We start from the raw sequence: 115,343 nt of genomic DNA, 5'->3' as shown, positions 1-115,343 counted from the left end.
ACAGGGTGTCATGTCCGGTGCCTACGACATCGTCGTCGCCTGTGGCGTCGAGTCGATGAGCCGGGTACCGATGTGGTCCAACGTGCCGGCCGGCAAGGACCCCTTCGGCCCCGGAGTCGCCGCACGCTACCCGGAGGGCCTGGTCCCGCAGGGGATCAGCGCCGAGCTCATCGCGGCCAAGTGGTCGATCTCGCGGGCCGAGATGGACGCCTTCGCGGTCTCCTCGCACCAGAAGGCGGCGGCCGCCTGGGAGGCGGGGCTCTTCGACGCGCAGGTCGCGCCGCTGGAGGGCGTGGCCCGTGACGAGTCGGTACGACCCGGCACCACCGCCGAGATCCTGGCCGGCCTCAAGCCCGCCTACTACGACCCCGGGTTCGCCGAGCGGTTCCCGCAGATCGAGTGGAACGTCACGGCGGGCAACGCCAGCCCGATCAACGACGGCGCCTCCGCCGTGCTCATCACGTCCGGCGAGACCGCGGCGCGGCTCGGGCTGCGGCCGCTGGCCCGGCTGCACGCGTTCGCCGTGACCGGCTCCGACCCGTTGCTCATGCTGACCGGCGTGATCCCGGCGACGGAGAAGGTGCTGCGGCGGGCCGGGCTCGGCATCGGGGACATCGACCTGTTCGAGGTGAACGAGGCGTTCTCCAGCGTGGTGCTGGCCTGGCGGCAGGAGACCGGGGCGGATCTCGGCAAGGTGAACGTGCACGGTGGGGCCATCGCCCTCGGGCATCCGCTGGGGGCGAGCGGGACTCGGCTGACGACGACGCTGGTGCATGCGATGCGGGAACGCGGCGCTCGCTTCGGCCTGCAGACGATGTGTGAGGCGGGTGGGCTGGCGAACGCGATGATTCTGGAGGCGGTTCGGTAGGGGACGTGCGCCCAGGGGGGGTGCCGCGTGGTGTCGTCGGGCGGCTGCTGCGTCGTTGTGGCTGGTCGCGCAGTTCCCCGCGCCCCTACGGGGCGCTGCGCAGGTGGTGGCGCTTCCGCCACGCCACCACCGCTCCGGCCACCGCAGGTACGACGATCGCCGCCACCGAGATCAGGAACACCGGGGACGTCGGTGTCGAGGCGCGGGCGCCGGCCACCACGTACGCGGCCACGTTCGGGATCGAGCCCAGCGCAGTCGCGACCAGGAACGGGGTGTATCGCATGCGGGAGACGGCGGCCGCGTAGTTCGCGGCCCAGAACGGGACGCCGGGGAACAGCCGTACCGCCAGCATCGAGCGGAAGCCGTGCCTGCTGAACTGGTTGTCCGCCGCCTTCAGCAACCGGCCGCGCAGCAGCGGACGCAGCGCCTCCTGGCCGAGCATCCGGCCGAGCGCGAAGGAGATCCATGCCCCGAGCACGGTGCCGGCCATGGCCGCGCCCATGCCCGACGCCGAGCCGAACACCGCGCCGGCCGCGAGGTTCAGGAACGGCCGGGGCACGAACGCCACCGTGATCAGGCCGTACGCCACGGCGAAGATCACGACCGCGGTGGCGCCGGCCACCTGTGGTGGCCAGCCCTGCGTCAGCAGCTTCTGGGGATCGAAGAGCAGCACCGACGACGCGGCCGCCGCCAGCAGGGCGACGAGCAGGGACAGCCGGGACCACGGCGACAGCAGCACGCGCGTGCAGCGCGCGCCGAGGCTCACCGAAGCGGGCACGGTGATGGTCAGCTCCGTGGCGGCGACCCGGGGAGGGGCCGTGGCGGTGCCAGAGCGGTTGGCATCGAGCATTCGGTGACACTAACCGAAGCCGATGTGTGATCGCCGTATGGTTCCCGTCCCTTGGGCGGAAACGACGCCACGAAAACCGTTCGACGTGGGGCGATGCGTCCGCCATGATCTGTGTCATGTTCCGGTTCGCCTTCCTCGTCGCAGCATCCGCAGTCGCGGATGCGCCGAAGGCTGCCGTTCCCGTTCTCGCGGCCGCTGTCGACGGCGCCCGAAGCTGACCCTCTCCGGAAAGTCCGGCGGACCCCGCAGGGGGAGGGTCGGCCAGTTCTCCGGGGTCCCCGCGCTTCCTACGGACACGCTTCGAGGTACAGCCATGCCCAAGACGGCATACGTCCGCACCAAACCGCATCTCAACATCGGCACGATGGGCCATGTCGACCACGGCAAGACCACCCTGACCGCCGCCATCACCAAGGTCCTCGCCGAGCGCGGCACCGGCACGTTCGTGCCGTTCGACCGCATCGACCGGGCCCCCGAGGAGGCCGCTCGCGGCATCACCATCAACATCGCGCACGTCGAGTACGAGACGGACACACGGCACTACGCCCACGTGGACATGCCCGGCCATGCCGACTACGTCAAGAACATGGTCACCGGGGCCGCGCAGCTGGACGGGGCGATCCTCGTCGTCTCCGCGCTCGACGGGATCATGCCGCAGACCGCCGAACACGTGCTGCTCGCCCGGCAGGTGGGCGTCGACCACGTCGTGGTGGCGCTGAACAAGGCCGACTCGGCCGACGAGGAGCTGGTCGAACTCGTCGAGCTGGAGGTCCGCGAGCTGCTCAGCGCGCACGGCTACGGCGGCGACTCCGTGCCCGTCGTACGGGTCTCCGGGCTCAAGGCGCTGGAGGGGGACCCGCGGTGGACGGCGTCGATCGAGGCGCTGCTCGACGCGGTGGACACGTATGTGCCGATGCCGGAGCGGTACCTGGACGCGCCGTTCCTGCTGCCGGTGGAGAACGTGCTCACCATCACCGGGCGCGGGACCGTCGTGACCGGGGCGGTCGAGAGAGGAACCGTGCGGGTCGGGGACCGGGTCGAGGTGCTCGGCGCGGACGTCGAGACGGTCGTCACCGGTCTTGAGACCTTCGGGAAGCCGATGGACGAGGCGCAGGCCGGGGACAACGTGGCGCTGCTGCTGCGGGGCGTGCCCCGGGACGCGGTGCGGCGGGGGCATGTGGTGGCGGCGCCGGGGAGCGTGGTGCCTGCGCGCCGGTTCTCGGCGCGGGTGTACGTCCTGTCGGGGCGTGAAGGGGGGCGTACGACTCCTGTCTCGACGGGGTACCGGCCGCAGTTCTACATCCGTACGGCGGATGTGGTCGGGGACGTCGACCTCGGCGAGACGGCGGTCGCCCGGCCCGGGGACACGGTGGAGATGACCGTGGAGCTGGGGCGGGATGTGCCGCTGGAGGCGGGGCTGGGGTTCGCCATCCGTGAGGGCGGCCGGACGGTGGGGGCGGGGACCGTGACCTCCGTGGAGTGAGGTCGCGGTGCCTGGGGGACTGCGGGCCGGTGGGGCCCGGTCGCGCAGTTCCCCGCGCCCCGTTCAGGGCGCCGCAGTGACCGTCGGGCAGGGCGCCGGGTCTCTTCGCGAGGGGGACAATGGTGGGGTGAGTGAATCCATACCCGTCGTCCGTGTCACCGAGCGCGGGACCGCGAAGCTGATGCCCGATGTCGATCGGGAGCGGGCCTGGTTGCTGACCGTCGACGGGGCACCGCAGTCGTACGTGGATCTCGATGCGCCGACGCATCTTGAGTTCGAGTACGCACGGCGCCTGGGGTATGTGCTGGACGCCGTGGCGGAGGCCGGAATGCCGCTGGACGTGCTGCATCTCGGTGGGGGCGCCTGCACGCTCGCCCGGTACGTGGCGGCGACCCGGCCCGGGTCCCGGCAGGATGTCGTGGACGCCGACCGGGAGCTGCTGGAGCTGGTCACCGAGCATCTGCCGCTGCCGGAGCAGGCCGGGATCGCGGTGCACGCCGCCGATGCGCGGGGCTGGCTGGAAGCGGCCCCCGGCGATTCGGCGGACGTGCTGATCGCGGACGTCTTCGGGGGGTCCCGGATCCCCGCCCATCTGACCTCGCTGGGCTACGCACGGGAAGCGGAGCGGGTGCTGCGGGCCGGCGGAGTCTACCTGGCCAACCTCGCGGACTCCGCCCCCTTCGGCTTCCTGCGCTCTCAACTTGCCACGTTCGCCGCCGTCTTCGAGGAGCTGGCGCTCATCGCCGAGCCGGGCGTGCTGCGCGGTCGGCGGTTCGGGAACGCGGTGCTCGTCGCCTCGCACCGGCCGATCGACGCCGGCGCGCTGGCCCGTCGTACGGCCGCCGACGCCTTCCCGGCGCGGGTCGAACACGGGCCCGCGCTGCGGGAGTTCGTCGGCGCGGCCCGGCCGGTCGGGGACACGGACGCCGTACCGTCACCCGAGCCCCCCGGCGGAGCGTTCGGGATCGGGTGAGGCGGCCGACGGCCGCGCGGAGACCGGGACCGTGCGGCGGGTGAGGTTGCGGACGTCCGGTACGAGGAGCACCGCGGCCGTGACGGCGACGACCAGGCCCGCGCAGCCCCACAGGGCCGGGCCCCGGCCGAAGGCCTGTTCGGCGGGGCCCGCCAGCGCCGTCGCCAGGGGCAGCAGGGAGACCGAGCCGAACCAGTCGTACGCCGAGACCCGGGAGAGTTTCTCCTCGGGGATCTCCTGGTGCAGCGCTCTCGGCCAGTGCACGCCCCGGCTTGGACGAGGCGCAGGTGTTGCCTCCCCGAGATGCACGATCGGGGTGGTTTGGGCGTCGTGGGGTGGGATGATAGGCGCCCACGCGTGTGAGGGGGCGTCAGATGGGTCGGACGGGGCGTTGGCTGCTGGTGGTCTTTGGGTCGTTGATGGTGTTCGGGCTGTGTGTGCTGCTGGGTGATCTGTTGCTGCCGTGGGATCAGGCGACGCGGATCGGGACCGGGGCGGGTGCCGGCGCTGTGATCGCGGGTGTGCTGGGAGCTTGGGCGTCTTCCATGATTGGCTCTGCTGGATCTCCGACGACTCCGTCGGCGGGTAGGTCGACTGCGTCGGGTGAGCGGTCTGTTGCGACGCAGGACAATTCCGGGGTCATCATCACGGGGGACAACGGCAACGTTCAGCGATGACCGAGACACCAACCCCACCCGCGTCAGGAGGCCGCTCCGCTACTGCGGGCCACAGTTCCGGCGTGATCGCCACGGGCGATTCAGCTCGGATCGAGCAACACACCTTGGTCGTGCCGCCCGGCGCACTGCAACCGGCGGTGCCGAGCGAGGCGATAGCGCGGCTGAACAACCTCCCCGTTCCCGACAGCCGTGTCTTCGAAGGCCGCGAAAGCGCACTTGCCGCGCTGAGTGAACTGCCGTCGACCGGGACGGGCATCGTCACACAGACCGTGCGGGGTATGGGCGGAGTAGGTAAGAGCGCTCTTGTCCTGCACCATGCCCACGCGCACCTGGCGGCCGGACATGGACCGGTGTGGTGGGTTGAAGCGTCCTCGGCAGCCATGGTCATCGCCGGGCTGGCTTCCCTAGCCACGGCCCTCAACCCCGTGCACGCCGCGCTGCCACTGGACGAGGCCGCCGCCTGGGCCGTCGCATGGCTCCAAGGCCGTACCGGCTGGCTGCTGGTCTTCGACAACGCAGAAGAACCCACCGACCTTCACCCCTACCTAGGCCGGCTGACCAGTGGTCAGACCCTGGTGACCACCCGCCGCGATCTGCCCTGGCGCGATCTCGGCACCCCTCTACGCCTCAACGCCTTGACGCCTGAAGCCTCCGTGAAAGTCCTTCAGGAGATCACTGGGCGTCACACCGAGGGTAATGCTGTTGGGCTTGCTGAACTGGCCGAAGAACTGGGACACCTACCCCTGGCCCTGCAACAGGCCGGCGCCTACCTTGCACAGACCCACACCAGCGCCACCAAATACCTCACCCAGTTGCGCGCCGACCCCACCGGTGTGCTGGCCGCCACCGCTCCAGGAGACCCTCAGCAGCGCACCATCACTCAACTGTGGAGCGTCACCCTCGACGCCGTGCAAGCCCAGGACTGCCGCGCGGTTGAACTGCTGCAGATCCTGTCCTACTGCGCACCCGAGCCCTTGCCCCGCCGTGTACTCGCCACAGCCTTGCCCACGATGCGGGAAGTGGACCAGGCCCTGGGTGTCCTCGCTGCCTACAGCATGATCACCCTCACCGAAGACACTGTCACCGTCCACCGCCTCGTACAGGCAGTACTGCGCGGCACAACTTCTGCGGGCGTACCAAAGCCTCAGCCTCGACGGGCCTGGAACTTCCTGCGCAAGTCACAGATGACCACCAGGCCCCATCCACGCGAAGCCGCCCTGAACCTACTCCATGCTGCGATGCCATCAGGCCGCGCAGAGGAAGTGCAGTCCTGGTCGGTATGGCAAGAGTTGGTGCCGCATGTTCAGGCCGCGAACACGCACTGGTCTGACTCGCAGATACCGGCTGACGTCGCTCAATTGCTGGGCCGGACCGCGCTCTATCTATCGGCTCGTGGCCAAGCTGCTCCAGCCCTGCCGCTGTCGGAGCGGGCGCTGGCCATCACCGAGGCGGCCCTGGGCCCCGACCACCCCGACACCGCCCTGCGCCTGGGCAACCTCGCCGGCACCTTCAGCGACCTGGGGCGGTATGAGGACGCGCTGCCGTTGGAGGAGCGGGCGCTGGCGATCAGCGAGGCGGCCCTGGGCCCCGACCACCCCACCACCGCCCTGCGCCTGGGCAACCTCGCCAGCACCTTCAGCGACCTGGGGCGGTATGAGGACGCGCTGCCGCTGTCGGAGCGGGCACTGACCATCACCGAAGCGGCCCTGGGCCCCGACCACCCCGACACCGCCCTGCGCCTGGGCAACCTCGCCAGAAATTTCAACCATCTGGGGCGGTATGAGCAGGCGCTGCCGTTGGAGGAGCGGGCGCTGGCGATCACCGAAGCGGCCCTGGGCTCCGGCCACCCCACCACCGCCCTGCGCCTGAACAACCTCGCCAGCACCTTCAGCGACCTGGGGCGGTATGAGGACGCGCTGCCGTTGGAGGAGCGGGCGCTGGCGATCACCGAAGCGGCCCTGGGCTCCGGCCACCCCACCACCGCCCTGCGCCTGGGCAACCTCGCCGGCACCTTCAGCCACCTGGGGCGGTATGAGGACGCGCTGCCGTTGGAGGAGCGGGCGCTGGCGATCAGCGAGGCGGCCCTGGGCTCCGGCCACCCCGACACCGCCCTGCGCCTGGGCAACCTCGCCGGCACCTTCAGCGACCTGGGGCGGTATGAGGACGCGCTGCCGTTGGAGGAGCGGGCGCTGGCGATCACCGAAGCGGCCCTGGGCTCCGGCCACCCCACCACCGCCCTGCGCCTGAACAACCTCGCCAGCACCTTCAGCCACCTGGGGCGACACGAGGAAGCCCTGCCGCTGAAGGAGCGGGCGCTGGCCATCACCGAAGCGGCCCTGGGCCCCGACCACCCCACCACCGCCCTGCGCCTGGGCAACCTCGCCAGCACCTTCAGCCACCTGGGGCGACACGAGGAAGCCCTGCCGCTGAAGGAGCGGGCGCTGGCCATCACCGAGGCGGCCCTGGGCCCCGACCACCCCACCACCGCCCTGCGCCTGGGCAACCTCGCCAGCACCTTCAGCCACCTGGGGCGACACGAGGAAGCGCTGCCGTTGGAGGAGCGGGCGCTGGCCGTCATCGAGGCGGCCCTGGGCTCCGGCCACCCCACCACCGCCCTGCGCCTGGGCAACCTCGCCGGCACCTTCAGCGACCTGGGGCGGTATGAGGACGCGCTGCCGTTGGAGGAGCGGGCGCTGGCGATCAGCGAGGCGGCCCTGGGCTCCGGCCACCCCACCACCGCCCTGCGCCTGAACAACCTCGCCAGCACCTTCAGCCACCTGGGGCGACACGAGGAAGCCCTGCCGTTGGAGGAGCGGGCGCTGGCGATCACCGAAGCGGCCCTGGGCCCCGACCACCCCACCACCGCCCTGCGCCTGAACAACCTCGCCGGCACCTTCAGCGACCTGGGGCGGTTTGAGGACGCGCTGCCGCTAGCGGAGCGGGCGCTGGCCGTCATCGAGGCGGCCCTGGGCTCCGGCCACCCCGACACCGCCTGGTACCTGAACAACCTCAATGCGCTCCGCACACGGTTGGAACCCGTACCGGAAGATCAGCCCTAGCCGAGCTGACGAGCACCCCGGGGTCCACCGCTCGCAGCCGAGCCAAAGGGTTACAACCACCAAGGTGTTGCGCCCTGGGCCCATGGACGCTTTGGCCAGGGTGGAGCGCAGGAGTTGTGGCTTCGAGACGCGTGATTGAGGTGGTTTGGGCACGGCGCGGTGGGATGATGGGAGTCCGCGGGTGTGAGGGGGCGTCAGGTGGGTCGGACGGGGCGTTGGCTGCTGGTGATCTTCGGGTCGTTGGTGGTGTTCGGGTTGTGTGTGCTGCTGGGTGATCTGTTGCTGCCGTGGGATCAGGCGACGCGGATCGGGACAGGAGCGGGCGCCGGCGCAGTGATCGCGGGTGTGCTGGGAGCTTGGGCGTCGTCCCTGATCGGCTCCTCCAACTCGCCGACGACACCAACTACAGGTACGTCAACTGCTTCGGGCGCGCGGTCGGTGGCCACACAGGACAATTCCGGGATCATCATCACGGGGGACAACGGCAACGTTCAGCGATGACCGAGACACCCACACCGCCCGCCTCGGGGGGCCGTTCCGCTGCTGCGGGCCACAGTTCCGGCGTGATCGCCACAGGTGATTTAGCCCGGATCGAGCAACGCACCCTGGTCGTACCGCCCGGCGCACTGCAATCTGCGATACCGCCCGAGGCGATAGCGAAGCTCAACAACCTCCCCGTTCCCGACAGTCGCGTCTTCAAAGGCCGCGACAGCGCACTCGCCGCGTTGGGTGATCTGCCGTCGACGGGGACGGGCATCGTCACACAGACCGTGCGGGGCATGGGTGGAGTCGGCAAGAGCACGCTGGTCCTGCATCATGCCCATGTACACCTGGCAGCCGGACGCGGGCCGGTGTGGTGGATCGAAGCATCCTCGCCAGCCACTATCACCACCGGCCTTTCCTCGCTTGCCACAGCCCTCAACCCGGTACACGCCGCGCTTCCACTGGAAGAGGCCGCCGCCTGGGCCGTCGCATGGCTTCAAGGTCGAACTGGCTGGCTGCTGGTCTTCGACAATGCGGAAGAAACCGCCGACCTCCACCCTTACCTCGGCCGGCTGACCACCGGCCAGACCCTGGTCACCACTCGACGTGATCTGCTCTGGCGCGACCTTGGGACACCCCTACGCCTCAGCACCCTCACGCCCGAAGCCTCAGTGAAAGTCCTTGAGGAGATCACTGGGCGTCACGCCGATAGTGATGCTGCTGAGCTTGCTGAACTGGCCGAAGAGCTGGGGCACCTGCCGTTGGCGCTGCAACAAGCCGGCGCCTACCTCGCACAGACCCGCACCACCGCCACCAACTACCTCACCCAGCTGCGCACCGATCCCACCGGTGTACTGGCCGCCAGTGCTCCCGGAGACCCTCACCAGCGCACCATCGCACAACTGTGGAGCGTCACACTCGACGCCATACAAGCCCAAGACCGTCACGCCGTCGAACTGCTGCAGATCCTGTCCTACTGCGCCCCCGACCCCTTGCCCCGCCGGGTACTCGCCACAGCATTGCCCTCGATGCGTGAAGTGGACCAGGCCCTGGGAGTTCTTGCCGCCTACAGCATGATCACCCTCACCGAGCACACGGTCACCGTCCACCGCCTCGTACAGACCGTAGTGCGCAGCACCACACCCGAGGGTGCGCCAAAACCGCAGACCCGACGGGTCTGGAACCTCCTGCGCAAGTCACAGCCGGCCAGCAGGCCCCATCCACGCGAAGCTGCCCTGAGCCTGCTGCACGCCGCGATGCCATCAGGCAGCCCGGACGAGATACAGGCCTGGCCGACATGGCAAGAGCTGGTCCCCCACCTGCAGATCATGGGCACACACCGTTTCGGCACAAAGGCGCCCGCCAACCTAGCTGCTCTGTTGGGTCAAACAGCGTTCTATCTAAGGGCCCGTGGTCAAGCTGCTCTAGCCTTGCCGCTGGAAGAACGGGCCTTGGCCGTCAGAGAGGCGGCCCTCGGCCCCGACCACCCCGACACCGCCCTGCGCCTGAACAACCTCGCCAGCACCCTCAGCGACCTCGGACGGCATGCCGAGGCCCTGCCGCTTGAGGAGCGGGCCCTGAGCGTCACCGAGGCAGCCCTCGGCCCCGACCACCCCACCACCGCCCTACGCCTGAACAACCTCGCCAGCACCCTCGGTGACCTGGGGCGGCATGCCGAGGCCCTGCCGCTGAAGGAGCGGGCCCTGGCCGTCAGTGAGGCGGCCCTCGGCCCCGACCACCCCGACACCGCCCTGCGTCTGGGTAACCTCGCCGCCACGTACAGCGCCCTGGGGCGGCATGCCGAGGCCCTGCCGCTGAAGGAGCGGGCCCTGAGCGTCAGTGAGGCGGCCCTCGGCCCCGACCACCCCGACACCGCCCTACGTCTGGGTAACCTCGCCGCCACGTACAACGCCCTGGGGCGGCATGCCGAGGCCCTGCCGCTTGAGGAGCGGGCCCTGAGCGTCACCGAGGCAGCCCTCGGCCCCGACCACCCCGACACCGCCGTCTGCCTGGGTAACCTCGCCAGAACCCTTAGCGACCTGGGGCGGCATGCCGAGGCCCTGCCGCTTGAGGAGCGGGCCCTGAGCGTCACCGAGGCAGCCCTCGGCCCCGACCACCCCACCACCGCCCTACGCCTGAACAACCTCGCCAGCACCCTCAGCGACCTGGACCGGCATGCAGAGGCCCTGCCGCTGAAGGAGCGGGCCCTGGCCGTCAGTGAGGCGACTCTCGGCCCCGACCACCCCACCACCGCCCTACGCCTGGGTAACCTCGCCAGCACCCTCAGCGACCTGGGGCGGCATGCCGAGGCCCTGCCGCTTGAGGAGCGGGCCCTGAGCGTCACCGAGGCAGCCCTCGGCCCCGACCACCCCACCACCGCCCTACGCCTGAACAACCTCGCCAGCACCCTCAGCGACCTGGACCGGCATGCAGAGGCCCTGCCGCTGAAGGAGCGGGCCCTGGCCGTCAGTGAGGCGGCCCTCGGCCCCGACCACCCCGACACCGCCCGGTACCTGAACAACCTCAATACGATCCACACATGGTTGGAACCCGTACCGGAAGGTGAGCCCTAGCTGCGCTGACGGGCCACGCGAAGTCCAGCGCTGTCAGCCGAACCAAAAGGCTACATTCACGCAGGTGTTGCGCGGTCATCCAGGAGACGCCGAAGACCTCGACCGTCGTGCCCGCCACGAACATCACCGCGCACAGGGCTCCCACGGGGACGGGCACCGCGAGCGCCGCGGAGGGGAGCGCGAGCGGGAAGACGCAGAGGGTGCCGACGAACAGGAGCCGACGGGGTTTCCAGCGGGTCATCAGGAGGGCACCGGCCACCGTGCCCGCGCCGAACGCGGCCAGCGCCAGCCCCCACGGGCCGGGGCCGCCCAGACTGTCGCGGGCGACCAGCGGGCCGTAGACCGCGTCGGCCGCGCCCACCACCGCGTTCGCCAGGGAGAACTGGACGACGATCCCCCACAGCCAGGGGCGCCCCACGAACTCCCGCCAGCCCTCCCGGAGATCGGCCAGCATCCCCTCGCCCGGGGCGCGTGGCGGTATATGGCTGACGTCGAGGAACGAGCGCAGCGTACCGGCGACCGCGAACGCCGCCGCGTCCACCGCCAGCACCCAGCCGGGCCCCACCGCCGCCACCAGCGCGCCGCCCAGAGCCGCGCCCCCGAGGGCGGCGCCCTGCATCGCCATCCGGAACACGGCGAACGCGCGGCCCGCCTGTTCGCCGCTCACCGAGGACAGCAGCATGCCCTCCGCCGCCGGGCTGAAGAACGCCTGGCCGGTGCCGCCCAGCGCGGTGAGCAGCATCATCTGCCACAGCCTGGGGTCGCCGGTGAGCACGAGGACGGCGAAGGCGCCCTGGGAGAGGAAGTTGAGGGTGTTGGCCGCGACCATCACGCGGTGCCGGGGGAAACGGTCCGCCACCGCGCCGCCGACGAGCAGGAACACCACCAGCGGGAGGGTGCGGGCGGCGGCCACCAGGCCGACGTCCCCGGCGTCGCCGCCCGCGTCCAGCACCGCGAACGCGGCGGCGATCAGGGAGCCGTTGGCACCCAGGCTCGTCACGATCGCCGCCGCGGTCAGCAAGCTGTAGTTGCGGCCCGCCCAGGCGGGTCTGCGCAGGCGGGCGGGGGCGCCCGGGGCGCCGGAGGTGCCGGGGAGGTCGGGGGAGCCGGGGGAGCCGGGGGAGTCGGAGGCGGAGGTCACCGCCCGACTATCCCGGCCGGGAGACCGCCTTGCCAATCCGATTCCCGGGCAGCCGGTCCCCGGTGGCCGTCAGCTCCCGCTCGGGGTGCCGTGCAGCCGCACCGTGCTGAGGATCTTCATGATCGTCGCCGTCGGAACCTCGCCGTTCACTCCCCTGGCGCCGTAGAAGTCCCACGACACCAGGTCGCCCGCCGAGTTCTCGAAGCCGAACGTGATCGCCTTGCCGTCGCCCGCGCACTTGCCCTTCTGCGGGGTGTTCGTCGAACGCGCCCAGGCGTAGGCGCCCTTCAGGCCCGACGCGGTGGTGTAGGCGGTGGCCTTCTTGTCGTAGGTGATGCTCTTCTTGTCCGGCTGCGTGTAGCCGCCGTACACCCACCAGGGGACCTCCCGGACGGCCGCGTCGCCCGCGCTCTTCGCGCCGCTCTCGCCCTTGGTGCCCACCGCCGCCAGGGACGTGTCCTCGGTCCTGCCGTCCTTGTCGTCGTCGCTCGTGCACCACTTCGACTTGTACTGGGCGGGCGCCGACATCGTGATGATCGGCTTGCCGTCCGTGTCCTCGAAGCCGACGGAGGTCCCCGAGGTCAGCACCTCCCAGGCGGCCGGCACGTCGAAGGCCGTGCCCCACTTGGGGTTCACGACGGTCTTCCAGCCCGCGATCGTCGGCTTCTCGGTCTCCTCGGCACCGCGCGCACTGTCGTCCGTCGACGCGGACACCGAGGCGGAGGCGGACGTGGAGGCGGTCGGCGACTGGGTCGTCCGCCGGTTCGTGCCGGTGTCCGCCTTGTCGTCCTTGTTGCCGCCGAGGACCAGGAACCCGGTCACCCCGGCCGCCACCACGACGGCCGCCGCCGCGATGATCGCGACCAGCTTCGTACGGTCGCCCCCTCCGCCCCCGCCCTGCGGAGCGCCGGCGGGCCCGGGCGGGCCCCACTGCGGCTGCTGCCCGTACCCGCCCTGCTGTGGATACTGCTGGTAGCCGGGCTGCTGGTACGGATTCGGCTGTTGGTAACCCGGTTGCTGATACGGGTTGTTCTGCGGGTACTGCTCGCCCCCTGGCGGCTGCTGTTCTGGCCACATGGCTCGTAACCCTAGTGCCGGCCGGCCCCGGCGGCTCAGCCGGTCGGGTGGTAACCCGGTTGCCGGTTTGGGTCGTTCGGCGTGGTCGGCTCGCCCGTCGGCGGCTGTTGACCTGGCCACATGGGCGGTCACGATGACAACGATCACCGCGGTGGCTCTGGTCAGGCTTCGCTACTCATGAGTAACATGACTCTCATGAGCACTGACCAGATGTCGATCGGCGAGATGCTCGCCGCCACGGTCCCGATGGTGCGGACCCTCAACCTGGAGTACCTGGAGACCACTCCGGAGCGGGCCGTGCTGTCCCTGCCGGACCAGGGCGACTTCCACAACCACATCGGCGGCCCGCACGCGGGTGCGATGTTCACCCTCGCCGAGTCCGCGAGCGGCGCGATCGTGCTCGCCGCCTTCGGCGACCAGCTCTCGCGGGCCGTGCCGCTCGCCGTCGGCGCCGAGATCGCCTACAGGAAGGTCGCCCTCGGCCCGGTGAAGGCCACCGCGACCCTGGGCCGCCCGATCGCCGACGTCGTCGCCGAACTCGACGAGGGCAAGCGCCCCGAGTTCCCGGTGACCGTGGCCATCACGCGCGAGGACGGCGCGGTCACCGGCGAGATGACGGTCGTCTGGACGCTGCGCCCCAACGGCTGACCGACCTGTCGGCCGCTGCCGGCGGTGCCGGTCGCCGATGTGGCACGGCGCTGTTGAACGGCCTGCGGAAACGGTGACCCGGGTGAGGGGCGGAGAATCCTCACCCGGGCCTTCTCGGCAGGCGGGTCAGGCGGCGCGGCTCTCCTCGCGGCCGGCGCCGGCTTCCGTCAGGCCCGCCACGAACTCCCTGAGCCACGCCGTGAACTCGGGTCCCAGGTCAGGGCGTTCGCAGGCGACCCGGACCACCGTGCGCAGGTAGTCGGCCTTGTCGCCGGTGTCGTAGCGCAGTCCGTCGAAGACCACCCCGTGCACCGTGCCGGACGCGGCCAGGTCCTGGAGCGCGTCGGTCAGCTGGATCTCGCCGCCGCGGCCGGGCGCGGTCCGCTCCAGGACGTCGAACACCTCGGGGTCGAGGACGTAGCGGCCGATGACCGCGTAGTTGCTGGGCGCATTCTCCGGGGACGGCTTCTCCACCAGGCCGGTCACCCTGACCACACCCTTCTCGCCGGCCGGTTCGACGGCGGCGCAGCCGTAGAGGTGGACCTGCGACGGGTCGACCTCCATCAGCGCGACGACACTGCCCTGGTAGCGGTCGCGGACGTCCAGCATCTGGCTGAGCAGGGTCTCGCGGGCGTCGATCAGGTCGTCACCGAGGAGCACCGCGAAGGGCTGGTCGCCCACGTGGTGCTTGGCGCACAGCACCGCGTGGCCGAGGCCGAGCGGGTCGCCCTGACGGATGTGGTGGATGTCGGCGAGCCGCGCGGGATCGCGTACGGCGTCCAGGCGCACGGTGTCGCCCTTGGCGGCCAGCGCCTGCTCCAGCTCGAAGGCGTTGTCGAAGTGGTCCTCGATGGCCCGCTTGTGCCGGCCGGTGACCATGAGGATGTCGTCGAGCCCCGCCTTGGCGGCCTCCTCGACGACGTACTGGATGGCCGGCTTGTCGACGACCGGCAGCATCTCCTTCGGCGTCGCCTTGGTGGCGGGCAGGAACCGGGTGCCGAGCCCGGCGGCCGGCACCACGGCCTTGCGGACCGGCCGGGGGGACGTGGGGGCGGGGGAGGAGTGGGGGGCGATCATGCGGCACATGCTGGCTTGCCGGGATGAGAGCGGGCAGGGAGAAACGTGGGTGGCGGCTGTGGAACACCGCGCTCCGCCACCAGTGGCCGAGGCCGTCGGGGAGTTGGAGATTTCGTGTGCCATCGGTTCCCTGGCGCACACAAGTTGAACCTGTGCGACCGTTGAATCCCGGCCGTGGGTGGATACCGCCGGTAACTTATCTGAATTCCCGCGAGTTTGAACTTAGGTCACCCCAAGTTCTTGTTTCCTGTGAGACGTGTGTGCAAAGGTGAGCCACCCCGCGGGAGGGTCCATAGGCAGGTGCGGCCCGGAGGCTGCTCGCTATGGGAACCCAAAGGTACGCACCAATCAGCACTGCATTCCGTCAGGGCGCAATTCGCATGCCGTCCTGCGGTACGGGAGGAAATAGTTCAGTGCAACCCCCCTACCCCCCACGCCCGCCGTACCCACCTCGCCCCGGTTCGACCCCGGGGGAGTCCGACCGCAATCTCATCGCCCAGCTCACCGGCGCCCACGCCGCCAGACATCATGCCGTCGCCCTGCTGCTGGCCCGGCACTGGCGCGCCACCTGTGACTACGCAGTCGTCTGCCTCGCCGCCGCCACGCCCAGCGCGCAACTCGTCGCCAGCGCCGCCTTCGAGCGCGTCCTCGGCAGACCGGCCGGCGGCGCGGCGGGCGGCGCCCTGCGCCCGCAGCTCCTCGTGGCGGTACGGGAGACGGTCCGCGCGTGGGCCGCCGACGAAGCCATTTCGGTGGTCGTGCCGGAACTGCGCAAGACCACCGGTGGTCGCGGACTCAGCGCCGCAAGGCCCGGCACCCCCGAAAGGCGGCAACTCGCGGAGCGTGCTTTCCAAGCCCTTCCGGGAGCCTCGCAATGCCTCCTCTGGCACTCCGAGGTGGAAGCCGAACCCATAAACATACCCGCTGGTCTGCTGGGTGTCGACACCATCACCGCCACGGCCGCCCTCGACCAGGCCCGCGAACAATTCAGGACCGGATTGGTACGTGCCCACCGGGAACTCGCGCCCTCGAAGGAATGCCGCTTCTACAACCGGCTCCTCGACGTCCCCATTCGCCGGGGCGGCTCTCTGCTCCCCGATGTGCAACGGCATCTGACCGAATGCCGGTACTGCCGGCACGCCGCCGAGCAGCTCAGCCATTTCGACGGCGGCCTGGAGACGCTGCTCGCCGAGACCGTGCTCGGCTGGGGCGCCCGCCGCTACCTCGACACGCGGCCCGGCCATGGCGCGGTCGTCGAGGCGTGGCCGGCCGGAGGCGAACCCGCACCCGCGGCGGTGCCCGGCGGACGGCACCGCGTCGTGTCCCGGAGCGGACGGCGCAAGGCCGTGCTGGCCGGCGTCGGCCTGGTCTCCCTCGCCCTGCTCGCCACCGTGCTGGTGGCCAAGGGCTGGTCCGACGACAACGGTGTCCCGCGTCCCGGCGCCACCACCTGGGGAGCTCCCGGCGACGGCGCCACCCGGCCCCGCCCCGCCGCGCAACCGCCGTCCTCGGGCTCCCCGTCCCCGGCCTCCGTGGGCGAGCCCGTCGAGATCGCCCACGGCAGGCTGCGCAGTCTCGACGCCGGGCGCTGCGTCGACGTGCGCGGGGGTGACCGCGGGGTGCGGGTAGGCGGGGACCTGCGGCTCGGCACGTGTTCGGACGTCGGCTCCCAGCAGTGGTCGTACCAGGACGACGGCATGCTGCGCAGCGCGCTCGATCCCACCCTGTGCCTCGCCGCCGACCCCGGCGCGCGCGGTGTCGTGGTCGCCGGCTGCCTGGTGCACGCGGGGGAGGTGTCGTACGACCTGACGGTGCGCGGTGAACTCCTGCTGCGCTGGGACCAGGACCTCGCACTGGCCGTCGACGGCACGCGGGTGGTCGTGGCCCGGCGGAACGGGTCGGCCGGCCAGCGCTGGGAACTGGAGCCGGGGGAGGGCGGAGTTGCGGTGACTCCGCAGCCCGCGCGCTCCACCGCGCCCGCGCCGAAGAAGCAGGGCGGGACCGGGACCTCCGCGCCGCCGCCTCCGGTGGCTCCGCAGGGCGATCCCGGAGAGACGCAGGAGCCGTACGCCACCCGGGTCGCGCAGGCCGCGGCGCGGAACCACCACCCCGGCCCGGTCACCCCGCCCGGGCGCCACGAGCCGGCCGGATCGCTCGACGGTGCGGCCGGCGGCGCTCTCGACTCCGTCGGCGAAGGGACCCGCGGCGCTCTGGACTTCGTCACCGATACGACCGGTGGCGTCCTGGACTCCGCGCCGGCCGCCGTGGCGGACGTCGCGAGCGGAGCGGGAAGCGGCGCGCGAAGCCTGCTCGGTTAGCCGGCTGCGGACGGTGGGGGCCACGGTGTGCCGTGGCCCCCGTTTTCGGTTCTTGTCGGCCTCGTGCCCTTTTCTTGTTCAGATCGTTGACACGAGTCACCACCGGATCTACGTTTCCGACGCGCCGGTGGTGCTGCTGACGTGTCGTCAAGGTCCTGTGGCGGTTGCCGCGTTCACAGGCCGAACGCGGCTCGGGGCGGTCCTGTGGCGCCTTCGCGGTCCACATCGTCGTGCCCGCACACCGAAGGAGTGACGGCTCATGTCCGAAACCGTCTCCCGACGATCAGCCCTGCGCCTCACGGCCGGTGCCGTCGCGGTCGCCGCCGCGGCCACCGGCGGACTCGTCCCGCCCACGCCCGCCGCGGCGGCGGACAGACCCGAGGCGGGGGCCGGCCCCCGCGTCGAGCGGCTGCTCGCCAGACTCACGCTCGACGAGAAGATCTCCCTGCTGCACGGGGCCGACGACCCCGCCTCGCGCGGCCAGGCCGGATACGTGCCGGGCGTCCCCCGGCTGAACATCCCGCCCCTCAGACTCGCCGACGGGCCGGCCGGCGTCCGCATCACCGAGCATGCCACCGCACTGCCCGCCCCGGTCCTGCTCGCCTCCGCCTTCGACCCCGAACTGGCCCGCCGCTACGGCCAGGTGATCGGCCGCGAGGGCCGCGCCCTCGGCCAGGACGTGCTGCTCTCCCCGATGGTCAACCTCATCCGCACCCCCTACGCGGGCCGCAACTTCGAGACGTTCAGCGAGGACCCGCTGCTCGCCTCCGACCTGGTCGCCGCCGAGATCAGGGGCATCCAGGGCGAGGGCCTGATCGCGACCGTCAAGCACTTCGCCCTCAACAACCAGGAGCAGGACCGCACTTCGGTCGACGTGCGCGCCGACGAACAGACCATGCACGAACTCGAACTGCGCGGCTTCGAGGCGGCGGTGCAGGCCGGAACCGGCGCGGTCATGGGCTCCTACAACAAGGTCAACGCCACCTTCGCCTGCGAGAACAGGACCTTGCTCACCGACATCCTCCGCGACCAGTGGGGCTTCACGGGCTGGGTGATGACCGACTGGTTCGCCGCCCACAGCACCGCCGCCGCGATCACCGCGGGCCTCGACATGGAGATGCCCGACGGCACGTACTTCGGTGCGGCCCTCAAGTCGGCGGTGCAGAACGGCAGTGTGCCCGAGCGGTACGTCGACCGGGCGGTACGGCGGATCCTCGCCGTGCTGGACCGCTTCGGCCTCCTCGACGGCAGCGCCCCGCCCCGCCCGGACCGCGACGCCGAGGCGGGCGCGGCCGTGGCCCTGGAGGTCGCCAAGGCCGGCGCGACCCTGCTGCGCAACGAGCGCCGCACCCTGCCGCTGGACGGCGGCAGCGTCGCGGTGATCGGACCGACCGGCGCGCTGCCCTTCGTCAGCGGCGGCGGCAGCGCCCATGTCGTTCCCGATCACGCCGACAGCCCCCTTGACGCCATCAGAGCCCGGACGCGCGCCACGGTCACCTACGCCCTCGGCGAGGACCTGTTCGGCAAGGCCCTGCCGGCCGGCGCCCTCAGCCCCGGCTTCACGAGCGAGGGACAGCGGGTGGCCGCCGGACAGACGTGGGCGTACGACGGCACGCTCACCGTCACCGAGGACGACGAGTGGACCTTCGTGCTCCACTTCTCCTCCGCGGCCACCGACCGCCCCAAGGTCCTGCTCGACGGCGAGGAGCTCTTCCCCCTCGCGGCCGGATACGGCGAGTACTTCTCCGGCGGCCTGGTCGCCGTCGCTCCCGACGGGCTGGGCGTGCGCCGTAAGACGCTCCAACTCCCAGCGGGCAACCACAACTTGAGTATCACGGCGGACGGCGGCGACTCGGGGCTGCTGTTCCGGCTGCGCCGCAGCACCGGTGCGACCCACGCCCAGGACGTCGCCGACGCGGTGAGCGCGGCCCAAGTCGCCCGGCACGTCGTGCTGTTCGCCTACGAGGACGCCACCGAGGGCCTCGACCGCACGACCGTCGCCCTGCCCGGCCACCAGGAACGGCTGATCCGCGCGGTGGCCGCGGCCAACCCGCGCACCACCGTCGTCCTCAACACCTCGTCGTGCACCTCGATGCCATGGCTGGCGGAGACCGGAGCCGTGCTCCAGATGTACTACCCCGGCCAAGAGGGCGCGGCCGCCACCGCCGCCGTCCTCTTCGGCGACAGCGACCCCGGCGGCCGCCTCACCCAGTCCTTCCCGGCCGACGACGACCACCACCCGGTCGCCGGGGACCCGCGCCGCTACCCCGGCGTCGACGGCGTGGAGGAGTACTCGGAGGGCATCCGCGCCGGCTATCGCTGGTACGACGCGCAGGGCGTGCGGCCCCTCTACCCCTTCGGGCACGGGCTGTCGTACACCTCTTTCGCGTACTCCGACCCCGGCACGCGATGGACGCACGGCGGACTGGAGGTCACCTTCACCGTGCGCAACACCGGGCGGCGGACGGGAGTCGCGGTGCCGCAGGTGTACGTCGGACGCTCGCCCGACCTGCGACTCGACCAAGCCGTACGGGTGCTGGGCGGCTACCGGCGACTGGTGCTGCGGGCCGGGGAGCGCCGGCGGTTGACCGTGCGGGTCGCCGCGCGCACCCTGTCGTCCTGGGACGCGCGGCACCATCGCTGGACACTCGGCACCGGACGGCGCACCGTCTGGGTCGGCGCCTCCTCGGGCGACCTGAGGCTGCGCACCGACGCGCGGGTGGGCGACGGCCGCCGCTGAATTCCTGTCAATGAGCGGCCGGGGAGCCAGGGCTCTCCGGCCGTTTACTTCAAGGGTTTACAAGAATTTTCCCCGCCGTGCGTTTCATTTGAAGCAATGTGGTTGACGACAGGTTTTTGTCAGGATTGAGTGAGGGTTGACGCAGAGACGTTCGGTGCGGGTTTCTGCTGTGCCACGATCGAGCCAGCGGGCCGAAGTCATCCCGAATTTACAGAGCTCGGCGCGGTCGCACGGTGCGTTGCGGCGCGGTGAGTGCCGGGTGAATGGCGGGGCGCTTTGACGGGCTTATGGCGGTGTGCCGCCAGCGAGCCGGGCGCCGTACGACCGCCGTGCCGAAGGGGATTGCCAGGATTTTCGGCTCTTGCGGTGAATTCCTCCCGCTGGCCGAATCAATGCTACCGGACATGATGGGTACGCTCCGTTATTGACCCGCGAGTAATGAACTCGCTAGTTTCCGGTGGCCTCACCACGAGCTTTTTCGCCGCACACATCCCCCACCGTGCTGTCCTCCCGATTATTCGGAGCGTCATGACGTCCCCTGTGCGTGCCGTCGACCTGATCATGTGCATCACCCCTTTCGGAGAACCCGATGCCAGGCTCGCCACAGCGGTCTGCGCCGCCGGCGGACTCGGCGTCCTCGACCTGGGCCGCGGCGACCGAAGAACCCGGGAGGCGCTGGCCAGGCTGAGACGGGCGGTGCCGGGACCGTACGGCGTGCGGATCGCCGCCGGCTGCGCGCTCGCCCCGGACGATCTCACCCCGGACGATCTCGGCCCGGCCCCCGACACCGTGGTCCGGGCCGCCGACGCACCCTGGACCATCGCCGAACTCGCTCCGCGCGCACGGGTGCTGGCCGAGGTGACCGACCTGGCCGGGGCCCGTGCGGCGGTCGCGGCCGGTGCCCGCGGACTGATCGCCCGGGGCGCCGAGAGCGGCGGCCGGGTCGGCGAGCTCAGCACCTTCGTCCTCCTTCAACAACTGCTCGCTGCGGACGAGTTGGGGGTGCCGGTCTGGGCCGCCGGTGGCATCGGACCGCACACGGCGGCGGCCGCGGTGGCCGGTGGCGCGGCCGGGGTGGTCCTCGACAGCCAACTGGCGCTGCTCGCCGAGTCCCGGCTGCCCGAGGCGACGGCGGCCGCACTGCGCTCCCTGGACGGCTCCGAGACGGTCGTCGTGGCCGGGTACCGGGTCCTGCACCGCCGCGGCCCGGACGCCCCGCGCCCGCCCGCCGGCGACCCGGCCGAGGTCGCCGCGCTGCTCGGCGCCGAGGACCCGCGCACCCAGCTGCTCCCGGTGGGCCAGGACGGCTTCCTCGCCGCCCGGTTCGCCGAGCGGTGGGGCGACGTACGGCGGACCGTCAGGGAGCTGACCGCGGCGATCCGCGGCACCGGCGCCGCCGGCGCACCGCGGCCGACCGGCTCGGCTGCCGCCGCCGGCGTGCCAAGGCCGACCGGCTCGGTTGCCGCAGCCGGCGCGCTGCGGCCCGCCACCTCTGCCATGAGCCGGGCCCTCGGCACCCGGCTGCCCGTCGCCCAGGGCCCGATGACCCGGGTGAGCGACCGTGGCGCCTTCGCGGCGGCCGTCGCCGACGACGGGGCGCTGCCCTTCCTGGCGCTTGCCCTCGCCGACGGCGCCCGCACCCGGGAGATGCTGACCGAGGCCAAGGCCGCGCTCGACGGACGGCCCTGGGGCGTCGGCGTGCTGGGCTTCGCGCCCGAGGAACTGCGCGACGCCCAGCTCGAAGCGGTACGCGAGCTGCGGCCCAGCCACGCCATCGTCGCGGGCGGCCGGCCCGCCCAGGCGGAGGCGCTGGAGCGGGCCGGGATCAGCACCTTCCTGCACGTGCCCTCGCCGGGGCTGCTGCGGCAGTTCCTGGAGGCCGGCGCCCGGAAGTTCGTGTTCGAGGGCTCCGAGTGCGGCGGCCACGTCGGACCGCGCGCGAGCTTCCCGCTCTGGGAGGCCCAACTCGCCGTCCTGGAGGACTTCCCGGACGCCGAAGGCCTGGAGGTGTTCTTCGCCGGCGGCATCCACGACGAACGCTCGGCGGCGATGGTCGCCACCCTGGCCGCGCCGCTCACCACCCGGGGCGCGGCCGTCGGCCTGCTCATGGGCACCGCCTACCTCTTCACCGAGGAGGCCGTGGCCCGGGGCGCGATCCAGCCCCTCTTCCAGCGCCAGGTCAGGGCGGCCGCCTCGACCGCCCTCCTGGAGACCGCGCCCGGCCACGCCACCCGCTGTGTCCCCAGCCCGTTCACCTACAACTACCGTGAGCGCGAAGCCGAGTTGCGGGAGAGCGGAGTGCCCGGCCGGCGAGTGTGGGAGGAGCTGGAACGGCTCAACGTCGGCCGGCTGCGCATCGCCAGCAAGGGCCTCGACCGCACGGCCGACGGCGAGCTGACCCCGGTGGACGAGCAACGCCAGTTCTCCGACGGGATGTTCATGGCCGGAGAGGTCGCCGTCCTGCGCTCGGCGACCACCACCGTGGCCGCCCTGCACCACGCCGTGACCGACGGGGCCGCCGACTTCCTGGCCCGGCGGACGGCTCCCGAGGAGCAGGCGGAGCCCTCCGCCCCCGCCCCGCTCGACATCGCGGTCGTCGGTATGGCCTGCATGTTCCCGCAGGCTCCCGACCTCGCCGCCTTCTGGGCGAACGTGGTCGCCGGACACGACGCGGTCACCGAGGTGCCGGTGGAGCGCTGGGACCCGGCCGTGCACCACGCGGACGGCAGTACGACGTCCAAGTGGGGCGGATTCCTGCCGCCGATCCCCTTCGACCCGCTGGGCTACGGCATCCCGCCCGCTTCCCTCGGGCACATCGAGCCCGTCCAGCTGCTCGCCCTGGAGGCCGCCCGGCGCGCCCTGGACAACGCCGGATACGGCGAGCGGGGGCGGGAGTTCGACCGCTCGCGCACCTCCGTCGTCTTCGGCGCCGAGGCCGGCAGCGACCTCTCCAACGCGGCCACCCTGCGCGCCGTACTGCCCTCCTACTTCGGCACGGTGCCCGACGGCCTCGAAGACCAGCTGCCCCGCCTCACCGAGGACTCCTTCCCGGGCATGCTGGCCAACGTCATCTCGGGGCGGATCGCCAACCGCCTCGACCTGGGCGGCGCCAACTACACGGTGGACGCGGCCTGCGCCTCCTCGCTGGCCGCCGTCGACGTCGCCTGCAAGGAACTCACCGCGCAGACCAGCGACGTCGTGCTGTGCGGCGGCGCCGACCTGCACAACGGCATCAACGACTACGTCCTGTTCTCCTCCGTGCACGCGCTCTCCCCGACCGGCCGCTCCCGCGCCTTCGACGGCTCCGCCGACGGCATCGCGCTCGGCGAGGGCGTGGCCTGCGTCGTCCTCAAACGGCTGGCGGACGCCGAGCGCGACGGTGACCGGATCTACGGCGTCATCAAGGGCCTGGGCGCGTCCAGCGACGGCCGCTCCCTCGGCCTGACCGCCCCGCGCCCCGAGGGCCAGCGGGCCGCGCTGCTGCGGGCGTACCGCAGCGCCGGGATCTCCCCGGCCCAGGTCGGCCTGGTCGAGGCCCACGGCACCGGGACCGTCGTCGGCGACCGCACCGAACTCACCATCCTCAGCGAGGTGTTCACGGAGGCGGGCGCGGCGAACGGTGGTTGCGCGCTCGGGTCGGTCAAGTCGCAGATCGGACACACCAAGTGCGCCGCCGGACTCGCCGGGCTGATCAAGACCACCCTCGCCCTGCACACCGGCGTCAAGCCGCCCACCCTGCACCTGGACCACCCCAACCCGGCCTGGAAGGAGACGGACAGCCCGTTCGCCTTCCACACCGAGGCCCGGCCGTGGGCCACCCCGCCCGCCGAACGGGTCGCCGGGGTCAGCGCGTTCGGCTTCGGCGGCACCAACTTCCATGTGGTGCTCGCCGCGTACGACGGCGCCCTGCCGCCGGAGCAGGGACTGGACGCCTGGCCCGCCGAGCTGTTCGTGTTCCGGGGCCGGGACGAGCAGGCCGCCCACCGCGGCGTCGAGGAGATCCTGAAGGCTGCCGAGACCGGCTCTTGGCGACTGCGCGACCTGGCGCTCGCCGCCGCGCGTCGTTCGGATGCCTCGCCCGAGCCGGTGCGCGCCGCGGTGGTCGCTGCCGATGTGGCCGCGCTGACCGGGCAATTGCGCCGGGTCCTGGCCGCAGAACACGACCCGCGCGCGGGGATCCATCTGGCCTCTCCGCAGGCCGAAGCCGACACCAAGGTCGCCTTTCTCTTCCCCGGCCAGGGCAGCCAGCGCCCCGGCATGCTCGCCGACATCCTCATCGCCTTTCCCGAGCTGCAGCACTACCTCCAGCTCGGCCGCGCCCACGCCGACACCCTCTACCCGCCCACCGCGTTCGACGAGGACACCCGCGAGCGCCGCCGGGCCGCCCTCACCGACACCCGGGCCGCCCAGCCCGCCCTCGGCATCACCGGTCTCGCCGCCCACGCCTTCCTCACAGCGGCCGGCGTCCGCCCCGACATGGCCGCCGGCCACAGCTACGGCGAACTCGTCGCCCTGAGCGCGGCCGGTGCCCTCACCCCGGAAACCCTCCTGGAACTGAGCACCGAACGCGCGGCCGCGATCCTGGCCGCCGCGGGCGACGAACCCGGCACCATGGCGGCCGTGTCCGGCGGAGCGGACGACGTCGAGCGAGCACTGCGGACGGCCGGGGTCCCGGCCACCGTGGTCGTGGCCAACCACAACTCGCCCCGGCAGACGGTGATCTCCGGCCCGACCGGCGAAGTGACCGAAGCCGTAAGGCTGTTGCGTGAGGCCGACCTCGGTGCCAAGCGGATCCCGGTGGCCTGCGCCTTCCACAGCCCGGTCGTGGCCGGGGCGGCCGACCGGTTCGCGGAGGTCCTCGCGGACACGGCCGTACGACCGCCCGAGTTCCCGGTGTGGTCCAACCGCACGGCGGCCCCCTACCGGCCGGACGCCGACGCCGTACGCGCCGAACTCGCCGCCCAGATCGGCTCACCCGTCGCCTTCGCCGCCCAGGTCGAGGCGATGTACGAGGCCGGGGCCCGCGTCTTCGTGGAGGCCGGACCCGGGACCGTCCTCACCGGGCTCGTCGGGCAGATCCTCGGCGACCGCCCGCACACCACCGTGGCCTGCGAACCGCGGGCCGGCAGCGGACTGCGCGGCTGGCTCGACGCCCTCGCCCGACTGGCCGCGGCCGGCGTACCGGTACGCACTGCCTGGCTGCTGCGCGGCCGGGACGCCGTGGACGCGGTCCGGACCCCGGCGCCGAAGCAGCCCGGCTGGACCGTCGACGGACAGCTCGTACGCACCGCCGCCGGAGACCTCCTGCCCGGTGCCCTGGCACCGGCCCGACGAGTCGTGGAGAAGACGACTGTGACGACGAACCAGCCGCACGGCGCCCCCGCCGACCGGGACGCGCTGATCTCCGAGTTCCTGCGCACCAGCCGGGAGATGATCGCCGCCCAGCGCGATGTGCTGCTCACCTACTTCGGGGCGACTCAGCCGCAGGTGCCGGCCGTGCCGCCGCTCCAGCAGTTGCCGCCCGCAGAAGTCGTCGTACCCCAGCCGCGGTCGGCGCAGCCCGCACTCGAACCCGCCCCGGTGGTCGAACCCGAGGCGGCGGCCGACGTCGAGCGGGTCGTCCTGGAGATCATCAGCGAGCGCACCGGATACCCCGTCGACATGATCGAGCCCGACCTCGACCTGGAGGCGGACCTGAGCATCGACTCGATCAAGCGGGCCGAGATCGCGGGCGAGCTGGCCAAGCGCCTCGGCATCGCGGGCGCTGCGCGGACCCTGGACGACGCCGAGCTGGAGGACCTGGCGAAGGCCCGCACGGCGGCGGCGGTGACGGGATGGCTGAAGGCGCGGGTCGAGGAGGCCGGTGCCGGTCAGACCCCGGCGGCCGCGGGGACAGCGGGCGAGGGCGACGGGGGTGGCGGCGACGGCGCGGCGCCCGTTCCGGGCCCGGCTGCCGGAGAGGGCGATGCCCGCGCGGAATCGGATGCCGTGCCAGGTGAGCCGCTTGCCGGGGTGGCTCCCAGGCGCTTCGTCCTGCGGCCCGTCGCCCTGGCCCAGCCGGACCCGGAGGCCGATCCCGCGGCTCTGCTCGCGGGCAGGCGGTTCGTGCTGCTCGGGGCGGAAGGCGGCGCTGCCGCCACCCAGCTCGCGGCGCGGCTCTCCGCGTACGGCGCCGAGGCCGTGACCATGGCGGCCGACCACCTCCTCGATGCGGCGGACGGAACCGTGGACGGGGTGCTGTACCTGGGCGGCCTGCCCGGGGCCGCTGAGACCCCGGTCCTGCCGGACGCCTTCCCGGCGCTGCGCGCGGCCCTCGCGCGCGGCCCGCGCTGGCTGCTGGCCGTCCGCCCCGCCGACGGCGCGGACGCGGCACGTTCGGCCGGACTGCACGGGCTGTTCCGCACCGTGGCCCGGGAGTACCCGGACACCGTCGCACGGGTCGTGAGCCTCGGGGACACCGCCCCCGAGGCGGTCGCCGACGCACTGCTCGCCGAGCTGCTCGCCCCGGAACCGGCCCCGGTCGTGCTCCGCACGGCCGCCGGACGGCAGGGGCTCGAACTGGCCGAGGCGGCGCCCGGCCCGCTCGGCGGCACCGGGGCCGGACCGGCGGGGGAGGGGGCCGCGGAGGCCGCCGCCCTCGGCCTCGACCGGGACTCCGTGGTGCTGCTGGTCGGCGGGGCCCGGGGCATCACCGCGAAGTTCGCGGCCGCCCTCGCCACCGCCTGCCGCTGCCGGATCGAACTCCTCGGCCGGACGCCCGCACCCACCGGCCCGGAGACCCCGGACACCGCGGGGGCACGCACCCCGGCCGAACTCCGCACCGCCCTCGCCGCCCGGGGCGGCCTGAAGCCCGCCGAGATCAACCGCGACGCCGAACTGATCCTGGCCCAGCGGGAGATCACCGCCACCCTGGACGAACTCGCCGCGCTCGGCAGCGAGGCGCGCTACCGCGCCGTCGACTTCCGGGACCACGACGCCGCACTCCAGGCCGTCAAGGAGATCCACGCCGACCACGGCCGCCTGGACGGGGTCGTGTTCGCGGCCGGGGTGATCGAGGACCGGCTGATCGCCGAGAAGTCCCCGGAGTCGTTCCAGCGGGTGTACGGCACGAAGACGGCCGGCGCGGCCACCCTGCTCGCCGCCCTCGGCGAGCTGCCCAACGGGCCCGGTTTCGCGGTGCTGTTCGGCAGCATCTCGGCCGTCCTCGGCAACCGCGGCCAGGCCGACTACGCCGCCGCCAACGACGCCCTGGAGAGCCTCGGCGCCGGCTGGGCGGAGCGCACCGGGAACCGGGCGCTGACCGTGCACTGGGGGCCGTGGGCGCCCACCGGCGGGCACACCGGCATGGTCAGCCCGGAACTCGGCCGCGAGTACGCCCGGCGCGGGGTCAGGCTGATCGACCCCGACGAGGGCACCGCGGCCCTGCTGCGCGAGCTCGCCTGGGGCGAGGAGTCCGTGCGGGCCGTCGTCTACACCGCCTCGGGCTGGTGACATGAGCGACGACCCTCAGGTTCCGGTCGCGATCGTGGGGATGGCGGTGCTGCTGCCCGGCGCCGCGGGCCTGGACGCGTACTGGCAGAACCTGCTGAACGGCACGGATGCCATAACAGAGGTGCCGGAAGGACGCTGGGACGCGGACTACTACCGGCCGGGCTCGGCCACCGGGCCCGCCGTCCCCGACCAGGTGTACTGCCGGCGCGGCGGATTCGTGGACGCGCTGGCCGAGGTGGAGGTCACCCGGTTCGGGATCATGCCGAACTCCGTGGCCGGCACCGAACCCGACCAGCTGATCGCCCTCGACGTGGCCGCCGCCGCGATCGCCGACGCGGGCGGCGCGGACAGGCTGCCGGACCGGCACCGGATCGGCGTGGTGCTGGGCCGGGGCGGCTACCTCACCCCCGGCCTGGTCCGGCTCGACCAGCGGGTCCGTACGGCGGGGCAACTCGTGCGCACCCTGGGCGAGTTGGTGCCCGACCTCACCCCCGGCCAACTGGCCCGGGTGCGCGAGGCGTTCACCGAGCGGCTCGGTCCCGCCAGCCCCGAGTCCGCGATCGGCCTGGTGCCCAACCTCGCCGCCTCGCGCATCGCCAACCGCCTCGACCTGCGCGGTCCCGCCTACACGGTGGACGCGGCCTGCGCCTCCTCCCTGGTCGCCGTCGACCAGGCCGTCACCGAACTCACCGCCGGGCGCTGCGATGTGATGCTCGCCGGGGGAGTGCACCACTGCCACGACATCACCCTGTGGAGCGTCTTCTCGCAGCTGCGCGCGCTCTCCCCGAGCCAGCGCATCCGCCCCTTCCACCGCGACGCCGACGGCATCCTCATCGGCGAGGGCACCGGAGTCGTCGTCCTCAAGCGCCTCGCCGACGCCGAGCGCGACGGCGACCGCGTCTACGCCGTGATCCGCGGCACCGGCGTGGCCAGCGACGGCCGCACCGCCGGACTCGTCAACCCCGACCCCGGCGGCCAGACCCACGCCGTACGCCAGGCCTGGCGGGCCGCGGGGCTCGACCCCACGGCCCCGCACTCGGTCGGTCTCCTGGAGGCGCACGGCACCGCGACTCCCGCCGGTGACTCCGCCGAACTCGCCACACTGGCCGAGGTGTTCGGACCCAGCGGGACCGGCGGGACCGGCGGGCCCGGCGGGCGCGGTGCCGAGCGGGCCGTGCTGGGCTCCGTGAAGTCGATGATCGGCCACACCATGCCGGCCGCCGGAGTCGCCGGGCTGGTCAAGGCCGCCCTCGCGCTCCACCACGCCACCCTGCTGCCCACCCTGCACTGCGACGACCCGCACCCGGCCCTCGCCGCCACCCGTTTCCGCACCCTGGACCGGGCCCGGCCCTGGGAGGCCGCTCCCGGACAGCCGGTCCGCAGAGCCGGGGTGAACGCCTTCGGCTTCGGCGGGATCAACGCCCACGTGGTGCTGGAGGAGGCCCCGGGCAACCGCGCCGCCGGCCCCCGCGGCACTGGAGTCGTCGGAACCCGCAGCACAGGGGCCAGCGGGCCCCGCGTCACGGAAGCCGCCGCACCCCGCCGCGCGGAGGTCACCGAACCCGAGCGCATCCTCCTGATCGCCGCCGACACCCCCGAGCACCTCGCCGCCGCCCTCGCCGCCGACGACTCCGCGGTCCTCGCCGCCGGTCTCGACCCCAGGGGGACCCACCCACAGGCCGGCCCGGCCCGGCTGGGCATCGTCGACCCCACCGCCAGACGGCTGGCCCTCGCCCGGCGCGCGGTCGGCAGGAGCCGCCCCTGGCAGGGCCGCAACGACGTGTGGTTCCGGCCCGCCGCACTGCTGCGCCCCGGCAAGCTGGCCTTCGTCTTCCCGGGCCTGGAAGGCGAGTTCACTCCCCGCGTCGACGACATCGCCGCGCATTTCGGCCTCCCCACCGTCACCGGCCCCGCCACGGACGCCGTGCGGGTCGGGGACGTAGGCCGTCATGGGTTCGGTGTCGTCGGCGTGGGGCGGCTCCTCGACAGCGCGCTGCGCCGGATGGGCGTGGTGCCGGACGCGGTCGCCGGGCACAGCGTCGGCGAGTGGACGGCGATGGTGGCCGCCGGGCTCTACTCGGGTGACCAGGTCGACGCGTTCATGGCCGAGTTCGACCCCGACGCGGTCACCGTCCCGGGCCTCGCCTTCGCCGCGGTCGGCGCCCCCGCCGACCGCGTCCTCGGCGTACTCCGCGAGGACTGGGCGGACGCCGGGATCGTCCTCTCCCACGACAACGCGCCGAACCAGTCGATGGTCTGCGGCCCGGACCGGGCCGTGGCGGACCTCGTGCGCGCCCTGCGGGCCGACGGCGTGCTGTGCCAGGTGCTGCCGTTCCGGTCCGGTTTCCACACCCCGATGCTGGAGCCGTACCTGACCCCCATCAAGGAGGCCGCAGAACGGTTCCGGCTGTACCGGCCGACGGTCCCCGTCTGGTCCGGCACCACGGCGGCCCCCTTCCCGGCGGCCGAGACGGAGGTGCGTGAGCTGTTCGTCCGGCATCTGCTGGAGCCGGTCCGGTTCCGGCAGCTGGTCGAGGGCCTCTACGCCGCCGGCCACCGCGTCTTCGTCCAGACCGGCCCCGGGCAACTCGCCTCCCTGATCGGCGACACCCTCGGCGACCGCGACCACCTCGCCGTCGCCGCCAACTCCCCCCACCGCACCGGACTGGCCCAGCTCCGGCGCCTGGCGACCGCGTTGTGGACGGCCGGCGCCGCCGTCGCACCGGAGGTCCCGGCGACGAGCGGGCCGGCCACGCCGCCACGGCAGCGGCCGCCCGTCCGGCTCGACCTGGGTGGCGCGCTGGTCTCCCTGGACGGCCCGGAACTGGCCGGACTCCGCACGGCGCTGGGCAGCGGGCGGACATCCGGAGGACCGTCCCCGCTGGACGACCTCGGCACCCGCATCCCGGCCGCCGCCGAACTCGACGCGCTGCTGCGGGAGACGGCCGACACGGCGGCGGCCGTGCTCACCGCGATCCGCCCGCCCGGCACCACCGCCCCCACCACCGCCCGCGCCCTGCCCCGCACCGAGATCCCTCGTCCCACGGCGCCGCGGCGCACTCCGCCCGGCGCCCCCGGCCCCGCGACACCGCCGCCCCCCACCTCCCGCACCACCACCCTCCGGGTGTCCGCCGAGGCGATGCCCCACCTCCTCGACCACTGCTTCTTCCCGCAACGCCCCGGCTGGCCCGACACCGAGGACCGCTGGCCGGTGGTCCCCGCCACCACGATCGTCCAGCACATGATGGACGCGGCCGAGGAGGCCACCGGACTGCGGGCGGTGGCCGTGCACGGAGCCCGCTTCGACCGCTGGCTCACCGCCACACCCCCGGTCGACGTCCCGGTCACCGTCACCCCCGACGGACCCGGACGCGTCGCGGTCACCTTCGGCCCCACCGCCCGAGCGGTCGTCGAAGTGGCCCCGGACCACTCCCCGCCGCCCACCGGTCCCGGCCGCCCCCCGGCCCCCGAGCGGACCCCCGAACACACCGCGGCCCAGCTGTACGCCGAGCGCTGGATGTTCCACGGCCCAGCGTTCCAGGGCGTCACCGAGCTCACCGCGATCGGCGACCGGCACGTGCGCGGGGTGATCACGACACCCGCCGCCCCGGGCGCGCTGCTCGACAACGTCGGCCAGATCCTCGGCTACTGGATCATGGCCACCCGCACCGAGCGGACCGTCGTCTTCCCGGTGCAGATGCGCCGGACGCGCTTCCACGGCCCGCATCCGGCCCCCGGCACCGACGTCGGCTGCCTGGTGCGGATCACCTCGCTCACCGACACCGTCCTTGAGGCGGACGTGGAGCTCACCGTCGGCGGCCGGGTCTGGGCCCGGATCGAGGGCTGGCAGGACCGCCGCTTCGACAACGACCCGCACACCCGGCCCGTCGAACGCTTCCCGGAGCGCAACACCCTCTCCCAGGCGCGGCCCGGCGGCTGGGCGCTGCTCCACGAACGCTGGCCGGACCTGGCCTCCCGCGAGCTGATCATGCGCAACTCCCTCGGCACAGCCGAGCGTTCGGAGTACGCGGAGCGCCCACCGCGCGGCCGCCGGCAGTGGCTGCTGGGCCGGATCGCCGCCAAGGACGCGGTACGGCAGTGGCTCTGGCAGCACGGCGAGGGGCCGGTCTTCCCGGCCGAACTCCGGGTCCGCAACGACGCGTCGGGCCGCCCGTACGTGGTCGGCGCGCACGGCCGCACCCTGCCCGAGCTGGACGTCTCCCTCGCCCACCGGGCCGAGGCGGCGGTGGCGATCGTACGCCCGCACACGCCCGGCCCGGGACCCGGCATCGACCTCGAAGAGGTCGCCGAACGCGATCCGGCGGCCATGCGGGCCGCGCTGGGCGCGGACGAACTCCGGCTGCTGCACGCCCTGTCCGCGGACGACGCGGGCGGCTCCGCGGCCCTCTGGTTCACCCGGTTCTGGACCGCCAAGGAAGCCGTCGCCAAGGCGGAGGGCACCGGATTCGACGGCCGGCCACGGGACTTCACCGTCCTGGAGGCGGCCCCGGACGGCAGCCGGCTGCTGGTCTCGGGCCGGCTGGAACGCGCCTACCCGGTGCACTGCGCGCCGGTCCGCAATCCCCCCGCACTGCCGGACCGCGACTACGTCGTGGCCTGGACGACCGGACCGGCAGCCGCAGACCCCGAGGAGGACCCGCGATGAATCCCACCGAGCCCGAAGTCCGCGCCGACGAGGAGGCGGTCCTCGCCGACCTCGCACGGATGCTCCGCACCCTCCTGGAGGAGTACGGCGACGACGACGCCGAGATCGGCATGAACACCACCTTCAACCGCGACCTGGAGCTGGAGAGCATCGACCTCGTCACCCTGGCCGGACTCCTGGAGGAGCGGTACGGCAAGCGGGTCAACTTCGCCGAGTTCCTGGCCGGGATGGAGTTCGACGAGATCATCGAGCTGACCGTCGGCCGGCTCGTCGAATACGTGGTGTGGAGCCTGAAGGCCACGGAGGCGGGCTGAGCCATGGCGATGGTCGACACCGGAGACATCCGGCTGCACGTACAGCGAATGGGCCCGGCGGAGGGCCGTACCCCCCTCGCCACCGTGGTCCTGGTGCACGGGCTGCTCACCGACAGCCTGGCCAGCTACTACTTCACCGTGGCCCCCGCCTTCGCCGCCTCCGGCCTCGACGTGGTCATGTACGACCTGCGCGGCCACGGCCGCAGCGGCCGCCCCACCGACGGCTACACCCTCGACCACAACATCGACGACCTGGAGGCCCTGCTCGACCGGCTGGCGATCACCGGCCCGGTGCACCTCGTCGGCAACTCCTACGGGGGCACCATCGCCTTCGGCTACGCGGCCCGCCACCCGGAGCGCACCGCCAGCCTGACCCTGATCGAGTCCGAACCGGCGACCGCCGCCTGGGCCGCGAAACTCGGCGGCATCCTGCACCGGGTCGTCACCGAACTCGCCCACAACGAGCCGGACGCCATCGCCTGGATCACCGCCAACCGCAGTCACAACACCGCCCGGCTGGCCAGGGGCGCGGCACGGCTCGCCCGTGAGACCAGCCTCGGCCGGGACATCCCGGCCAGCCGGGTGCTGACCGAGGACCAGATCAGCGCCGTACGCTGCCCGGTCCTCGGGGTGTACGGCGGTGACTCCGACCTGGTCGACGTGGTCCCGCTGAAGGAGACCCTGCTGGCGGACTACCGGTCGGTGGTGCTGCCCGGGCACGAGCACTCCGTGCTGGTCGAGGCGGCCGGCACGGTCGGCGGACACATCCTGGAGCTGATCCACTCGGTCGGCGGGGCGCGGGCGGCCGGGGTCCGGTGAGCGGCTTCCTGTTCGTCGTGCCGCCCCTGGTCGGGCACATCAACCCGGCCGTCGGCGTCTCGGCCGAACTCGCCGCGCGCGGGCACCGGGTGGCCTGGGTCTGCGCGGACGCCGGTCTGGTCCGCCGGCTGGCGGGCGCGCAGGCGCGGGTGTTCCCGTGCGCGGGCACCGCCGAGGGGGAGCGGCCCGCGGATCTGCGCGGCGCGGAGGCGCTGAAGTTCCTCTGGGAGTGGTTCCTGGTGCCGCTGGCGGACGCCATGGCGCCCGGTGTGCGGGCGGCTGCCGACGACTTCCGCCCCGATGTGGTGGTCGCCGACCAACAGGCCTTCGCCGGGGCCCTGGTGGCCGAGCGGCTCGGTCTGCCCTGGGCGACCTCCGCGACCACCTCGGCCGAGTTCGGCGGCGCCTACGACGGCATCCCGAAGGTCGCCGAGTGGCTCCGCGACCGGCTCACGGAGCTGCGCGGCCGCATCGGGGATCCGGCGGGCACCGCCGACCCGCGCTTCTCGCCGCGGCTCACCCTCGCCTTCACCACGCCCGAACTGGCGGGCCCCACCGACCGGCCGGCGGTCCGCTACGTGGGTCCGTCGATCTCCGAGCGGCCGGTCCCCGACAACTTCCCCTGGGAGTGGCTGGATCCGAGCCGGGAGCGGGTCCTCGTCTCCCTCGGCACCGCCAACGCCGACGCGGGCGGGCGGTTCCTCGCCGAGTGCGTGGCCGCCGTACGCGATCGGGCCCACCGGGTCCAGGCGCTGGTGGCCGACCCCGGCGCCACCCTGCCCCCCGCGGCCGACGACAAGGACCTCCTGATCCTGCCCTCCCTGCCCCAGCTCCCGCTCCTGGAGAGAGTCGACGCGGTGGTCTGCCACGCCGGGCACAACACCGTGTGCGAGGCCCTGTGGCACGGCGTCCCGCTGGTCGTCGCCCCCATCCGCGACGACCAGCCGGTGATCGCCGGGCAGGTGGTCGACGCCGGGGCGGGCATCCGGGTCAGGTTCGGCCGGGTCACCGCGCCCCGGCTGGGCGAGGCCCTGGACACCGTCCTGTACGAACCCGGCCCGCGCACCGCGGCGGCCAGGATCCGCACCGCGTTCCGTGCGGCGGGCGGAGCGCAGGCCGCCGCCACCCATCTGGAACGCCTCGCAGCAGACCCGCACGCAAGGAGAGCCGATGAGCAAGCAGAGTGAGATCGAGGCGTTGCGCTCCGCCTACCGGCGGGACCTGGCCGAGGGCACCGACCGCTTCTTCGAACCCCCGCGCACCACGTGCCCGTGGTGCCGCTCCGACCGGCTGACCACCCGGCTGCGCACCACCGACCTGCTCCAGCACAAACCCGGCCGCTTCGTCCTGGACCGCTGCCAGGACTGCGGGCACACCTTCCAGAACCCGCGCCTGAACGAGACCGGCCTGGAGTTCTACTACCGCGACTTCTACGACGGCCTCGGCGAGCAGAAGATGAGCGGCACCTTCGGCGGCCGGACCAAGATGTACCAGGGCCGCGCCCGGTCCATGGTCCCGCACGACGCGACCCCCAAGAACTGGCTCGACGTCGGCACCGGCCACGGCCACTTCTGCGAGGCGGCCCGCGAGGTCCTGCCCGGCACCGCCTTCGACGGCCTCGACTTCACCGACGGCGTCGAACTCGCCGCCCGCGAGGGCCGGGTGGAGCGCGCCTACCGGGGCGCCTTCCCGGACCTGGCCCCCGAACTCGCCGCCCGCTACGACGTCGTCAGCATGTTCCACTACCTGGAGCACAGCACCGACCCCGACCGCGAACTGCGCGCCGCCCACGAGACGGTACGCCCCGGCGGGCACCTCCTGATCGAGGTCCCCGACCCGCAGAGCCGCTACGCCAGGCTCCTCGGCCGCTGGTGGCTGCCCTGGCTCCAGCCCCAGCACCTGCACTTCATTCCCGTCGCCAACCTCCGCGAACGGCTCACCGGCCTGGGCTTCACGGTGGTGGCGGAAGAACACGCCCAGGCCCACGACCCCGTCGACCTGCTGGCCGCCGTCTGGCTCGCCCTGGACCACACCGCACCCCGCGAGGACGCCCCCTGGCTTCCCCGCCCGCCGGGCGCGCTCCAGAAGACGCTGCGCGCCGCCCTGCTCCTCGCGGGCATCCCGGCCCTGGTCACCGGCACCCTCCTGGACCGCTTCGCCGTACGGCCGCTCTCGCAGCGCCTCCGGCTCGCCAACGCCTACCGCATAGTCGCCCGCCGCGACTGAGGACGCCTCACAGCGCCTTCGCGCGGATCATCGCCGACAGCACCAGGGCGCCCGGCAGCAGCGGCACCCAGTCGGTCAGCACGCGGTAGCCGATCACGGTCGCGGTGGCCACCGCCGGCGGGGAGCCGAACGCGGCCAGCGTGAACACCAGCGCCGCGTCCACCGCGACCCCGCCGGGCACCGGCACGGCACCCCCGGCCGTGCCCGCCGCAAGATACGCGAGGGTCACGTCCGCCCACGACAGCCCGAGCCCGAGCGCCTCCCCGGTGCAGGCCAGCACACTCGCCTGCACCAGCGGCATCGCCGTGGCCCCGCCCCACAGGGCCAGCACCCGGGAGGGCCGCGCGTGCACCGTCCGGGCATCGGTGAGCGCACACCGCACCAGTGCTGTCACCGGCCGCCGCAGCGGTCGTACGACGGCCATCGTCACGCACGCCAGGGTGAAGCCGGCGGCGACCGGGATCAGCACGACGCCGTCCGGCACCAGCTCGCCCAGCCGCCGCCACGCGGACGAGGACAGCAGGAACCCGATCAGCACGACCGTCTTCGCACCCGACTTGGCCACCGAGTACAGCGCGATCGAGGCGGTGGCCCGCTCCAGGGGGACACCCCGGGTGCGCAGGAAACGCACGGTGACGGCGTGCGCGCCGAGCCCGGCGGGCACTGCCGTGGTTGGCGGCCCCGGCGGCGAACTGCGAGGCCAGCAGCAGCCCCGGCGGCAGCCGGTCGGGCACGGCGCCCTGCCGCATGCAGGAGGCCACCACCCAGGTCAGGCAGGTACAGGCGCCGCCGGCCAGCAGCCACCCCGGTTCGGCGCGGGCGAGCCGGGTGACGCCCTGGTACAGCAGTGACTGGTTGGTCAGCCCCCAGATCGCGGCGATGAACAGCGGGGACAGACACAGGGCGAGCCGGAGCGGCCGGCCGGCCATCGAGGGCGTCGGCAGCGGACGCACGGGCGCGTCGGCGCAGGACGAGGACAGTGACGACAGTGAGGACAGTGAGGACACGGGGACGTTGTCCTTCCACAGGGGGCCCGCGGTGGGGAGCCGCGGGCGAGCGAGACCGCCCGGGAGCCTTCCCGTCCCGAATGACACCCGGATGTCCGAAAACCTAAGGCGGGAGGGCGGGCCGGTGCCGCGGGCGATGCGGTACCCGGCCGACCCGGTAGCCTTCCTGGGGAAGGAGCACGCGACAGGGGAGGTTCCGGCGGTGCACGTCCAGGAATGGCTCGACTCGGTACCGGCGGTCGCCGTCTACGCCGTGGTGGCGCTGGTCATCGGTGTGGAGAGCCTGGGCATCCCGCTGCCGGGCGAGATCGTCCTGGTCTCCGCCGCGCTGCTGTCCTCGCAGCACTCGGGCATCAACCCGTTCGTCCTCGGCGCCTGCGCCACGGCCGGCGCGGTCGTCGGCGACTCCATCGGCTACGCGATCGGCCGCAAGGGCGGCCGCCCCCTCCTCGCCTGGCTGGGCAAGAGGTTCCCCAGACACTTCAGCGAGGGCCATGTCGCCACCGCCGAGCGCTCCTTCGAGAAGTGGGGCATGTGGGCGGTCTTCTTCGGCCGCTTCATCGCCCTCCTGCGCATCTTCGCGGGCCCGCTGGCCGGCGTCCTCCACATGCCGTACTGGAAGTTCCTGACCGCCAACCTCCTGGGCGGCATCTGCTGGGCAGGCGGCACGACGGCGGTCGTCTACTACGTCGGCCTCGTCGCGGAGGACTGGCTGAAGAGGTTCTCGTACGCGGGCCTGGCGGCAGCGGTACTGGTGGGCCTGGCGTCGATGCTGATCGTGAAACGCAAGGCCGGCAAGGCTCAGGAGAAGGAACCCGAGCCTGTGGGAGCCGGTGACTGAAGCGCCCCGACAGGGGCGCGGGGCTGTATGTGACATGCGGCTCCGCCGCGTGGGCGCGACAAGCCCCCACGCACCCGCACCCGCCCGACGACCTACTCATGCACCCCGCGATGCGCCTCGGCCAACTCCGCATAGAAGGTCCCGTTGAGGGTCACCCCCTCCCGCTCCTCCCGGCTCAGCTCGCGCCGCACCTTCGCCGGCACCCCCGCCACCAGCGACCCCGCAGGCACCACCATCCCCTGCGGCACCAACGCCTGCGCGGCCACCAGCGACCCCGCCCCGATCACGGCCCCGTTCAGCACGGTCGCCCCCATCCCGATCAGGCAGTCGTCCTCCACGGTCGCCCCGTGCACCACCGCGTTGTGCCCGATCGACACCCGCTCCCCGACGCTCACCGGAAACCCCGGATCCGCATGCAGCGTGGCGTTGTCCTGCACATTCGCCTGAGCCCCCACGGTGATCTTCTCGACATCCCCCCGGATCACCGCGCCGTACCAGACACTCGCCCCGGCCTCCAGCGTCACATCCCCGATCACCGAAGCCGTCGGTGCCACGAACACGTCGGCCTCGACCCGCGGCTCACGTCCCCCGATCCCCATGATCAGCGCCTTGTGAGTCATCACCGTCTCCCGTCGTCGTCGATTCCCCCGGAAACCTACGCCACCGGTTGGGGCAAAGATCACAGCAGCCCGCCCTCTTCTGCTCGCCGCCCGCTGAGTACCGTGACCCCGTGCCGAAGCCCAAGAACACGTTCTCGTCCTGGCGTCGCCGCCTCGCCCAACGCGCAGTGCACGCGGCCTGGGCCTGGGCGCAACGCACCGGGTCCGTCACGGCCGACCACCCCAGCCGCTTCCGTTTCGGCGCCCTCGGCGAAGCCACCCGCCTCGCCTTCCCACTCGGCACGGTCTTCGGTGAACCGTGGATCCACCTCGGCTCGCACTGCATCGTCGGCGAACAGGTCACCCTCACCGCGGGCCTGATGCCCGACCTCGACCTCGGTCCCGACCCGATCCTGCGCATCGGCGACGGCGTGGTCCTCGGCCGCGGCAGTCACGTCATCGCCGACACGACGGTCACCATCGGCAGCGACTGCTACTTCGGCCCGTACGTCTATGTCACCTCCACCAACCACTCCTACGACGACCCGCACGAGCCCATCGGCAGACAGTGGCCCCGCATGGAGCCCGTGGAGGTCGGCCCGGGCTGCTGGATCGGCACCGGTGCGGTGATCCTGCCCGGCGCGCGGATCGGCCGGAACGTGGTGGTGGCCGCGGGCGCGGTGGTCCGGGGCACGGTGCCCGACCACGCCGTGGTGGCCGGCGCGCCCGCCCGGGTCGTACGCCGCTGGACACCCGAGACCGGCTGGCAGCCGCCGCTGCGCACGCCCCCGCCGGTGCCGATCCCGGAGGGCACCACGCCGGAGCAGTTGCGCGCGCTGGCGGAGCTGGACGAGGAGGACGTGGCACGGCTCGCCGCACTGGAGACCGAGGGCTGAGCGGCCGCCGGCCGAGCCGCCGGCCGCCGGTTCAGCCGGTGGCCAGCAGCAGCGTTCCCACCAGCGCCAGCCCGGCGCCCGCCGCCTGGACCGCCCGCAGCCGTTCGCTGAGGAAGCCGCGGGCCGCGAGCGCGGTGACCACCGGGTAGAGCGACGCGAGCACCGCGGCGACGGTGACCGGACCGTGCTGGGCGGCGACCGAGTACGTGCCGTTGGCCGCGACGTCGGCGAGACCGACGAAGCCCAGCGCAGGGAGCGTGGCCCAGGCGAAGCCGCCCTCCGGCAGTGCGGGCGCACCCCGGCGCACGGACAGCCACAGGGCCGCGCCGCCCGTCGCGACGCTGGTCAGCCGTTGTACGAAGAGGGCCAGGAAGAGGCCGGTGACCGTGGTGGACGCCTCGGTGATCAGCGCGAACACCGTGCCGAAGCCGGCCGCGGAGACCAGGGTGAGCAGGATCGTCCGGCGCTGCACGGGGGCGCCGCGCAGCTGCGGGCCGCCGGCCAGGACGACCCCGGTGACGGCGACCGCGATGCCCGCGACCTGGAGCAGCCCCGGCCGCTCACCGAGAAGGAGGCCGACCCCGACCGGGACGGCGACGCTCAGGGTGGCCAGTGGGGAGACCACTCCCATCGGGCCGAGGGCGAGGGCCTTGTAGAAGGAGAACAGCGCGACCGGTCCGACCAGGCCCGCCGCGAAGGCGAACCACAGCCGCGGTCCGGCCTCGCTCCAGCCGCCCGTGGCGACCACGATGACGCCCAGCACCGCCGCCGCCAGGCCCTGCGACAGGACGACCACGGTGAGCGCCGGGGCGCGTCGCGTGAGCAGTCCGCCGCCGAAGTCGGCCAGTCCCCACAGGAAGCTGGTGGTCAGGGCGAAGAATGCTGTCACGGCCCGCCTCGCAGTACAGTTCGGTGAACGATCAGGTGCACCCCATCGTAGTTCACTGGGATGAACTGCGTCATCTAGAATATTGGACCATCATGCCCACCATGCCCTCCACAAGGCTCTCCACGATGGACGGACCGTGTCGGACCTCGACCTGCTGACCCAGTCCCTGGCCCGCAACGTCAAGCACTGGCGGGCGGTGCGCGGGTTCACTCTGGACGTGCTCGCGGCCCGGGCCGGAGTCAGCCGCGGCATGCTGATCCAGATCGAGCAGGCCCGCACCAACCCGAGCATCGGCACGGTCGTCAAGATCGGTGACGCGCTCGGCATCAGCGTCACCACCCTGCTCGACTACGAGCAGGGCCCGAAGGTCCGGATCGTCCCCGCCGACAAGGCCGTACGGCTGTGGCACACCGAGGCCGGCAGTTTCAACCGGCTCCTCGCCGGCACCGAGGCGCCCGGCCCGCTGGAGATGTGGGACTGGCATCTGATGCCGGGGGAGAGCAGCCCGTCGGAGCCCCACCCCACCGGCACGGTGGAGATCGTCCACGTCACCGCCGGTGAACTGACCCTCACCGTCGACGGCACCGAGTACCGCGTGCCGAAGGGCGCCAGCGCTTCCTTCCAGGCGAACACCGCCCATGTGTACGGCAACACCGGGGACGTGCCGATGGAGATGGTGATGACGGTCTCCGTGCCGCCCGTGCCCTGAGCCCGGCGGGCGCGGCTGTTGGCGTGCGGACATGCGCGCACCCATCGGAGACTTCGACGCCGCCGTCCCCGCCACCGACCGCCTCGACGAGCTGACCGCGCCGGTCGCCGACGCCGTACGCGACTGGACCGGCACCGTGCCCGCCGACCGGATCGTCCATGTCGAGACCGAACCGCGGTGGGCGGACACCGCGGTCTTCGTCGAGCACTACAGGCGTGACCCGCTGGAGCGGTCGGCCAACTGCGTGGTGGTGGCGGGCAAGCGCGGCGGCGGGACCACCCCGGCGGCCTGTCTGGCGCTGGCCACGACCACGGTGGACGTCAACGGCGTGGTGTGCCGCCGACTCGGCGCCGCAAGGCCTCGTTCGCCTCGATGGAGACCGCGACCGGCGCGACGGCATGGAGTACGGCGGCACCCCGATCGGACTCCCGTACGACTGGCCGCTGTTGGTGGACTCGGCCGTGGTCGACCTGCCCTGGGTCCTGGTCGGCAGCGGGCGCCGGCGCGGCAGACTCCTGGTCCCCGGCGAGGCGTTCGCCGAGCTGCCGGGCGCGGTGGTGGTGGCGGGGCTCGGCGTCTAGGACAGCGCGTGGGCGTGGTGCGCCAGCGCCAGGTGCGGGTCCGCCTGGCCCGGGGCAGGCGCCGGATCCGCGTGCACCAGGGCCGCCGTCAGCCTCGGCACGGCGTGCAGCAGCGCGTGTTCCGCCTCGACGGCGATCCCGTGGGCCTGCCGCACGGTCGCCTCGCCGTCGACCACCACCGCCACCTCGGCCCGCAGCCGGTGCCCGATCCACCGCAGCCGCAGCTCGCCCACCGCGCGTACCCCCGGCACCTCGCGCAGCGCCCGCTCGGCCCGGTCCACCAGCTCCGGGTCCACGGCGTCCATCACCCGTCGGAACACCTCGCGCGCCGCGTCCCGCAGTACCAGTGCGATCGCGGCCGTGATCGCCAACCCCACCAGCGGGTCGGCGAGTTGCCAGCCGAGCGCCGAGCCGCCGGCCCCCAGCAGCACGGCCAGCGAGGTGAACCCGTCGGTACGCGCGTGCAGCCCGTCGGCCACCAGTGCGGCCGAGCCGATCTCCCGGCCCACCCGGATCCGGTACCGGGCCACCCACTCGTTCCCGGCGAACCCGGCCAGCGCGGCCACCGCGACCGCCGAGAGGTGCGAGACCGGGCGCGGGTCCAGCAGCCGGTCGACCGCGGTCCAGGCGGCGAAGACGGCCGAAGCGGTGATCGTCAGTACGATCGCGATCCCCGCGAGGTCCTCGGCCCGCCCGTAGCCGTAGGTGAAGCGGCGGTTCGCCGCGCGGCGCCCGAGCACGAAGGCGATGCCCAGCGGTACGGCGGTCAACGCGTCCGCCGCGTTGTGCACCGTGTCCCCGAGCAGGGCGACGGAGCCGGACAGGACCACCACGACCGCCTGCACGAGCGCCGTCGCGCCGAGCACGGCCAGCGAGGCCCAGAGCGCCCGCATGCCCCGCGCCGACGACTCCAGCGCGGTGTCGAGCTTGTCGGCCGTCTCGTGGGAGTGGGGCGTCAGGAGATGGGTGAGGCGGTGACGGAGACCGGCGGCCGAGGAGTGTGCGTGACCGGGCGGATGATCGTGCCCGTCATGAAGCCCGTCGCCGTGGCCGTGGCCGTCGCCGTGCCCGTGATCGTGCCCGTCGCCGTGTCCGTGATCGTGCCCGTGCCCCTGGCCGTGCCCGTGATCGTGCCCCTGGCTGTGCCCGTGATCGGGCTCATGGCCGTGGCTGGGCTCAGGGACGCGGCTTCGGTTGTGGTCGTGGTCGCGGTCGCGCTCATGGCTGTGGCCGTGGTCGTGCCCGGGGCCGTCGGTGGGCTTGCCCTGCCGGTCAAGGGTGGAGGCGTGCTCGGGAAGGTGACGGTCGTCCGCGGACGCGTGTTCGTGGTGGTGCCGGTCGCTCATGCGGCTCCCCTCTCCGGTGCGCTGGGCGCGGTCATGGACATCCGACGCCCACGACGCCATTATGTGCGTATGAGCGCACGCATGCACCTGTCACCTGCGCATCATGCGCATCCGCGCACCCCCGGCGAGGAGCAGTTCGCGCTCGCCGCCGAAGTCCTCGCCCTGCTCGGCGACCGCACCCGGCTCACTCTGCTGCACGCCCTGACGACGGGGGAGGCAGACGTCGGCACGCTCACCGAGGTGTGCGGCGCCGCGCGGCCCGCCGTCAGCCAGCATCTGGCGCGGCTGCGGCTCGCGGGGCTGGTGGGCACGCGCAAGGAGGGGCGCCGGGTGGTGTACTCGCTGCGCCACGGCCATCTGCGCCGCCTGGTCGAGGAGGCGCTGAAGGTGGCGGACCACCGGCTGTCCGAGACCGTCACCGCAGCAGACGGCTGAGCTTTTCGAGCAAGGCGAGCGCCTCCTCGGCCTCGCTGGTCGCCGCCGCCAGGGCCGGGCCCAATGGTGCTTCCCGCACCGCCTTCATGCGGTCGGACGGCTCGGCGACCGGGCTCAGCAGCGTACGGCGGCCGTCACGCGGGTCGGATTCGGCGACGCTCGCCTCGGCGCTGCGCAGCCGGCCGCGCAGTCGGAGACCTGGCTCTGCGCCAGGCCGGTGCGCTTGGCGATCTCGGTGACCGTGGTCCGGGGGTGGTCGCGCAGGTCGGCGGCGACGATCAGCACGGTGCCGGTGCTGGTGGGGTGTTCGCCGATGCCATCCCCCGTTCGCCGGGCGTCTCAGCGACCGGATCGGCGGCCGCCGGGTGCTGCTCGCCGGGCTGGTGTCCTTCTGCTCGGGGCTGCTCACGGTGATCCTGCTCGCCCTCGCCGGTACGGCGCTCCTCGCCGGCCGGGCCCACAGCCCGGTCCCCGTGACCGCGTGACGGTCAGAAGGCGGCGGCCGAACCGAGGTACTGCTCGGCGAAGGCCGTCGCCGCCGCGCGTGAGGTGAACAGCCTGCGCAGCCGGGCCAGGCTGGTGCCCGCGAGGAACGGATCGCCGGAGGACGTGCCGTGGTAGATGCCGGACAGGAACTGCGAGAACTCCTGGTAGTCCCAGACCCGGCGCAGGCAGGCGTGGGAGTAGCCCTCCAGACCGGCGTCGTCGCCCTTCGTGGCGTGCGCGGCGATCGCGTCGCCCAGCAGGAAGGCGTCGTGCAGGGCGAGGTTCATGCCCTTGGCGGCGATCGGCGCGGTCAGGTGCCCGGCGTCGCCGGCCAGGAAGAGGCGGCCGTACACCATGGGTTCGACCACGTAGTCGTGCATGTCCAGCACGCGCTTCTCGATCAGCCGCCCCTCGGTGAGCGGCGGGGCCCCGGCCGCGCCGAGCCGCTCGCGCAGTTCGTCCCAGACCCGGTCGTGCGACCAGCTCTCCGGATCGTCGCCCGGCGGGCACTGCAGGTAGTAGCGGGTGACCTCGGGGCTGCGCGCCATGTGCCCGGCGAAACCGTTCGGATGGACGCCGAAGACCACGCAGTCCGAGGACGGCGGCGCCTCGGCGAGCAGGGCCAGCCACGCCGTGCCGTGGTCCTGCCGGGAGACCCGCACCCGCCCGTCCGGTATCGCGTCCCGGGTCACCCCGCGCGCCCCGTCGCAGCCCGCGACGTACTCACAGCGCAGAACATGTCGTCGGCCGGTCTCCGGGTCGAGGTACGACACGGCGGGTCGGTCCGTCTCCAGGCCGTCCAGCACGACGTCCCGCACCCCGAACCTGATGTCCCCGCCGCGCACGTCGGCGTACTCCCGTACCAGATCCGTCACCAGCAACGGCTGCGGGTAGACATAATGGTGATGGCCCGTCAGTTCGTGGTAGTCGAACCGGAACCGCTCATCGGCGAACCGGAACTCGCACGCGCTGTGCAGCTGCGCGCGGGCCTCCAGGTTCTCGCCCAGACCGCGCTGCCGCAGCCCGCGCACCGCCCATTCCTCGATGACCCCGGCCCGTGGCCGGGTCTCGATGAACTGTCTGCTCTCGGTCTCCAGGACCACGCAGTCGACGTCGGCGGCCCGCAGGATGTTCCCGACGGTCAGCCCGGCGGGCCCGGCGCCCACGACGACGGCCGTACGGCGTTCTTCGGAGGGGGAGTTGCGGTGGGGGGAGGGGTGCGTCACCTCTGCATTATGACGGTGTCCCGTCAGCCACGGCAGTGCCACCGTGGCTGACGGGACGGGGGTGAGGGGGAGGGGTCAGTGCGCCGGGGCGTCGGTGACCACGACCTCGTCGATGCTGCGCTCGATGTCGTCGGCCGTGGAGGCGGTCGCCTTGGCCCAGTAGTAGATGCCGACCGAGAAGGCGGCGATGACCAGGATGTCCCACCACAGAGCGATGTGGTTCTGGCCGCCGAAGCTGCCCTGCCAGGAGATCAGGCCCATGCCGATCAGGTAGACGGGCAGCCACTGCGCGGCCCGGAAGTCCAGCCGGGGGGCGTCCGGCAGGTTCTTGCTGTGGGCGTAGAAGGAGTAGCCGCCGAGCAGCAGGTAGCCGAGCACGATCGCGAGGCCGAGCCGCCACAGGATGTCCCAGCCGGACCAGTAGATGATCAGGTTGGCGACCACGAACGACAGCGGGGAGATCAGCTTGCCGAACGGCAGCCGGTACGGGCGCTCGCGCTGCGGCAGCTTGTCGGCGAAGACGCCGTACGCCAGCGGCGCGCCGGCGTACATCAGCACGCTCGCCGAGGTGATGAAACCGACCAGCTGCTGCCAGCTCGGGAACGGCAGGAAGCAGATCACGCCGGTCACGAAGGACATGATGAGACCGAACCACGGCACACCGCGGGAGTCGGTCTGGGTGAAGATCTTCGGCGCGTAGCCGTTCTTCGCCAGGCCGTAGGAGACGCGCGAGGTGGCGGTGGTGTAGATGAGGCCGGTGCCGCCGGGGGAGATGATCGCGTCCAGGTAGAGGACCCAGGCCAGCCAGCCGAGGCCGACCAGGGTGGCGAGGCCGGCCCACGGGCCGCTGATGCCCGCGTACGCGAGGTGGCCCCAGCCGTGCGCGAAGGTGCTGTGCGGCAGCGCGGCGATGAAGACGACCTGGAGCAGGACGTAGATGACGGCGCCGATCGCGACCGAGCCGAGCGTGGCGCGCGGCAGGTCCTTCTTCGGGTTGCGGCTCTCGCCGGCCAGCTGGATGGCCTGCTCGAAGCCGAGCAGCGCGAAGATGATGCCGCTGGTGCTGATCGCGGTGAGCACGCCCTTGGCACCGAAGGGGGCGAAGCCCTCCGAGTGGAAGTTGGACGTGTGGAAGTTGCCGACCGCGATGATGAAGATCGCGGCCAGCGGGACGGCGATCTTCCACCAGGTCGCGGCACTGTTGGTGTGCGCGAGTACCCGGACGCCGAAGAAGTTGACGCCGACGAACAGGGCCATGAGTACGACGGCCACCAGCAGGCCGCTCGCGGTCAGGGTGCCGTCGGCGTGCTCAAGGTGCTGGGCCCACTTCCAGTGACCGGCGTAACCGATCATGGCCTCGACCTCGATCGGCGCCACGGTCGCCGCCTGCAGCCAGGAGAACCAGCCGAAGGACATGCCGGCCAGGCCGCCGAACGCGTAGTGCGGGTAGCGGGCCGTACCGCCCGCGACCGGGAACATGCCGCCGAGCTCGGCGTGCACCAGTGCCAGGAGCACGATCGCGACCGCGCCGATCACCCACGAGATGATCGCCGCCGGGCCGGCCATGCCGACCGCCTTCTCGGCGCCGTACAGCCATCCGGAGCCGATGATCGAGCCCACAGAGGCCCACATCAGGCCGATCAGGCCGACGTCCCGCCTCAGACCGCCCGAAGGTGTGGTGTCCTCCGTCGCGGCTTTCTCGACACTCACCATGTCAAGTGGCCTCTCAGTTTCTGAACGCAGATTTAACGAGCAAGAGGGCACAAGCTAAGGGTGCGTGCTGCAACCGGAGAAGAGTGTTTCCAAAGATTTGACCCTCGATCTTTCCTGTCTTGGCCAAAGCTTTTGCACAGGTCAGCGAGGGTCACGGAATGTCCGTATTCAGTTGTGATAAGTGAGAAGAAGGTAAGACAGGCAAGCTCAGATCTTCCTCAAATCCGGCTCAGTTCCCGCCCAGGCGCGGAATTTCGATGGCCGGGCAGCGGTCCATGACCATGTCCAGCCCCGCGGCCCGCACCCGCTCGTGGGCCGCCTCGTCGACCACCCCGAGCTGGAACCACACCGCCTTCGCGCCCTTCGCCACCGCCTCGTCCGCGACCGGCCCGGCCAGCTCGCTGTTGACGAAGACGTCGACGACGTCGACAGCGAAGGGAACCTCCGACAGGGACGCGTAACCCTGCTCGCCGTGCACCGTCTCCGCCTTGGGATGCACCGGCACGATCCGCTTGCCGAACCGCTGCAGCACCTGCGCCACCCCGTACGCCGCCCGCCCCCGGTTCGACGACAGGCCCACCACCGCCCAGGTGTCACCCGTCCCGGTCAGGATCCTGCGGATCGTCGCTTCGTCGCCGTACACCGTCGGCCTCCTCGTCTCGGGGAACATCCGCCGTGGCCAACAGCGGTCGCCGGACCCTGATTCCCCCGCCCGGAGCCGGTCCGCGCAGTGGCGCCCGGACAGTCCGCGGGGCAGGAGGTGCCGCATGTCCCGCATGTCCCGCCACGGTGACCTGAATCGTCGCAAGATGCCTGCGTACGGCCCGCCGCACGCCTACGCTCGGGCCGTGCTCCGCATCCTCGACGCCAAGACCGGTGAGACCGTCCCCGCCGTCCCCGCCCGCCGTGCCCTGACCCGGGTCGAGGCACATGCCTCCGGGTACGACCTGACGGCGCTGCGGGTCCTGCTCACCACCGACCTCCTGCTGCGCGCGCTGGAACTCGGCGGCACCCCGGTCCTGCCCCTGCTCACCGCCGACCGCCACCAGGCCGAACTGCACGCCGCCGCCACCACCCTCGGCATCCGCCCCTTCGAGGACGGCCGCGATCTCGCCGCGGGACTGGGCGAGGCACAGGTCGTCCACGTCGTGGCCGCGGGCCCGGCCGTGCCCGGTGCCGGCGTCACCGTCGCCGTCGCCCCCGCCGACGGCCCCGGGGCCGCCGTCCTCAACACCCTCGCCGATCCGGCCGCACTCCGGCTCGCCCTCCTCGACGCCCCGCGCGGCACGGCCGTCCACCTAGGCGCCGGCGCCCTCGACGCGGCCGGCCGGCGCCTCGGCAGGCTGCGGCAGTCGGTGGCGCACTGGGCGCGCAGCCCCTCCCGGCCGGTGCCCGAGAAAGTACGGGGACGGCTGCGGGACGCCTGGGAGGACGACCTCGACGTGCCCGCGGTGCTCGGCGTGCTGCGCTGGATGGAGACCCAGTCCGAGATCCCCGACGGCGCCCGCTTCGAGACCTGCGCCTACGCCGACCGGCTGCTCGCCCTCGACCTCACCCGCGACCTCGGGCGGGCGGCGTGATGAGCCGGGCGGGCGCGGGCCCGCTGCGGCGCCTGGTCGTCCTGCGGCACGCCAAGTCGGCCTGGCCGGAGGGCGTCCCTGACCACCTGCGCCCGCTCGCCGACCGCGGCCGCCGCGACGCCCCCGCCGCCGGCCGCACCCTCGCCGGATCCGACTGCCTGCCCGACCTCGCGGTGTGCTCCACCGCGGTACGCGCCCGGCAGACCTGGGAGCTGGCCTCCGCCCAGTGGGGCACACCGCCGCCGGTCCGCTACGACCGGCGGATGTACGCGGCCGACGTCCCCGACCTGCTGGAGATCGTGCGGGAGGTGCCGGCCGAGGTGGAGACGCTGCTGCTGGTCGGGCACAACCCGGGCCTGGAGGAGCTGGTCCTCGACCTCGCGGGCGACGGCCTCGACGACACCCTGGAGCAGGTCCGCGAGAAGTTCCCGACGTCCGCGATCGCCCTCCTGGCCTGGCACGGCACGACATGGGCGGCCCTCGCCCCGGGAACGGCACTGCTCACGGAGGTGACGGTGGCCCGTGGGCGGAAGGAGCAGCGGCGGAAGGAGTAGCGCGGGTGTCCGCATAGGCTGGGCGGATGCAGGACGAGTACCGCACAGTCGCCCGCGCCGGCACGCACGAGACCGAGGTCAACCGCTCCCGCTTCCTGTGCGCCCTCGCCCCGGCGGCCACCGAGCGGGAGGCCCAGGACTTCGTCGCGGCCGTCCGCAAGGAGCACGCCGACGCCACCCACAACTGCTGGGCCTACGTCATCGGAGCCGACGCCGCCACCCAGCGGGCCAGTGACGACGGCGAACCGGGCGGCACCGCCGGCGTCCCCATGCTCCAGATGCTGCTGCGCCGCGACATGCGGTACGTCGTCGCCGTCGTCACCCGCTACTACGGCGGCGTCAAGCTCGGCGCCGGCGGGCTGATCCGCGCCTACGGCGGTGCGGTCGGCGAGGCCCTCGACGCCGTCGGCACCCGCACCCGCCGCCGCTTCAGGCTGGCCACGGTGACCGTCGACCACCAGCGGGCCGGCAAGGTCCACAACGACCTGCGTGCCACCGGCCGTGAGGTCCGTGACGTGCGCTACGGCGAGGCCGTCACCATCGAGATCGCCCTGCCGGACGCCGAACTGGCCGCCTTCCGCGCCTGGCTCGCCGACGCGACGGCGGGCACGGCCACCCTCGAACCGGGCGGCGAGGCGTACGGGGACGCGTGACGACCGGAGCGAAGAGCTTCTCCCCGCCATCGCCGCGCGGGGGGTTGTCCTGACATTCCTCCGGATCTAGGGTCCCTCAGGGGGCAAGCGCTTTCCCCGCGTCACCCCCCGTCACGCCCCACACGCCCACCGGGCCCCCACCGAGGAGCGCGCATGAGCATCCGCGTCAGCCACGTCCACGGCGAGCACTTCGCGGTCGCGGCACCGGACGGCACCGAGATCCTCAGGTACGTCTACCGGCCCGATCCGGAGGCGTACGAGGCCCGCAAACCGTACGCTCACCCGGTGCGCACCCTCGCGGGCCGCACCGTCACCGGCTACCGGCCGAGCGACCACCGCTGGCACAAGGGCCTCCAGATGACGGCCAGCCACCTCTCCGGGCAGAACTTCTGGGGCGGCAACACCTATGTCCACGGCGAGGGCTACCAGGTGCTGCCGGAGCGGGTCGGCTCGATGCGGCACGACGGCTTCACCGAGTTCGCCGTCGCGGACGACCGGCTCGCCGTCACCGAGCGGCTGACCTGGGTCGAGCACGGCGGCGCGGAGTGGGCGCGGGAGGTGCGCGGGCTCACCGTCCACTCCGTCGACGAGCGGGCCGGTGCCTGGGCGCTCGACTGGTCGATCCACCTCACCAACATCCGTGACGAGCCGCTGACCTTCGGTTCCCCCACCACCGCAGGGCGCGAGATGGCCGGATACACCGGCCTGCAGTGGCGCGGCCCCCGTGACTTCACCGGCGGTACCGCGTTCGGCCCGGACACCGTCACCGGCGCCGAGAAACTGATGGGCACCCAGGGCCCCTGGCTCGCCTGCACCACCGAGCACGACGAGGTGGACGGACACTCCACGATCGTCTTCGCCCACGCGCCCGAGAACCTCGATCCGCGGACGGCGATCCACGAGTCGCACTGGTTCGTGCGCGCGGAACCGATCCCCACGGCAGCGTTCTCCTGGGCGTTCTTCGAGGAGTTCGCCCTGCCGCCCGGCGAGTCCTTCACCTACCGCTACCGGATCGTCTTCGCCGACGGCGCCTGGGACGCCGAGCGCGTCGCCGCACACCTGGAGAGCCTGCCGTGGTGAGCACGCCCGAGCCCGCTCTGCCCCGCCCCCTCCCCGGCGCCATCGGCCTGTCGCACCTCAGCGCCTACGACTGGGAGGCCGCCGACGGCGTCTGTGGCGGCAGCCCGCATCTGCACCTGGTGTGCACGGAGGCGTACGTCGTCACCGGCGGCCGGGGTGCCGTGCAGACCCTCAGCCCCGACGGCTACCGGGACATCCCGCTGGAGCCCGGAGCCGTCGCCTGGTTCACCCCGGGCACCGTGCACCGCATGGTGCAGGGCGGCGACCTGCGCATCACCGTGCTGATGCAGAACAGCGGGCTGCCCGAGGCCGGGGACGCCGTCTTCACCTTCCCGCCCGACGTCCTCGCCGACCCCGAACGGTACGCGGCCCTGGCAACGTTGCCGTCGGGCACGGGAGCCGAGGTGGAGCAGGCCGCCCGCGGGCGCCGGGACCTCGCAGTCGAGGGCTACCTCGGCCTGCGCGAGGCACTGGTCGCCGGAGACAGCGGCCCTTACGCGGAGTTCCAGCGAGCCGCCGCCCGGCTGGTGCGCGAGAAGGTGCCGCGCTGGCGCGAGCTGTGGCGGGCCGGCGCGCTGGCCACCGCCGAGCGCACCGGTGCCCAACTGGACGCGCTGCTGGCCGGCGAGCCGTCGTACCTCGGCGAGGCGACCACGTACGAGACCGCGCCCACCCGGCTCGGGGGGTTCGGTATGTGCGGCCGCCGTGACGAGTACAACCTGCCGGGGACGACGCTCCCGTACGGCGGCGAGTAGCCGAGGTCTCCCAGCGGGCCCAGGCGGGCGGTGCGGTTCGCGGTGCCGGTCAGCCGCGGTTGTTGGCGGACAGGGGCGCGGCGGACGCGTCGGCCTGCCTGAGTTCGGCGAGGAGCACGTTCTGCCCGTTGAGCAGTTCGGTGAGGATACGGCGGGCCGCGCGCAGCAGGTCGGCGACATCGCCGCCGGCCAGCGCGTAGCTGACGGTGGAACCCTCCCGGATGGACACCACGATGCCGGAGCGGCGCAGCACGGCCAACTGCTGCGAAAGACTGGACGGCTCGATCTCGATGTCGGCGAGGAGGTCCCGTACCGGAACCGGCCCGTGCTGGAGCAGTTCCAGGACCCTGATCCGTACGGGATGCCCGAGCATGCGGAAGAAGTCCGCCTTGGCCTGGTAGAGGGGGACTTGCATGACTGCTCGCTCTCTGCCGGGTCGAGTCGGGTGGGGACGTCGGGGGACGGCGGCGCCTTGCGGCACCGCCGCATCGGCCCGTCACAGCCGATCCTCGCCGCCCGGGGCCTGGTGCAGGCACGAATTGGAATCATGCTGATGTGGTCACTTGAAGAAGTTTTCACATCGTGGGCGCACAGAACCCCGGGCTCGGGATCGCCTCTAGACCTCAAGCTGTTCCTCGACCCGCTTCAACTGGTGGCGGGCCATGGCGAGGTTCGAACGCTCCTTGTCGAGAACCAGGTAGAGGAACAACCCGTTCCCGCTGCGGCCGGTGATCAGACGGATGAGGTGATACTGCCTTTCGAGGGTGATGAGGATGTCCTCGATCCGGCTCTTGAGGCCCAGTTGTTCCATCGTGCGCACCTTGGCCCGGATGACGTCCGTGTTCCCGGCCGCGGCGATGGTCAGATCGAGGTCCTTGCCCCCGCCCAGCGTTCCCAGCGCCATGCCGCTGGTGTAGTCGACGACCGCGGCCCCCAGGGCCCCTTCGACCGAGGTCATCATTTCCTTCATCGACACTTCCACGCTCGCCATGACGGCGCCTCCCCTTCGGATGCCGGTTGCGACGGGGACCGGCTCTCGACGTCCCCGTCCGATGCACGGACCGTAAGCCGGTGGGAGCGGCGCCGTGACGGCGTCTCTGTGTCTGACGCATGATGACCGAAGGGCTGCGCCCTTGGATCGTTTGAGCGACGGAAACTGGTTCGAGAGTGGGCGAAGCTGAAGCCAGGGCCTTCCGTCGGCTACCGGGGGAGCGGGAGCAGGTGCACGCGCCAGGCGCCGAGCGCCGCGAACAGGCCCGGGTCGACCAGTTCGTCGCCCTCCCGGTCGTAGGTGCTGTCGTCGAGCAGGCCGGTCAGCCGGCAGGAGTGCCCGCGCAGTTCGTCCCAGGGCAGGGGTACCCGCCCCTGGGCGGGCTGCCGGAGCGGTTGATCACGACCAGGCGGTGTTCCCGGGCGGTGGTCCGGGACCAGGCGAGCGATGGGCGCGGACGGACTCGGCGTCCTCGTGGACCAGGCGGTCGCGGAGCCGCTTGCCGGAACAGTGGTCGAACCGTTCCTGAAGACTGAGCGGAAGTGAGCCCTGTTGCCCGCGCGTTCCGCATCCAGGAGCAGGTGATCCGAGGTGAGTGGTGGGCCAGGGGGTGAAATGCGTTAGCGTGGCAGGCGGTGACGGGGAGGACCCGTGCTGGTTTCGGGTCGAACAGGTGCAATTGGGGTAATCGTGCGGGTCGGGGTGGTTTCATGAGAATCCTGCACACTTCCGACTGGCATCTGGGCCGGGCGTTCCACCGCGTGAACATGCTCGGCGCCCAGGCCGAGTACATCGGCCACCTCGTGGCGACCGTGCGCGAGCACGCCGTCGACGCCGTGGTGGTGGCGGGAGACGTGTACGACCGCGCGGTGCCGCCGCTCGCCGCGGTCGAACTCTTCGACGAGGCCCTGCACCGACTCGCCGACCTCGGCGTGCCCACGGTGATGATCTCCGGCAACCACGACTCCGCCCGCCGCCTCGGCGTCGGCGCCGGACTCATCGACCGCGCCGGCATCCACCTGCGCACCGAGCCGTCGGCCTGCGGCACCCCGGTGGTGCTCACCGATGCCTTCGGGGACGTCGCCTTCTACGGTCTGCCGTATCTCGAACCCGCCCTGGTCAAGGACGAGTTCGCGGTCGACCGGGCCGGGCACGAGACCGTGCTGGCCGCCGCCATGGACCGGGTCCGCGCCGACCTCGCCGCCCGCGCGCCCGGCACCCGCTCCGTCGTCCTCGCACACGCCTTCGTCACGGGCGGCGAGCCCAGCGACAGCGAACGGGACATCACCGTCGGCGGAGTGGCCGCCGTGCCGGCCGGCGTCTTCGACGGCGTCGACTACGTGGCCCTCGGTCACCTGCACGGCTGCCAGACCCTCACCGAACGCGTCCGCTACTCCGGCTCCCCGCTGGCGTACTCCTTCTCCGAGGCCGGCCACCGCAAGAGCATGTGGCTCATCGACCTCGCCGCCGACGGCACGGTCACCGCCGAACGCCTCGACTGCCCGGTGCCGCGCCCGCTGGCCCGCCTCCGCGGCACCCTGGACGACCTCCTCGCCGACCCCGCCCTCACCCCCCACGAGGACGCCTGGGTCGAGGCCACCCTCACCGACCCGGTCCGCCCCGCCGACCCCATGGCCCGCCTCACCGACCGCTTCCCGCACACCCTCAGCCTGGTCTTCGCCCCCGACCGGGCCCCGGACGACCCGGACGTCTCCTACGCCCGGCGTCTGGCCGGCCGCACCGACCGGCAGATCGCCGAGGACTTCGTCGCCCACGTGCGCGGCGCGGGCCCCGACACACGCGAACTGGCCGTCCTGGACGAGGCGTTCGACGCGGTGCGCGCGGACGGCGCGGTACGCGAGGTGGCCCGGTGACCGACCGCGACCATCCGCACGCCCTCCTGGCGGCGTACCCGCGTCCGCACTCACATCCGCGCCACCTCACGGAGGTGGCCGCATGAGGCTGCACCGGCTCGACATCACCGCCTTCGGCCCCTTCGGCGCCTCCCAGAGCGTCGACTTCGACGCGCTCTGCGCGGCCGGGCTCTTCCTCCTGCACGGCCCGACCGGCGCCGGCAAGACCTCCGTCCTGGACGCCGTCTGCTACGCCCTCTACGGCACCGTCCCCGGCGCCCGGCAGAGCGGCCAGGGCCTCACCCTGCGCAGCGACCACGCCGACCCGGCCACCCGCACCGAGGTCCGCCTCGAACTCACCGTCGCCGGACGCCGGTTGGAGATAACCCGGCAGCCGCCCTGGGAGCGCCCCAAGAAGCGCGGCGCGGGCACCACCCTGGACAAGGCCCAGACCTGGCTGCGCGAGTACGACGCGCCGGCCGGCGCCTGGAAGGACCTCAGCCGCTCCCACCAGGAGATCGGCGAGGAGATCAGCCAGCTGCTCGGCATGAGCCGCGAGCAGTTCTGCCAGGTCGTCCTGTTGCCGCAGGGAGACTTCGCCCGGTTCCTGCGCGCCGACGCCGGCGCGCGGGGCCAGCTGCTCGGCCGGCTCTTCGACACGCAGCGCTTCGCCGACGTCGAGAAGCGACTCGCCGAGCGCCGCAGGACGACCGAGGCCCGGGTCCGGGACGGCGACTCCCAGCTGCTGGCCGACGCGCACCGCATGCAGCAGGAAGCCGGCGACGTGATGGAACTGCCGGACCTGGCCCCGGGCGAGCCCGGCCTGGCCTCGGCCGTCCTCGCCGCCGCGGCGGTGGCCCGCAGCACCGCACGGGAGCGCCTCGCTGTCGCCCACTGCCGGCTCGCCGCCGCCGAGTCGGCCCAGTTCGCGGCCGACCGTGCGTGGGCCGACGCCCGCGAACTGGCGCGGCTGCAGGCGCGGTTCGCTCAGGCGCGGCAGCGCGCCGCAGGGCTTCAGGAGCGGGCCGGGGACCACCGGGCGGCGCAGGCGCGGATGGAGCGGGCGCGGAAGGCGGAAGCGGTGGCGCCGGCGCTGGAGCTGCGGGCGGCCGCCGAGGCGGGACATCGTGAAGCGGCCGCCGCCGAGGTACGCGCCCGGGCGCTGCTGCCGGAGACCCTCGCGGGAGCCGGGGCGGCAGGGCTCGCCTCCGCTGCCCGCCGGGCCGCCGAGGAGCTGGGCGCACTGGAGTCCGCGCGCCGGGCCGAGCGACGGCTCACCGAGGTGGTCGACGAGCGCGGCCGTCTTGACCGGCAGGAGCGGGACGACGAGGACGTCCGGCGCGAGGCCGAGAGCTGGCTCGCCGACTGGGACACCACACGTGCCGGGCTGCAGTCCCGTGCCGACTCCGCCCAGGAGTCCGCGACCCGCGCCGAGCAGCTCGCCGTGCAGCGTGATCCCGCCCGCCGGCGGGTGGCGGCGGCTCGGCTGCGGGACGAGCTGGGCCGCGACACCGACGAGGCCCAGCGCACGGCCCTCGCCGCCGCGCAACGGGCCGTCGAGGCACGGACGCACTGGCTCGACCTCAAGGAACAGCGGCTGAACGGCATCGCCGCCGAGCTGGCCGCAGAGCTCACCGAGGGCGAGCCGTGCGCGGTCTGCGGGGCCACCGAACACCCGGCGCCGGCCGAGAAGTTCGCGGGTCACGTGGACCGCGAGGCCGAGGAGCGCGCGCTCGCCGCCCTTCAGCGCGCCGACGAGCAGCGCGCCCGGGACGAGCGGCGGCTCGCCACCGTACGCGAGGCCCTGGCCGCCGCCACCGCCGAGGCGGGTGACATTCCGACCGCCCGACTTGCCGCCGAGGCCGATGAGCTGGAGCGGGAGTACGCCCACGCCCGGCGGGCCGGCTCCGCCCTGCACGCGGCGCACGAGGAGCTGCGGCTCGCGGAGCAGGAGCGCGAACGGCGGCTGGCCGAGCGGCAGCAGGCCGAGGTCCGGGCCGCCGCACGTCTGACCAGACGCGAGGGCATCGATGCGGAACAGGCCGCCCTGGAAGCGGAGTTGGCCCAGGCACGCGGAGGCGCCGCCAGCGTCTCCGCGCGGGCCGCCGAACTGGAGCGGCAGGTGGCGCTGCTCACCGACGCCGCCGACACCGCGCGCGCCGCGGAGGACACCGCCCGGCAGCTGAAGGACACCGACGCCCGGCTCGCCGACGCCGCCTACCGGGCCGGTTTCGACACCCCGCAGGCCGCGGCCGCCGCCCTTCTCGACGACACCGCCCACCGGGAACTCCAGCGGCGCCTGGACGAGTGGCAGTCCGAGGAGGCCGCGGTGCGTGCCGTACTGGCGGAGGCCGACACCGCGGCCGCCGCCCAGCAGCCGCCCGCCGACCCCGACGCGGCGGAGCGCACCGCCGCCCTGGCCGCCCGGCACCTGCGTGACGCCGCCTCCGCCCGCGACCGGGCCGCCCGCTGCTGCGCCGAACTCGACCGGCTGTCCGCCCACGCCACCGAGGGCGTACGTCAACTGGCCCCGTTGCGTGAGGAGTACGACCGGGTCGCCCGGCTGGCCGGGCTCACCGCCGGTACCTCCGCCGACAACGAGCGCCGGATGCGCCTGGAGTCGTACGTGCTGGCCGCCCGCCTGGAACAGGTCGCCGCCGCCGCGACCGTACGCCTGCAGCGCATGTCGTCCGGCCGTTACACCCTGGTCCACTCCGACGACCGCACCGGGCGCGGCCGCAGCGGCCTCGGACTGCACGTCGTCGACGCCTGGACCGGACGCGAGCGGGACACCGCCACCCTCTCCGGCGGCGAGACCTTCTTCGCCTCCCTCGCGCTCGCCCTCGGCCTCGCGGACGTCGTCACCGACGAGGCCGGCGGCGTCCGCCTCGACACCCTCTTCATCGACGAGGGCTTCGGCAGCCTCGACGACCAGACCCTGGACGAGGTCCTCGACGTCCTCGACTCCCTCCGCGAACGCGACCGGAGCGTCGGCATCGTCAGCCACGTCCCCGACCTGCGCCGCCGCATCCACGCCCAACTGGAGGTCGTGAAGGAGAGATCGGGCTCGGCGCTGCGGCTGCGTGGGGTCTGAGCGGCGCCCGGCGAAGCGCCCGAAAGGGGCGCGGGGCTGTATGGGATGTGCGGCTGCCGCCGCGACGGGGGTCCCCCCGGGTTCGAGCGAAGCCGAGAACGTGGGGGAGCCACCAGCCACGACGGCGCCGGAGGCGACCGAAGGCCCGGCGTGGCACTTGCGGCGGAACACTCACATGGCGACGGCCCGGCGGGGGAGTGGTGAGGAGTAGACGACGCTCGTCGTGACCGAGCCGAGGGTGCCGATGCGGCCGGAGACCTCCTCCAGGTGGCGCATGGAGCGGGCGGTGACCTTGATGACGAAGCAGTCGTCGCCCGTGACGTGGTGCGCCTCCAGGATCTCGGGGGTGGTGTCGACCAGGTCGTGGAAGGGCTTGTAGTTGCCGTTCGGATAGCGCAGCCGGACGAAGGCGAGGATCGGCAGGCCGAGGCGCTCCGGGTCCACCACCGCCGCGTACCCCTGGATCACGCCCGACTCCTCAAGCCGGCGCACCCGCTCGGTCACCGCGCTCGGGGACATCGCCACGGCCCGGGCCAGCTCGGCGAAGCTCGCCCGGCCCTCGTGCTGGAGGACGTCGAGGATGCGGCGGTCGGTGGCGTCCGGGGAAAACTCGGTCATGGGGGATGGATAACAGGGAATCCCCGGCCGGACAAGTGCATGGCCGGGGATCACGTCTTCAGGAGGACGGGGCACGGCCGTAGATTTCCGGGCATGGAGATCCGCCGCATCGGCGGTCAGCGAAAGGCCCGACATGACAACCGGCACCGTCAACCCCGTCCTGCGCGTCGCCCCGGCCGCCCCCGCCGAGGCCGCCGCCCACTTCCGGGCGAGCCTCGCCTTCCACGCCGACGTCTCCGACGTGGCCGCCGCCCTGGCCGCCGACGGGGACCCGGGCTTCGTCGTCCTGGACTCCCGCTCCACCGAAGCCTGGGACCAGGGCCACATCCCCGGCGCCGTCCACCTGCCCACCGCGCTCGTTCCCGAGCAGGCGGCCGGACTCCTCGACCCGACCGTGCCCGTGGTGACGTACTGCTGGGGTCCCGGCTGCAACGGCGCGACTCGTGCCGCCCTGGCGCTGGCCGAACTCGGCTACCGGGTCAAGGAGATGCTCGGCGGATTCGAGTACTGGGTGCGTGAGGGCTTCGAGTTCGAGACCTGGCGGGGACGTGAGCGCCGGGTCCCGGACGCGCTGACCGCACCCGTGGAGGGCGGTGACTGCGGTTGCTGATTCCCGGAGGCGAACCTGTGCCGTCGCTGTACGTGTAAGTTCGCCCCATGACTCGATATGCGGATCCCGGCGCGGTGGAGTGGGTGGAGTCGGGCGGCGGCCCGCTCGTCGCGGTCCCGGAGACGGTCCTGCCGTTCTGGGCCGGCGCCGACAGTGAGGAGCTGGCCACCGACTACGACCGGGCCTGCGAGGTCGACGGCTACGTCGGACTGCTCCCGGTCGGCGACAGCACCGCCCTGGTCCTCGGCGACGAACCCGCCTCGACGTCCTTCCTGCCGGACCACGGCACCTTCGTACGGTGGTCGGCCGCCAACTCGGAGGAGGAACTCCTCGCACAGGTGCCGGCCGCCCTCGACGGCGCCGTCTGGGAGAACGAGATCCGCTGGCGGGTCCCGGGCCCCGTCGTCCTGTTCGACTCCGCCTGGCCGGGCGGTGAGGCCCAGGGCGGAGAGCATCTGCGGGTCGCACTGGAGCCCGGCACCTACACGGTGCGCGCCGCCTACGCCAGACCCGGCCCGGAAACCTGGCTGGGCCTGGTGCAGTTGCGCCGGATTCCGTCCTGACGAGCCGTCACTTCACGCCGTCGATCGCGATGCCGAGGTGACGCGGGCCGCGCAGCACCGCGTTGGACAGCGGCGGCCGGTCGTAGGGCTCGTACGGTTCGTCGCCGATCAGGGTGAGTTCGCCGCCGAACCGCTCGGCGCGCAGCGTCTCGGCACCCCGCAGTCCGGCCAGCGAGGCACCCACGATCACGATCCGGCCCTCGCGCCGCAGCCAGTCGAGATAGTCAGTGGGCGGCATCGGAGGTGCCTCCCGCTGATCCGTCCAGTCCGTCGGCGGTGATCGCCTGCCCCGGGCAGGCGGCGACGGCCCGCGCCACCCGCTCCCGCTGCTCCTGCTCGGCCTGCGGGTTGTAGACCAGCGACTCCTCGCCGTGCATGGTGAAGACGTCCGGCGCGAGGAACGCGCACTGCGCGTATCCCTGGCATCCGTTGAGGTCGACGACAAGGCGCATCATGGCTCCGCCCTTCCGGTGGCCAGGTCCGGTGCGTACCGCGGTCCGTCGTTCCAGTCCTGGACGGCGGAGAACTCCTCGCACGCCAGCATGAGAGCCGGGCCCGGCCGCCGCGCGCCGGAGCCGCCGATCGGGTGAGCGAGCCGTCAGGCCGCCGGAGCCGCGGCGGAGCGGCGGAAGCTCACCCCGACGATGTACGCGCTGAGAAGCAGCGACCAGGCCGGGAACACCAGCTCGGCCCAGGGCACGGTGGACGACAGGAACAGCAGGGCCAGGGTGGTGAGGAAGCCCAGCAGCGTGAGCCGGCGCGGCAGGATGCCCAGGCGGTGGCCGATCACCGAGGCGGAACAGACGAAGACGGCCGCCATCCGCATCGCGTACCCGGTCATCAGCGTGTACGCGAGGTGCTGGCCGAAGTCCCAGGTGGGCCGGGACGGTGAGGTACCCGCCGGATGCGCGGTGTCGAGCACGGCCGCGGCCACCGCGGCGGCGGCGAACATGGTGGCCGTGAAGACCAGGCCGCTGCCGAGGAACACGGTCGCCATGAACCGGTCCTCGGCGTCGCCGACATGCGAGCGGACGACGCCGACGAACCACAGGAAGAAGATGCCGGCGAACGGCACCAGCAGGAGGGCCACGTGCACGGCGCCGCGCCGGGCCGGATCCGGCTGCTGGGCGGTGACCGCGTCGGCGCCCTGCGGGATGCCCAGCCGGATCAGCACCATGGCGGCGGCGAGCAGCAGCGCGAAGACGATCCCGGCCACTCCGGCGGCGCGAGGGGTCTGCAACGGTTCCCGTGGTGGGGGCGTGGAGGTCTGCATGCGCGGCTCGCTTCCCGTGTCCGGTGGCTCCCGGCACCAGCAAGCCTCCTGTCACCGGCCGCCGCCACCGGAGCACCCCCGAACGGCAGACCGGCGCAGGAGCGCGACGTCACGCGCAGGCCGGTGGCGTCAGAGCTGCGACAGCTCGTCCACCAGGTCGTCCAGGCCCAGCGAACCCTGCGACAGGGCCGCCATGTGCCAGGACTTGAGGTCGAAGCCGGCACCCTGCCGCTCCCGGGCCTTCTCCCGGCCCAGCAGCCAGGCCCGCTCGCCCAGCTTGTAACCGATGGCCTGCCCCGGCATCGACAGGTAGCGGGTCAGCTCGCTCTCCACGAAGTCCGCGGGCCGGCTGCTGTGCGCGCCGAAGAACTCCTGCGCCAGCGCGGGCGTCCAGCGCTCCCCGGGGTGGAAGGGGGAGTCGTCGGGGATCGTCAGCTCCAGGTGCATGCCGATGTCGATGATGACCCGCGCGGCCCGCATCATCTGTGCGTCCAGGTAGCCGAGGCGCCGCTCCGGGTCGGTGAGGAAGCCCAGCTCGTCCATCAGCCGCTCCGCGTACAGCGCCCAGCCCTCGGCGTTGGCGCTGACCATGCCCACGCTGGCCTGGTAGCGGGAGAGGTCCTCGGCGATGTGCTTCCACTGCGCCAGCTGGAGGTGGTGGCCCGGCACTCCCTCGTGGTACCAGGTCGAGACGAGGTCGTAGACCGGGAACCGGGTCTGGCCCATGGTCGGCAGCCAGGTGATGCCCGGGCGGGAGAAGTCGTCCGACGGCGGCGTGTAGTACGGCGCCGCCGCGCTGCCGGGCGGAGCGATCCGGGACTCCACCCGGCGCACCCGCTCGGCCAGGTCGAAGTGGGTGCCGTCCAGCTTCTCGATGGCCTCGTCCATCACCGACTGCAGCCAGCCGCGCACCTCGTCGACGCCCTCGATGTGGGTGCCCTGCTCGTCCAGGTGCGCCAGCGCCACCCACGGGGTGGCAGCGCCGGGCAGGATCTTCTCGGCCTCGGCCTTCATCTCACCCAGCAGCCGGTGGTACTCGGACCAGCCGTACGCGTACGCCTCGTCCAGATCGAGGTCGGTGCCGTTGAAGTAGCGGACCCAGCGGGCGTACCGCTCCCGGCCCACCACGTCGGGCGCGCCCTCGACCGCGGGCGCATACACGTCCCGCATCCAGTCGCGCAGCGCCACCACGGCCTCGGTGGCCGAGCGGGCCGCCGCGTCCAGCTCGGCCCGCAGCGCCTCCGGACCGGACGCCGCGAACTGCTCGAACCAGCCCTTGCCGTCGCCCGTGTCGGCCCACTCGCCGAGCTGCCCGACGAAGGTGGCGGTGGCCCGCGGACCGCCGAACAGCTTCCGGTCCAGGCCGAGTTCGAGGGACTGCCGGTAGCCCTCCAGGGCGCCCGGGACCGCGCGCAGCCGCTCGGCGACCGCCGTCCAGTCCGCCTCGGTGGCGGTGGGCGTCACCGTGAACACCTGGCGCACCGCGTGCGCGGCCGAGCTCAGGTTGCTGACCGAACGCAGGCTCTCGCCGGCCTCGTGCACGGCGAGGGAGGCGCTCAGCCGCTCGCGCAGCAGGCGTGCGCAGCGACGCTCGATGTCACTGTCCGCACCGGGCTGCCGTTCGGCCTCGTCGAGCTTGGCCAGGGTCTCGCGCTGGAGCCGGGCCAGCGCCTGGGCGCCGGCCGGTGAGGTGTCGGGCAGCCGGCTCGAACTCTCCTGGTCGCCGAGGAAAGTACCGGTGATCGGATCGAGGGCGATGAGCTCGTCGACGAAGGTGTCGGCGACCTGACGGGGCAGCGGGGTGTTGGTCTGTGACATGCGGTCCATCCTCGTACGACGGACCACCGCGCGTCACGGGGATTGAGCCGGCGACACCGGCGGAAGCAGCGGCCCGCACTCCCACTGCTGGAAGATCAGCCGGGTCTCCACCCGGGCCACCTCCCGACGCGCCGTGAACTCGTCCAGGACCAGGCGTTGCAGGTCCGCCATGTCCGCCACGGCCACATGCACGAGGTAGTCGTCGGGACCCGTCAGATGGAACACGGTCCGCGACTCCGGCAGCGCTCTGATCCGCTCCACGAAGGGTCCCACCAACTCCCGCCGGTGCGGCCTGACCTGCACCGACAGCAGCGCCTCCAGACCCCGCCCGAGCCTGGCCGGATCGAGCTCAAGACGATGCCCGAGGATCACCCCCGAGCGGCGCAGCCGGGTCACCCGGTCCAGGCAGGTCGACGGCGCCACGCCCACCTGGGCGGCGAGATCGCGGTAGGTGGTCCGGGCGTCGTTCTGCAGCAGCCGCAGCAGATGCAGATCGACCGGATCCAGTACGACAGAATCGGCCACTGCCCGAACGTAACACGGGGTTCACCCCGCACACCCCGTCGGTTGTTCACCCTGCCGTCATGGACACAGCAAGCACCTACGACGACCCGGCGACCGCCCGCGGCCCCGTCTCCCGCGCACCGCGAGCCCTGGCCACCGAGGCCGTGCACGCCGGCCGCGACGACCTTGCCCGCCAGGGCCTGCACGCCCCGCCGATCGACCTGTCCACCACGTACCCGTCGTACGACAGCCGCGCCGAGGCCGCCCGCATCGACGCCTTCGCCGCCGACGGCGCGGACCCGGCGGGGCCGCCGGTCTACGGCCGCCTCGGCAACCCGACGGTCGCCCGCTTCGAGACCGCCCTGGCCCGTCTGGAGGGCACCGAGTCCGCGGTCGCCTTCGCCAGCGGCATGGCCGCGCTGTCCGCCGTCCTCCTCGCCCGCGCCACGACCGGCCTGCGCCATGTCGTCGCGGTACGGCCCCTGTACGGCTGCAGCGACCACCTCCTCACCGCCGGACTCCTCGGCACCGAGGTCACCTGGACCGACCCGGCCGGCATCACCGACGCGCTGCGCCCCGACACCGGCCTGGTACTGGTCGAGTCCCCGGCCAACCCGACCCTCGCCGAACTCGACCTGGGGGCCGTCGCCCACGCCTGCGGCACGGTGCCGCTGCTCGCCGACAACACCTTCGCCACCCCCGTGCTGCAGCGCCCCGCCGAACTCGGCGCACGGCTCGTGCTGCACAGCGCCACCAAGTACCTCGGCGGCCACGGCGACGTACTGGCCGGAGTGGTCGCCTGCGACGAGGAGTTCGCCGGGCAGCTGCGCAGGATACGGTTCGCGACCGGCGGCGTCCTGCACCCGCTCGCCGGCTACCTGCTGCTGCGCGGCCTGTCCACGCTCCCCATACGGGTCCGCGCCGCCTCCACCAGCGCCGCCGAACTGGTCCACCGCCTCACCGCCGACCCTCGCGTCGCCCGCGTCCACTACCCCCGGCTGGGTGGCGCGATGATCGCCTTCGAGGTCCATGACGACCCGCACGAGGTGATTTCCCGAGTACGGCTGATCACCCCGGCGGTCAGCCTCGGCAGCGTCGACACCCTCATCCAGCACCCGGCGTCCATCAGCCACCGCGTCGTCGACGCCGACGACCGCCGGGGTGCCGGGGTGAGCGACGGACTGCTGCGGCTTTCGGTGGGCCTGGAGGGCGTGGACGATCTGTGGGCGGACCTGGACGGGGCGCTGGGGATGTTTTAGCGCCCCGTCAGCTGGAGCGCCCCGAAAGGGGCGCGGGGAACTGCGCGACCAGCCCCCATACACACCCGCAGCCACCGGACCACCTCGGGCTCTACGGCGCTTCGGCGTTCCCCAACTCACCCGCGCTCGAAAGCCACCCCGCGGCAGTCACGGCCTGACCCGGCTCCGCCGCCAGCCGCGCCGTGATGACCAGCGTCCCCTCCTCGATCTGATAGTCGAGCGGCAACCCCAGCCCCCGCATCGCCGCCACCATCCCCGTGTTGGACGCCTGCGTCACCGCGTACACGCTCTCGCAGCCCGCCTCCACGGCCATCCCCACCAGCCGGGACAGCAGCTCGCCGCCGATGCCCCGCCGCTGCCACGCGTCCTCGACGAGCAGCGCCACCTCGGTCTCGTCCCCGTCCCACAGCAGATGCCCGAGGCCGACGATCCGGCCGGACGCGGTCTGCACGGCCAGCGTCCGGCCGAAGCGCGGGCTGAGCAGGTGGTTCAGGTAACGGTCCGCGTCCCCGACCGGCCCGTGATAGCGCAGCCCGAGCGTCCGCGTCGAGCAGCGCTCGTGCATCGCCTTCGCCGCCTCCACGTCACCGGTGTCGGCCCGGCGCACGGTGATCGCGTTGCCCGCGGGCAACGCGACCACGTCCTGGCCGCGCGGGATGCGCGGCCCGAGCCGGGCGTCCAGCTCCACCAGCGCCCGCGCCCGCGCGAACTCGGTCGGCGTGAACGGGAGATACGGCCGCTCCACGGTGATCACTCCCCCCTCCGGCGCGCGCAGCCGCATCACGGTGTCCTCCAGCGCCCCCTCGACGGGAACCGTCTCGGGGCTCCGGGCCCCGCCGACCGGGTGGGCGGGGAGTGAGCGGATCGTGCACCTCCCCAACAACTGCCGGAGGGCCAGCGGAAGTTCCGCCGCGTCCAGCGCGGTGCGGGTGGCCAGGCCCAGGACCCGGGTCGGCGCGTCCACCAGATCGTGGGCGTCGGCCCGCTCGATCCAGGTGTCCGTGCCCCCGGCCAGCGCGACCGCCCGCGTGATCTCGCCGGCGATCAGTTCCCCCGGCGCCCGCAGCAGGAACTCGTCCACCGTGCCGTCGGCCAGCGGATGCGTCTGCAGGCTCAGGATGTCCACCCGGTACCCGGCGAGCGCGGCGCACAGCGCGGCCAGCGAACCGGGCTCGTCCCGCACCGTCGTCCGCAGTCGCCACAGCGTGCTCGCCAGGTCCCCGGTCTCCGAGGTGTCCGCGCCGGGCCCGGCCTGCCGTGTCTCGGTGACGGCCTGCCGGGCGCCGGTATCGGTGTCCGGCACCGGCGGTGCGTGACCTGGGCGCCTCGCCCACCAGACGTGGAAGCCCGCGGTCGCCGCCAGCACCAGCGCCGAGATCACCAGCAGCGCCGGACCGTCGGGTCCGTGACCGATCAGGTTGGCCACCGCGTCCGCCACCGCGACGGCCGTGAACAGGGCGGCGAGTTCGACGACGTCGCGCCGCCAGTGGTGCACGGGGCGTCCGTTCCGCCTGCGCGTCACATCACACATGTCTCGATTCATGCAGCCACTGTGAAGCAACGGTGTTGCGTGATCACGAACGTGTTGTGACCGATGGGTAAAGCATGCTTACGTTTATTTTGTTGCGTTTTCTACAGTTGTCGCCGGGGCAAGCGCGTCCCGCAGCCGACGGGCCTGGACCACCAGCCGCGCCGAGCCGCGCCGGTCCGCCGCCCCGGAGAGATGGGGCAGTTCACCCCGGGCCCCGGACCGCTCGGCGCAGTCGGCGGCGACCGAGAGCAGCTCCCCGAGTCCACGGGCCGTCCCCGGGCCGCTCGCGGTCCCCCCGGTCGCGAGGTCGGCGAGCAGCACGGGCAGGGTGTGCCGGAGCGTCTCCCATATCGTCGCGTCGGCCCCGGTGGCCGCCGCCGTCCGGGCCGACTCGGCCAGCCGCAGCGGCTTCACCGCACCGCGCCGGACCAGTTGCCCGAGGTCGGCCCCCAGCCGCTCCGCGTCGAGCTGTCCGCGCGCGGCGAGCACCAGCAGCGCGTCCACCGCGGCCAGCCGGTCCTCCGGACGCCGGGCGCCCAGCCCGTACGCCACGCACAGGTGCGTGCTCTCGCCCGCGGCCCCACCGGACTCGGCGAGCAGGGGGAGGACGGCGGCCGTGCCCCGCCCGTCGTCCAGGGCGGCCTCGGAGAGATCGTGCACCAGCCGTACGGCGACGAGTTCGCGCAGCTCCGGAAGTGTGGCCAGCCAGTGCTGGTGGTTCTCCTGGCCCCAGTGGTAGCAGTAGCGGACCGCGTCGGACGACGTGAACGGCCGGCCCAGCCGCCGGAACGCCTCGGGGAAGTCCGTCCGGAGTTCCTGGACCTCGGCGGACTCGATCAGGATGCGCGGACCCGATGTCCGGCGGTCGGAGCCGGGCAGGGTGGGCCCGGCGGACAGCCAGCGGGCGAGCCGCTCGCCTTCCGGCGTGCCGAGTTCGCTCGCGCGCCCGGCGGCGGCCAGGGCCGCCGTACGGTCCTCGCGCCGGACCCGCAGCATGGCCTGGGCGAAGTCGACCTCGCCCACCCGGGCGCCGAGGCGACGGTAGGTGTCGAGCCGGTCGACCAGCTCGGCCGGCTCCAGGAGCCCGGTGCTCCACGACGGCGTGGCCAGGAGCAACGGCTGCGGGTCCGTGCGTATCCGGTGGGCCAGTTCACGCAACCGGACGTCGAGGACCCGGGAGAACCCGTGGCGCGCGCAGTCGTGGTCGGCCGGTCCGCCCCGCAGCCCGGCGAGCAGGGTGGCCGTGCTGACGGCCCCGTACAGCGTGGCCAGGACCAGTTCGAGGCCGCCCTCGGTGGCGAGGAGGCCGCGGCGGGCAGGGGCGAAGTGCTCCTCGGTGTCCCGCCGGCCGTGCGACTCGGGCTGCCGCCACCAGCGGGTCGCCACCACCGGTTCGAGTGCCTCCCGCAACGCCCCCTGGTCACGGTGCGCGTGGCGGGCCAGACCGTCCAGCGCCCGCTCGAACGCGGCCACGTCCCCGTCGGACGCGAGCAGGGCGCCGACCTCCTCGGCGAGTTCCACCGCCGAGTCCGGCGCCGGTGCGAGCCGGAACGGCTCCGGGGCCGGCGGCAGCACCTCCTCGTACGCCTCGGGCGGCGGCGCGGGCGCGATCCCCAGGGTGGCGGCCGCCCGGACGCGCAGGGCCGGACTCAACCGCTCGGCCGCGACGCCGACGTCGGACCGGGCCGCAGGGGCGCCGTCGAGCAGCCCGGCATGCCGCTCGACCAGCTTCAGCGCCCGCTCCTGTACCTGGGTGTCCTCGTGCCCGAACGCCTGGGCCACGGCCGGCAGCAGCTCAGCGGCCGAGGACACCTGGCGGGCGAGTACCTTGCCGAGCAGCACCAGTTGGGCACGCACCAGCTTCTTCTCGGTGCGGAACAGCAGTCCTTCGGAGGCCTCGGCGAGCTGCCGTGGGCTGAGGCCGCCGTCGAGCGCGAGGGCGGCGAGGACCGACTGGGCATGGGCGGCGACCGGGGAGGCGGCGTCCCGGGCCAGGGCCGTCCAGTCGGCGACACGCTCGCACTGCTCGTCCCGGGTGAGGGCGAGCTTGCCCAGCAGCGGCAGGAAGACGCGGTGGTCGGTCGGGCCGCCACCGCGCAGCAACCGGGCCACACAGGCGTCGACCACGGCCTTTCGCTCCAGCACGCCCGCGTCGGTGAGCTCGGCGAGGGCGCTCTGCCAGGAACCGGGACCCTCACCGAACAGCCAGCGGACCTCGCCGAGATCGGAGAGCTCGAACAGGCCGTTCACCAGCGGTGCGAGGTCCGGCTCGGCACGCAGCCGGTCGACGAGGGGGACGCGGTCCCAGGTGTGGCCGATGTACCGGACCCAGCCGACCACATAGGCGTCCGTCACCGGGACATCGCACCCGGACCGGCGCACGAGTCCCGCCATCAGCGGGAACGGCACGTCCGCGGAGACCGGCCGCGCGGCAAGCCGGCGGGCCACGTCGGCCTGCCAGCCGGTGTCCCGGTCCGCCAGCACCTTCAGCAGGATGTCCGCCGGCGCCTGCCGCCGGCGCATGTCGGCTCCGGCGATCCAGGTCGCGGCGGCCGCGGCCCCCGACTGGCACATCGCCCCGGCCACCTGGAGCGCCGGAAAGCCGCGCTCGGACCGGCTCTCCCACGGCGCGGCCCGCAACTCCCTGCGCAGGGCCTGCAACTCGGGCAGCAGCGCCCGTCGTTCGGCATCCGTCAACTTCTTCACCAGGAGGGCCGTCTGCCCGACACGCCCCGCCCGTACCGCCTCCAGCACCGCGCTCATCACGCACCCCCGCCGATCTCCGCCAAGTCCTGTCCCGCCGCGGCCCCCCGCCGTGCCATCCGCACCGCCAGCGCGTGCTTGCACGGGCCGCGCCCGCCCCGGTACTTCGCCCACCACGGACAACTGCAGCTCAGCACCCCTGCGGCCGCGGCCCGCACCCGGTGCACATGACCGTCCTCGGCCGTCACCGTGCCCAGCTCGCCGGCCAGGGCCACCGCGCCCGCGGCCACCAGCGCCCGGGCGGAGCGCAGCCGGGGATTGTGCCGCTCCACGCGCCCCGCGTCGTACGGCAGTTCGCGGTGGAAGTAGGCGGCCTCCGCCGTGTCGTAGCCGACGCGTCCCGAGGTGCCGAGTCGGATCAGGGCCGCGCGGACCCGCTCCGGGGTGAGCCCGGCGGAGGCCGCCAGGTCGGCGACGTCGACGCGCGGCTCCCAGGCCAGCAGAACCGCGATCAGCTCCGCGTCCTCGGCGGCCTCGTCGGTGGCGAGCGCGTCCAGCACGCCACCCTCGCCCGAGAACCCCCGGGCCGGGTCCGGCGACAGGGTCAGCGTCAGCCGCATGCCCTGCAGCACGACCTCCCAGGCCGCGGCCGTGCCGGAGGTGGCGAGGGCGCCCTGCGGGCCGTAGACGCGCAGGGCCGTCGCGTGACGCAGCACCCGTTGGAGCGCGCCCAGCCGCTCCGGTCCCGGCAGGCACACCGCGCCCGGCACCGGACGGGTGGTCGGCCGCAGCCCCCGGCCCGCCGGCACCACCCAGCGGGGACCGGCCGCGCCCCGGCGAGCGGTGCCGCCGAGGGGCAGCGAGCGCAGGAACCGCACCGCCTCGTCCGCCGGCAGCTCGGCCCGCAGATCGAACCCCGCCGCCGTCACCTGGGCCTCGGCGAAGCCGCGCAGCCAGCGGTCCGGGAGCGGCACCTTCTTCTCCAGCACCGGGCCGTCCAGTGTGGTGACCGCCAACTCCTCCGGCCCGACCCGCAGATGGAGCGGATCATCCGAGCCGACCCGGGAAAGCGCCTCCCGCAGCGGGTTGTTGACGTCGACGTTCGTCGTGCCGTGGCCCACCTCGCCGCCGTCCAGCCCCGGGCCGAGGACGTCCAGCCGGGCGTACACCCCGCCGCAGCCCGAGAAGGACTCGAAGCGCAGCCGGTCGCCGTTGCCCGTCACCACCGGGTCCAGCGAGGCGCGCAACTGCGGCTGGAAGTACCGCGCTGCCGCCACGTCGGCCACCGCGAGCAGGCCGGCCGCGGCCACCTGAGGCGAGGTCAGAAAACCCGCGAAGAACCGCGGATGGTCCTCGACCCCGGTCGGCGTCGCACCCCGGGAGGTCTCAAGTCCGAGGTGGCGGCCGCCCGCGCCGGAGCGCAGCACGGAGGGTTGGCGATAGGCCACGGCCTGTGCGGATCGCGTCATGGGAAAAACCGTAGAGGCGACCACTGACAATTGCCCTGACCTGCGAGAACCTCTACGCGCGGGCCGGTTCGAAGATGTGGAAGGAACCGTGCCGGAAGCCGCGGCAGGGCCGCGCACCGGGGGATGACGCCGGTGCGCGGCCCTGCGAAGAGCGTACGGGAGTCACTGGCCGACCCGGCCCGGCTGCAGCGTCTGCGTGAACAGCACGGTGCCGTCGTACTCGCGCAGACGTACCGTCAGCTCACCGCTGTCACCGTCGATGTCCACCTCGCCGAAGAACTGGTAGCCCTCGGCGGGTGACACGTTCGAGGCGGTCGGCGCCTTGACGAACACCCGGTCGGGTCCGAAGGTGCCGTCCAGCGCGTTGGCCGGGAACGCACCGGCGTTCAGCGGGCCCGAGACGAACTCCCAGAACGGCGCGAAGTCCTTGAACGCGGCCCGCGACGGATCGTAGTGCTGGGCCGAGGTGTGGTGGACGTCGGCCGTCAGCCACACCGTGCCGGTGATCTTCCGGTGCTTGATGTACCGCAGCAGCTCCGCGATCTGCAGCTCGCGGCCGAGCGGTGCGCCCGGGTCGCCCTGGGCGACGGCCTCGAAGTTCGCCTTGCCCTCGACCGGGTCGGGCACGACCAGCCCGAGCGGCATGTCCGCGGCGATCACCTTCCACACCGCACGCGACCGGGACAGCTCCCGCTTGAGCCACTCCAGCTGCTCGGCACCGAGGATGCCCTGCGGGTCGGTCCTCTGATTGTCGGGTGAGTTGGCGTCCCGGTACGTCCGCATGTCCAGCACGAACACGTCGAGAAGCGGGCCGTGGTGGTGGACGCGGTAGATCCGGCCGTCCGGGCGGCCGCTGATCGTGGAGATCGGGAAGTACTCGGAGAACGCCTGCCGGGAGCGCAGCGCCATGTCGTCCAGCCTGGTACCGGCCGGGTAGGCGGTGCCGGTGCCGATGACCTCACCCGGGTACCAGTTGTTGCGGACCTCGTGGTCGTCCCACTGGATCACGTTCGGCACCTGGGCGTTGAACCGGCGCAGCGCCTGGTCCAGCAGGTTGTAGCGGAAGTTCCCGCGGAAGTCGTCGAGCGTGACCGCGACATGCGACTTCGCCTCGGAGGTCACGTTGCGGTACAGACTGCCGTCGGGCAGCGCCTGGGTGGCCGAGATCACTCCGTCGGCGTAGATGTTGTCACCGCTGCACAGGAAGAAGTCCGGGTCCAGCTTTGCCATCGCGTCGAAGATGCGGTAACCGCCGATGGACTCGTTGATGCCCCAGCCCTGGCCCGCCAGGTCCCCGGACCACACGAACCGCACCCCCTGCCGCCGCCGCGTGGAGGCGGTACGGAAGGTGCCGGTGACCGGTTCGCCGGTACGGCGCGGGTCGTCGGGGTCGGCGAGCAGCACCCGGTAGTGGATCTGCTCGCCGGACGGCAGTCCGTGCAGCCGCGTGGTGCCGGTGAAGTCGCTGTCCGCGCCCAGCAGCGGGCCGCGCCATCTGCGGGGATCGCGGAACGACTCGGTGGCCGAGGTCTCCACGATCATCCGGGCCGGCCGGTCCGAACGGACCCACACCAGGCCGGAGCCGGCGGTCACGTCGCCCGCCTGCACGCCCCAGTCCGCCCGTGGACGTCCGGACAGTGCGAACGCCGGGGCCGAACCGAGCGCCGTGGGCAGGGTCAGGGCCGCCGACGCGGCGAGCGAGCCGCGCAGCACGCTGCGGCGACCGGGGAGCGAAAGGGACATGGGAGGGCCTCCAGAGCGGGATCCGGCCAGTTGTGCACAGCCACAACTACTGGTGCGCCGCAGCGCACACGCAAACCGCAAGTGAACAACTGCCGGTCCCGCGGAGGCCGTCCCTCCGGGGGCCCGGCCAGGGCGCCGTCACCCGTCGAGCGCCTCCGCCATCATGCGCACTCCCTCCCGGATCCGGGCCGGCGGCAGATGCGCGTACCCCAGCACCAGCCGTACGGCGGACTCGTCGTCCCGCGCGTGTGTGCACGCGCTCAGTGGCCGCACCGCGACCCCGGCCGCCGCCGTCCGCCGCACGAGCCGGCTCTCCGGCCCGTACCGCTCGGGCAGTTCGGCGATGGCGTGCAGCCCTGCCGCGATCCCCGACACGCGCGCGTGCGGGAAGTGCTCGGCCAGGGCGGCGACCAGGACGTCCCGCCGCTGCCGGTACGCGCGCTGGCAGCGGCGCAGCTGCCGGTCGTAGTCGCCGCGCTCCAGGAACCGGGCGAACACCGCCTGGTCGACGGACGGATGCCCCAGGTCCATGGTCCGCTTGCGCTCGACGACGGCGTCCGCCAGGGACTGCGGCACCAGCAGCCAGCCCAGCCGCAGCCCGGGCGCGAGGGACTTGCTGACCGACCCCGTGTACGCCACGCGTTCCGGATCGAGCCCCTGCAGCGCGCCGACCGGGGCCCGGTCGTAACGGAAGTCGCCGTCGTAGTCGTCCTCCAGCAGCAGCCCGTCCACCGACCGGGCCCAGTCGAGCAGTTGGGCGCGGCGCCCGGCGGAGCAGGCGATGCCGGTCGGGTACTGATGGGCGGGCGTCGTCACCACCGCACGGACGCCCGACGCCTGCAGCGGGCCAGGCGCCAGGCCCTCGTCGTCCAGAGGCAGCGGCACGGTACGCAGCCCGGCCGCCGCGTACAGGGCGTCGTGCTGCGGGCTGCCGGGGTCCTCCACGCCGATCTCGGGCACCCCGCGCGCGTACAGCACGGACCCGAGCAGCGCCGCCGCCTGCGCCACCCCGGAGACGACGAGGATCCGCTCCGGGTCGGCGACCACACCTCGGCGCCGGGCCAGCAGTTCGGCGAGGGCCGAGCGCAACCGGGGCAGACCGCGCGGGTCCGGATAGCCGAGGTCGCGGTGGGGCAGCTCCGCCAGGACCTCGCGCTGGGCGGCGGCCCAGGCGGCCCGTGGGAACAGCGACAGATCCGGTGACCCGGGCACGAAGTCCACCCGGACGCCGTGCGGGCGCGGCGCGAGGTCACGCGCGCGTGGCGCCGCCGCCCGCACGGCGCCGCCCACCCAGGTGCCCGCGCCCCGGCCGCTGCGCAGATAGCCCTCCGCCGTCAGCTGTTCGTACGCCTCGGTGACCAGCCCCCGCGACACTCCGAGGTCCTTCGCCAGCTCCCGGCTCGACGGCAGCCGGGTGCCGGGCGCGAGCCGTCCCGCGCGGATCGCCTCGCGCAGCGCCGCCTGGAGGAAACGGCCCCGCGCGCGTGCCGGCGCGGCGGCGGCCGGCAGCAGCAGCTCCCACGCGGCGGAGCCGGGCAGGGCGCCCGGATTGGTCCCCGATGACGTCATGGAAGTGGACCTTAATGCGGGCCGCCCGGGTTCCTAGCGTCGTCCTCATGAACGCGACCACCACCCGCGGCGCCCTGCTGACCGCGCTCGCCTACGTCCTCGTCGGCGCGTCCTTCACCGCCAACAGCGTGCTGGGCGACTACCCCTACGCGGGCGGCCAGTTCCTCCGCTACGGACTGGCCTGCCTGCTGCTCGTGCCGTTCGTCGGGCGAGACGCGGCGAAGCGGCTGCGGGGGCTGGGGCCGCGCGCGTGGCTGCGGCTGGCCCTGCTCGCCGCCGTCGGGATGGTCGGCTTCAACCTGGCGGTCCTCGCCGCCGAGCGCACCGCGGAACCGGCGGTCCCGGGCGTCCTCGTCGGCTGTGCCCCGGTGGTGGTGGCGGTCCTGGTCCCGCTCCTTGCCGGCCGCCGGCCACAACGCCCCGTGTTCCAGGGTGCGTTGCTGGTCGCGGTCGGAGCCTTCGCGGTCCAGGGCTGGGGGCGGACGGACGGGAGCGGTCTCGCCTTCTCGGTGTGCGCCCTGGCCGGTGAGGTCGGGTTCGCGGTGCTCGCGGGACCGGTGCTGCGGGCGCTCGGACCCCGGCTGCTGACCGCCACCGTGTGCGCCCTCGCCGCGGCCGAGGCGGCGCTGACCGGGGTGGTGGCCGACGGGGGCGCGCTCGACGGCGGGGCATGGCTGCGCCGGCCCGACGCCACGGAGACGGCCGCGCTGCTGTGGCAGGCGGCCGTGGTCACCGTCGTCGGCTTCGTGTGCTGGTACATGGGTGTGCAGCGGATCGGCACGGAGCGCGCGACGCTCTTCACCGGCCTCATCCCCCTCACCGCCGTGTGCACCGCCCCAGTCGTCGGCACGGGCTCCTACGGCCCCGCCCAGGCCGTCGGCGGCGCCCTGGTGGGCGTCGGGGTCGCCCTGGGCTCCGGCGCCCTGCCGGGTCCGCGCCACAGGCCATCCCGTCTCGGCCACGGGCCGGCGGCACCCGCCTCGCGGCCCCACCGCGCCGGCATCCGCCCGGCGACCGCCCCGCAGCACACCGTGCCGGCGCCCGGCAGTCGCCGGTCGGCCGACACGGCGCCGGCGCCCGGCCGTCCGTCAGCGGCTGCCGTCGAGGATGACGCGGGCGACCAGCGCCGGGTCGTCGTTCATCGGGCAGTGTCCGCAGCCGGGCAGCCGGACCAGCCGGGCCTTGGGGATGATCTGCTTGGCGCGGACCCCCTGGCGGCGCACCAGCAGCATGTCCCGGGTGCCCCAGCCCACGGTGACCGGGATACCGGGGACGTCGTCGGTGAACTGGACGGCGGCGCCCGCCCGCAGGGTCTCGGCGAATCCGCTGGCATGGGCGAGAGCCAGCGTCTCCGCGACCACGGCCTCGGGTGAGCGGCGGGCCGGGCGGGCGTAGATGGTGCTGGTCAGTGCCGTCCGCCCGGCGGCCGACCGGGAGAGCCGCTCGATCAGCGGAAGCGGCAGCCGCTCCGCGATCCGCCGCATGGCGATGAGGACACCGAAGGCGTAGCGCCGCTCGGCCTGCGACCAGAATCCGGCGGGGGAGAGGGCGGTGACGGACCGTACGAGCATCTCGCGGCCCAGTTCCAGCGCCAGCAGGCCGCCGAGCGAGTTGCCGGCCACATGCGGCCGGTCCAGCGCCAGGGCCTCGAACAGGGCGCCGAGCACGGCGTTGGTGGTCGGCAGGTCGTAGGCGAGGCCGTCGGGAAGGGCCGGGGAGGCGCCGAAGCCGGGCAGGTCCACGGCGATCACGTCCCGCTCGGTCGCGAGGATGTCCACCACGGGGTCCCAGGCCTGCCGGTGATGCCCTATCCCGTGGATGAGGACCAGCGGCTCGCCGCGGCCCACGCGCGCGTACGAGACGGTCACATCCTGCCGGCCGTGCGTGGCCTGCACTTTGAAGGAGACGGTGGCGGACATGCGGGCTCCTCGTCTGGGACTTCGGCGGACGCCGTAGACAGCTTGTCAGCAATTGCTACTCGCGGGTAGTCCCCGGTGGGGCGTGTCGTGTCCCGGCGCGCTCCGTCAACGCGCCCCGCGCGACTCCCGGTTGAAATCGGCATGCCATGCCCGCCTCACGGGTCCACCGCACAGGCCACCTCCGCATCCGGGCCGTCGGTCGCCGACGGTCCGCGGATCATTCTGAGCCGGGTGGGCGGAGGAGAGGATGATTCCGGCCAAACAGGGAGGAATGTGTCGGATGGGGCGGCTTCCGCCGTGCGGCGGGAGCTTTGCCGCCATGCCATGCGAACGACCCCGCGCGAACGCCTCGTGAACGGCGTGTGGCACCGCTTTCTATGCGTGGCCCAAGGGATCGAGGATTGGTCTTGACCAAGGGTGTGCGCCGCCCTATGGTCGCAGATAAGTACAACAACCTTTAATAAACAAGGGCGCTAAAACGCCGCCGGACCACGGCGATTGCGGAGGACAGGGTGGGGACCACGCAGCTGGAATCGGTGCCGGAACCGAAGTACTGGCATCTCAAGACCGTGCTCAGTGAGGCACTGGACTCGGAGTTCTCGGTCGGCGAGATCCTGCCCAACGAGCGTGACCTCGCCGCCCGCTTCGGCGTGGCCCGCGCCACCCTGCGCCAGGCCCTCGAACAGCTCGAACTGGAGGGCAGGCTGCAGCGCCGCCGCGGTGTCGGTACGACGGTCGCGCCCCCGCGCATGGGCGTGGCGGTCGGCACCGACGAGGACGCCTGGCCGGGCGCGGCCGGGGACGCCTGGCAGCCCGCCGACTGCACCCTCGCGGTGCCGCCCGCCGCCGTCGCGGCCGCCCTGGAGACCGGCGCGGAGGAGCCCGTGCACATCGTGCGCCGCTCCCGCGTCTCGCACGGGCAGCCCGTCGCCGCCGAACTGCTCTACATCCCGGCGGCCTCGGTCCCGGAGCTGACGGCGATCGACGCGCCGTCCGGGGCGCCCCGGGCGCGTGCGGTCCTGCGTGAGCTGCAGCGCCTGGAGCTGGAGAGCCAGGACCGCGCCGTGGAGCTCGGCTCGGCCCGCGCGGACGACGCCAAGGAACTCGACCGTCTCCCCGGCGCCCCGGTGCTCGTCGTCACCACCCGTTTCCTCGCCGCCGGCCGCACCGCCGCGCTCTCCGTCGCCACCTACCGCGCGGACACCTGCCGGCTGACCTTCGGCGACACCGGCGGGGTGGAGATCCACCACGGCCCCGAGCGGCAGGCCTCCTAGCCACCGCCCCGCACGGCCGGCGCGCGCCCCGGAATCCTTGCCGGGGCGCGTCGCGAGCGCCGGGCCGGCCGCTCAGCGGCGGGCGGTGACCGTCCCGTCCACCGCGAACAGCTGCTCCTCCACGTGATCGAGGGCGAGCCGCAGCGCGCCCGTCGCCACCGCCGCCTCACCGAGCACGGAGAGAGCCACCCGGGGCGGCCGCAGACAGTACCGGGCGAGTTCACGGCGCAGCGGCTCCAGGACACCGTCCAGGCCCGCCGCCCAGCCGCCGATCACCACGAGCTCCGGATCCAGCGCCAGCACCAGCGCGGCCACGTCGTGGACCAGCCGCTGGATGAACCGGTCGACGGCCGCCCGCGCCCGCGCGTCCCCCTTGCGGGCCAGCGCGAACACCTCGGCGACCGCCTGCTCGTCCAGCGGATGCAGCGGCTCGTCGGTGGTCGACAGCAGCGTCTCCGGGGTCACCTCCCGGCCCAGCAGATGCAGCGCGCCGATCTCTCCGGCCGCCCCGCCGTACCCGCGGTGCAGCCGCCCGCCGATCAGTGAACCCGCGCCCGGACTCAGCCCGGCCAGCACCATCACCACGTCGTCGGACTCGGTGGCGGCGCCCTTCCAGTGCTCGGCCACCGCCGCCGCGTTGGCGTCGTTCTCCACCAGCACGGGACACTTGAAGGACCGGCTCAGCCGCTCGCCGAGGCGCAGCCCCGTCCACTGGGGCAGCGCGGTGCCCAGCCGCACCCGGCCGTCCGCCTCGACGATGCCGGGCGTGCCGACCCCGACGGCCCGCAGCGAACCGCGCGCCACCCCGGCCCGGCGCAGCAGCTCGGCGACGGCGGTGCGCAGCCGCTCCAGCCGCTCGTCCGCGTCGGCCGTCTCCTCGACGTCCTTGGCCTGCGCCCCCAGCACCCGGCCGTCCAGGTCGGCCAGGAGCGCGGCGACGCGGTGCGGGCCGATCTCCAGGCCCAGCAGGTGCCCGGCCTCGGCCCGGAACCTGAACCGTCGCGCCGGCCGCCCCTGGCGCCGGGTGGCGCCCTCCTCGGCTGCCTTCTCGACGACCAGACCGGCCTCGATGAGCCCCTCGACGACCCCCTCGACGGTCGGCCGGGACAGCCCGGTGACCCGGGTGATCTCCGTGAGCGTCGCGCAGTCCGTGGCCCGCAGCGCATGCAGCACCACCGCGGAATTGATCCTTCGCAACAGAGAAGGATCACCGCCGGTCAACCCCGCCACCGTCCGTCCTCCCAGCTAACCCTGCACGTTGGCCGGATCGTACTTCGGCGCCGACGACGGCGGCGAGTGCCGGACGCCTCCGATCTGACCGGGATCCGCGAACCGGGGGCCCGGCGAGCCGCCGCATGCCAGTGGCACTCGCTTCACCGGTTCACGTGGACCTCGCGAAGTACCGGCGGACCGAGGGTGCTGGACAGCAGCGCGGGAGACCGGCGACTTCTACGAGGACGGCGTCACCGTCACAGCCCCGCCGTGACGGTCAGCCTTCCGCGGCCGCCCGGAGCCGTGCGAACTCCTCCGCCATCGTCGCCGCCGTCCAGTGCGCGTTCAGGCCGCTGGGGTTCGGCAGAACCCATACCCGCGTGTCTCCGATCGTCCGCTCCTGCGGCCCCACCTGGGCCCTGCGGTCGTCGAAGGCGGCCCGGTAGGCCGTGACGCCGACCACCGCCAGCCACCTCGGCCGGACCCGCGTCACCTTGGCGGTCAGCAGGCGCCCGCCCTCCGTGTACTCCTTCGCCGTCAGCTCGTCGGCGCGCGCGGTCGCCCGCGCCACCACGTTGGTGATGCCGAGTCCGTACGACAGCAACTCGCCCTGCTCGGCGGGGATCAGCAGCCGCGGGGTGAAGCCGGACAGGTGCAGGACCGGCCAGAAGCGGTTGCCGGGACGGGCGAAGTGGTGGCCGGTGGCCGCCGTCATCAGGCCGGGGTTGATCCCGCAGAACAGGACGTGGAGGCCGTCCGCGAGCACGTCCGGGACGAGACGGTCGCGGGCGGCCTCCAGCTCCGCCGCCGTGAAGCGAGGGGAGCGGCCGGTCAGAGGATCGCTCCAGGGGTGTAACCGGCGGCCTCCGGGTGCTGCTTGACGATCTCCTCGATCCGGCCGACGACGACACCGACCTGGGCGGCGGCCGCGCCCGTGAAGGAGAGCTTGTCGGCCATCAGCGCGGTCAGCTGCTCGCGATCCAGCGGCAGCCGCTCGTCGGCGGCGAGCTTGTCGAGCAGGTCGTTGCGCTCGGCGCCCTGCTCGCGCATCGCGAGCGCGGTGGCGACGGCGTTCTCCTTGATCGCCTCGTGCGCGACCTCACGGCCGACGCCCGCGCGCACCGCGCCCATCAGCACCTTGGTGGTGGCGAGGAACGGGAGGTAGCGGTCCAGCTCGCGGGCGATGACGGCGGGGAACGCCCCGAACTCGTCGAGGACCGTCAGGAAGGTCTCCAGGAGGCCGTCGAGCGCGAAGAAGGCGTCCGGCAGGGCCACCCGGCGCACCACCGAGCAGGACACGTCGCCCTCGTTCCACTGGTCACCGGCCAGCTCACCGGTCATCGAGGCGTAACCGCGCAGGATCACCATGAGGCCGTTGACGCGCTCGCAGGACCGCGTGTTCATCTTGTGCGGCATCGCCGACGAGCCGACCTGCCCCGGCTTGAAGCCCTCGGTGACCAGCTCGTGCCCGGCCATCAGCCGGATCGTCCTGGCGAGCGAGGACGGCGCCGCGGCCAGCTGCACCAGCGCGGTCACCACCTCGTAGTCCAGCGAGCGCGGGTAGACCTGGCCGACCGAGGTGAACGCCTGCGAGAAGCCCAGGTGGCGCGCGATCCGGGTCTCCAGCTCGGCGAGCTTCGCGGCATCGCCGCCCAGCAGGTCCAGCATGTCCTGGGCGGTGCCCACCGGGCCCTTGATGCCCCGCAGCGGGTAGCGCCGCAGCAGCTCCTCGACCCGGCCGTAGGCGACCAGCAGCTCGTCGGCGCCGGTCGCGAAGCGCTTGCCGAGGGTGGTCGCCTGCGCGGCCACGTTGTGGGAGCGGCCGGCCATGACCAGCTCGGCGTACTCGCCGGCCAGCTTGCCCAGGCGGGCGAGGACGGCCGTCGTACGGTCCCGCATCAGCTCAAGGGAGAGCCGGATCTGGAGCTGCTCGACGTTCTCCGTCAGGTCCCGGGAGGTCATGCCCTTGTGCACGTGCTCGTGCCCGGCGAGGGCGTTGAACTCCTCGATCCGCGCCTTCACGTCGTGCCGGGTGACCTTCTCGCGCTCGGCGATGGAGGCCAGGTCGACCGTGTCGAGGACCCGCTCGTAGTCGGCGATCGCCGCGTCCGGCACCTCGATCCCGAGGTCCTTCTGGGCCCGCAGCACGGCGAGCCAGAGCTGCCGCTCCAGCTTCACCTTCTGCTCGGGCGACCAGAGCGTGGCGAGCTCGGCGGAGGCGTAGCGTCCGGCGAGGACGTTCGGAATGCGGGGCTTGGCGGGCGCGGCTGAAGTCACGTGTACGGATTCTACTGGCGATTCCTGCAGGCCAGCGTCGCGGGCCCACTCGTGCGAAGCTATGAGAGCCACATCACGGCTGGGGCAGGTCGGCGAGTTCCGCCAGCACGTCCGCGTGGCACCTCTCCGGCGCGCACCAGCAGGCCAGGGTCTTCCCGCGCAGCTCCGCCACCAGCTCCAGCAGCTCGGGCCGCTCCAGCAGGTACGCCCGGTACATCGCCATCACCTCGGCCCGGGTGCCGTCCCGCCTCTTCTTCGGGGTGTCGTAGGCGAACGGGTTGTACAGCGGGTGGCGGGGGAGGTCCCAGCCCCCCATCGTCCAGCGGCGGCCCACGTAGACGACGTCCGCGGGGCGTGCTCCAGCCGGGGGCCGAACTCGTGGATCCGGCCCCTGACGTTGATCACCCGGGTGGGCACGGAGCCCACGCTACGCCTCGTACGGCAGCAGCTCCGGGCGCTTCGGCGCGCGGCCGTCGCCCGAGGAACGGCCGGTGAGGCGGCGGGCTATCCACGGCAGCAGGTACTGCCTGGTGAAGCGGGCGTCCTCGACCCGGCGCGCGACCCAGCCGGGCGGCACCGTGGCCGGGATCGGCGTGTGCCACTCGGTGTCCTCGGGCTCGTGGCCCAGCGTCTGCCAGACCGCCTCGGCGACCCGGCGGTGGCCCTCCGCCGTCAGGTGCAGCCGGTCCACGTCCCACAGCCGTGGGTCGGCCAGCGAGGGCGCGCCGTACAGGTCGACGACGAGGGCACCGTGCCGCTCGGCCAGCTCGTCGACCACGGCGAACAGTTCCTCCATGCGCGGCCGGAACCGCTCCAGGACCGGGCCCTGGCGGCCGGGGCTGCGCATCAGCACCAGCTGCTCGCAGGCCGGCGTCAGCCGCTCCACCGCCTCGGTGAGCAGGTCCCGGACCCGGACCATGTCGCACTTGGGGCGCAACGTGTCGTTGAGGCCGCCGACCAGCGTGATCACGTCGGGCCGCATCGTGACCGCCAGAGGCACCTGCTCCTCGACGATCTGCCCGATCAGCTTGCCCCGCACCGCGAGGTTGGCGTAGCGGAAGCCGGGGGTACGGGCGGCCATCCGGGCGGCGAGGACATCGGCCCAGCCCCGGTAGGAGCCGTCGGGCCTGAGGTCCGACATGCCCTCGGTGAAGGAGTCGCCGATCGCGACCAGACTGGAATGTGCGGGAGGCACCGGGTTCTTCTGCATGGCGGGAGAGATGGTATCCCGGGGCGCATACCCGCCGGTCGGTCACTCCCGTCGGCAAAGGCTCTTCCCCCGGTGGAGCCTAAGCGTGCTGCCCGAACAACTCCCGCAGCACGTCCTCCATCGTCACCAGCCCCGCCATCCGTCCGTCGTCGCCGAGTACGCCCGCCAGGTGGGTGCGGCTGCCGCGCATCGCGGTGAGCACGTCGTCCAGCGGTGTGCTCTCCCGCACCCGGGCGATCGGCCGCATGTCCCGCAGCCGGAAAGCCTCGGTGCGGGGCGATGCGTCCAGTGCGTCCTTGACGTGCAGATAGCCGACGATCCGCCGCCCCTCGTCCACCACCGGGAAGCGGGAGAAGCCCGACTGCGCCGTCAGCCCCTCCAGCTCCTCCGGGGTGACGCCCACGCGCGCGTAGACGACGCGTTCCAGCGGCACGACCACGTCCCGAACCGGCCGGCGGCCCAGCTCCAGGGCGTCGTGCAGGCGCTCCTGGGCCCGGTCGTCGATCAGACCGGCCTCACTGGCGTCCTTGACGATCTCGGCGAGCTCGGTGTCCGTGAAGGTCGCCGAGACCTCGTTCTTGGTCTCCACCCGCAACAGCTTGAGCAGGCCGTTCGCGAAGGCGTTGATCGTGAAGATCACCGGGCGCAGCGCCCGCGACAGGCCGACCAGGGGCGGCCCGAGGAGCAGCGCGCTGCGCACCGGCTCGGCGAGCGCCACGTTCTTCGGCACCATCTCGCCCAGCAGCATGTGCAGATAGGTCGCGAGGGCCAGCGCGATCACGAAGGACACGGCATGGCCCGCGCTCGTGGGCACGCCGACCGCGTGGAACACCGGCTCCAGCAGATGCGCGATCGCGGGCTCCGCCACCACACCCAGCACCAGTGTGCACAGCGTGATGCCGAGCTGGGCGGCGGCCAGGAGCGCGGACACGTGCTCCAGCCCCCACAGCACGCTCCTGGCCCGCCGGTCGCCCGCCTCGGCGTGCGGCTCGATCTGGGAGCGGCGCACGGAGATCAACGCGAACTCGGCGCCGACGAAGAAGGCGTTCACGACCAGCGTCGCGAGACCGATCAGCAGCTGTACGGCGGTCACCGGTGCCCCTCCTGCTCCGTCTCGTCGTCGAGCGGTGCGTGCAGCAGCACCCGGGCCGCCCGGCGCCCCGAGGCGTCCACCACGTCCAGCCGCCAGCCGGCGACCTCGACGCGGTCCCCGGTCTCCGGTATCCGGCCCAGCTCGGCCGCGACCAGCCCGGCCAGCGTCTCGTACGGCCCCTCGGGCGCCCGCAGGCCCACGCGCGCGAGCTGGTCCATGCGGGCCGCGCCGTCCGCCGAGTAGAGCGCGCGGCCCGTGGCGTCTGCGCCGGCGGGGGCGAGGTCGGGTGTCTCGTGCGGGTCGTGCTCGTCGCGGACCTCGCCGACGACCTCCTCGACGATGTCCTCCAGGGTGGCGACCCCGGCCGTACCGCCGTACTCGTCGATGACGACGGCCATGGTGCGCCGGCCGCCGAGGCGGTCCAGGAGGCGGTCGACGGTGAGGGACTCGGGGACCAGCAGGGGTTCGCGCATCAGCTGCGCGACCCGGACCCGGGACCGCTCCTCGGCGGGCATGGCCAGGACGTCCTTGATGTGGGCGGTGCCGACGACCGAGTCCAGGCTGTCCCGGTAGACCGGGAAGCGGGACAGGCCGGTCGCCCGGGTCGCGTTCGCCACGTCCTCGCAGGTCGCCCGGACATCCAGGGCCACGACCTGGACGCGCGGGGTCATCACGTTCTCCGCCGTGAGGTCGGCGAGGTTCAGCGTGCGCACGAACAGCTCGGCCGTGTCCGGTTCCAGCGCGCCCTCCTTGGCGGAGTGGCGGGCCAGCGCGGCCAGCTCCTGCGGTCCGCGCGCGGAGGCCAGTTCCTCGGCGGGCTCGATGCCCAGGCGCCGTACCAGCCGGTTGGCGGTGTTGTTCAGATGGGTGATGAACGGCCGGAAGGCGCCGCTGAACCAGCGCTGCGCGCTGCCCACCCGCTTGGCCACCGCCAGGGGCGAGGAGATCGCCCAGTTCTTGGGGACCAGCTCGCCGACGACCATCAGGAACACCGTGGACAGCGCCGTGCCGATCACCAGTGCGAGCGAGCTCGCGGCCGACGCCCCGATGCCCACCGCCTCCAGCGGACCGGCCAGCAGCTTGGCGATCGAGGGCTCTGAGAGCATGCCGACCACCAGGTTGGTGACCGTGATGCCGAGCTGCGCCCCCGAGAGCTGGAACGTCAGGTTCCGGACGGCCTTCAAGGCACCGGCCGCCCCGCGCTCACCGCGCTGCACGGCCCGCTCCAGCTCGCCGCGCTCGACCGTGGTCAGCGAGAACTCGGCCGCGACGAAGGCACCGCAGGCGAGCGACAGCAGGATCGCCACCAGCAGGAGGAGCACTTCGGTCATCGGGTCACCTCCGTCCCATGATCGGACAGGGCGGACGGGACCGCGCGGTGTCGGCGGCGGACAGGACCGGGAGGCTCGCCCATGGGGGGACGCTCACGCACCTTTCATCGAGGAACGACGGCTCCCCCAATGGTAAAGGATCGGCAAAGCCGCCTCAGTGGTCGCCGTCGGGCAGCGGCTTCACCCACCGGCGCCACTGCTCCTGGGTCTGGTACCCCGCAGCCCGCCAGGCATGGTGCGCGGTCTCGTTGCGCACCAGCACCATCGCGTCCACGCGCCGCCCGCCCAGCCGTACGAACCGCTCCTCGGCTGCCGCCAGCAGCGCCGAGCCGATGCCCCGGCGGCGGCGCTGCGGATGCACGGCGAGCCGGTACAGATGGCAGCGCCAGCCGTCGAAGCCCGCGATCACCGTGCCGACGAGTTCACCGTCCAGGTCGGCCAGGAGCAGTGCCTCGGGGTCCGTGGCGAGGAGGCGGTCCACCCCGCCGCGGTCGTCGCTGATGCTGGTGCCCTCGGCCGCCGTCCTCCAGAAGGCGAGCACGGCGTCCAGGTCGTCGGGTCCGGCAGCCCGTATGTGCAGGTCGGTCATGCGGCGATCCCATCACGAGCGCCCGCGCCCACCAGGCATTTCCACTATGCGGACAGCTCCGCCAGTACCGGGGCGAAGGCCGCCATGGACGGCTCCAGGACGGTCAGATACGAGAACCCGTACCGCTCCCGCAGCCCCCGTACCCGCCCGGTGACCTCCTCCAGGGTGCCGACGAGGACGGTGGGCAGGGCGAGGACCCGCTCCAGGGTCAGCTCGGGCCGCCGCTCCAGCAGCGGGCCGAGGGCGGTCGCCGGGTCGTCGGTGATCGCCACGGTCTGGATGAGCAGGTTCCGTTCGGCGGGTTCGGCACGCGCCGCGGCCAAGTCGTCGTAGCGGGCCACCCGTTCGTCGAGTTCCGTCGCCGGCACCGGTTCCAGCCGGCCCTCCGTGTTCCCCGGCGTCAGGCGGGCCCCGGCGAACGCGGCGATGTCCGCGTGCTCGGCGGTCAGCCGCAGCATCCGGTCGCCGTTGCCGCCGATCAGCAGCGGCACTGCGCACCCCGGCGACTTCTTCAGCTCCTCGACCGTGCGCCGCAGATGGTCCACCCGCTCGCGCGGTGCGCCGAACGGCAGCCCGGCCCGGTCGTGCTCCGCCTGCACATAGCCGGTGCCGAGCCCGAGTTCGAGACGGCCGCCGGTCAGCGCGGCGGTCGTCGCCACCTCGCGGGCCAGCAGCACGGGGTTCCAGAAGCCCGCGTTGAGCACGAACGTGCCGAGGTGCGGCCGTTCGGTCGCCTCGGCCGCCGCGACCAGCGACGGGAAGGGCGCCGGCATGCCGAGATGGTCGGGGACGAGGAGCACGTCGTACCCGAGTTCCTCGGCGCGCCGGCACTTCGCGCGCCACTCGCCGGCCGAGGCGGGCGTGAGCAGGTTGACCCCGAAGCGGAACGGACGCGGCATGAACTCTCCTCAGCGGCAAGCGACTTGAGTATCCATCACGATTCCATCACTCGTGCGCGATGGCCGCCAGCACATTCATGCGCGATGCACGCAACGCCGGCAGCAGTGCCGCCACGATGCCCACGACCGCGGAGCCGATCACGACCGCGACGATCGTGCCCCACGGAACGGCGAGGGCCTTCATGCCCTGGAGCGCCAGGACCTGCTGGGTGCACACCCCCCACACCAGACCCAGCGCGAGGCCCAGCACCGCGCCGAACACCGCGATCACCACCGACTCCAGCCGGATCATCCGGCGCAACTGCCGCCGGGCCAGCCCGATCGCGCGCAGCAGCCCGATCTCCCGGGTCCGCTCCACCACCGACAGGGCCAGGGTGTTGACCACCCCGAGCACCGCGATCACGATCGCGAGGCCGAGCAGCGCGTAGACGAGGTACAGCAGCACGGCGATCTGGTCGTGCACCAGTTTCTTGTAGTCGGCCTGGTCGCGGACCTGCACCTGCGGATACGGCGCCAGCGTCTGCTCCAGCCGCGAGCGCAGCTGGTCCGCGCTGGTGCCCGGGGCCCGGTTGACGTACAGCGACGAGTCCTGGCCGTCGGGGACGTACTTCTCCACGGTGGCGATGCCGAAGAACAGGCCGCCCTGCGTGCCGAACCCGCTGCCGCTGTCCTGGTCGGTGAGGGCGCGCACCTTCATGTCGGCCCGCTTCCCGCCCTGGAACTCGACCGGGAGCACACTGCCGAGGCGCACCTTGTGGTCCTGGGCGAAGGTGACGTCCATGCCGAGGCTGCCGGCGGCCAGCGCGGCCGCGGTGTCGCCGCCCTTGTAGGCGACATGGGCGACCTCGTCGACCTGGGAGTCGTACCCGGCGGCGGTCGTGGTGACCCGCCTGCCGTCCGGCAGCCGTACCGCCACCGGCGCGAACCGCTGCCGGACCACGAGCCCCACGCCTTCGGTGGCGCGCACCTTGTCGGTGATCTCCTGCGTGAACGGCAGGAAGTTGCTGTTCTGGACGACGAAGTCGGCGCCCAGCGTCCTGTCGATCTGCTGGTCGAAGGACTTGGACATGGAGGCGCTGGCCACCGACATCCCGCCGACCAGGGCGAGCCCCACCATGAGCGCGGCGGCCGTGGCGCCGGTACGGCGCGGGTTGCGCAGGGCGTTGCGCTGGCTCATCCGGCCGACCGAGCCGAACAGGGCGGGGAAGGCCGCACCCAGGACGCGGATCACCGGACGGACCAGCAGCGGGCCCGCGATGACCGTCGCGATCAGCGTCAGGACGACCCCGAGGCCCAGCAGCGAGGAGGCGGAGGCGGTCTTCGTGGCCGCCGCGCAGCCGGCCAGGGCCGCGGCCCCGAGCAGGCCGACGACCCCGCCCACGATCGCCCGTGTCCTGAGCGGCTTGCCCACCCCGGCGATCTCCGCGTCCGCGAGCGCCGCCATCGGGGACACGGTGGCCGCGCGCCGTGCGGGCAGATACGCGGCGACGAAGGTGACGCCCACCCCCACGACGTACGCCGCGACCGGCGTGCCCCAGCCGATGACCATCTCGGTGGCCTTGAGGTTCATCCCGAACGCGCTCATCAGCTTGATCAGCCCGAACGCCAGCCCGACGCCGGCGCCCAGGCCCAGCGTCGAACCGACCAGCCCGAGCAGCATCGCCTCGGTGAGCACGGAGCGCCGTACCTGCCGCCGGTCGGCGCCCAGGGCACGCAGCAGCCCCAGCTCCCGGGTGCGCTGCGCGATCAGCATGGAGAAGGTGTTGACGATGAGGAAGACGCCCACCAGGGTGGCGATTCCGGCGAATCCCAGCATCACGTACTTGATCACGTCGAGGAAGCCGCCGAGGTCCGCCGCCGATGACTTCGCCTGTTCGTCGGCGGTCTTCAGGTCGTACGTACCGGTCCCGATCGCCGCGCCGACACGGCTCTTCAGCTGGGCGTCCGTCACCCCCCGCGCCGCGTCCACCGAGATGCTGGTGGCCCGGCCGGTGGAGCCCAGCAGCTCCTTCGCGGCCACCGCCGGGTCGAGGAAGACCAGGGCCGCGCCGGGATTGGTGGTGGTGAAGGTGGCGATGCCGACGATCTCGACCCGGAAGGTGCCGGGCTGGGCCTGCACGGTCAGCGTGTCGCCGATCCGTACGTGCTTCTTGTCGGCCGTGTCCGCGTCGAGGAGGGCCTGGCCGGCGCCCTGCGGGGCGTGCCCCGAGGTGAGCTTCACGGGGCTGCGGTGGGTGAGGTACCAGTCCGTGGCGATGGTCGGGGCGCCGGTGGTCGGACCCACCGACTTGTTGTGGCTGTCGACCACCACGATGTTCTGCACGGAGACGTCCGCATGGGTGCCCGCGACCCCGTCGACCTTCGCCGCCTTGTCCGCCAGCGCGGCCGGCACGGTCTGGACGGCGCCCGTCGGCACCGAGGACTTGAGGTCCTCCTTGGGCTCCACCGTCACGTCGGCGGAGGTGGACGCGAACAGCCGGTCGAAGGTGCGGGTGACGGTGTCGGAGAAGATCAGGCTGCCCGCGACGAACGCCACGGACAGGACGATGGCCAGCGCGGACAGCATCAGCCGTCCCTTGTGCGCCAGGAAGCTGCGCAGGGTCGCCTTGAGCACCGGGTCAGTCCTCCTCGGGGCCGGCGGACCCGCGTCCCACGTCGAATCGCTTCATGCGCTCCAGCACGGCGTCCGCCGTCGGTCCTTCCATCCGGTCCACGATCCGGCCGTCCGCGAGGAAGAGCACCAGGTCGGAGTGGGCGGCGGCGCCCGGGTCGTGGGTCACCATGACGACCGTCTGACCGAGCTGGTCGACGGCCTCCCGCAGAAAGCCCAGGACCTCAAGACCGGCCCGTGAGTCGAGGTTCCCGGTCGGCTCGTCGGCGAAGATCAGCTCCGGGCGGGAGGCCAGCGCACGCGCGCAGGCCACCCGCTGCTGCTGACCGCCGGAGAGCTGCGCGGGCCGGTGCCTCAGCCGGTCCCGCAGCCCGAGCGTGTCGATCACCTGGTCCAGCCACTTCTCGTCGGGCTTCTTGCCCGCGATGTCCATGGGCAGGGTGATGTTCTCCGCGGCGTTCAGCGTCGGGATCAGGTTGAACGACTGGAACATGAACCCGATCCGGTCCCGGCGCAGCCGCGTCAGCTCGCGGTCCTTGAGGCCCGTTATCTCCGTGCCGCCGAGCCAGACCTGACCGGCCGACACCGTGTCCAGCCCCGCCAGGCAGTGCATCAACGTGGACTTCCCGGAGCCCGACGGACCCATGACCGCGGTGAAGCGGCCGCGTGCGATGTCCACGTCCACCGCGTCCAGTGCGAGCACCGTCGTCTCGCCCGCTCCGTACGCCTTGGTCAGCCCGCGTGCCCGGGCCGCGACCCCGTCGGCGGCGGGCGCCTCCGCAGCTGCTGTGGACAAGACTGCCTCCCCGATCATGCGACGGTCACCGACCTCTTTGTCCGGGTCGAGCGTAGTGTGACCCGTCCCACAGTCGGTATCACTTTTCGAATCCGATGCGCGCTTGCCCTTGCTAGCGATCCGGCGCTAGCTTCGAGGTATGGCTAAGACCCAGCTGAACGTGCGGGTGGACGAGGGCACCGCCAAGGCGGCCCGCGAGCGCGCCCTCGCACGCGGCATGAGCGTCAACCGCTACATAGAGGAACTGGTCATGCAGGACACGGGTGAGGCGGGCCGTACCTTCGTCGAGGCCGCCGCCGATTTCATGAAGCAGTACGAGTCCGTATTCGCCGAGGAGTTCGGCGAGACGCACGGTACCGACACGTCTGACAAGACCGAAGGCCGTCACTGATCCCTTGAGCGACCTGACGATCGACCTCGCCTGGCTCCTCATGCTCGCCGAACAGAAGACCCCGGGTGACCCGCAGGTCACCGACTGGGGTGCGCTGATCGCAGCCGTGGCCAGGCACCAGGCCGAGATATTCGACGTCCCCGTCTACGACACCCCGCAGGCCCGGGCCGCCGCCCTGCTCCAGCTGCTGATCCACGTCCCGGCCCTGGAGCGCTCGAACGCCCTCTTCGCGTCCTCGGTCGCCTACGCCTACCTGGTCGCCAGCGGCCTGAAGGTCGTCACCTCGCCCGAGCAGGTCCGCGACCTGGCCCGGCTGGTCAAGAACGGTGAGGCGAGCGTCGCCGACATCGCCCAGGAGCTGCGCCGCTGGAGCCTGTGACTCCTCCGGCGAGGCCTGTGATCAGGGCTCCAGGGGTTTGCGGGCGACGCCCAGCACGCAGTACGAGGAGGGCAGCCGGATGCCGTTCTCCGGCAGGAACACCCGGCGGTACGGGCCGAGCTCGAACCCGGCCGCGCGCAGCTCGGCGACCGGTTCCCGGGACAGATGGCAGCCGCCGCTCAGCAGCGGCCACACCGTCCGGTCCAGGGCCCGCTGGGTGTACCGCATCGCCGGGCCGCCGCCCCTGCCGTGCTCGAAGAACCGCAGCTCACCGCCCGGCCGCAGCACCCGCCGTACCTCCGCGAGCGCCCGCCGCACATCACGGACACTGCACAGCACCAGTGAGACCACCGCCGCGTCGAAGGCCTCGCTCTTCACCGGCAGTGCCTCCGCCGCGCCCGGCACCACGTCCACCGGGACGTCGGCCCGCACCGCGGCCTCGGCCGCCAACTTCCGCAGGGTGCGCTCCGGTTCGATCGCCACGACCTCCGCGACCGCACCGGGATACCGGGCGAAATTGAGCCCGTTGCCCGCGCCGATCTCGATCACCCGCCCGGACAGCCCGGAGAGCAGCCGCTCCCGGATCGCCGCCATGCCGAGCCCGGTCTCGGCGGCCACGCTGCAACGAGCGTAGAAACGGGCGAACAGCGGGTGGTGGACGGGATCCCGCGCCGGTGTCCCGGCGCCGGCGGACATCAGCCGCATGACGGACCTCCCGACGGAAGCAGGTCTACGGTGATTGTCCCCCGAAGGAGCCCGTCGCACCCCCGCTGCGGGGGGACGGTTCAGGAGATGAAGTCGCGCACCTGCTCGTAGACCCCGTAGTCGTCGTTCATGTCGGTGTGCGAGATGCAGCCGACGTCGACGTTGGTGGCCCCGCTCAGCTCCGCCGAGGTGTCCGGGTCGATCGCCGCGTCGCAGTCCGACCAGTACGCCGCGTAGGAGACGCTGCCGGGCGTCTCGTCACCGGAGTTCAGGGCGGTCAGGAAGGAGCTGCCGGTCGTCATCTCCTTGCACGAGGTGTACAGCCACCCGCACAGCGAGGCGACGCTGGTCCCGTGGTTCACCCCCGCGACCGACACGAAGTGGTCCACGTACGAGGTCCCGCCGAGGTTCTTGAGGTAGTAGCGGCTGTTGAGCGCACCCATCGAGTGCACCACCAGGTCGACCTTCGAGGCGCCGGTCTTGGAGAGGACGGACTGGATGTAGGTCGAGAGTGTCGAGGCGGTGGTGACGTTCGACTTCGTCCAGTCGTACGAGATCGCGTACAGCTCGGAGGACGAGTAGCCGTCCGCCTCGAAGTCCGCGATCCAGTCGTTCCAGCTGCTGGAGTCGCTGCTCAGACCGTGCACGAACACGATCGGCTCGTGGCTCGCCGCGTGCGCGGTGCCGGCGGTCAGGGGGAGGGACAGAAGGAGCGAACCGGCTATCGCCGACAGAGCGGTTGCGATGCGACGCTTTGCGCGTTGCATGATGCCTCCTGAAACGGGTGGGGTTGTTCAGGAGTGTCAGGACGGGTCTACGCGCGCCGCATCGGTGAAGTCGCCAGTCTTTACGAGTCAACTAACTCGCCAGTAACGTCTTTGGTGTGGTGATACCGGTGAATCCCCCACCTCTCGACCGCACTTCGCCACCGCAGCCGACCGACGCGGGGCCGTGCCCGGCTTCGGCGCTCCCCGAGGGCGTCCGCGCCCGGGTGACACGAGTCGCCTACGAGGATCAGCGCGCCGTGGCCGAACTCGTGCCCCGCCTCACCGAACGGCAGGCGGCCGGCGTCGACCCTCTGCCGGTAGAACCGGCCGAACTGGCACCGGCGTTGCTCCATGCCCTGCGCCGGGAGATCCGCGCGCTGCCGGACGAGACCCGGCTGCTGCTACAGCTCGCCGCCGCCGACCAGTACCCGGTGCCCACCCACGCCTTCCTGCGCGCGGTCACCGCCGGCCGGCTCGACACCCGTCCGCTGGAGGCGGCCGAGGCGGCCGGGGTCGCCCACGCCAGTGCCGGCGGAGTGTTCTTCCGGGACCTCTGGACCCGGATCGCCGCCTACGAGACCGCCTCACCGGCCGACCGGCGCGCAGTCCATCAGCTGCTCGCCCGGGTGCTCGGCGGCAAGGGCGAGACGACCCGCCGCTCCTGGCACCGGGGCGCCGCCGCCCTCGGCCCCAGCGTCCGGCTCGCCGCGGAACTGGGCGCCGCCGCCGACCGGGCCCGCGCCGAAGGACGGCCCGCCCTGGCCCGCGCCCTCGCCGAACGCGCCGCCGATCTCTGCGCCGACCCGGTCGAGGAGGCCCGGCTGCTCGCCCTGGCCGCCGCCGACGCCTGGAACTCCGGCGAGCCCGACCGGGCGAGACGGCTCGCCGCCCGTACCGACAACTCCGCCCTCAACGGCGTCCTCGCCCTCAGAGCCGGCAACGCCGCCGAGGCCTTCGACGCCCTGCTCACCGCAGCTGTTCGGCAGGAACGTTCCGCCGATGCCGTCGAACTCCTGGCCCTCGCCACCGAGGCCGCCGTCTACACCGGCGACCTGAGACGCTGCCGCGAGGCCCATGTCCTCGCCCAGTGGCTGGACCTCCCGCCGTCCGGCGTCCTCGCCGCACTCGCCTGCGCCGTCGAAGGCCGCTACGCCGACGCCCGGGTCCTGCTCAAGGGCACCGCGGGCCGCTGCGGGCCCGGCGGCGACCCGCGTGCCCTGATCCACTCCGGCATCGCCGCGCTGATGCTCGGCGACCACACCCGGACCGTCACCGCCACCCTCGGGGCGGCCGCCTCCGCCCGGGCACGCGGCATCCCCGGGACGGAAGCGCAGGCCATGGAGTTCCGTGCCTACGCCGACTTCTGGACCGGCCGCCCCCGGGCCGCCGAGGCCGCCGCACAGGAGGCCCTGCGCCAGGCGCACGCCACCGGGCAGGACAACGGGGCCTGCCACCTCCAGGCCGCGCTCGCCATGTTCGCCGCCGTCACCGGTGACGAGGCGGCCTGCCGGGAGCGCGCGGCAGCGGCCCGCTCGCACGCGCTGGCCCACGGGCTGGGGCTGCCCGCCGCCCTCGCGCAGTGGGCGCTCGCCTTCCTCGACCTGGCGGGCGGCCGCTTCCCGGCGGCGGCCGCACGGCTGCGCGCCCTCGCCGGCTTCGGTCCCGGACACGGTCACCGGGCCATCCGGCACCTGGCCACCCCGCACTACGTGGAGGCCGCCGTCCGCACCGGCGACACCCGGGTCGCCCGCGCCGCGCACGCCGACTACCACCGTTGGGCCACCGCCGTCCGCAGCCCCGACGACCTCGCCCTCAGCGCCCGCTGCCGGGCCCTGCTCGCCCCCGGCGCCGAGGCGGTCCCGCACTACCGCGAGGCGCTGGACCTGCATGCCCGGGGCACCCGGGACTTCGAACGCGCCCGCACCGAGCTGCTGTTCGGCGGCGCGCTGCGCCGGTTGCGGCAGCGCACCGAGGCCCGGGACCGGCTGCACAGCGCCCTGGAGGCCTTCGAGTCCTTCGGCGCCCCGCACTGCGCCGCCCAGGCCCGCGCCGAACTCCGTGCCCTGGGCACCTCGTTGACCCCGCACGCCGGGACCGACCCGGCCGCCGTGCTCACCGCCCAGCAGCTGATGGTCGCCCGGATGGCCGCCGAGGGCGCCACCAACCGCGAGATCGGCGACCGGCTCAACCTCAGCCCCCGCACCATCGACCACCATCTGCGGGGGGTCTTCGCCCGGTTGGGGATCCGGTCGCGGATCGAACTGGTACGGCTGCTCGGCGAGTCGCCGTAGGGAGCGCCCGGGTCCGGGGGGCGCGTCGTCGGGTGCGGCTGGGTGGAGGCCGATCGCGCAGTTCCCCGCGCCTCTTCGGGGGCGTGGGGAACTGCGCGACCAGCCACGATGGCGCCGCACCCGACCGACGGCTAGGGCGCTACCCGCATCCGGAACGCCTCCGCGTCCCAGGCGCCGTCCAGCCGGGCCGACAGCCACTTCGGCGCAGCCGAACGGAACTCGGCAGGGGGGAGAGCTCCGGCCCCGGCGGGCAGCGCGCCCAGCAGGGGCGCCCCGGCCACCTCCGGAAGGTCGGCGACATTGCAACGCGAGGCCAGATCGGGGGAGTCCGGCCAGCTGCCGATCACCACACCCAGCAACTCCAGTTCGCGCAACCGAAGTTCACGGGCCGTCAGTTCCGTGGTGTTCAGCGTGCCCAGGCCGGCCGACGCCACCACCAGCACCGGCGCGTTCAGCAGCCGGGCCGCGTCCGCCAGCGTGCCGCCCGCCGCGTCGAACCGGACGAGCAGGCCGCCCGCACCTTCGACCAGCACCAGCTCGTGCTCGGTCGCCAGCTTGGCGGCGGCCTCCGCCACCTCATGCGGACGCACGGGAGCCAGCCCCGCCCTGCGGGCCGCCGTGCCCGGCGCCAACGGCTCGGGGAAACGGGCCACTTCCGACGCCGTCACGGCACCGGCGAGCCGCGCGACCTCGTCGGCGTCCCCGCGCTCGTCCGGTCGTACCCCTGTCTGCGCGGCCTTCAGGACCGCCACCGAGCGGCCCGCCGCGAGCGCGGCGGCGGCGACCGCGGCCGTGGTGACCGTCTTGCCGACCTCCGTGCCCGTACCCGTGATCACCAGGATCGGCATGCTCATCCCTCCCGCGCGGCGGCGCACACCGCGCGCGCGATCCGTGCCACGTCCGCGTCACCCGTGACGTACGGCGGCATCGTGTAGACCAGGTCGCGGAACGGCCGCAGCCACACGCCCTCGCGCACCGCAGCGGCCGTGGCGGCTCTCATGTCGACCTCGTGGTCGAGCTGGATCACCCCGATGGCGCCAAGGACCCGGACATCCTGCACCCCGGGAACCTCCCGGGCGGGTGCCAGGCCCTCCCGCAGGCCCGCCTCGATCCGCTTGACCTCCGCGAGCCAGTCCTGGCCCAGCAGCAGCCCGAGCGAGGCGCAGGCCACGGAGGCGGCGAGCGGATTGCCCATGAACGTGGGGCCGTGGGCCAGCACCGGCACCTCGCCCCGCGAGATGCCCTCGGCCACCCGGGACGTGCACAGCGTCGCCGCCATCGTCAGATACCCGCCGGTGAGCGCCTTGCCCACGCACATCACGTCCGGGGTGACCGCCGCGTGGTCCGCCGCGAACAGCGCGCCGGTGCGCCCGAAGCCGGTGGCGATCTCGTCGAACACCAGCAGCACGTCGTGCGCGTCGCACGCCTCGCGCAGCACCCGCAGGTAGGCGGGGGAGTGGAACCGCATCCCGCCGGCGCCCTGCACCACCGGTTCCACGATCACCGCGGCCAGCTCGTGCGCGTGCCGCTCGATCACCGACCTCAGATGCCCGGCGTACGACTCGTCGTACTCCGCCGGCGGCGCGTCGGCGAACACCTGGCGGGGCAGCACGCCGGACCAGAGCTCGTGCATCCCGCCCTCGGGGTCGCAGACGGACATCGGCTGCCAGGTGTCGCCGTGGTAGCCGCCGCGCCAGGTCAGCAGCCGCTGCTTCGCGGGTCGGCCGAGGGAGCGCCAGTACTGCAGGCACATCTTCACCGCGACCTCGACCGACACGGACCCCGAGTCGGCGAGGAAGACATGCTCCAGACCGGCGGGCGAGATGTCGACCAGGAGCTTCGCCAGGCGGACGGCGGGCTCGTGGGTGAGGCCGCCGAACATCACATGGCTCATCCGGCCGAGCTGGTCGCGCGCGGCCTCGTTGAGCACCGGGTGGTTGTAGCCGTGGATCGCCGACCACCACGACGACATGCCGTCGACCAACTCGCCCGAGCCGTCCGCGAGCCGCAGCCGGACCCCGCTCGCCGACTCCACGACGAGCGGTTCGGCCCGGCCGGGCATCGGGCCGTACGGATGCCAGACGTGCCGGCGGTCGAGGTCCAGCAGCTCGGGGACGGTCAGGCCAGGGTCAGGCATTGGGCGCGAGATCCGTTCCGGCACCCCGGCGGCGGACGGCGACCAGGTCGGTGCGCGGCTCGTTGGCGGGGACGGTCACGGTCTCGTGGGAGCCGCACACCGACCCGCACCCGGCCTCGGCGTGCGACCCGCATCCGGCCCCCTCGGCCGCGTGCGACCCGCAGCCCGGGCCCTCGGCGGCGTGCGACCCGCAGCCGCCGCCCTGGGCCTCGGCCCGGTGCTGCGGCAGCGTCACCTCGTCCGAACCCTCCACCACGAATCCGGCGTCCGCGATCATCTCCAGGTCGGCCTGGCCGGCCTGGCCCTCGGTGGTCAGGTAGTCGCCGAGGAAGATCGAGTTGGCCAGGTGCAGCGCGAGCGGCTGCATGGTGCGCAGATGGACCTCGCGGCCGCCCGCGATGCGGACCTCCACGTCGGGGCAGACGAACCGCACCATCGCCAGGATGCGCAGGCAGCGCTGCGGGGTGAGGTTCCACTCCTTGGCCAGCGGGGTGCCCTCGACCGGGATCAGGAAGTTCACCGGAACGGAGTCCGGGTCCAGCTCGCGCAGCGAGAAGACCACGTCGACCAGGTCCTCGTCGCTCTCGCCCATGCCGGCGATCAGACCCGAGCAGGCCGACAGCCCCGCCGCGTGCGCCTTGTTCACCGTGTCCACCCGGTCGGCGTACGTGTGCGTGGTCGTGATGTCCCCGTACGTCCCCTCGGACGTGTTGAGGTTGTGGTTGTAGGCGTCCGCACCCGCCTCGCGCAGCCGCTCCGCCTGGCCGTCGGAGAGCAGACCGAGGCAGGCGCACACCTCGACGCCCTCGTTCTGCTCCTTGATGGCCTTGATGGTGCCCGCGACCCGGTCCACGTCCCGGTCGGTCGGACCGCGTCCGCTGGCCACCAGGCAGACCCGCTTGGCGCCCCCGGCCAGGCCCGCGGCGGCCGCCTTCGAGGCCTCGTCGGGTTTCAGCCAGGTGTACTTCAGGATCCCGGTCGTGGAGCCCAGCCGCTGCGAGCAGTAGGAGCAGTCCTCCGGGCACAGGCCCGACTTGAGGTTGACCAGGTAGTTGAGTTTCACGCGCCGGCCGAACCACTGCCGGCGCACCTTGCCGGCCGCGGCCACCACGTCGAGCACGTCGTCGTCGGAGGTCGCCAGTACGGCGAGCGCTTCCTCGCGGGTCGGCAGCTCGCGCCGAAGCCCCTTGTCCACCAGCGTGTTCAGCAGGTCCATGAGAGCCGATCCTGTACTACGAGGCTGCTCCGGGCCAAGGAGAGTTTGCACAACCCTGTCAGTTCGACGTGTGGGTATTGCCACACAGTGGGCGCCTGGTGATCCCGCTAGGGTCTGTCCACTGCCTACAAATTCACGGAGGGGCCATGGCGTTCGGCTGGATCGACGAACAGGCGGAGCAGCGCCGCCGCGCCGGACTCGTACGGACCCTGCGCCCCCGCCCCGCCGACTCGCCCCTGCTGGACCTGGCGAGCAACGACTACCTGGGCCTCGCCCACCATCCGGAGGTCGCCGGGGGCGCCGCCGAGGCGGCCCGGACCTGGGGCGGCGGCTCCACCGGCTCCCGGCTGGTGACCGGTACGACCGAGCTCCACACCGAGCTGGAGCGCGAGCTGGCCGGATTCTGCGGGTTCGAGGCCGCCCTGGTCTTCTCCTCCGGTTACGCGGCCAACCTCGCCGCCGTCACCACGCTCGGCCCGCACGGCTCCCTGATCGTCTCCGACGCCCTCAACCACGCCTCCCTGATCGACGGCTGCCGGCTGGCGCGGGGCACGACCCAGGTCGTCGGGCACGCCGACCCGGACGCCGTGCACAAGGCGCTCGGCACTCACGACGGGCCCGCGGTGGTCGTCTCCGACACGGTGTTCTCGGTCGACGGGGACGCGGCGCCGCTGGCCGCCCTCGCCGAGGCGTGCCGGGAGCGCGGTGCCGGGCTGCTGGTCGACGACGCCCACGGGCTCGGGGTCCTCGGGGACGGCGGGCGGGGCGCGCCGTACGCGGCCGGGCTCGCCGGCGCCGACGACGTGGTGGTCACGGCGACCCTGTCGAAGTCGCTGGGCAGCCAGGGCGGGGTCGTGCTGGGACCGGCCCGGGTGATCGACCATCTGGTGAACGCGGCCCGGACCTTCATCTTCGACACCGGTCTGGCCCCCGCGGCGGCGGGCGCCGCGCTGGCGGCCCTGCGGCTGCTGCGGCGTGAGCCCGGGCGTGCGGCACGGGCCCGTGAGGTGGCCGCGGAACTGCACGCACGGCTGACCGCCGCGGGTCTGGAAGCGGTACGGCCGGACGCCGCGGTGGTCTCCGTGCGGGCCCCGTCCCCGGAGCAGGCCGTGCAGTGGGCGGCCGACTGCCGGACGGCAGGGCTGACCGTGGGCTGTTTCCGTCCGCCGTCGGTGCCGGACGGCATCTCACGGCTCAGGCTGACCGCCCGTGCCGACCTCTCCGGGGCCGAGATCGAACGCGCTGTACGTGTGATCGGCGAGACACGACCATGAGTCGGCGTGACACGGCCGGGCCTGGCTCGCGAGCGGATGGCGAGTAGGGGACAAGGAGATGGATCGGGTGGGAGTCCGGTCAGCTTCGGTCGTCCCTGATCAGACTCTTCTGGGGCTGATCAGTCGGTGAACGCGGCCATGAAACCCGCCCAGCTCTCGGGGGAGAAGAGCAGCGCGGGTCCCGCCGGAGCCTTGGAGTCGCGCACGGCGAGCAGTCCGGCCGACGGGCCGGAGCGCGGCCGTGCCGTCTCCACGCAGTTGTTCGCTCCGGTGCTGTAGCTGCTGCGCAGCCACGGCAGTCCGTGCAGATCAGCACTTGAAGGTACGTTCCGAGGCAGTGCAGTCATGGTGCCTCCTTACGCGCCGTCAGCTATTGCGGCGATGTAATCCAACGAGTCCTCGGGCGAAAGGGCGTGGATCCGGAGCGTGTTGAAGGCCTCCGTGTATGCCTGGAGGTCTTCTTTCCGCTCCAGGTAGAGGCTACTCGTCAACTGGTCGATAACAACCACGTCCAGATCAGAAGTGCTCGGAAATGAGAAGATTACGAAAGGCCCGGTGATGCCGATATGCGCCCCGGCCGCGAACGGCAGTACCTGGAGCCGTACTTGGGGCAGCCGGGCCGCCTCCACCAGCCGCGCCAGCTGCCGTGCCATCACGCCGGGACCGCCCACCTCCCGGCGCAGCACCGCCTCGTCCAGGACCGCGTTCAGCTCCAGCGGCGGATCATTGTGCAGCACGTCCTGCCTGGCCAGACGCACCTCCACCAGGGTGTCCAGGGCCTCGTCGTCGCGCCCGTCCACGGCCGCCCGGGTCACCGCACGCGCGTACTCAGGGGTCTGCAGCAGCCCCGGCACGACCAGGGTCTCCAGGGTCCGCATGGCGCCGGCCTGTGACTCCAGGCTGATGAAATCCCGGTAGGCGGGCGGCAGTACCCCGCGATAGGCGTGCCACCAGTGGTGGCGTCCGGCAGTGTCCTCCGACCCCGCCAACACCAGGAGCAACTCGCGCAGTTGCCCCTCGACCACACCGTAGGCGTCCAGAAGTAACCGCACATCGGCCGGTTTCACACCGCTGGCGCCGGTCTCGATCCGGCTCACTTTCGACTGATGCCAGCCCACCAGACGGGCGGCCTCACCGCTCGTGAGGCCGGCGCCGGTGCGCAGTGTGCGCAGTTCGGCGCCCAGTTTCCGGCGGCGTACCGCGGGACCGTTCTGCATGGGCTACTCCTTACTCCTACCGAGCCGCCCAAATACGGTCTGAGGTAGCAGAGTTCACCGCTTCGAGCGACAGATATATGCATATCTTGGTGGATCGCTCCCCGTGACCGGCCCGGTAATGGCAGTCTGACGGAGAAGCACCAGTCCGGGACCGTACTCGAACCATCCGCACCGTGTCGGACTCCGGTCCCGAGGAAAGGGACGACGTCGCCATGGCAGACCACCTGGAAGCATCCGTCACCCTGCCGAGCGATCCCGCCTCGGTCTCCACCGCCCGCTCCTACGTGCTGGACACCCTCGCGGAGTGGGGACTGCCACCCGAGACGGAGACCGCGGACACCATCCGCCTCATCGTCTCCGAACTCGCCACCAACGCCGTGCAGCACACCCTCGGGCAGTCACCCACCTTCACGGTGGCCCTCGTCCTCGACCGCGACGAACAGCTGCGCATCGGCGTCACGGACAGTCATCCGCGCTTCCCCAAGAGACTTCCCGCCGCGGTCCAGCAGGACAACGGCCGCGGCATGGTCATCATCCGCTGGCTGACCGCCGAGTGCGGCGGCAAGCTCCGGGTGCGCCCCACCCGGGAGGGCGGCAAGACCGTCTCCATCGAACTCCCCTGGGTGGTCCCGGCCGGCACCGTCACGGCGGCCGGCCAGCAGGAGCCGTAGCCCTGAGCTCCTGCCTGCCTGCCGGCCGCCGCTGGGGTGGGTCAGCTGACCCGGCCGTACCAGACGCTGCGGGTCCAGATCTTCTGGAGCCTCACCACGTCCCCCGTCTTCGGGGCGTGCCAGATCTTTCCCTTCCCGGCGTAGATGCCGACGTGGTACACGCTGGAACCCGAGTGGAAGAAGACCAGGTCCCCGGCCTTGCGGTTGCCGGCCGAGATGTGACGGGTCTTGTTGTACTGCTGGGCCGCCGTACGAGGCAGGGTCTTGCCCGCCTTCTTGAACGAGTACAGCGTGAGCCCGGAGCAGTCGAACCGATTCGGCCCGGTGGCTCCCCACCGGTAGGGCGCGCCCTTCTTCGAGGCGGCGACCTGAAGTGCCTTCGTGGCCATCGTGGCGGCCGAGGCGTCGGAGGCGACACCCGGAATCACGATCGAGCCACCCACGGCGGCGATGGTCAGCGCCGAGGCCGTACCGGCCCGGGCCATGAGCGACGGAACACGATTGAGCGCAGTCATGCGCAACCCTTCGTCAGCCGCCTGTGAAGGATGACCTGTCGGATTCGGGCTGGCGAAGTTGCCCGGCCGTGTTGCCACGGCTTCACCCCAAGGGCTGCTCGGCCCGGTCATGGCGTGACCGTGCCGGCGACCCGGCTTGCTCGGGTCCTCCACTCCTGCCGATGCACTTCTGTCGACGGGTCAATCCGGGCGGCGGCAGGACTCGGCGTCCGCCCGGACCGCCCCGCCGCTGTGGCGGGGGCTTGTCGTCAGACAGGGATCTTCACTCACGCGTGTCCGAAAATCCCAACGGAATCGGGGGTTTGTGGGGTTACTCACCACCCACCCGTTCGGGTGGACAGCCCTGTGTTCGATTCTTCGTCAACTCTCCTGCGTAGCCCCGGACCTGCGCGGAAGCCTCTCGCGGGCACTCCCGAACAGGCGGTCCGAGCGGCCCTCGCGGTCAGGTAAAACCACGCCACACTCCACCGAACGGCGGTAACTCCTTTGGATCGTTTCGACTCCGGCCCCCTCGCGCCGTCGTCGCCCCGGACCGGAGTCCGGCGGGTCTCACCGTACGCAGTCGGGCGGGAGTGCGACGCGAGCGGTCCGGCGCTCGCCGTCGAGCACCCGCAACGCCCGTGCCAGCGTGTCCCCGTGGAGCTCCGTCTCGCCCCGCCGATGCATCAGGGCGAGCGCGTCCCGCAGCTCGGACGCCGCGCGCACCAGCGCCTGCGCGGCTCGCAGCCCACGGTAGGTGTCCTCGTTCTGCGCCGGGTTGATCCGGCCCAGCAGGTCCACCACGTCCAGGTAACGGTCGATCAGCTCGCCCTCGGCCCGGGTCAGTGCGGGCAGTGGCGGCAGCTCCGGCGGCAGCATCGGCGGCTCACCCCGCGTCCGGCAGGCCGAGCGAGGGGCGGCGGCTGGGCACGACCCGGTCCACCAGGCCGTACGCCAGCGCTTCGCGCGCGTCCAGGACCAGGTCCCGCTCCAGGTCCTGGCGCACCTGCTCCGCCGTGCGCCCGGTGTGTCGGACGAGCATCTGTTCGAGCAGCGCCCGGATCCGCTCCAACTCCTCCGCCTGGATGAACAGATCACTCGGCTGGCCCTGCACCGGTTCCGGCAGCGACGGCTGTTGGAGCACGATGCGCGCGCCGGGCAGCATGGACCGCTTGCCCGGTGTGCCGGCCGCGAGCAGGACCGCCGCCGACGCCCCGGCCCGGCCGAGGCAGATCGTCTCCACGTCGCAGCTCACGTACTGGACCGTGTCGTAGATCGCGGCCATCGCGCTGAACGACCCGCCAGGGGAGTTGATGTACAGCGAGATGTCCCGCTCCGGAGCCGCGTGCTCCAGATACATGAGCTGCGCCATCACGTCGTTGGCCGAGATCTCGTCGACGGGCGTGCCGAGGAAGACGATCCGCTCCTCCAGCAGCTTCGAGTACGGATCCAGGGGGCGCTGCCCCGCGGTCGTCCGTTCGGTGAACTCGGGCAGGACGTAGCGGGCGGACGGTCGGGTCATGGATTGTGCCCCTCCTCGCGGCTGAGACGGCCCAGTGGCCGGGCTCTCTGTTGAAAACGTACAGGACGTACAGATCATCGAGAAGGGATTCCGCTGTCACCGAACAAGAGGTGATGTCCGGGGTGCCCCGTAAGCTGGGTCCATGGCCTACGAGATTCCGGTGACCCAAGCCAGGGCTGAGCTCGCCGAACTGATCAACCGGGTGGTGTACGGCGGTGAGCGCGTCGTCGTGACGCGCCATGGCAAGCCGCTGGTCGCCCTCGTCTCCGCCGCCGACCTCGAACGACTCGAAGAGCTCTCGGAACCCGCCGACGACCATGTGGACCACGTGGTCAGCTCGGTCTCCACGGTCCGCGAGACCGCCCCCGTACGACCGGAACGCGGCCGCTTCGGCATCGCGGCGGAGCACCGGGGGGCCACGGGCGCCTGAACAGCGCCCCGAAGGGGCACTGGGGGTACCCCCGGCCGAAGGCCGGGGGAGGAACCGCGCGACCAGCCGCGACGGCGCCGCGGACGAATGACTGCGCAGCGGCACGTGTCACATCCGTGCCGCCGGCTGATCCACTGACCCCCCAGTCGTCGGTACGACCATCGGCCCTCCCCGTAGCGTTCGGGTGAGGGCCGTTCGGGTGTCAGGGGCTGCCGGGGTGAGGTGGGACCGGTCGGCGGCGAGCGGATTCGCTTCCGTGCGCCGGTCGTGCCGCTCATGCGCCGGTCATGGGGTGATCAAGGTCCGGTTAACGTCGCCGAAACTCCGGCAAACTAGCCTGCCGATCCATGCCACCTGGGGTTTTCCTGGCCGGATTGGGTCCGTGAGCCCAATCTGTCGCGGTGGCTGCGGCAACCGGACCCCGCACGGTCCGGAGCGAGGACTGTGAGGTGGGACGTGCAACTGACCCCGCACGAGCAAGAGAGGCTGCTGATCCACGTGGCGGCCGACGTCGCCGAGAAGCGCCGGGCCCGCGGGCTGCGGCTGAACCACCCCGAAGCCATCGCCCTCATCACGTCGCACATCCTCGAAGGGGCCCGCGACGGCCGTACCGTCGCCGAACTCATGGCCTCCGGGCGCAAGCTGCTCACCAGGGACGACGTCATGGAGGGCATCCCCGAGATGATCCACGACGTGCAGGTCGAGGCGACCTTCCCGGACGGCACCAAGCTCGTCACCGTCCACGACCCGATCGTCTGAGGGGGCCGCCGATGATTCCCGGAGAGGTGTTCTTCGCCGACGAGCCCGTCGTATTCAATGCGGGCCGTGAGGTCACCCGGATGACCGTCCTCAACGCCGCCGACCGGCCCGTCCAGGTCGGCTCCCACTACCACTTCGCCGAGGCCAACCCCGGACTCGAGTTCGACCGGGACGCGGCGCGCGGCAAGCGGCTGAACGTCGCCGCCGGCACCGCCGTCCGCTTCGAGCCCGGCATCCCCGTCGACGTCGAACTCGTCCCGCTCACCGGCGCCCGTGTGGTCCCCGGGCTGCGCGGCGAGACCGGAGGTGCCCTCGATGCCTGAGATCTCCCGCGCCGCGTACGCCGACCTGTTCGGACCGACCACCGGCGACCGGATCCGGCTCGCCGACACCGACCTGCTCGTCGAGATCGAGGAGGACCGCTCCGGCGGCCCAGGACTCGCCGGGGACGAGGCGGTCTTCGGCGGCGGCAAGGTCATCCGCGAATCCATGGGCCAGTCGCGGGCCACCCGCGCGGACGGCACCCCCGACACGATCGTCACGGGCGCCGTGATCATCGACCACTGGGGCGTCGTCAAGGCCGACGTGGGCATCCGCGACGGCCGGATCACCGGCATCGGCAAGGCCGGCAACCCCGACACCATGGACGGCGTCCATCCCGACCTGGTGATCGGCCCCGAGACCGAGGTCATCGCCGGAAACGGGCGCCTCCTCACCGCGGGCGGAGTCGACGCGCACGTCCACTTCATCTGCCCGCAGATCGCCGACGAGGCGCTGGCGGCGGGGATCACCACGCTGGTGGGCGGCGGCACCGGTCCTGCCGAGGGTTCGAAGGCGACCACCGTCACCCCCGGCCCGTGGCACCTCGCCCGGATGCTGGAGGCGATGGAGCAGTACCCGCTCAACATCGGCTTCCTCGGCAAGGGCAACACCGTCTCGCACGAGGCGATGCTCTCCCAGATCCGGGGCGGGGCCCTGGGACTCAAGCTGCACGAGGACTGGGGATCGACCCCGGCCGTCATCGACGCGGCCCTGACAGTCGCCGACCGGACGGGCATCCAGGTCGCCATCCACACGGACACCCTGAACGAAGCGGGATTCGTGGCCGACACGCTCGCCGCGATCGGCGGGCGGGGGATCCACGCGTACCACACCGAGGGCGCGGGCGGCGGGCACGCGCCGGACATCATGACCGTCGTCTCCGAACCGCACGTGCTGCCGAGTTCGACCAACCCGACCCGCCCGTACACGGTGAACACCGCCGAGGAACACCTCGACATGCTGATGGTGTGCCACCACCTCAACCCGGCGGTGCCGGAGGACCTGGCCTTCGCCGAGTCGCGGATCCGGCCCTCGACCATCGGGGCGGAGGACATCCTCCACGACCTGGGTGCGATCTCCATCATCTCCTCGGACGCGCAGGCCATGGGACGCGTGGGCGAGGTGATCCTGCGGACCTGGCAGACCGCGCACGTGATGAAGCGGCGGCGGGGCGCGCTGCCGGGTGACGGGCGGGCCGACAACCACCGGGTACGGCGGTACGTCGCCAAGTACACGATCAACCCGGCCCTCGCGCAGGGGCTGGCCCGGGAGATCGGCTCGGTCGAGACCGGCAAGCTCGCCGACCTCGTGCTCTGGGAGCCCGCGTTCTTCGGGGTCAAGCCGCAGCTCGTCCTCAAGGGCGGGCAGATCGCCTACGCGCAGATGGGCGACGCCAACGCGTCGATCCCGACGCCCCAGCCGATCCTGCCGCGCCCGATGTACGGGGCGATCGGGCGGGCCCCGGCCGCCAACTCCTTCAACTTCGTCGCCCGGTTGGCGATCGAGGACGGGCTGCCGGAGCGGCTGCAGCTCGGGAAGCGGTTCGTCGCCATCGAGTCGACCCGTGGCGTGACCAAGGCGGACATGCGGGAGAACGACGCACGCCCGCGGGTCCAGGTCGATCCCGACAGCTTCGCCGTGCACATCGACGGGGAGCTGGTCGAGGCGACACCGGCCGCGGAACTGCCCATGGCCCAGCGTTACTTCCTGTTCTGATGGCAGGTGGTCAGTGATGTCCCGGGCGGCGTTGTTGGTGCTGGCCGACGGCCGCTTTCCCGCCGGAGGGCATGCGCACTCCGGCGGCGCGGAGGCCGCCGTCAAGGCCGGGCGGATCACCGGGGCCGCGAGCCTGGAGGAGTACTGCCGGGGGCGGCTGCACACGGCGGGGCTGGTGGCGGGTGCGGTCGCCGCGGCTGCGGTACTCGGCGCCGACGTACGGGAGCTGGACGCCGCCGTCGATGCGCGGACGCCGTCGGCCGCGTTGCGGGGGGCGGCGCGCAGGCTCGGGCGGCAGCTGCTGCGGGCCGGGCGGGTGGCCTGGCCTGCGGTGGAACTCGACGCCCTCGCACGGGAGTTCCCCAAGGGGGCTCATCAGCCGGTGGTGTTGGGGGTGGTGGCCCGGGTGGCGGGGCTGTCGGCGGAGGATGCGGCCTACTGCGCGGCGTACGAGAGTGTGAGTGGGCCGGCCACGGCGGTGGTGCGGTTGCTGAGTCTGGATCCGTTCGAGGCCACGGGGGTGCTGGCGCGGTTGGCCGCGGAGGTGGACCGGGTGGTCGACCGGGCGGTGGAGGCGGCGCGGGAGGTGGCCGGCGGGGCGGGGGCCGACGGGTTGCCTGCGGCGTCGGCGCCGTTGGCGGAGATCGGGGCGGAGTGGCATGCGGGGTGGGCGGTGCGGTTGTTCGCGTCGTAGGGTTCTCGCCCCCGCCGCCCCTACCCGTCCCGTCCTCCAGGGGGTGGGCCCCCTTCGACCGCCCGTTCCGGGGGCTGCCGCCCCCGGACCCCCGCATCGGCCTGAACGGCCTCGTCCTCACACGCCGGACGGGCTGGAGGTGGGGGTGCGGGTTGGCGTGGAGGGTGGGGGTGCGGGCCGGCCTTCGTCCTGAGGCGTCGGAGGGGGTGGAGGGTGGGGGTGCGGGTCGGCCGCCGGGGGCCGCCTCGTTCTTGGACGTTGGGCGGGCTGAGACACAGAGACTGCGAACAAGGAGTGGAACATGCATCTCGACCACGATCACCACCACGGCCCCGTCGCCCTCAGCGCCGACGCCCGTCGGCCCGACGGGGCTCGGCGGGCTCTTCGGATCGGGCTCGGGGGGCCCGTGGGGTCCGGGAAGACCGCCACCGTCGCCGCTCTGTGCCGGGCTCTGCGGGACGAGTTGTCCCTCGCTGTCGTCACCAATGACATCTACACCCGCGAGGACGCCGAGTTCCTGCTCAGGGAGGCGGTGCTGCCGCCGGAGCGGATCGCCGCCGTCGAGACGGGGGCATGCCCGCACACCGCGATCCGGGACGACATCTCGGCCAATCTCGAAGCCGTGGAGGACCTGGAGGACGCGGTCGGGCCGCTGGACCTCATCCTGGTCGAGTCCGGTGGGGACAATCTCACCGCCACCTTCTCCAAGGGGCTCGTGGACGCGCAGATCTTCGTGATCGACGTGGCGGGAGGGGACGACATTCCGCGCAAGGGCGGGCCGGGGGTCACGACGGCCGACCTGCTTGTCGTCAACAAGACGGACCTGGCGCCCTACGTCGGTTCGGACCTGGCGCGGATGGCCGCCGACGCCAAGGCACAGCGGGCCGAACTGCCCGTCGTCTTCCAGTCGTTGCGAGCCGAGTCCGGTGTCGCGGACGTGGCCGCGTGGGTGCGGGAGCGGCTCGCGGCGTGGGCCGTATGACGGGGACGGGGGTACGCGCCGTCGCCCGGATCGTCGCTCGGGACGACCGGCGGGGCGGTACCTCGCTTCCGGTGCTGGAGGGGGAGGGGCCGCTCGCGCTGCGGCGGACCCGGGGGAGCGGTGCCGAGGCCCGGGTGATGGTCGTCGGGGCGATGAGCGGGCCGCTCGGTGGGGACCTGTTCGGGATCGAGGCGCGCGTCGAGGCAGGGGCCCGGCTGTCGGTCGGGTCGGCTGCCGCGACCATCGCCCTGCCGGGGCAGGGGAAGGAGGAGGCGCGGTACGACGTTCGGCTCGACGTCGCAGACGAGGGTGAACTGCGGTGGCTGCCAGAGCAGTTGATCTCCGCCAACGGGAGTGATCTGCGCGTCCGCACCCGCGTCGATGTCGGGGCGGCCGGTCGGCTCGTGCTGCGGGAGGAGCAGGTGCTCGGGCGGGTGGGGGAGGAGCCCGGGCGGCTCAGCAGTCGGCTCACCGTGCGTGTGGCCGGGAAGACCGTGCTGGACCAGGAGCTGGTCTGCGGGCCCGGGGCGCCCGGCGGCTGGGACGGGCCCGCCGTGCTCGCGGGACATCGCGCTGTGGGGCAACTCGTCGTCGTGCGACCGGAGTTCGCGGTGCACCCGATGGCGGCGCGGATGCTGGGGGAGTGCGCCGCGCTCACTCCGCTCGCCGGGCCCGCGGTGTTGGTGAGCGCGGTGGCGGGCGATGCGCTGCGGCTGCGGCGGACGCTGGACGAGGCGTTGGGTCAGTTGGGGGGATGATCCGCTCAGCGGGACGAGCGGGATGCGAACGTCCGGTTATCGGATTGGTAAAGACGGCGGTCGGGCCCTGTTCTCAGCAGGCTCACAGCCGGAAGGATCTCCCCTGACCATTCGTCACCATGTAGGGGGAGGGGCCCACTTGAGGGACAACGTCAGATCGGGGAGCCGGGTGCTGGCGCTCGGTTCGGCCGGAGTGCTCGTCACGGCCGGCCTGATCACCGGTGCGCTCGCGGCACCGGCAGCCGGTGCCGAGGCCCGGCACGGCGGGCAGGACCGTGCGCAGCAGGGCGCGGCGATCGCGGCCGCACGGGCCGCCAAGGCCGGGATCGACTGGGCCGACTGCCCCACCGACTGGGCGCTGACCAAGCCCGTCCAGTGCGGTCGGGTCAGCGTGCCGCTCGACTACACGAAGCCCTACGGCAAGCAGATCAGGCTCGCCGTCGACCGAATAGGCAGCACGGGGACGCAGGCGGAACGCCAGGGCGCGCTCGTCTACAACCCCGGCGGCCCCGGCGCCTCGGGGATGCGCTTCCCGCTCCGGGTCACCACCAAGAACCCCCTGTGGGTCAACGCCTCGAAGGCGTACGACTTCGTGGGCTTCGACCCGCGCGGTGTCGGCCACTCCGCGCCCATCTCCTGCGAGGACCCGCAGGAGTTCGTGAAGGCCCCGAAGGCCGACCCGGTGCCGGACACCGAGGCCGACAAGACCGCGCAGCGCAAGCTTGCCAGGCAGTACGCGGACGGCTGCGCCGAGCGCACCGGCCGTGCCGTGCTCCAGCAGATGACCACCGCGAACACCGCCCGCGACCTGGACGTCATCCGGGCCGCGCTCGGCGAGAAGAAGCTCAACTACCTCGGTGTCTCCTACGGCACCTACCTCGGCGCGGTGTACGGGACGCTGTTCCCGGGGCATGTGCGCCGGATGATCGTCGACAGTGTCGTCAACCCGTCGCGGAAGAACATCTGGTACCAGGCCAACCTGGACCAGGACGTCGCGTTCGAGGGCCGATGGAAGGACTGGGAGGACTGGGTCGCCGCGCACGACTCCGCCTTCCACCTGGGGACCACGCGGGACGCCGTCCAGGCCAAGTGGCTCCAGCTGCGCGCCACCGCCAAGGCGAACCCGATCGGCGGGGTCGTCGGACCGGCCGAGCTGATCGGGTTCTTCCAGAGCGCGCCGTACTACGACTCCTCGTGGGTCCCCGTCGCCACGGTGTTCAGCAAGTACTTCGCCGGTGACACCCAGGCCCTGGTCGACGCGGCCGCCCCGGACCTCACCGACACCGCCGGCAACATCACCTCGGAGAACGGCAACGCCGTCTACACCGCCGTCGAGTGCACCGACGCCAAGTGGCCCACCAGCTGGCGGAAGTGGGACCGCGACAACACCGAGCTCAACACGCAGTACCCCTTCATGACCTGGGCCAACGCATGGATGAACCTGCCCTGCGCCACCTGGCCGGTCAAGCAGCAGACCCCGGTGGAGGTCAGGACCCACAAGGGGTTGCCGCCGGTGCTGATCGTGCAGTCCACCCGTGACGCCGCCACCCCGTACCCAGGCGCCGTCGAAATGCACAAGCGCTTCGAGGGCTCCCGTCTCATCACCGAGCAGGGCGCCGGCTCGCACGGCGTGACCGGCCTGGTCAACCCGTGCATCAACAACCGCGTCGACACCTACCTGCTCACCGGTGGACTGGACGGCGCGGACGTCACCTGCGGCCCGCACGCCACCCCGCAGCCGTAACCGCTCCCGCGCGACGACGAGGGGCGGCGGGATTGCGTCCCGCCGCCCCTCGCTCGTACGACCTCGACCCTCTGCGGCGTCAACTCAGCGGTGCACGCGGGAACTTGCGCTCCTTCTCGCCCTTGGCCGCCGCCTGCTCGGCCTTGACGACGGCCGCGTACTCGTCGACGTACTCCTGCCCGGACAGGGTCAGGATGGCGTACATGATCTCGTCGGTGATGGCGCGCAGGACGGCCTTCTCGTCCTCCATCCCCGCGTAGCGGGAGAATTCGAGGGGCCTGCCGAAACGGATCATGACGGGGTGGATGTTCGGGACGACCTTGCCGGGCGGCTGCGCCTCGAACGTGCCGATCATCGCGCAGGGGATCACCGGGACACCGGCCCGCAGCGCCATCACGGCGACCCCGACCTTGCCCTTGTACAGACGTCCGTCGTGCGAGCGCGTGCCCTCCGGGTAGATACCGAGCAACTCGCCCTTGCGCAGCACCCCGAGCCCCTCCCGGATCGCGGCCTGGCCCGCCTCCTTGCCGGAGCGGTCCACCGGGATCTGCCCGGCGCTGCGGAAGAAGAAGGCGGTCAGCCGGCCCCTCACCCCCGGGCCCGTGAAGTACTCGGCCTTGGCGAGGAAGGTGATGCGTCGCTTGAGGACGGCCGGCATCAGGAAGTGGTCGGAGAAGGAGAGGTGGTTGCCGGCGACGATGGCCGGTCCCGACGGCGGCACATGTTCCAGCCCCTCGATCCGCGGCCGGAACACCACTCTCAGCAGCGGCCCCAGCAGTACGTACTTGAGCAGGTAGTAGAACACGGCTCTCTCCTCACTTTGCCAGCTCCCGCTGGAACTGGTGTTTCCCCAGGCCAGATCAACAATGCCGGGCCCGGGGCGATGCGCACCTGCCGTCTTTGACCCGAAGCCGACGAACGAGTCCGTCGCGCCTTCGAGTACGCCCGCCGGCATCGCATCGACCACGACGGCGGATCGAACATCGTCTCGTCGGATTTCACCACGCGGGACACCGAGTCGTCGCACAACCCGCGAGCCGTGGCCTCGGTGCGGTCGCGGGCCGAGGAGTGCGAGGGGACGAGGAGGGGTCCCCATCTGCTCACAGCAGGGCACCGCCGCATCCACTTGCGGGACGCGAGGGCACCCCGCCCGCCCGCGACGAGCGGGTGGACGGGGTGTGTCGTGGGGCGGCGGCCGTCAGGTCAGGGTGAGCTCCAGGACGGTGACGGAGAGCGGCGGCAGGGTGCTGGTGAACGTCGGCGCGGCGCCGGTGACGGTGCTGGACGTGGGCACGAGTGTGGTGGGTTCGGTCAGTGTGTTGGTGGTGGTGCGCGAGGGTCCGGTCAGGACGGTGGCGGTGGCCTTCTTCTTGACGCCCTTGACCAGACCCGTCAGTTCGACGGGCACATCCACGCTCACCGTCCCGCAGTTGACGACCGCGAGGTAGAGGCGGTTCCCGGCGCGGGTGGCCACGGTGGCGAGGCCGGGCAGCGCGCGTACGGTGGCCGGCAGAACCGTTTCGCCCAGCTTGGCCGTCAGCATCTGCTGTGCCCAGTAGCTCGGCGACACGTAGCTGGTGAGGTTGTCGTAGGCGATCAGGTTGGTCGCCCAGACGTTGTTCTTGACGTGGGAGAACAGCGGCGCGTAGCACTCCATCAGGACCTGGTCGGAGTTGCGGATCAGTCCGGCCAGCCAAGCGGCGTCGCCCAGCGCGGCGTTGAGGTCCGGTGTGGGGCGGCCCTCCTGCGCGGCCCACTCGCCGACGAAGACCTTCGTCGAGTTGCGGTCCCGGTTGTCGTACTTGTGGGTGGCGGCCTGGGCGGCGGACGGCGCGAGGTAGTAGTGCTCGTCGATCAGGTCCGGCGTGCGGCTCGTCACCGACGTCGTGGCGATCAGCTTCAGCTGCGGGTACTTCGCCTTGATCGCGTCGTAGAAGGCCGCGAACCGCTCGTTGTAGGACCCGGAGGAGTCGAACCAGTCCTCGTTGCCGATCTCCACGTACTCCAGCGGGAACGGCTCCGGGTGTCCGTCGGCGGCTCGTTTCGCGCCCCAGGTGCTGGTGACGGGGCCGGTGACGTATTCGATCTCGTCCAGGGCGTCCTGCACGTACGGCGCGAGCGCGTCGCCGGTGACGTGTTCGCCCTTCAGCGTGTAGCCGGCGAAGACGGCGAGGACCGGCTGGGCGTGCAGGTCCTCGACCCATTGCAGGTATTCGAGGAGTCCGAGCCCGTCGGTGGACCAGTAGCCCCAGGCGTCGTCCATGTGGCCGGGGCGCTCCCAGACCGGGCCGATGGTGTTCTTCCAGTTGAACCGCGTCGCGATGGTGTTGCCCTCCAGGAAGTTTCCGCCGGGGAAGCGCAGGAACTTCGGCTTCAGGGCGACCAGTTTCTCCATCAGGTCGATGCGCAGGCCGTTGGGGCGGTTGTGGTAGGTGGGCGGGAAGAGGGAGACATGCTGGAGCCACAGGGTCTCGCCCGCGGCGGACGGGTCGTCGGTGGTCACCGTCAGCACGGCGTCACCGGTCACGGGGGCGCCCGAACCGGTGCGCAGGGTCAGTTCGAAGGGGCGGTCGGGGAACGCGGTGCCGATGTGCCGCACCCGTGCCGAGGCGTACACCGTCGCGCCGTCCGCCGACTCGATGGCCACCGTGAGCGGACCGATGCGGCGCGATGCCTTGGCGAAGAGGCGGGCGGTGTAGGTGGTCCGGGGGCGCACGGGTATGCCCCAGAAGCCGTCGTTGGCCACCCCGGCCCGGTTCCCGGCGCCGGTACCGCTCGGGAGTACGACCTTGAGGGAGCGCGTGAGGACGTCGTTGAGGGGCGTGGCGGTGTCGAGGGCGAGGGTCGTGCCGCCGACGGCGGACCAGTGCACGGGCGTGGTGTCGCTGGCCATCATGGAGCGGTTCTGCACCAGTTCGGCGTAGATGCCGCCCTCGCCGGAGTGGTTGATGTCCTCGAACATCAGGCCGGGAAGGACGGGGGAGACGGCGTGTGCGGGGTTGGCGACGTCCACGCTCAGCAGCGGGGTCGTCGTCTCCACCGGGACCCCGGCCAGGGTCGCGACCTGGTCGGAGGTGAGGGCGGTCGGGAACATCTGCACGTCGTCGATCAGGCCGTGCCACTGGTCGACATGGCCGCCGCCGTAGAGCGCCCGGCCGATGGCGGTGTCCCCGGTGCCGGCCCAGCCCGAGGTGTAGGCGGTCTCCCCTTCGAGCACGCCGTCGACGTAGAGGCGGGTGACACCGGCCGAGGGGTCGCTGACGCCGACCAGATGGGTCCAGGTGCCGGTGGTGGGGGCCGAGGAGGCGGCCGCGACGGCGGCGGCCTGGGTGGCGTCCGAGTCGAGCCGGGCGAAGGCGAAGGTGCCGGTGTCGTCGCGCAGGCCCAGGTAGAAGGCGCTGACGACCTTGCCGTCGATGCTGACGGCCGTCTGGTAGCCGCCCAGCTGGCTGAGGTTGACCCAGGCGGCCACCGAGAACGCCTTGGAGGTGTCGAGGACGGGTCCCGAGGCGGTGGCGTTGCCGCCGGCCGTGAGGCTCAGGCTGTGGGCGCCGACCTTCCCGGTGTCCCAGGCGGCCCCACCCTGGAGCGTGGCGGTGTGAGCGTTGCCCGACGAGTCCGCGGCGGAGGTGCCGGAGCCCTCGTCGAAGCTCCAGTGTGCTGCTGCGGCGGGGAGGTCGACGGTGGCGGAGCCCGCGGTGGTGCCGGTGAGTTCGGCGGCCCCGGCGGGAGCGGCGGCGGCGAAGGTCCCGGCCAGGGACGCGGCACCGATGGCTGTCAGGACGGTTCTGCGGGACAGGCCGGCTTCGGAAGGCATGCGGGAGTTCCTTTGTGAGATGGACAGGTCGGGACACGGGAGGACACCGCGGGACCGGGGCGTGGGCAGGCGGCACGGGGCCCGTCCACCGGTCGCGCTCCGGGACAGGCCGATGGTCCGCCGCTGGGGAGGCCGACGGGCCATCGGCGGGTCGAGTGCTCGGTCAGGGGGCGATGTTCCACCGCTGGCAGGTGTTGTCGAGCTGCTGCCACTGGCGGACCACGGTGCCGTTGGCCGTTCCGCAGTTCGCCACGTCCAGCGTCATACCGGTGTTGACGTTGGTGAGGGTGTAGCTGCTGCCGACCTTGGTGACGTCCCACTGCTGGCAGGTGTTGCCGAGCGAGGCCCACAGCTGGACGGCCGTGCCGTTGCTCTGTACGCAGTTCTTGTCGTCCAGGACCGTGCCGCTGTTGACGTTGGTGATGGTGTAGTGGCCGTTGCCCGCACTGGCGAACTTCCACTGCTGGCAGGTGTTGCCGAGCGAGGCCCAGATGTCGATCGAGGTCCCGTTCGCGGTACCGCAGTTCACCGCGTCCAGCACCTTGCCGGAGTTGGTGTTGGTCAGCCGGTAGGCGGTGCCGGCGACCGGGAAGGAGGCGGTGGGGGTGGTGTAGCCGACGGAAGTGATGTTGGCCTGTACGGCGTTGTCGGCGGCGTCCGTGGGATAGCCGGAGGTCATGACGCCCTCGAAGAAGGAGCCGTCGGACCCGTTGCTGTCGTCACCGCCGGTGCCCAGGACGATGGCGCCCTCCTTGGACATCGGGGTGTATCCGCCGATGTTGGGCAGGGCTCCGCTGTACCAGGTGGTCAGTGAGCCCGACTGTGCGTTGCCGCCCTTGATCGCATAGGTCGTCGTGCCGTTGTTCTTCTCCAACGCGGTCACGTATTCACTGGAGTTGCCCTTGTTGTTGGTGTCGGAGCCGTTGGCGCCGGCGAACAGGCCGTTCTCCAGGTCGGCCTGGACCCACGGACCCGAACCGGAACAGGGCGAGAACCAGCACTCGGTGCCGAAGTTGATGGCGTCCATGTGCCCGTTGCCGGTGTCGTTCGTGGACGTCTCGGCGTTCCCGTAGTCGAAGCAGCACCGGTTGTTGACGTGGTGGCCGCTGGTGACCATGTACGTGCCCTCGGGAGAGCTGCCGGTGGCGATGCCCGTGGTGCTGTTGTCGCGGTAGCCGACGCCCGCGGACACGAAGACGCCGTACGCCGCGTGGCCGCCGACCGTGACCGGGAGGGCGTCGGCGATCGCACCGACGTCCTGTCCGCCGTTGCCGCCCGGCCCCTCGATGGTCAGGTCGTTGTGGTTGGAGCTCTGGTCGTAGATCTTGGTGATGGTGCAGGTCGTGCCGGAGCAGAAGGAGTCCTGTGCCGCCGCGTTGGCGTAACCGCCGGTGCTGAGGACGCCGATGTTGGTGGTCGCGCCGTCCGAAGCGCGCTTCACCTGGTACAGGGAGCCGCTGTAGGAGCCGTAGAGCGCCCGCGTGGTGCTGTGTGCGGCGGCGCACGGTGTCCCCGCGGAGGCGTAGATGTCGCAGGGCAGGGACGAAGCGGCCTGGGCCGTGCCCGCGATGCCGACGACCCCGGCCAGGATGCCCCCGACCAGGGTGAGGACCGCGCCCACCGTCAGCAGGAGCCCTCTCAGGCGTCGGCCTGTCACTCGACCTTTCACGGTGAACCTCTTCCGTCGTGACGTTCTTCTCTCGCCCGGCGGCGCATGCTCCGGGAGACGAAGGTATGAGTGCGCTAACAATCAGGGCCCTCGGGTGCGGTGACTCGTCCGAGCTGCACAGAAGGGCGATGGCGATGGGGCGGCCGGGCTGGGCGCTGCTCTGGTCGAGCAGGGTTGCTGACCGCATATCCGCAGGTCAGGCGAGTGTCTCAGTCCGGGCTGGGGACTCGTGCCGGTGTCGTTCTCGCGTGGTCGGCGAGTGAACGACCGGTCTCGCGACTCCGTCTTTTTACGGCGGGATGAATACCCGGTCAACACTGTCGAACAGTCAAGAGTGCGGAAACAAAAGCTGTGCAGTCTGTTTACCCGGGTGTGCGGCCGTACCCGACGGGGCCTCCCAGGCAGTGGATAACGCCAGTTCAGAACCGTTCCGAGGCGTCCCGCGCGGTCGGGAAGCTGCCGAAATGAGGGGGTCGGCACAGCCTTGACCCTCTCAGATTGAGTGCGCTAACAATTTGCCACGGCCCGCTGCTCCCACCGGAGAGGCAGCCGATGGGACGACAACCTGATGGCGCGTGAGGAGGGGGAGCATGGACGGGGATCGCGCACCTGTGATGACGGACGTGGCCCGTATCGCGGGCGTCTCGCAACAGACCGTCTCACGGGTCCTCAACGACCACCCGAACGTGCGGCCCGCCACCCGGGAGCGGGTGCTCGCCGCGGTCCGCGAGCTCGGCTACCGGCCCAACGCGGCCGCCCGCACCCTCGCTACGCGCCGCACCCGCACCCTGGGCGTGATCAGCTTCAACACCACGCTGTACGGCCCGGCCTGCATGCTCTACGGCATCGAGCAGGCGGCCAGGCAGCACGAGTACTTCGTCACCGTGGCGGCCGTCGGCACCCTCGACCGGCGTTCGGTGCTGGACGCCGTCGACCGGCTGCGGGACCAGGGTGTGGAGGGGATCGTCGTCATCGCACCGCAGACCGCGGCGGTGGGCGCGCTGGCGAACGTGCCCGCGGACGTGCCCCTGGTCGCGGTCGGCTGCGGTACTCACACGGCGCTGGCCTCCGTCGCCGTGGACAACGAGGCGGGTGCCGAGCTCGCCACCTCCTACCTTCTCGATCTCGGCCATCGCACGGTGCACCACCTCGTCGGGCCGCGTTCCTGGCTCGACGCGCAGGAGCGCGAGGCCGGCTGGCGCGGCACCCTGGAGAAGCGTGGGGCTCCCGTGCCCCCACCGCTGGCCGGCGCCGACTGGACGGCCCGTACCGGATACGAGCACGGCCGGCGGATCGCTGCCGACCCCGAGGTCACGGCGGTGTTCTGCGCCAACGACCACCTGGCACTCGGCCTGCTGCGGGCGCTGCAACAGGCCGGGCACCGGGTGCCCGAGGACATCAGCGTCGTCGGATTCGACGACATGCCGGAGACCGAGTACTTCGGCCCGTCACTGACCACCGTCCGTCAGGACTTCGACGAACTCGGCCGGCGGGCCCTGCGTGCGCTGATCGAGATCGTCGGTGACCCGGACGCCGGGATCCCGGCGTCCGGCGAGACACCCCACATCGTCATACCGCCCAGTCTCGTGGTGCGGACCTCGGCGACCCGCGCCCGACACCGAACAGGAAGTACGCGATGACAGCCCCCGGTTGACGCGACCGCGAGGGAGGCGGCCTCGACACACCGCCACGTCACCGGCTCCCCGGACACCAGGGGCCGTCGCGGGTGACGTGCCCTACGGGGTGA

Annotated in this window: 91 protein-coding genes, 6 pseudogenes and 1 riboswitch (1 of these 98 only partly in view); of the genes and pseudogenes, 46 read left to right on the top strand and 51 right to left on the bottom strand. The window is 72.6% G+C overall.

Going from position 1 to position 115,343, the window contains the following annotated elements; genetic code table 11:
- A protein-coding gene (locus tag OHB00_RS09705) for a thiolase family protein (RefSeq protein ID WP_406433265.1) crosses the window boundary here: on the top strand, nt 1-868 show its 3' portion. 305 nt of this gene lie to the left of the window's left edge; 868 of the gene's 1,173 nt are visible here — the last part of the coding sequence; its start codon lies beyond the left edge, outside the window; its stop codon occupies nt 866-868.
- An 85-nt stretch (nt 869-953) separates the two neighbouring features.
- On the opposite strand, the gene OHB00_RS09700 is transcribed toward OHB00_RS09705, so the two are convergent.
- Nucleotides 954-1,718: a TVP38/TMEM64 family protein gene (locus tag OHB00_RS09700; protein ID WP_406433263.1), complete on the bottom strand. Its 765-nt coding sequence runs from the start codon at nt 1,716-1,718 to the stop codon at nt 954-956.
- A 313-nt stretch (nt 1,719-2,031) separates the two neighbouring features.
- Here OHB00_RS09700 and tuf point away from each other — a divergent pair, with 313 nt between their 5' ends.
- The gene (gene tuf / locus OHB00_RS09695; RefSeq protein WP_351961252.1) at nt 2,032-3,201 is read left to right on the top strand and encodes an elongation factor Tu; all 1,170 of its coding nucleotides are present in this window, start codon (nt 2,032-2,034) and stop codon (nt 3,199-3,201) included.
- A gap of 127 nt (nt 3,202-3,328) precedes the next feature.
- The gene (locus tag OHB00_RS09690) at nt 3,329-4,174 is read left to right on the top strand and encodes a spermidine synthase (RefSeq protein ID WP_406433261.1); all 846 of its coding nucleotides are present in this window, start codon (nt 3,329-3,331) and stop codon (nt 4,172-4,174) included.
- On the opposite strand, the pseudogene OHB00_RS09685 reads toward OHB00_RS09690, so the two are convergent.
- A pseudogene (locus OHB00_RS09685) lies at nt 4,136-4,441 on the bottom strand (MFS transporter); the annotation flags it as partial. The gene OHB00_RS09690 and the pseudogene OHB00_RS09685 sit on opposite strands and share 39 nt — an antisense overlap.
- 472 nt (nt 4,442-4,913) lie before the next feature.
- Here OHB00_RS09685 and fxsT point away from each other — a divergent pair.
- The 3 genes from fxsT to OHB00_RS09670 all read left to right on the top strand — a co-directional run bounded on the left by fxsT (nt 4,914) and on the right by OHB00_RS09670 (nt 10,966).
- A complete protein-coding gene (gene fxsT / locus OHB00_RS09680) occupies nt 4,914-7,910 on the top strand; it encodes an FxSxx-COOH system tetratricopeptide repeat protein (RefSeq protein ID WP_406433259.1) in 2,997 nt (998 codons plus the stop codon).
- A 198-nt stretch (nt 7,911-8,108) separates the two neighbouring features.
- Nucleotides 8,109-8,411, top strand: coding sequence for a hypothetical protein (locus tag OHB00_RS09675; RefSeq protein ID WP_406433257.1), 303 nt, complete (start codon nt 8,109-8,111; stop codon nt 8,409-8,411).
- 62 nt (nt 8,412-8,473) lie between these two features.
- Nucleotides 8,474-10,966 (top strand): tetratricopeptide repeat protein, encoded by a 2,493-nt coding sequence (locus OHB00_RS09670; RefSeq protein ID WP_406433255.1) that lies wholly within the window; start codon nt 8,474-8,476, stop codon nt 10,964-10,966.
- A gap of 64 nt (nt 10,967-11,030) precedes the next feature.
- Here the strand turns inward: OHB00_RS09670 and OHB00_RS09665 are convergent.
- Nucleotides 11,031-12,023 (bottom strand): annotated as a pseudogene (locus OHB00_RS09665) (MFS transporter); the annotation flags it as partial.
- Nucleotides 12,024-12,176: 153 nt separating this feature from the next.
- A complete protein-coding gene (locus OHB00_RS09660) occupies nt 12,177-13,184 on the bottom strand; it encodes a hypothetical protein (RefSeq protein WP_406433253.1) in 1,008 nt (335 codons plus the stop codon).
- Between the two features lie 210 nt (nt 13,185-13,394).
- On the opposite strand from OHB00_RS09660, the gene OHB00_RS09655 reads away from it, so the two are divergent.
- Nucleotides 13,395-13,832, top strand: coding sequence for a DUF4442 domain-containing protein (locus OHB00_RS09655; protein WP_406445701.1), 438 nt, complete (start codon nt 13,395-13,397; stop codon nt 13,830-13,832).
- A 126-nt stretch (nt 13,833-13,958) separates the two neighbouring features.
- Here OHB00_RS09655 and galU read toward each other — a convergent pair whose 3' ends face one another.
- Nucleotides 13,959-14,909 (bottom strand): UTP--glucose-1-phosphate uridylyltransferase GalU, encoded by a 951-nt coding sequence (galU, locus tag OHB00_RS09650; RefSeq protein WP_406433251.1) that lies wholly within the window; start codon nt 14,907-14,909, stop codon nt 13,959-13,961.
- A gap of 413 nt (nt 14,910-15,322) precedes the next feature.
- Between galU and OHB00_RS09645 the strand changes: the two genes are divergently transcribed.
- The 8 genes from OHB00_RS09645 to OHB00_RS09610 all read left to right on the top strand — a co-directional run bounded on the left by OHB00_RS09645 (nt 15,323) and on the right by OHB00_RS09610 (nt 35,483).
- Nucleotides 15,323-17,227, top strand: coding sequence for a ricin-type beta-trefoil lectin domain protein (locus OHB00_RS09645; protein WP_406433249.1), 1,905 nt, complete (start codon nt 15,323-15,325; stop codon nt 17,225-17,227).
- 259 nt (nt 17,228-17,486) lie between these two features.
- Nucleotides 17,487-19,967, top strand: coding sequence for a beta-glucosidase (locus OHB00_RS09640; protein ID WP_406433247.1), 2,481 nt, complete (start codon nt 17,487-17,489; stop codon nt 19,965-19,967).
- Nucleotides 19,968-20,495: 528 nt separating this feature from the next.
- The gene (locus OHB00_RS09635) at nt 20,496-27,458 is read left to right on the top strand and encodes an SDR family NAD(P)-dependent oxidoreductase (protein WP_406433245.1); all 6,963 of its coding nucleotides are present in this window, start codon (nt 20,496-20,498) and stop codon (nt 27,456-27,458) included.
- A gap of 1 nt (nt 27,459) precedes the next feature.
- Nucleotides 27,460-32,124, top strand: a complete 4,665-nt coding sequence (locus OHB00_RS09630) for a beta-ketoacyl synthase N-terminal-like domain-containing protein (RefSeq protein WP_406433243.1) — start codon at nt 27,460-27,462, stop codon at nt 32,122-32,124.
- Nucleotides 32,121-32,438, top strand: a complete 318-nt coding sequence (locus OHB00_RS09625; protein ID WP_406433241.1) for an acyl carrier protein — start codon at nt 32,121-32,123, stop codon at nt 32,436-32,438. The genes OHB00_RS09630 and OHB00_RS09625 overlap by 4 nt, the downstream gene beginning before the upstream one ends.
- Before the next feature lie 3 nt (nt 32,439-32,441).
- On the top strand, nt 32,442-33,257 hold the full coding sequence (locus tag OHB00_RS09620) for an alpha/beta fold hydrolase (RefSeq protein ID WP_406433239.1): 816 nt from the start codon (nt 32,442-32,444) through the stop codon (nt 33,255-33,257).
- A complete protein-coding gene (locus OHB00_RS09615; RefSeq protein ID WP_406433237.1) occupies nt 33,254-34,444 on the top strand; it encodes a glycosyltransferase in 1,191 nt (396 codons plus the stop codon). The genes OHB00_RS09620 and OHB00_RS09615 overlap by 4 nt, the downstream gene beginning before the upstream one ends.
- Nucleotides 34,428-35,483: a class I SAM-dependent methyltransferase gene (locus tag OHB00_RS09610; RefSeq protein WP_406433235.1), complete on the top strand. Its 1,056-nt coding sequence runs from the start codon at nt 34,428-34,430 to the stop codon at nt 35,481-35,483. Before OHB00_RS09615 ends, OHB00_RS09610 begins: the two co-directional genes overlap by 17 nt.
- A gap of 7 nt (nt 35,484-35,490) precedes the next feature.
- Here OHB00_RS09610 and OHB00_RS09605 read toward each other — a convergent pair whose 3' ends face one another.
- Nucleotides 35,491-36,147 (bottom strand): YbhN family protein, encoded by a 657-nt coding sequence (locus tag OHB00_RS09605; RefSeq protein ID WP_406433233.1) that lies wholly within the window; start codon nt 36,145-36,147, stop codon nt 35,491-35,493.
- 545 nt (nt 36,148-36,692) lie between these two features.
- On the opposite strand from OHB00_RS09605, the gene OHB00_RS09600 reads away from it, so the two are divergent.
- Nucleotides 36,693-37,331 carry a DedA family protein gene (locus tag OHB00_RS09600; RefSeq protein WP_406445699.1) on the top strand — a complete coding sequence of 213 codons (639 nt, stop codon included), beginning with the start codon at nt 36,693-36,695 and terminating at the stop codon, nt 37,329-37,331.
- A gap of 92 nt (nt 37,332-37,423) precedes the next feature.
- Here OHB00_RS09600 and OHB00_RS09595 read toward each other — a convergent pair whose 3' ends face one another.
- On the bottom strand, nt 37,424-37,951 hold the full coding sequence (locus OHB00_RS09595) for a gamma carbonic anhydrase family protein (protein ID WP_406433231.1): 528 nt from the start codon (nt 37,949-37,951) through the stop codon (nt 37,424-37,426).
- A 110-nt stretch (nt 37,952-38,061) separates the two neighbouring features.
- Here OHB00_RS09595 and OHB00_RS09590 point away from each other — a divergent pair, with 110 nt between their 5' ends.
- A complete protein-coding gene (locus OHB00_RS09590) occupies nt 38,062-38,826 on the top strand; it encodes an acyltransferase (protein WP_406433229.1) in 765 nt (254 codons plus the stop codon).
- Between the two features lie 31 nt (nt 38,827-38,857).
- Here the strand turns inward: OHB00_RS09590 and OHB00_RS09585 are convergent, their stop codons facing one another.
- Nucleotides 38,858-39,715 (bottom strand): DMT family transporter, encoded by an 858-nt coding sequence (locus OHB00_RS09585; protein WP_406433227.1) that lies wholly within the window; start codon nt 39,713-39,715, stop codon nt 38,858-38,860.
- Nucleotides 39,716-39,851: 136 nt separating this feature from the next.
- Here OHB00_RS09585 and OHB00_RS09580 point away from each other — a divergent pair, with 136 nt between their 5' ends.
- Entirely contained in the window at nt 39,852-40,424 is a 573-nt protein-coding gene (locus OHB00_RS09580) for a helix-turn-helix domain-containing protein (protein ID WP_406433225.1), read from the top strand.
- Nucleotides 40,425-40,455: 31 nt separating this feature from the next.
- Nucleotides 40,456-41,005 (top strand): annotated as a pseudogene (locus tag OHB00_RS09575) (YbaK/EbsC family protein).
- Here the strand turns inward: OHB00_RS09575 and OHB00_RS09570 are convergent.
- Nucleotides 41,002-42,351: a cation diffusion facilitator family transporter gene (locus OHB00_RS09570; protein ID WP_406433223.1), complete on the bottom strand. Its 1,350-nt coding sequence runs from the start codon at nt 42,349-42,351 to the stop codon at nt 41,002-41,004. The pseudogene OHB00_RS09575 and the gene OHB00_RS09570 sit on opposite strands and share 4 nt — an antisense overlap.
- A 69-nt stretch (nt 42,352-42,420) precedes the next feature.
- Here OHB00_RS09570 and OHB00_RS09565 point away from each other — a divergent pair, with 69 nt between their 5' ends.
- Nucleotides 42,421-42,786: an ArsR/SmtB family transcription factor gene (locus OHB00_RS09565; protein WP_406433221.1), complete on the top strand. Its 366-nt coding sequence runs from the start codon at nt 42,421-42,423 to the stop codon at nt 42,784-42,786.
- A 114-nt stretch (nt 42,787-42,900) separates the two neighbouring features.
- On the opposite strand, the gene OHB00_RS09560 is transcribed toward OHB00_RS09565, so the two are convergent.
- The 4 genes from OHB00_RS09560 to OHB00_RS09545 form a co-directional block, all read right to left on the bottom strand.
- Complete coding sequence (locus tag OHB00_RS09560; RefSeq protein WP_406433219.1) at nt 42,901-43,071, bottom strand: hypothetical protein; 171 nt, start codon at nt 43,069-43,071, stop codon at nt 42,901-42,903.
- Nucleotides 43,072-43,274: 203 nt separating this feature from the next.
- Nucleotides 43,275-44,498, bottom strand: coding sequence for a 4-hydroxybenzoate 3-monooxygenase (locus OHB00_RS09555; protein ID WP_406433217.1), 1,224 nt, complete (start codon nt 44,496-44,498; stop codon nt 43,275-43,277).
- Nucleotides 44,499-44,573: 75 nt separating this feature from the next.
- Entirely contained in the window at nt 44,574-46,211 is a 1,638-nt protein-coding gene (locus OHB00_RS09550; protein WP_406433215.1) for an APC family permease, read from the bottom strand.
- Between the two features lie 229 nt (nt 46,212-46,440).
- Nucleotides 46,441-46,854, bottom strand: a complete 414-nt coding sequence (locus OHB00_RS09545; RefSeq protein WP_406433213.1) for a CoA-binding protein — start codon at nt 46,852-46,854, stop codon at nt 46,441-46,443.
- Nucleotides 46,855-47,020: 166 nt separating this feature from the next.
- Between OHB00_RS09545 and OHB00_RS09540 the strand changes: the two genes are divergently transcribed.
- The 5 genes from OHB00_RS09540 (at nt 47,021) to OHB00_RS09520 (ending at nt 50,833) form a co-directional block, all read left to right on the top strand.
- Nucleotides 47,021-47,791: a hypothetical protein gene (locus OHB00_RS09540; protein ID WP_406445697.1), complete on the top strand. Its 771-nt coding sequence runs from the start codon at nt 47,021-47,023 to the stop codon at nt 47,789-47,791.
- On the top strand, nt 47,788-48,345 hold the full coding sequence (locus tag OHB00_RS09535; protein ID WP_406433211.1) for a SixA phosphatase family protein: 558 nt from the start codon (nt 47,788-47,790) through the stop codon (nt 48,343-48,345). The genes OHB00_RS09540 and OHB00_RS09535 overlap by 4 nt, the downstream gene beginning before the upstream one ends.
- A 26-nt stretch (nt 48,346-48,371) precedes the next feature.
- Nucleotides 48,372-48,998 carry a YigZ family protein gene (locus OHB00_RS09530; RefSeq protein WP_406433209.1) on the top strand — a complete coding sequence of 209 codons (627 nt, stop codon included), beginning with the start codon at nt 48,372-48,374 and terminating at the stop codon, nt 48,996-48,998.
- Nucleotides 48,999-49,151: 153 nt separating this feature from the next.
- Complete coding sequence (locus tag OHB00_RS09525; protein WP_406433207.1) at nt 49,152-50,078, top strand: PmoA family protein; 927 nt, start codon at nt 49,152-49,154, stop codon at nt 50,076-50,078.
- Nucleotides 50,072-50,833, top strand: a complete 762-nt coding sequence (locus OHB00_RS09520) for a cupin (RefSeq protein ID WP_406433205.1) — start codon at nt 50,072-50,074, stop codon at nt 50,831-50,833. The genes OHB00_RS09525 and OHB00_RS09520 overlap by 7 nt, the downstream gene beginning before the upstream one ends.
- 49 nt (nt 50,834-50,882) lie before the next feature.
- Here the strand turns inward: OHB00_RS09520 and OHB00_RS09515 are convergent, their stop codons facing one another.
- Both OHB00_RS09515 and OHB00_RS09510 read right to left on the bottom strand, forming a co-directional pair.
- On the bottom strand, nt 50,883-51,248 hold the full coding sequence (locus OHB00_RS09515) for an ArsR/SmtB family transcription factor (RefSeq protein WP_406433203.1): 366 nt from the start codon (nt 51,246-51,248) through the stop codon (nt 50,883-50,885).
- 201 nt (nt 51,249-51,449) lie between these two features.
- Nucleotides 51,450-51,824 (bottom strand): hypothetical protein, encoded by a 375-nt coding sequence (locus tag OHB00_RS09510; protein ID WP_406433201.1) that lies wholly within the window; start codon nt 51,822-51,824, stop codon nt 51,450-51,452.
- A 710-nt stretch (nt 51,825-52,534) separates the two neighbouring features.
- Between OHB00_RS09510 and OHB00_RS09505 the strand changes: the two genes are divergently transcribed.
- Both OHB00_RS09505 and OHB00_RS09500 read left to right on the top strand, forming a co-directional pair.
- On the top strand, nt 52,535-53,698 hold the full coding sequence (locus OHB00_RS09505) for an exonuclease SbcCD subunit D (protein ID WP_406433199.1): 1,164 nt from the start codon (nt 52,535-52,537) through the stop codon (nt 53,696-53,698).
- Between the two features lie 82 nt (nt 53,699-53,780).
- Entirely contained in the window at nt 53,781-56,771 is a 2,991-nt protein-coding gene (locus OHB00_RS09500; protein ID WP_406433197.1) for an AAA family ATPase, read from the top strand.
- Between the two features lie 171 nt (nt 56,772-56,942).
- Here the strand turns inward: OHB00_RS09500 and OHB00_RS09495 are convergent, their stop codons facing one another.
- Nucleotides 56,943-57,389 (bottom strand): Lrp/AsnC family transcriptional regulator, encoded by a 447-nt coding sequence (locus OHB00_RS09495; RefSeq protein ID WP_406433195.1) that lies wholly within the window; start codon nt 57,387-57,389, stop codon nt 56,943-56,945.
- A gap of 133 nt (nt 57,390-57,522) precedes the next feature.
- On the opposite strand from OHB00_RS09495, the gene OHB00_RS09490 reads away from it, so the two are divergent.
- Both OHB00_RS09490 and OHB00_RS09485 read left to right on the top strand, forming a co-directional pair.
- On the top strand, nt 57,523-57,999 hold the full coding sequence (locus OHB00_RS09490; protein WP_406433193.1) for a rhodanese-like domain-containing protein: 477 nt from the start codon (nt 57,523-57,525) through the stop codon (nt 57,997-57,999).
- 47 nt (nt 58,000-58,046) lie between these two features.
- Nucleotides 58,047-58,562 (top strand): immunity 21 family protein, encoded by a 516-nt coding sequence (locus OHB00_RS09485; protein ID WP_406433191.1) that lies wholly within the window; start codon nt 58,047-58,049, stop codon nt 58,560-58,562.
- A 46-nt stretch (nt 58,563-58,608) separates the two neighbouring features.
- Here the strand turns inward: OHB00_RS09485 and OHB00_RS09480 are convergent.
- From OHB00_RS09480 to OHB00_RS09460, 5 genes and pseudogenes are all read right to left on the bottom strand, one after another.
- Nucleotides 58,609-58,800, bottom strand: a pseudogene (locus tag OHB00_RS09480) (FAD-dependent oxidoreductase); the annotation flags it as partial.
- On the bottom strand, nt 58,787-59,014 hold the full coding sequence (locus OHB00_RS09475) for a ferredoxin (protein ID WP_406445695.1): 228 nt from the start codon (nt 59,012-59,014) through the stop codon (nt 58,787-58,789). The pseudogene OHB00_RS09480 and the gene OHB00_RS09475, both read right to left, overlap by 14 nt.
- A gap of 146 nt (nt 59,015-59,160) precedes the next feature.
- The gene (locus OHB00_RS09470) at nt 59,161-59,835 is read right to left on the bottom strand and encodes a hypothetical protein (RefSeq protein WP_406433189.1); all 675 of its coding nucleotides are present in this window, start codon (nt 59,833-59,835) and stop codon (nt 59,161-59,163) included.
- A 129-nt stretch (nt 59,836-59,964) separates the two neighbouring features.
- Nucleotides 59,965-61,653 carry a DUF885 domain-containing protein gene (locus OHB00_RS09465; protein ID WP_406433187.1) on the bottom strand — a complete coding sequence of 563 codons (1,689 nt, stop codon included), beginning with the start codon at nt 61,651-61,653 and terminating at the stop codon, nt 59,965-59,967.
- 33 nt (nt 61,654-61,686) lie between these two features.
- Nucleotides 61,687-62,178 carry an Lrp/AsnC family transcriptional regulator gene (locus OHB00_RS09460; RefSeq protein WP_406433185.1) on the bottom strand — a complete coding sequence of 164 codons (492 nt, stop codon included), beginning with the start codon at nt 62,176-62,178 and terminating at the stop codon, nt 61,687-61,689.
- Nucleotides 62,179-62,237: 59 nt separating this feature from the next.
- Between OHB00_RS09460 and OHB00_RS09455 the strand changes: the two genes are divergently transcribed.
- The gene (locus tag OHB00_RS09455) at nt 62,238-63,416 is read left to right on the top strand and encodes a trans-sulfuration enzyme family protein (protein ID WP_406433183.1); all 1,179 of its coding nucleotides are present in this window, start codon (nt 62,238-62,240) and stop codon (nt 63,414-63,416) included.
- 91 nt (nt 63,417-63,507) lie between these two features.
- Here the strand turns inward: OHB00_RS09455 and OHB00_RS09450 are convergent, their stop codons facing one another.
- The 5 genes from OHB00_RS09450 to OHB00_RS09430 form a co-directional block, all read right to left on the bottom strand.
- Complete coding sequence (locus OHB00_RS09450; RefSeq protein ID WP_406433181.1) at nt 63,508-64,959, bottom strand: GNAT family N-acetyltransferase; 1,452 nt, start codon at nt 64,957-64,959, stop codon at nt 63,508-63,510.
- 72 nt (nt 64,960-65,031) lie between these two features.
- Entirely contained in the window at nt 65,032-67,710 is a 2,679-nt protein-coding gene (locus OHB00_RS09445) for a DUF6493 family protein (protein WP_406433179.1), read from the bottom strand.
- Nucleotides 67,710-69,119 carry an SWIM zinc finger family protein gene (locus OHB00_RS09440; RefSeq protein WP_406433177.1) on the bottom strand — a complete coding sequence of 470 codons (1,410 nt, stop codon included), beginning with the start codon at nt 69,117-69,119 and terminating at the stop codon, nt 67,710-67,712. Before OHB00_RS09440 ends, OHB00_RS09445 begins: the two co-directional genes overlap by 1 nt.
- A gap of 162 nt (nt 69,120-69,281) precedes the next feature.
- Nucleotides 69,282-70,862 carry an alkaline phosphatase D family protein gene (locus OHB00_RS09435; protein WP_406433175.1) on the bottom strand — a complete coding sequence of 527 codons (1,581 nt, stop codon included), beginning with the start codon at nt 70,860-70,862 and terminating at the stop codon, nt 69,282-69,284.
- Between the two features lie 138 nt (nt 70,863-71,000).
- On the bottom strand, nt 71,001-72,431 hold the full coding sequence (locus OHB00_RS09430) for a PLP-dependent aminotransferase family protein (protein ID WP_406433173.1): 1,431 nt from the start codon (nt 72,429-72,431) through the stop codon (nt 71,001-71,003).
- Between OHB00_RS09430 and OHB00_RS09425 the strand changes: the two are divergent.
- A pseudogene (locus OHB00_RS09425) lies at nt 72,422-73,330 on the top strand (EamA family transporter); the annotation flags it as partial. The gene OHB00_RS09430 and the pseudogene OHB00_RS09425 overlap by 10 nt on opposite strands.
- A 189-nt stretch (nt 73,331-73,519) precedes the next feature.
- On the opposite strand, the gene OHB00_RS09420 reads toward OHB00_RS09425, so the two are convergent.
- A complete protein-coding gene (locus OHB00_RS09420) occupies nt 73,520-74,350 on the bottom strand; it encodes an alpha/beta fold hydrolase (RefSeq protein WP_406433171.1) in 831 nt (276 codons plus the stop codon).
- 512 nt (nt 74,351-74,862) lie between these two features.
- Between OHB00_RS09420 and OHB00_RS09415 the strand changes: the two genes are divergently transcribed.
- Nucleotides 74,863-75,624, top strand: a complete 762-nt coding sequence (locus tag OHB00_RS09415) for a GntR family transcriptional regulator (RefSeq protein ID WP_406433169.1) — start codon at nt 74,863-74,865, stop codon at nt 75,622-75,624.
- A gap of 72 nt (nt 75,625-75,696) precedes the next feature.
- Here the strand turns inward: OHB00_RS09415 and OHB00_RS09410 are convergent, their stop codons facing one another.
- The 11 genes and pseudogenes from OHB00_RS09410 to OHB00_RS09360 form a co-directional block, all read right to left on the bottom strand.
- Nucleotides 75,697-76,854, bottom strand: a complete 1,158-nt coding sequence (locus tag OHB00_RS09410) for an ROK family transcriptional regulator (RefSeq protein WP_406433167.1) — start codon at nt 76,852-76,854, stop codon at nt 75,697-75,699.
- Nucleotides 76,855-77,113: 259 nt separating this feature from the next.
- On the bottom strand, nt 77,114-77,602 hold the full coding sequence (mug, locus tag OHB00_RS09405; RefSeq protein WP_406433165.1) for a G/U mismatch-specific DNA glycosylase: 489 nt from the start codon (nt 77,600-77,602) through the stop codon (nt 77,114-77,116).
- A gap of 65 nt (nt 77,603-77,667) precedes the next feature.
- Nucleotides 77,668-79,113 (bottom strand): adenylosuccinate lyase, encoded by a 1,446-nt coding sequence (gene purB / locus OHB00_RS09400; RefSeq protein WP_406433163.1) that lies wholly within the window; start codon nt 79,111-79,113, stop codon nt 77,668-77,670.
- A gap of 73 nt (nt 79,114-79,186) precedes the next feature.
- Nucleotides 79,187-79,530: pseudogene (locus tag OHB00_RS09395) on the bottom strand (DUF4326 domain-containing protein).
- A 10-nt stretch (nt 79,531-79,540) separates the two neighbouring features.
- The gene (locus OHB00_RS09390) at nt 79,541-80,323 is read right to left on the bottom strand and encodes an SGNH/GDSL hydrolase family protein (RefSeq protein ID WP_406433161.1); all 783 of its coding nucleotides are present in this window, start codon (nt 80,321-80,323) and stop codon (nt 79,541-79,543) included.
- Nucleotides 80,324-80,402: 79 nt separating this feature from the next.
- Nucleotides 80,403-81,416 (bottom strand): hemolysin family protein, encoded by a 1,014-nt coding sequence (locus OHB00_RS09385; protein WP_406433159.1) that lies wholly within the window; start codon nt 81,414-81,416, stop codon nt 80,403-80,405.
- Complete coding sequence (locus OHB00_RS09380; RefSeq protein WP_406433157.1) at nt 81,413-82,747, bottom strand: hemolysin family protein; 1,335 nt, start codon at nt 82,745-82,747, stop codon at nt 81,413-81,415. Before OHB00_RS09380 ends, OHB00_RS09385 begins: the two co-directional genes overlap by 4 nt.
- A gap of 154 nt (nt 82,748-82,901) precedes the next feature.
- Nucleotides 82,902-83,336: a GNAT family N-acetyltransferase gene (locus OHB00_RS09375; RefSeq protein WP_406433155.1), complete on the bottom strand. Its 435-nt coding sequence runs from the start codon at nt 83,334-83,336 to the stop codon at nt 82,902-82,904.
- 44 nt (nt 83,337-83,380) lie between these two features.
- A complete protein-coding gene (locus tag OHB00_RS09370; RefSeq protein WP_406433152.1) occupies nt 83,381-84,235 on the bottom strand; it encodes a TIGR03621 family F420-dependent LLM class oxidoreductase in 855 nt (284 codons plus the stop codon).
- Nucleotides 84,236-84,281: 46 nt separating this feature from the next.
- Nucleotides 84,282-86,849 carry an ABC transporter permease gene (locus tag OHB00_RS09365; protein WP_406433150.1) on the bottom strand — a complete coding sequence of 856 codons (2,568 nt, stop codon included), beginning with the start codon at nt 86,847-86,849 and terminating at the stop codon, nt 84,282-84,284.
- A gap of 4 nt (nt 86,850-86,853) precedes the next feature.
- Nucleotides 86,854-87,642 carry an ABC transporter ATP-binding protein gene (locus OHB00_RS09360; protein WP_406433148.1) on the bottom strand — a complete coding sequence of 263 codons (789 nt, stop codon included), beginning with the start codon at nt 87,640-87,642 and terminating at the stop codon, nt 86,854-86,856.
- 139 nt (nt 87,643-87,781) lie between these two features.
- Between OHB00_RS09360 and OHB00_RS09355 the strand changes: the two genes are divergently transcribed.
- Together OHB00_RS09355 and OHB00_RS09350 are read left to right on the top strand one after the other, a co-directional pair.
- Nucleotides 87,782-88,033 carry a toxin-antitoxin system HicB family antitoxin gene (locus OHB00_RS09355; protein WP_366894275.1) on the top strand — a complete coding sequence of 84 codons (252 nt, stop codon included), beginning with the start codon at nt 87,782-87,784 and terminating at the stop codon, nt 88,031-88,033.
- A gap of 4 nt (nt 88,034-88,037) precedes the next feature.
- Nucleotides 88,038-88,412, top strand: a complete 375-nt coding sequence (locus OHB00_RS09350; RefSeq protein ID WP_181807907.1) for a fic family toxin-antitoxin system, toxin component — start codon at nt 88,038-88,040, stop codon at nt 88,410-88,412.
- A 21-nt stretch (nt 88,413-88,433) separates the two neighbouring features.
- Here the strand turns inward: OHB00_RS09350 and OHB00_RS09345 are convergent, their stop codons facing one another.
- On the bottom strand, nt 88,434-89,117 hold the full coding sequence (locus tag OHB00_RS09345; RefSeq protein ID WP_406433146.1) for a class I SAM-dependent methyltransferase: 684 nt from the start codon (nt 89,115-89,117) through the stop codon (nt 88,434-88,436).
- A gap of 80 nt (nt 89,118-89,197) precedes the next feature.
- Nucleotides 89,198-89,884, bottom strand: coding sequence for an esterase/lipase family protein (locus tag OHB00_RS09340; RefSeq protein ID WP_406433144.1), 687 nt, complete (start codon nt 89,882-89,884; stop codon nt 89,198-89,200).
- A 119-nt stretch (nt 89,885-90,003) separates the two neighbouring features.
- Between OHB00_RS09340 and OHB00_RS09335 the strand changes: the two genes are divergently transcribed.
- On the top strand, nt 90,004-92,175 hold the full coding sequence (locus OHB00_RS09335) for a LuxR C-terminal-related transcriptional regulator (RefSeq protein ID WP_406445693.1): 2,172 nt from the start codon (nt 90,004-90,006) through the stop codon (nt 92,173-92,175).
- A 131-nt stretch (nt 92,176-92,306) separates the two neighbouring features.
- Here the strand turns inward: OHB00_RS09335 and bioD are convergent, their stop codons facing one another.
- The 3 genes from bioD to bioB are packed head-to-tail and all read right to left on the bottom strand — an operon-like array spanning nt 92,307 to nt 95,528.
- Nucleotides 92,307-93,023, bottom strand: a complete 717-nt coding sequence (gene bioD / locus OHB00_RS09330; RefSeq protein ID WP_406445691.1) for a dethiobiotin synthase — start codon at nt 93,021-93,023, stop codon at nt 92,307-92,309.
- A 2-nt stretch (nt 93,024-93,025) separates the two neighbouring features.
- A complete protein-coding gene (locus OHB00_RS09325) occupies nt 93,026-94,312 on the bottom strand; it encodes an adenosylmethionine--8-amino-7-oxononanoate transaminase (RefSeq protein WP_406433142.1) in 1,287 nt (428 codons plus the stop codon).
- Nucleotides 94,305-95,528: a biotin synthase BioB gene (gene bioB / locus OHB00_RS09320; protein WP_406433140.1), complete on the bottom strand. Its 1,224-nt coding sequence runs from the start codon at nt 95,526-95,528 to the stop codon at nt 94,305-94,307. Before bioB ends, OHB00_RS09325 begins: the two co-directional genes overlap by 8 nt.
- A 146-nt stretch (nt 95,529-95,674) precedes the next feature.
- Here bioB and OHB00_RS09315 point away from each other — a divergent pair, with 146 nt between their 5' ends.
- Nucleotides 95,675-96,802, top strand: coding sequence for an 8-amino-7-oxononanoate synthase (locus OHB00_RS09315; protein WP_406433138.1), 1,128 nt, complete (start codon nt 95,675-95,677; stop codon nt 96,800-96,802).
- Between the two features lie 119 nt (nt 96,803-96,921).
- On the opposite strand, the gene OHB00_RS09310 is transcribed toward OHB00_RS09315, so the two are convergent.
- Both OHB00_RS09310 and OHB00_RS09305 read right to left on the bottom strand, forming a co-directional pair.
- Nucleotides 96,922-97,149 (bottom strand): DUF397 domain-containing protein, encoded by a 228-nt coding sequence (locus tag OHB00_RS09310; RefSeq protein ID WP_406433136.1) that lies wholly within the window; start codon nt 97,147-97,149, stop codon nt 96,922-96,924.
- A 9-nt stretch (nt 97,150-97,158) separates the two neighbouring features.
- On the bottom strand, nt 97,159-98,019 hold the full coding sequence (locus tag OHB00_RS09305; RefSeq protein ID WP_406433134.1) for a helix-turn-helix domain-containing protein: 861 nt from the start codon (nt 98,017-98,019) through the stop codon (nt 97,159-97,161).
- Between the two features lie 212 nt (nt 98,020-98,231).
- On the opposite strand from OHB00_RS09305, the gene OHB00_RS09300 reads away from it, so the two are divergent.
- Nucleotides 98,232-98,690, top strand: a complete 459-nt coding sequence (locus OHB00_RS09300) for an ATP-binding protein (protein WP_406445689.1) — start codon at nt 98,232-98,234, stop codon at nt 98,688-98,690.
- Between the two features lie 41 nt (nt 98,691-98,731).
- Here the strand turns inward: OHB00_RS09300 and OHB00_RS09295 are convergent, their stop codons facing one another.
- The 3 genes from OHB00_RS09295 to OHB00_RS09285 form a co-directional block, all read right to left on the bottom strand.
- Nucleotides 98,732-99,205: a C40 family peptidase gene (locus OHB00_RS09295; protein ID WP_406433132.1), complete on the bottom strand. Its 474-nt coding sequence runs from the start codon at nt 99,203-99,205 to the stop codon at nt 98,732-98,734.
- A 3-nt stretch (nt 99,206-99,208) separates the two neighbouring features.
- Nucleotides 99,209-99,393, bottom strand: a riboswitch (cyclic di-AMP (ydaO/yuaA leader).
- A gap of 361 nt (nt 99,394-99,754) precedes the next feature.
- The gene (locus OHB00_RS09290) at nt 99,755-100,063 is read right to left on the bottom strand and encodes a hypothetical protein (protein ID WP_046730013.1); all 309 of its coding nucleotides are present in this window, start codon (nt 100,061-100,063) and stop codon (nt 99,755-99,757) included.
- Nucleotides 100,064-100,070: 7 nt separating this feature from the next.
- Nucleotides 100,071-100,706: an ATP-dependent Clp protease proteolytic subunit gene (locus tag OHB00_RS09285; RefSeq protein ID WP_406433130.1), complete on the bottom strand. Its 636-nt coding sequence runs from the start codon at nt 100,704-100,706 to the stop codon at nt 100,071-100,073.
- 142 nt (nt 100,707-100,848) lie between these two features.
- Here OHB00_RS09285 and OHB00_RS09280 point away from each other — a divergent pair, with 142 nt between their 5' ends.
- From OHB00_RS09280 to OHB00_RS09245, 8 genes are all read left to right on the top strand, one after another.
- Entirely contained in the window at nt 100,849-101,136 is a 288-nt protein-coding gene (locus OHB00_RS09280; RefSeq protein WP_406433128.1) for a type II toxin-antitoxin system Phd/YefM family antitoxin, read from the top strand.
- A gap of 456 nt (nt 101,137-101,592) precedes the next feature.
- The gene (locus tag OHB00_RS09275) at nt 101,593-101,895 is read left to right on the top strand and encodes an urease subunit gamma (RefSeq protein WP_037672587.1); all 303 of its coding nucleotides are present in this window, start codon (nt 101,593-101,595) and stop codon (nt 101,893-101,895) included.
- Between the two features lie 11 nt (nt 101,896-101,906).
- On the top strand, nt 101,907-102,218 hold the full coding sequence (locus OHB00_RS09270; protein WP_406433126.1) for an urease subunit beta: 312 nt from the start codon (nt 101,907-101,909) through the stop codon (nt 102,216-102,218).
- Complete coding sequence (locus OHB00_RS09265) at nt 102,211-103,932, top strand: urease subunit alpha (RefSeq protein WP_406433124.1); 1,722 nt, start codon at nt 102,211-102,213, stop codon at nt 103,930-103,932. The genes OHB00_RS09270 and OHB00_RS09265 overlap by 8 nt, the downstream gene beginning before the upstream one ends.
- Before the next feature lie 16 nt (nt 103,933-103,948).
- Complete coding sequence (locus OHB00_RS09260) at nt 103,949-104,626, top strand: urease accessory protein UreF (protein ID WP_406433122.1); 678 nt, start codon at nt 103,949-103,951, stop codon at nt 104,624-104,626.
- Between the two features lie 301 nt (nt 104,627-104,927).
- Nucleotides 104,928-105,608: an urease accessory protein UreG gene (ureG, locus tag OHB00_RS09255; RefSeq protein ID WP_406433120.1), complete on the top strand. Its 681-nt coding sequence runs from the start codon at nt 104,928-104,930 to the stop codon at nt 105,606-105,608.
- A complete protein-coding gene (locus tag OHB00_RS09250) occupies nt 105,605-106,366 on the top strand; it encodes an urease accessory protein UreD (RefSeq protein ID WP_406433118.1) in 762 nt (253 codons plus the stop codon). Before ureG ends, OHB00_RS09250 begins: the two co-directional genes overlap by 4 nt.
- Nucleotides 106,367-106,505: 139 nt before the next feature.
- A complete protein-coding gene (locus tag OHB00_RS09245; protein ID WP_406433116.1) occupies nt 106,506-108,110 on the top strand; it encodes an alpha/beta hydrolase in 1,605 nt (534 codons plus the stop codon).
- Nucleotides 108,111-108,189: 79 nt separating this feature from the next.
- Here the strand turns inward: OHB00_RS09245 and OHB00_RS09240 are convergent, their stop codons facing one another.
- The 3 genes from OHB00_RS09240 to OHB00_RS09230 all read right to left on the bottom strand — a co-directional run bounded on the left by OHB00_RS09240 (nt 108,190) and on the right by OHB00_RS09230 (nt 113,584).
- The gene (locus OHB00_RS09240) at nt 108,190-108,915 is read right to left on the bottom strand and encodes a lysophospholipid acyltransferase family protein (protein WP_406433114.1); all 726 of its coding nucleotides are present in this window, start codon (nt 108,913-108,915) and stop codon (nt 108,190-108,192) included.
- A gap of 393 nt (nt 108,916-109,308) precedes the next feature.
- Nucleotides 109,309-111,927, bottom strand: a complete 2,619-nt coding sequence (locus tag OHB00_RS09235) for a LamG-like jellyroll fold domain-containing protein (RefSeq protein WP_406433112.1) — start codon at nt 111,925-111,927, stop codon at nt 109,309-109,311.
- A 163-nt stretch (nt 111,928-112,090) separates the two neighbouring features.
- Entirely contained in the window at nt 112,091-113,584 is a 1,494-nt protein-coding gene (locus OHB00_RS09230) for an arabinofuranosidase catalytic domain-containing protein (RefSeq protein WP_406433110.1), read from the bottom strand.
- Nucleotides 113,585-114,186: 602 nt separating this feature from the next.
- Here OHB00_RS09230 and OHB00_RS09225 point away from each other — a divergent pair.
- The gene (locus tag OHB00_RS09225; RefSeq protein WP_406433108.1) at nt 114,187-115,236 is read left to right on the top strand and encodes a LacI family DNA-binding transcriptional regulator; all 1,050 of its coding nucleotides are present in this window, start codon (nt 114,187-114,189) and stop codon (nt 115,234-115,236) included.
- Nucleotides 115,237-115,343: the final 107 nt, after the last annotated feature.

It is taken from the genome of Streptomyces sp. NBC_00631, from assembly GCF_045206895.1.
In the GTDB taxonomy this organism is placed as follows: Bacteria; Actinomycetota; Actinomycetes; order Streptomycetales; family Streptomycetaceae; genus Streptomyces.
This window is presented reverse-complemented; position numbering and strand designations above follow the sequence as displayed.

What these genes read in the sequence shown, in the direction of transcription:
- OHB00_RS09700 (WP_406433263.1), bottom strand. Translation starts at nt 1,718, where the DNA reads ATGCTCGATGCCAACCGCTCTGGCACCGCCACGGCCCCTCCCCGGGTC.
- tuf (WP_351961252.1), top strand. Translation starts at nt 2,032, where the DNA reads ATGCCCAAGACGGCATACGTCCGCACCAAACCGCATCTCAACATCGGC.
- OHB00_RS09660 (WP_406433253.1), bottom strand. Translation starts at nt 13,184, where the DNA reads ATGTGGCCAGAACAGCAGCCGCCAGGGGGCGAGCAGTACCCGCAGAAC.
- OHB00_RS09655 (WP_406445701.1), top strand. Translation starts at nt 13,395, where the DNA reads ATGTCGATCGGCGAGATGCTCGCCGCCACGGTCCCGATGGTGCGGACC.
- galU (WP_406433251.1), bottom strand. Translation starts at nt 14,909, where the DNA reads ATGATCGCCCCCCACTCCTCCCCCGCCCCCACGTCCCCCCGGCCGGTC.
- OHB00_RS09640 (WP_406433247.1), top strand. Translation starts at nt 17,487, where the DNA reads ATGTCCGAAACCGTCTCCCGACGATCAGCCCTGCGCCTCACGGCCGGT.
- OHB00_RS09635 (WP_406433245.1), top strand. Translation starts at nt 20,496, where the DNA reads ATGACGTCCCCTGTGCGTGCCGTCGACCTGATCATGTGCATCACCCCT.
- OHB00_RS09630 (WP_406433243.1), top strand. Translation starts at nt 27,460, where the DNA reads ATGAGCGACGACCCTCAGGTTCCGGTCGCGATCGTGGGGATGGCGGTG.
- OHB00_RS09625 (WP_406433241.1), top strand. Translation starts at nt 32,121, where the DNA reads ATGAATCCCACCGAGCCCGAAGTCCGCGCCGACGAGGAGGCGGTCCTC.
- OHB00_RS09620 (WP_406433239.1), top strand. Translation starts at nt 32,442, where the DNA reads ATGGCGATGGTCGACACCGGAGACATCCGGCTGCACGTACAGCGAATG.
- OHB00_RS09610 (WP_406433235.1), top strand. Translation starts at nt 34,428, where the DNA reads ATGAGCAAGCAGAGTGAGATCGAGGCGTTGCGCTCCGCCTACCGGCGG.
- OHB00_RS09595 (WP_406433231.1), bottom strand. Translation starts at nt 37,951, where the DNA reads ATGACTCACAAGGCGCTGATCATGGGGATCGGGGGACGTGAGCCGCGG.
- OHB00_RS09570 (WP_406433223.1), bottom strand. Translation starts at nt 42,351, where the DNA reads ATGAGCGACCGGCACCACCACGAACACGCGTCCGCGGACGACCGTCAC.
- OHB00_RS09565 (WP_406433221.1), top strand. Translation starts at nt 42,421, where the DNA reads ATGAGCGCACGCATGCACCTGTCACCTGCGCATCATGCGCATCCGCGC.
- OHB00_RS09550 (WP_406433215.1), bottom strand. Translation starts at nt 46,211, where the DNA reads ATGGTGAGTGTCGAGAAAGCCGCGACGGAGGACACCACACCTTCGGGC.
- OHB00_RS09540 (WP_406445697.1), top strand. Translation starts at nt 47,021, where the DNA reads ATGCCTGCGTACGGCCCGCCGCACGCCTACGCTCGGGCCGTGCTCCGC.
- OHB00_RS09530 (WP_406433209.1), top strand. Translation starts at nt 48,372, where the DNA reads ATGCAGGACGAGTACCGCACAGTCGCCCGCGCCGGCACGCACGAGACC.
- OHB00_RS09525 (WP_406433207.1), top strand. Translation starts at nt 49,152, where the DNA reads ATGAGCATCCGCGTCAGCCACGTCCACGGCGAGCACTTCGCGGTCGCG.
- OHB00_RS09515 (WP_406433203.1), bottom strand. Translation starts at nt 51,248, where the DNA reads ATGCAAGTCCCCCTCTACCAGGCCAAGGCGGACTTCTTCCGCATGCTC.
- OHB00_RS09510 (WP_406433201.1), bottom strand. Translation starts at nt 51,824, where the DNA reads ATGGCGAGCGTGGAAGTGTCGATGAAGGAAATGATGACCTCGGTCGAA.
- OHB00_RS09505 (WP_406433199.1), top strand. Translation starts at nt 52,535, where the DNA reads ATGAGAATCCTGCACACTTCCGACTGGCATCTGGGCCGGGCGTTCCAC.
- OHB00_RS09500 (WP_406433197.1), top strand. Translation starts at nt 53,781, where the DNA reads ATGAGGCTGCACCGGCTCGACATCACCGCCTTCGGCCCCTTCGGCGCC.
- OHB00_RS09495 (WP_406433195.1), bottom strand. Translation starts at nt 57,389, where the DNA reads ATGACCGAGTTTTCCCCGGACGCCACCGACCGCCGCATCCTCGACGTC.
- OHB00_RS09490 (WP_406433193.1), top strand. Translation starts at nt 57,523, where the DNA reads ATGACAACCGGCACCGTCAACCCCGTCCTGCGCGTCGCCCCGGCCGCC.
- OHB00_RS09485 (WP_406433191.1), top strand. Translation starts at nt 58,047, where the DNA reads ATGACTCGATATGCGGATCCCGGCGCGGTGGAGTGGGTGGAGTCGGGC.
- OHB00_RS09475 (WP_406445695.1), bottom strand. Translation starts at nt 59,014, where the DNA reads ATGCGCCTTGTCGTCGACCTCAACGGATGCCAGGGATACGCGCAGTGC.
- OHB00_RS09470 (WP_406433189.1), bottom strand. Translation starts at nt 59,835, where the DNA reads ATGCAGACCTCCACGCCCCCACCACGGGAACCGTTGCAGACCCCTCGC.
- OHB00_RS09465 (WP_406433187.1), bottom strand. Translation starts at nt 61,653, where the DNA reads ATGTCACAGACCAACACCCCGCTGCCCCGTCAGGTCGCCGACACCTTC.
- OHB00_RS09455 (WP_406433183.1), top strand. Translation starts at nt 62,238, where the DNA reads ATGGACACAGCAAGCACCTACGACGACCCGGCGACCGCCCGCGGCCCC.
- OHB00_RS09450 (WP_406433181.1), bottom strand. Translation starts at nt 64,959, where the DNA reads ATGAATCGAGACATGTGTGATGTGACGCGCAGGCGGAACGGACGCCCC.
- OHB00_RS09445 (WP_406433179.1), bottom strand. Translation starts at nt 67,710, where the DNA reads ATGAGCGCGGTGCTGGAGGCGGTACGGGCGGGGCGTGTCGGGCAGACG.
- OHB00_RS09440 (WP_406433177.1), bottom strand. Translation starts at nt 69,119, where the DNA reads ATGACGCGATCCGCACAGGCCGTGGCCTATCGCCAACCCTCCGTGCTG.
- OHB00_RS09435 (WP_406433175.1), bottom strand. Translation starts at nt 70,862, where the DNA reads ATGTCCCTTTCGCTCCCCGGTCGCCGCAGCGTGCTGCGCGGCTCGCTC.
- OHB00_RS09430 (WP_406433173.1), bottom strand. Translation starts at nt 72,431, where the DNA reads ATGACGTCATCGGGGACCAATCCGGGCGCCCTGCCCGGCTCCGCCGCG.
- OHB00_RS09420 (WP_406433171.1), bottom strand. Translation starts at nt 74,350, where the DNA reads ATGTCCGCCACCGTCTCCTTCAAAGTGCAGGCCACGCACGGCCGGCAG.
- OHB00_RS09390 (WP_406433161.1), bottom strand. Translation starts at nt 80,323, where the DNA reads ATGCAGAAGAACCCGGTGCCTCCCGCACATTCCAGTCTGGTCGCGATC.
- OHB00_RS09380 (WP_406433157.1), bottom strand. Translation starts at nt 82,747, where the DNA reads ATGACCGAAGTGCTCCTCCTGCTGGTGGCGATCCTGCTGTCGCTCGCC.
- OHB00_RS09375 (WP_406433155.1), bottom strand. Translation starts at nt 83,336, where the DNA reads ATGACCGACCTGCACATACGGGCTGCCGGACCCGACGACCTGGACGCC.
- OHB00_RS09370 (WP_406433152.1), bottom strand. Translation starts at nt 84,235, where the DNA reads ATGCCGCGTCCGTTCCGCTTCGGGGTCAACCTGCTCACGCCCGCCTCG.
- OHB00_RS09355 (WP_366894275.1), top strand. Translation starts at nt 87,782, where the DNA reads ATGGCTAAGACCCAGCTGAACGTGCGGGTGGACGAGGGCACCGCCAAG.
- OHB00_RS09345 (WP_406433146.1), bottom strand. Translation starts at nt 89,117, where the DNA reads ATGCGGCTGATGTCCGCCGGCGCCGGGACACCGGCGCGGGATCCCGTC.
- OHB00_RS09340 (WP_406433144.1), bottom strand. Translation starts at nt 89,884, where the DNA reads ATGCAACGCGCAAAGCGTCGCATCGCAACCGCTCTGTCGGCGATAGCC.
- bioD (WP_406445691.1), bottom strand. Translation starts at nt 93,023, where the DNA reads ATGCCGATCCTGGTGATCACGGGTACGGGCACGGAGGTCGGCAAGACG.
- OHB00_RS09325 (WP_406433142.1), bottom strand. Translation starts at nt 94,312, where the DNA reads ATGCCTGACCCTGGCCTGACCGTCCCCGAGCTGCTGGACCTCGACCGC.
- bioB (WP_406433140.1), bottom strand. Translation starts at nt 95,528, where the DNA reads ATGGACCTGCTGAACACGCTGGTGGACAAGGGGCTTCGGCGCGAGCTG.
- OHB00_RS09315 (WP_406433138.1), top strand. Translation starts at nt 95,675, where the DNA reads ATGGCGTTCGGCTGGATCGACGAACAGGCGGAGCAGCGCCGCCGCGCC.
- OHB00_RS09310 (WP_406433136.1), bottom strand. Translation starts at nt 97,149, where the DNA reads ATGACTGCACTGCCTCGGAACGTACCTTCAAGTGCTGATCTGCACGGA.
- OHB00_RS09305 (WP_406433134.1), bottom strand. Translation starts at nt 98,019, where the DNA reads ATGCAGAACGGTCCCGCGGTACGCCGCCGGAAACTGGGCGCCGAACTG.
- OHB00_RS09300 (WP_406445689.1), top strand. Translation starts at nt 98,232, where the DNA reads ATGGCAGACCACCTGGAAGCATCCGTCACCCTGCCGAGCGATCCCGCC.
- OHB00_RS09295 (WP_406433132.1), bottom strand. Translation starts at nt 99,205, where the DNA reads ATGACTGCGCTCAATCGTGTTCCGTCGCTCATGGCCCGGGCCGGTACG.
- OHB00_RS09290 (WP_046730013.1), bottom strand. Translation starts at nt 100,063, where the DNA reads ATGCTGCCGCCGGAGCTGCCGCCACTGCCCGCACTGACCCGGGCCGAG.
- OHB00_RS09285 (WP_406433130.1), bottom strand. Translation starts at nt 100,706, where the DNA reads ATGACCCGACCGTCCGCCCGCTACGTCCTGCCCGAGTTCACCGAACGG.
- OHB00_RS09280 (WP_406433128.1), top strand. Translation starts at nt 100,849, where the DNA reads ATGGCCTACGAGATTCCGGTGACCCAAGCCAGGGCTGAGCTCGCCGAA.
- OHB00_RS09270 (WP_406433126.1), top strand. Translation starts at nt 101,907, where the DNA reads ATGATTCCCGGAGAGGTGTTCTTCGCCGACGAGCCCGTCGTATTCAAT.
- OHB00_RS09265 (WP_406433124.1), top strand. Translation starts at nt 102,211, where the DNA reads ATGCCTGAGATCTCCCGCGCCGCGTACGCCGACCTGTTCGGACCGACC.
- OHB00_RS09260 (WP_406433122.1), top strand. Translation starts at nt 103,949, where the DNA reads ATGTCCCGGGCGGCGTTGTTGGTGCTGGCCGACGGCCGCTTTCCCGCC.
- ureG (WP_406433120.1), top strand. Translation starts at nt 104,928, where the DNA reads ATGCATCTCGACCACGATCACCACCACGGCCCCGTCGCCCTCAGCGCC.
- OHB00_RS09250 (WP_406433118.1), top strand. Translation starts at nt 105,605, where the DNA reads ATGACGGGGACGGGGGTACGCGCCGTCGCCCGGATCGTCGCTCGGGAC.
- OHB00_RS09235 (WP_406433112.1), bottom strand. Translation starts at nt 111,927, where the DNA reads ATGCCTTCCGAAGCCGGCCTGTCCCGCAGAACCGTCCTGACAGCCATC.
- OHB00_RS09225 (WP_406433108.1), top strand. Translation starts at nt 114,187, where the DNA reads ATGGACGGGGATCGCGCACCTGTGATGACGGACGTGGCCCGTATCGCG.